The organism is Micromonospora chaiyaphumensis, from assembly GCF_900091435.1.
Lineage (GTDB): Bacteria > Actinomycetota > Actinomycetes > Mycobacteriales > Micromonosporaceae > Micromonospora > Micromonospora chaiyaphumensis.
Map to the genome: position 1 here is coordinate 225,731 of NZ_FMCS01000008.1, position 109,598 is coordinate 335,328.

A 109,598-nucleotide genomic window follows, 5' to 3' on the forward strand; every position below is an offset into this window, starting at 1 on the left:
AACGACTTCTCCGTCGCGCTCTCCCCGACCTCCGGCTCGGTGACCGCGGGCGCTTCGGTCTCCACCACCGTCGCCACCGCCACCACCAGCGGGACCGCGCAGACCGTGACGTTCTCCGCCTCGGGCCTGCCGAGCGGCGCCACCGCGTCGTTCAGCCCGGCCTCGGTGACCTCGGGCGGCTCGTCCACGCTCACCATCGCCACCTCGGCGAGCACCCCGGCCGGCACCTACTCGGTGACCGTCACGGGCGCCGGCTCGGTGAGCCACTCGGCGACCTACACGCTGACCGTGAACGGCACCGGCGGCGGCTGCACGGGTGCGGGTCAGAAGCTCGGGAACCCGGGCTTCGAGTCGGGTAACACCGTGTGGTCGTCGACCTCGGGTGTGATCGGCCAGTACGGCTCCTCCGGCCAGCCGCCGCGTACCGGCACCTGGAACGCGTGGCTGGACGGCTACGGCAGCACCCACACCGACACCCTGTCCCAGTCGGTGAGCCTGCCGGCCGGCTGCACCAGCTACAACTTCACGTTCTGGCTGCACATCGACTCGGCGGAGACCACCAGCAGCGTCCAGTACGACAAGCTGACCGTGCAGGTGCTCAACTCCTCCGGCAGTGTGCTGGCGACCCTGGCGACCTACTCCAACCTGAACAAGGCCACCGGCTACAGCCAGAAGTCCTTCTCCCTGGCCGGCTACGCCGGCCAGAGCGTCACCCTGAAGTTCACCGGCACCGAGGACTCCTCGCTGCAGACCTCGTTCGTCATCGACGACACCGCGGTCAACGTCTCCTGACCTGACCGCCCGACCCCGGGGCCCGGCGGCCACCCCACGCGGGTGGTCACCGGGCCCCGCCCGTTACGGTCGGAGCCATGTCCGATGCGGAACTGACCGTCACGGTCGACGGCCCGGTGGCGACCGTGGCGATCCGGAACCCGGCCCGTCGCAACGCCATGACGCCGGCCATGTGGCGGCAACTCCCGGTGCTGCTCGACGGCCTGGAGGCCGACCCGGCGGTGCGCGTGCTGGTGCTCACCGGAGCGGGCGGCACCTTCTGTGCCGGCGCCGACCTGGGCGACCTGGACGAGCTGCTGGAGGCCGGGGACGGCAGCATCGCCGTGGCCGCCGAGGAGCGGCTCGCCGTGTTCGGCCGGCCCACCGTGGCCGCCGTCGAGGGCGCCTGTGTCGGTGGCGGCTGCCAGCTCGCCGTCGCCTGCGACCTGCGCCTCGCCGCGGCGGACGCCCGGTTCGGCGTACCCCCGGCGCGGCTGGGGCTGGTCTACCCGGCGCCGACCACCCGGCGGCTGGCCCGGCTGGTCGGGCCGTCCGCGGCCAAGCACCTGCTGTTCACCAGTGAGCTGGTCGACGCCGAGCGGGCGCTGCGCATCGGGCTGGTCGACGAGGTGCTGCCGGCCGACGGGCTCGCGGCCCGCGTGGCGGCGCTGACGGCCACGATCGCCGAGCGTTCCCGGCTCACCGTGGCGGCGGCCAAGGAGATCGTCGACGGGCGCGCCGACGCCGACCGGGTCGCCTGGTGGCACCGGCAGGTCCGGGAGAGCGGCGAGGCCCGCGAGGGGATCGCGGCGGTCACCGAGCGCCGGCCGCCGCGCTTCGGCTGGACCCCGCCCGCCGCCGGCTGATCCCGGGACCGGCGGGCGCCGCGCCGGAGGCGTGCCTCCGACGCGACCCCCTGTGCCCGCCGGCCGTCCGTCACCGCGCCAGCGCGGCCCAGCTCGGCGTCACCGGCTCCCGCCGCAGCGGCATGCCCGCCTCGGCCGGGGTCCGGTCGCCCTTGCGCTGGTTGCAGCCGTAGCAGGCGGCGGTGGTGTTCCCCCAGGTGTTCCGGCCGCCGCGCGAGCGGGGCAGGATGTGGTCGATCGTGCTGGCCGGGCCGTCGCAGTAGGCGCACCGCCGGCCGTCGCGGTGCAGCACCCCGCCCCGGGACCAGGCCGGGCCGGCGCTGAACCGCCAGCGGGTCACCACGTACCGGACGAGGCGGACCACCCGCGGCATCGGGAAGACCCCGATGACCTGGTCCGGCTCGGCCTCGTGGATCTCGGCGACCCGCCGGCAGAGCATCCGGATCGCGTGCTGGACGGTGACCCGGTGCAGCGGGCCGAGGTCGGCGTTGATGACGAGGACGGCGTCCACCGGGCTCTCCCTTCCCGATCGGTGGTTACGGCATCGGTGGTACGGCAGCAAAAAGCCGCCCGGTCCGGTGTGGACGGGCGGCGGCGACGTGGACGCGCAGGCGCGTTCAGTCGGGCCACCCGGCACGGGGAACTTCGGCTCGGCAACCGTCGCTGGGCAGCCACGACGGCATCGTGGTGGCGTGTCGCAGCGACATCGACGGCTCCCGGAGCGGTGGTTGACCTTGCGCGCTCACGGTAGATCCACGCCGGAAACGTGAGCAACGTATTTCGATCCGCCGTCGGACGGGGGCCGTGGCCGGGCGGTCCGCCCGGCCGCCCGTGCCGCACTGAGCGGCCGGCCGAGCCGGGCACCCATCTGCACCACCAGCTCGCTCTCGAGCAGCGGCCGGTTCACCTCGGCGGCAACCGACAGGGCGGGCGTGGACACCGAGCGCCAGATGGCGGTCAGTCCGGCGCCCAGGCCGATCAGGGCCACCGCCGCCCGGGTGGTGGGGGAACCGGCCGCCGCGGCGGCGCTCACCCCGACCACCGCCAGCAGCACCACCAGCAGGGGTACGAGCACCGGCCAGAAGATCCCCCGGGCCGCCTGCACCACCAGCTTCCGGTCCCTGATGATCACGTTCCGGGCCACCACCGCCCAGTTCTCCTCGTCCAACAGGTCGCGCGGGTGCAGGCCGCCGGTGAGCACGCCCCGCCACAGCTCGCCCTGGTTGGGCAGCTCGCGGGCCAGCTCCGCCAGCCCGGCCTCGCCCGGGTCGCCGACCGCGGCCCGGGTGGCCGCCGCCGCCCAGGCGGCCAGGGAGTGGCGCACCACCGCCGCCGAGTACGGGGGCAGCACGGTGGCCAGTTCGTCCAGCCACCGGCTGAGCTGAATCTGCCGCCCGCCGAACCGCCCGACCACCTGGTCGGCGTCGCCACGCCGGGCCGTGTCGGCGAGCGACCGGCCGAGCCGGTACGCCAGCCCCACCCGGTGGTTGGTGGCCATCGTCCAGCGCAGCACGTCCACATTCAGCTCGTCGAGGGCGAGCAGCAGCGGTTCGCGGTCCGCCCCGCCGGCGGCCCGGGCGGTGGCGGTGGACGGCAGCGGCCGGCCCGGCGCGGTGAGCGCGGCGATCTGGGCGAGCGCCACCTCCACCCCGTCGAGGTTCATCCGGAGCCGGAGCTGTCCCGGCATCTCGGTGACATTGGAGAGCTTCGGCGGGGCGGCCGTTGGCCGGTCCGCGCCGTCGGCCAGGTCGGCGGTCTGCGCGTGGTGGTAGGTGTCCGCCATCGACCAGCCCAGCCGCAGCGCGGTGACGACGCACGCCCGCTCGTCGCGGAGCAGCCCGTAGGCGTCGTCCCGCTCGTCGTCCACCCGCAGCGCCGTGCTCACCCTCCCGACCTCCCGTGCCGACGGAATCAGTCGAGCCTAGTGCAGCTTTTGCAGGCTTATGACCGGTTTCGGATCAGCGCCGTCCGGCCAGCAGCCCGCGCGGGCGGACCGAGTGGACCGGCTCGGCCGCCGCCCCCTCCGCCCGCAGGATGTGGTTGGCGGCCACGATGCCGGTCGCCGCCGACCGTTCCATGAGCGCGCTCGGGAACGCGGTGCGGATCCCGTCGCCGGCCAGGTAGAGGCCGGCCGCGTCGGTGCGTACCCCCGGCCGCCGCGCGTGGCTGCCCGGGGTGAACGCGGGGGCCTGCGCCTCGACCCGGGCGCGCAACGCGCGCACCCGCAGGCCGGCCGTCTCCGGCCACAACGCCGCCAGCTCCGCCCGCATCCGCTCGGCCAGCTCCTCGGCCGGCACGTGCGGCTCGCAGGCGTACGCGTGCAGCTCCACCACCGAGCCGCCGGTCCGCCGCGCCCAGCGCCGCGGCTCGTCCTCGAGCCGGTGGTAGAGGGTCACCGAGTCCAGCGTGGACTGCCGGGACACCCCGCTGAACGCCGCCCGGTCCGGCCGCACGTCGCCGTCCAGCCAGTAGCGCGCCACCGCGTACGGCGGGCCGGGCCGGCCGAACGCGGCCATCCGCGCCACCAGCCCCGGGGCCGCCGCGAGCAGGCCGGGAGAGGCAGCGACCAGTGCGGCGAGCGCGGGCGGGTCGACGGCGAGCACCACGTGCCCGGCCTCGTGGACGTCGCCGCCGGCCGTGGTCACCCGCCAGCCGCCGGGGGTCCGGTCCAGCCGGGTGGCGGGCGTGCCGGTGCGCACCCGGGCGCCGTGCCGCTCGACGTGCCGGGTGAGCGGCTCCCAGATCGCCGTGGCGTAGTCCCGGTCCGGGCAGTCGAAGGCCAGCCCCTCCGGGTTGCCGAGCAGGTAGAAGTGGAACTGGGCGATCATCTCGGCGGCCGACATCTCGGCCTCGTGGTTGAAGAACGAGTGCGAGAAGACCTCGAAGAGCATGGCCCGGGCCCGGTCGGGCAGCCGCAGCGAGGTGAGCAGCTCGTCGGCGGTCCGGGTGTCGAACTCCGCGTAGGTGCGCACCGGGTCGTAGGCCAGCAGCGGCAACGCCGCGTCCCGGTCCATGGCCCGCAGGTCGGCCAGCCGCAGGCTCGGGCTGCGCAGCAGCAGGGCCACCAGGTTGGCCGGCGGCGCGGGCGGCAGCCTCCCGAACTCCTCGGCCGGCCACTCGGCCGAGAGGATCGGGTAGCCGGGGACCGGCTTGAGGAAACCCAGGGCCGGGTCGGCCCGGCGCAGGATGTTCCGCCAGTTCCAGTACTGCCGGAAGAAGGCGTGGAAGCCGTGCTCGTTGCGCTGGACGCCGTGCGGCAGCTCCTCCGGCCAGGCGCCGAGCCGGCCGCCCAGGTGCGGCGCCGCCTCCAGCACGGTCACCTCGACACCGCGTTCGGCCAGCACCACCGCCGCCGACATGCCGGCGATGCCGCCGCCGACCACCACGGCCCGCACCGGTCGCGGCACGCGCGGGGCGCCACCGCCGCCGGGGTCCACCACGTGCCGGCGTACGCCGATGAGCCGGCCGACCACTCGCGACAGTGCCATGCGCACCTCCGCCCGACGGGGGCCTCCAGTCTGCCGGGTCACCCGGCGGGCGGCAGCAGACAGCGGCGCGGCCGGTCGGAGTCCGGCCAGACGTACTCCAGGTCGGGCGGGACGTCGCCGAACTGCGGGCCGTAGTGTGCCGGGTCCTTGCGCAGCAGCGACGACCGGTGGCTGCGGTGCAGGTCGTCCCGGCCCAGCCAGGGCGGCAGCTCGCCGGCCTCGGCCAGCTCCGGCTGGGTGCGGATGAGCGTGATGCCGCAGGCGGAGGCGAGGTCGGTGGCCATGGTGGCCGCGCAGGTGTCGGCCCGCCCCGGCTCGCACCAGACCGCGCACATGTCCAGGCCGTAGCGGGTCAGCGCCTCCTCGTACCCGGCCCACATCTTCACCGCGGGGTGGTTGCGCCAGCCGTAGTCCGGGCGGGTCAGCCCGCGCAGCACCTGGATGGTCTCCACCCGCTGCTTGCCCAGCCGCTTCTGGTCCAGCGTGCGGGCGCTGGCCAGGAAGTCCGGATACGGCAGGAACGTCTGCATGCCGGTGCTCTACCCGCGGTGGCCGGCACCATGCGTTGATGATCGAGGGGGCTGCGCGCACCGCGAGCGGCTGACTACGATCCGGGCATGGCCGAGCCCCTCCGCGACCGCGCGCGCCGGGCGACCGGATGGCGGCTCAAGATGAACGGCGACGTCCGTCCCCACTACGTGGTGTGCGGATCGGACCCGTTGGCCTACTGGGTGGTCCGGTCGCTGCTCGCCACCGACCCACCGGCGGGCCGGGTCCGGGTGACCCTGGTCGTGCCCGAGCGCCGCCGCTCCGAGGGGCCGGACGGGCGGGACCTCCCGGGTGTCCAGGTCGTCCGCGCGGACCGGCTCGACGAGGCCACCTTCCGCCGCGCCGGGCTGGCCGGGGCGGACGGGCTGGCCCTGCTGCACCAGGACGACGTGGGCAACATGCACGCGGCGCTCTGCGCCCAGGAGGTGGAGCCGCGGCTGCGCCTGGTGGTCCGGATGTTCAACACCAGCCTGGCCAACGGCCTGCGGCAGCTCTTTCCCGACTCGGCGGTGCTCTCCGACGCCTCGATCTCCGCCCCGGCCTTCGTGGCCGCCGCCCTCGGCGAGCTGGCCCCCACGCACTTCCGGCACGCCGGTCGCACCCTCTACGTGGCGCGCCGCGCCGACGTGCGCCCGCAGGACGTGGTCAGCGGGCTGGCCGTCACCACCGACCCGGAGCTGGTCCGGGTGCTGCCCGCCGACGAGGCCTCCGCCGACGTGGTGCTGGCCGAGGCGACCGGACGGCCACCCGGCACCGAGCTGGCCGCCCGCCGGCTGGTCCGGGCCCGCCGGCGCCGGCAGCCGGTCGCGGTGCTGCTCCGCGCGCTCCGCAGCTTCGCCACCCGCAAGATCGGCGTGGCCGTGCTGGTGCTGCTGGCGGTGATCGCCGTGCTCGGCTGGCTCAACGCCCGGGCCGCCCACGTCAACTGGTCCGACGCGCTCTACCTCACCCTGGTGACCACGCTGAGCGGGCAGGATCCCGACCTCGGCAAGCCCGTCGCCGCGCAGATCATGCAGGTGGTGCTCAACCTGGCCGGGTTGGCCCTGATCCCGCTCATCACGGCCGCCGTGGTCGACGGCATCGTGAACGCCCGCCTCGCCCTGCACGCCGGCCGGATCCAGCCCGACCGGTCCGGGCACGTGGTGGTGGTCGGGCTGGGCAACATCGGCACCCGGGTGATGGCGCAGCTGCACGACTTCGGGGTCGAGGTGGTGGCCATCGACAGGAACCCGGACGCGCGCGGTGCCCCGCTCGCCCACCGGCTCGGCGTGCCGCTCATCGTGGGGGACGCCGGCCAGGAGGAGACCCTGCGGGCCGCCTCCGTCGACACCAGCCAGGCGCTCGTGGTGGTCTCCACCGACGACGGGGTCAACCTCCGGGCGGCGCTCAACGCCCGCTCCCTCGACCCCGACCTGCGGGTGGTGCTGCGCCTCTTCGACGGCGACTTCGCCGAGCGGATCCAGCAGGCGTTCGGCATCGGCATCTCGCGCAGCGTGTCCTACCTGGCCGCCCCGGCGTTCGCAGCCGCCATGCTGGACCGCGCGGTGATCGCCACCATCCCGGTCGACCGGCACGCGCTGCTGGTCACCGAGGTGCCGGTGGTGGCCGGCTCCCCACTCGACGGCCGGCCGCTCGCCGCGGTGGCCCGCCCCGGCGAGGTGCGCCTCCTGGCACACACGAGAGCCGGGCAGAAGACGGAGTGGTCCACCGACCCTCGAATGGTGATCCACGCGGGGGACCGGTTGACCGTGGTGGCTAGGCGCGCCGGGCTCACCGCCCTGCTCCGGGAGACCACGCCGGTGCCACCGCCCGCACCCGCCGGCACACCGGCCCCTCGCCAACCGGACGAGTGACCCCGGATCAGGTCGCGCGGGTGGCGTGGCGGAGGGCGTACCAGAGTGCGCCGAGGGCAAGCACGCCGAAGCCGGCGAGGGTGCTGGCCGGCGGCAGGTTGACCGCGAGCAGCAGGCAGCCGACGAGGCCCAGCGCGGCGAGCAGCTGCACCGGGAGCTTCCGGGCCGGGTCCCGGCCCAGGGTGAGCGCCGAGGCGTTGGCGATCGCGTAGTAGACCAGCACCGTGCAGCTGGAGAAGCCGATGGCGCCCCGCACGTCGGCCAGGGACACCACGACGATCACCACGGCGGCCACCGCCAGCTCGGCGCGGTGCGGCACCCGGTACCGCGGGTGCACGGCGGCCAGCGCGGACGGCAGGTCCCGGCGGCGGGCCATCGCCAGCGTGGTCCGGCCGACCCCGGCCAGCAGGGAGAGCAGCACCCCGGTGACCGCCACGGTCGCCCCGGCCCGGACCAGCCAGGTCAGGCCGGGCAGCCCGGCGGCGCTCACCGCCTCGGCCAGCGGCGCGGTCGAGGCGGCCAGCCGCGGCTGGCCCAGCACCCCGAGCGCGACCACGGCGAGCAGCAGGTAGATCGCCAGCACCACGCCGAGCGCCAGCGGCACCGCCCGTGGGATCGTGCGGTCCGGCTCGCGTACCTCCTCGCCGAGGGTGGCGATCCGGGCGTACCCGGCGAAGGCGAAGAAGAGCAGGCCGGCTGCGGTGAGCACGCCCCGAACCCCGGTGTCGGCGAAGCCGGCCAGCCGGGCGGGCTCGACGTGCGGCGCGCCGGTCACCGCCACCACGGCGAGCACGGCGAGCACCAGGCCGACCAGCACCCGGGTGGCGGTGGCCGTCCTGCCCACCCCGCGCAGGTTCACGGCGGTCACGGCCACCACGGCGAGAACGGCGACGAGCCGCGCCCGCTCCGGCCACAGGTACGCCCCGATGGTCAGCGACATGGCCGCGCAGCTCGCCGTCTTGCCGATCACGAACCCCCAGCCGGCGAGGAACCCGGCGAAGGGGTGCAGTCGCTCCCGGCCGTAGACGTAGGTGCCGCCGGACTCCGGGTAGCGGGCCGCCAGCCGGGCCGAGCTGGTCGCGTTGCAGAAGGCGATGAACCCGGCCACGGCCAGCGCGACCAGCAGGCCGGCGCCGCCGGCCGCCGCCGCGGCGGGTGCGAAGACCACGAAGACGCCCGCGCCGAGCATCGACCCCAGCCCGATGACGACCGCGTCGGGTACGCCCAGCCGGCGCGCCAGTTCTGCCACGGACGCAGGCTAGGGGACGGAGGTGAACGGCCGGTCCCGGTTCCGCAGCGGGCCGGGCAACGGCAGGTCGTCCCAGGGCACCCGGCGCAGCAACCGGTCCAGCAGGAGGCCCAGCAGCAGCCCGGCGACCGAGTCGGTCAGCCAGTGCCAGCCCAGGTAGATGGTGGTGCAGAAGACGACCAGCGGCGGCACCACCCGGACCACGGTCACCAGCCGGGGCGGGACGGCCCGGCCGAAGGTGCGCAGCAGCGGGGCCAGCAGCAGGGCGAGCACGCCGTACCAGACGATGGCGTTGGCCACGTGCCCCGACGGGTACGACTGGGCGAAGCGCACCGGCAGGTCCTGCTGGAACAGCGGCAGGGTCTGCTCGGGCGCCAGGAACGGCTCCTTCACGCTGGCGCTCGGCGCGGGCCGCGCGGTCCACACCTTCAGCGGCCCGATGGTCAGGTAGGTGAGCACGAACGCGGTCACCGGCGGCAGCACCGGGCGGACCGAGCGGAGCCGGACCGCCAGCAGCACGCCCAGCCCGGCCGCGAGCAGGGTCAGCGGGGTGCCCTGGCCGAGCAGGTTGAGACCCATGGCGGCCCACCGGGCGGCGGTCGGCCGGTGCGCCTCGGACCAGTCGGCGACGGCCCGGTCGAGCCCGAAGAGGTGCCCCTGGGCCAGCGCCACGGTGAGCGCCACCAGGGCGGCGAGCAGCAGCCCGTCCCACCACCAGCCGGCCGGACGGACGGGCCGGAGCCGCGGCTGCCGGCGTACCCCGGTTGTCTCCCGCACGCGACCACGCTACCGGCCGCTCGCGGCGCCGGACCGGCACGGGCGTCGGCGGCTGTGTGCCGCCCCACGAAGGGAAGCGCTCCCCGGGGGTCAGCGGTCACACTTGTGGCCGTGCGGATCACCTCGGCCCTCGTCGACCCGGCGCTGCTCGACCTTCCCTGGTCGACCCCGCTGGAGGAGTGGCCTGCCGAACACCTGGTGGCGCTGCCGCAGGGCATCTCGCGGCACATCGTGCGGTTCGTCCGGCTCGGCGACTACGTCTACGCGGTCAAGGAGACCGGCGAGCGGGTCGCCGAACGGGAGTACGACCTGCTCCGGGCGCTGGAGCGGATCGACTTCCCGTCGGTCGAGGCGATCGCGATCGTGGCGGACCGGCAGACCGACGACGGCGAGCCGCTCGACCCGGTGCTGATCACCCGGCACCTCCAGTTCTCGCTGCCGTACCGGGCGCTGTTCTCCAACACGTTGCGCCCGGAGACGATGAACCGGCTGCTGGACGCGCTGGCCGCGCTGATTGTGCGGATGCACCTGACCGGTTTCTTCTGGGGCGACTGCTCGCTGTCCAACACGCTGTTCCGGCGGGACGCGGGCGCGTTCGCCGCGTACCTGGTCGACGCGGAGACCGGCGCGCTGCACCCGTCGCTCTCCAACGGCCAGCGCGGCGAGGACCTGGAGATCGCCCGGGTCAACATCTTCGGTGAGGCGCTCGACCTGCAGGCCGCTGGCCTGTTGCACGAGTCGATCGACCCCGAGGTGGTGTGCGAGGAGGTCGTGCGGCGCTACGAGCGGCTCTGGCACGAGATCACCTACGAGCAGCAGGTCGAGCGGGAGGCCCGGCACGACATCGAGGGCCGCATCCGCCGCCTCAACGAGCTGGGCTTCGACGTGGCCGAGGTGGCCATGTCGACCGCCGACAACGGGCGCTACCTGGTCCGGCCCAAGGTGGTCGACGCCGGCTACCACACCCGGCGCCTGCTCCGGCTGACCGGCCTGGACGCCGAGGAGAACCAGGCCCGCAAGCTCCTCAACGACCTGGACGCGTACCGGGTGGAGAGCGACCTGACCGACGAGCAGCAGGCCGCGCACCGCTGGCTCACCGAGGTGTTCGAGCCGGTGGTGCGGGCGGTGCCCGCGCACCTGCGCCGCAAGCTGGAGCCGCAGGAGCTGTTCGCCCAGATCAACGAGCACAAGTGGCTGCTCTCCGAGCGGGCCGGCCGGGACGTCGGGATGCGCCAGGCGGTGCAGTCCTACCTGACCGACGTGCTGGTGCACCGCCCGGACGAGCAGGCGGTGCTCGGCGTCGAGGTGCCCACCGCGGGCTGAAGTCGAGGTGCCCACCGCGGGCTGAACGGGGCCTGCGGGCGTCACTCCACCCAGGCGCCGGCGCGCATCACCCGGACCACGTTGAGATCGTCGTCGAGGACGACCAGGTCGGCGCGGAGGCCGGGCTGGAGCGCGCCCACCCGGTCACCCAGGCCGATGGCCCGGGCCGGGGTGGTGGCGACCATCCGGCAGGCGTCTGGCAGGGCGACCCCCGCGCCGACGGCGTGCCGCAGCGCGGCGTCCATGGTCAGCGTGCTGCCGGCGATCGCGCCGTCCCGGCTGAGCCGGGCCACCCCGTTGGCCACCGTGACGGCCTGGCCACCCAGCTCGTACTCGCCGTCGGGCATGCCGGCGGCGGCCATCGCGTCGGTGATGAGGGCGGCCCGCTCCGGGCCGGCCACCGAGGTGGCGAAGCCGAGCATGCCGTCGTGCAGGTGCACCCCGTCGGCGACCAGTTCGCAGACCACGTTCGGGGATTCCAGGAGGGCCACCACCGGCCCCGGCTCGCGGTGGTGCACCGGGCGCATCCCGTTGAACAGGTGGGTGCCGACGCTCGCGCCGGCCGCCACGGCCGCGCGCGTCTGGTCCCAGGTGGCATCGGTGTGCCCGACCGCCGCCACCACGCCCTGCCCGACCAGCAGCTTGATCGCCTCCAGGGCGCCGTCCCGCTCCGGGGCCAGGGTGACCATCCGGACGGCGCCGCCGCCCAGCTCGATCAGCTCGGCCAGCTCCTCGGTGGACGGGTCGCGCAGGAACTCCGGGTTCTGCGCCCCGCACCGGGCCGCCGACAGGTAGGGCCCCTCGAAGTGCACGCCGGCCAGCACCCCGGACTCGACCAGCGGCCGGTACGCGGCGGTGGCCTCGCGCATCAGCGGGAACGGGGAGCTGACCAGGCTGGCCAGCAGCGTGGTGGTGCCGTGCCCGAGGTGGAACTCGGCGGCCTGCCGGGCCGACTCCGCGTCGCCGGTGGTGAAGGTGTGCCCGCCGCCGCCGTGGGTGTGCATGTCCACGAAGCCCGGCACGATCCAGTGCCCGTCGCGCACCGTCGGGTACTCGGCGACGGCCCGGATCCGGTCGCCGACGATCTCGACGCACCCCTGCCGGAACACGCCGGTCGGGGTCACCACCTTGCCGGTCACGCGCAGGGTCATCGGCTCTCCTTCGCCAGGGTGTCCAGGGCCAGCAGGGCGGCGCCGAGGCAGCCGGCCTCGTCGCCGAGGGCCGCCGCGACCAGCTGCGGTTCGCGGTGGAAGGTCAGGCGCTCGCGCAGCGCCGTGCGTAGCGGGTCGAACAGCCGGGGACCGGCCTGGGCCAGCCCGCCGCCGATCACGATCGTCGCCACGTCGAAGAGCGCCTGACCGGTGGCCAGGCCGTCGGCGAGCGCCTCGACCGCCTCCGCCCAGACCCGGCCGGCCAGCGGTTCACCGGCCGCCGCCCGGTCGGCCACCTCGGCGGCGGTGGCGGGAGCGCCGGACAGCTCGGCGTACCGGCGGCCGATCGCCGAGGCGGACGCCATCGCCTCCAGGCAGCCGGGGCGGCCGCAGCCGCAGCGTGGGCCGTCGGGGCGTACCAGGATGTGGCCGATCTCCCCGGCGGCGCCGTGCGCGCCGACGGCGGCCGACCCGTCGACCACGTGGGCGGCGGCGATGCCGGTGCCGATCGCGACGAAGAGCACGTGGCCGGCGTCCCGCCCGGCGCCGAGCCGGGCCTCGGCCAGGCCGCCCACCCGCACGTCGTGGCCGAGCGCCGTGGGCAGGCCGAGCCGCGTCTGCGCCAGCTCCCGCAGGGGTACGTCCCGGAAGCCGATGTTCGCCGACCAGACCGCCACCCCGCGGGCCTCGTCGACCACTCCGGGCACGGCGATGCCGCAGGCCACCGGGGTGAGGCCGTCGGCGCGGGCCTTGCCGGCCAGCCCCTCGGCCACGTCGAGGATCGTGCCGACCACCGCCTCCGGGCCACGCGCCGCGCCGGTGGCGTGCCGCTCGGCGTGCACGGTGGCGCCGTCCGGGCGGACCAGGGCGCACTTCATCCCGGTGCCGCCCACGTCCAGTGCGACGACGACCTCGCCGCCTGGGGTCATGCGAGCACCACGGAGCGGGTCAGGTGCCGGGGCGCGTCGGGGTCGAGGCCGCGGCTGGTGGCCAGCGCGACGGCGAAGCGCTGGGCGAGGATGAGGTCGGCCATCGGGTCGACCGGGTTGCGCCCGGCCGCCCAGCTCGTGAGCACCGTGTGGCAGCCGTGCGTGCGGCTGTGCACGAAGGCGGCCCCGGTCGCGGCCACGTCCTCCGGCAGCCCCTCCGGGATCCCGCCGAACGCCCAGACCAGCCGCCCGGGGGCGGCGATCGAGATCGGGCCGTGCCGGTAGTCCATGGCCGGGTACGCCTCGGCCCAGAAGGTGGCCGCCTCGCGGCACTTCAGCGCGGCCTCCTGGGCCAGCCCGACCGTCCAGCCGCGGCCGAGGAACGTCACCTGCTCGATGGCGGCCGGGTCGATGGGCAGCGGGGCCCGGACCGCCACCTCGGCGTCGGCGGCGAGCCGGCCCAGGTCCTCGCCGAGGTGGGCGCGGAGCAGCGCCAGCGCGGTGGTGGCGAAACGGGTCTGCACCACGGAACGCTCGTCGGCGAAGGGCAGCGGCACCGCCGCGTCGGCCAGCTCGACGGCCGGCGAGGCCGGGTCGCCGACGAGCACCGTGGTGGGCAGCTGCCCGCGCAGCGCGACGAGCAGGTCGAGCACCTCGGTGGTGGTGCCGGAGCGGGTGATCGCGATGACCCGGTCGTAGCGGCGGCCGGTGGGGAACTCGCTGGCCTGGAAGGCGTCGGTCTCGCCGTGGCCGGCGTGCTCGCGCAGCCCGGCGTACGCCGCCGCCATGAACCACGACGTGCCGCATCCGACGACGGCGACCCGCTCGCCGGGGCGCGGCAGGCGGTCGGTGACGGTCGGGGCGAGCCGCGCCGCCTCCCGCCAGCAGTCGGGCTGGCTCGCGATCTCCGCGTGCACGTACGCCATGACAACTCCTCGCCCGGGGGAGACCTTGCGCAATACGGCGCGATACGGCCGCCTTTCGCGCGTCATTCTGCGCGATTCGGGGCGGCCGTGGCAACCGGCTCCCACATCGCGCAGGACAGGGTTTTGCGCCTGGCCAGTTTCGCGCACTACTGTGCACGCAATCAATCACCGTTCGTGCAGAGTCAGTGGAGGCCCCCCGTGGACCGCTACGCCCGATGGAACGCGCTGCTCGAGATGCTGACCGACAGCGGCCGGGTCAGCGTCGAGGAGGCGGCCGAGCGCCTGGACGTCTCCCAGGCCACCATCCGGCGTGACTTCGACCAGCTCGCCCAGCAGCAGATGATCACACGGACCCGGGGTGGCGCGGTCGCCAACGGCGTCTCCTACGACCTGCCGCTGCGCTACAAGACGGCCAAGCACTCGGCGGAGAAGCAGCGGATCGGCGCGGCCGCCGCCGCGCTCGTCTCCCCGGGCACCGTGGTCGGGCTGAACGGCGGCACCACGAGCACCGAGGTGGCCCGGGCGCTGGCCGTGCGCCCCGACCTGAACACCAGCGCCGAGGGTGCCCAGCTCACCGTGGTCACCAACGCCTTGAACATCGCCAACGAGCTGCTGGTCCGCTCGCGGATGAAGGTGGTGGTGGCCGGCGGCGTGGTCCGGCCGAAGTCGTTCGAACTGGTCGGCCCGCTGGGCGGGGCCCTGCTGCGCGAGGTGACCCTGGACGTGGCGCTGCTCGGCGTGGACGCCATCGACCCGCAGCTCGGCGCCGCCGCCCATCACGAGGGCGAGGCGGCCATGAACAGCCTCATGGTGGCCCGGGCCAAGCGGGTCGTGGTCATCGCCGACTCGTCCAAGCTGGGCGGACACGCGTTCGCCCGGATCTGCCCGGTGGACCGGGTGGAGACGCTGGTGACCGACTCCGGCGCGTCGCCCGCCGTGGTGCAGGCGTTCCGCGACGCCGGCGTGCACGTCGTCTGCGCCTGACGCCTCCTCTCCTCCGCCGGCGCCACGTCCCGGCGCGCCTGATCCCGAATCCGGGAAAACCCCGATGCATACCGGGTATTGTCTCCGCCTGCATACCGCGTATGGTGTCGAGCTGACACCTACTCATCGGGGGAGGTCAGCTTGTCGGCTGTCCTGGAGATCGAAGGTCTCCGCAAGACGTACCGGAGCCGGAAACGCGGGGTCCGCCACGCGCTCGACGGCTTCGACATGCGGGTCGAGGCCGGCCAGGTGCACGGCTTCCTCGGCCCCAACGGCTCGGGCAAGACCACCACGCTGCGGACGCTGCTCGGCCTGATCCGGCCCAACGGCGGCCGGATGGCCATCCTCGGCCAGGAGCTGCCGCAGGCGCTGCCCGCGGTCGCCGGCCAGGTCGGGGCCATCGTGGAGAGCCCGCAGTTCTTCCCGCACTTCTCCGCCCGGGACACCCTCGGCCTGCTCGCGCAGGCCGGTGAGCTGCCCAGGCAGCGGGTCGACGAGGTGCTGGAGCTGGTCGGCCTGCGCGACCGGGCCGGGGAGCGGGTGAAGACCTACTCGCTCGGCATGAAGCAGCGGCTCGCCGTCGCGTCCGCGCTGCTGAAGAACCCGAAGCTGCTGATCCTCGACGAGCCGGCCAACGGCCTCGACCCGGGCGGCATCCGGGAGATGCGCACCCTGATGCGCGACCTCGCCGCCGCCGGGATGACCGTCGTGCTCTCCAGCCACATCCTCGGCGAGATCCAGCTCATCTGCGACTCGGTCACCATCATCTCGCTGGGCCGGCGGGTCGCGTTCGGGCCGGTCGACGAGGTGCTGGCCGCGCACTCGCAGGGCGCCGTGCGGGTCCGCCTGGAGGCGGTCACCGACCTGCCGCAGGCCGCCGAGACGCTGACCCGGGCCGGGATCCGGGTCGCCGCCGAGCCCGACCATCTGATGCTCGCCGGCGTCGACAAGCCGGCCACGGTGAGTCGCGTCCTCGCCGAGCAGGGCCTCTACGTCAGCGAGCTGACCCCGGTCGCCGTCGACCTGGAGAGCGTCTTCCTCGAACTGACCGCCACCGCGCCGGTTCCCGGCCAGCACCGGCAGGTCGACCAGTCCACGAAGGTCGGTGAGCCGGGCAGCGGCGCCACCACGGGAGGTTGGGGCGCATGAGCCTGTACGTCACCGAACTGCGCCGGCTCAGCAAGCGCCGGGTCACCCGGCTGCTGCTGGTCCTGCTCCTGCTCGGCCTGGCCACGGTGGCCACCGCGTTCAGCTTCTCCAGCCACCAGCTCTCCAAGGAGACGGTCGCGGCCGCCCAGGTCGAGTCCGAGGCCCAGTACCAGCGGGCCCTGGAGGACTGGAAGAAGACGGTCGCCGACTGCGACGCCGCCAAGGCCCGGGGCGACCAGGACACCGAGGAACGGTACGGCCCGAACTGCGGCCGGGACTGGCAGCCGCAGCGCGAGATGTTCGACCCGAAGTGGAACCTGCCCTACCAGTTCGACTTCCGGGCCGAGTTCCCCATGTTCATCGCGGTCTTCGCCGGGGCGGTGGCGCTCTTCGCGTTCATCGTCGGCGCCTCCTACGTGGGCGCCGAGTGGAGCACCGGCGGGATGATGAACCTGCTGCTCTGGCGACCGAAACGGCTCGCCGTGCTGGGCACCAAGCTGGCCGCGCTGCTCACCACGGTGCTCGGGGTGAGCGTGGTGCTCGGCGCCTTCTGGACGCTCGCCTTCTGGCTCATCGGCCGCTACCGGGGGACCACCGCCAAGGTGACCGCCGGGGTGTGGCAGTCCATCGGCCTCGACGGCCTGCGGGCGGTCGGGCTGGTCCTGGCCGTCGGCGCGGTCGCCTTCGCGCTCGCCTCGCTGGGGCGGCACACCGCGATGGCGCTCGGCGCGGCCGTGGCGCTCTTCGCGATCAGCGAGATCGGCATCCGGATCGCGGTCGCCGTGCTCTCCGTGCCGTTCGGTGAGCGCTACGTCCTGTCCACGTACGCCCAGTCGTGGTTCATGAAGCAGGTGGAACTGTTCGACTACGACACCTGCCAGTTCGCCAAGGGCGCGTGCGAACCGGCCAAGCTCGTGGTCACCTGGCAGCAGTCGGCCCTGGTGTTCGGGGTGGGCGCCGCCGCGGTGCTGATCGGCGCGTTCTGGTCGATGCGCCGGCGGGACATCGCCTGACCGGCGCGCACCCCGCGTCCGATGCGGGCCGGGCGGACCCTGGTTAGGCTGGGGTCCCCCGGCCGGCGTCGTCGCGCCGGTCGCCCCGTCCCGCTGAGGAGCGCCATTGCCCGCCGACGCCACGGAGCGGGCCGCCACCGACCGGCCCGAGCCGTCCGGGACCACCGACGTCGCGCGCCGGGAGGCCGGCGTGACCGTCCCGCCGCCCCGCTCCGCCCCCGCCGTCGAGGCCGCGCCGCCCGACGACGGGCCGGCGGAGTCCGCTCCGGCCGCGGAGCCGGAGGAGGCCGACGGGCTGACCGAGCGGGAGCGGCGCATCCTCGCCTTCGAGCAGCAGTGGTGGAAGCACGCGGGCGCCAAGGAACAGGCCATCCGGGACACCTTCGGGCTCTCCGCGACCCGCTACTACCAGCTGCTCAATGCCCTGCTCGACCAGCCGGCCGCGCTCGCCGCCGAGCCGGTGCTGGTCGGCCGGCTGCGCCGCCTGCGCTCGTCCCGGGCCCGGAACCGGCGGCGCTGAGCGGTTGGACCGCCCTCGGGTCCGCCCGCCCCGGCATGGGCTCCGGCGCTCCGGGTAGGCGGCGGGCGGCGACGGAGGGAGCAGACGGATGGGGGCACCAGACCGCCGGTACCCGATCGGCAGCCGGCCGGCCCGGCCGGTCGGGACGGCGCCGATGATGCGGGTACGCTCCGCCTCCGATCCGGCCCCCGGCCGGCTGGAGAACGAGGACGTGGTCTTCCGGTTCGGCCCGCTGGTCGGTGTCCTCGACGGGGCCACCGTGCCCGAGGGCTTCGACACCGGCTGCGTGCACGGCCCGGCGTGGTACGTGCGGCACCTGGCCGCCCGGATCGGCCTGGCCGTCGCGGCCCGCCCGGCGGCCACGCTCATGAGCAGCCTGGCGGCGGCCATCCTGGCGGTGCGGGCGGACCACGGCGGCGAGTGCGACCTGGACCATCCGGGCACCCCGTCCTCCACGGTCTGTCTCCTCCGGGAGGGTGGCGACCAGGTGGACTACCTGGTGCTCTGCGACAGCCCGCTGGTGCTCGACACCGGCGACGGGATCGCCGTGGTCTCCGACGACCGGCTGGACGCGGCGCTGGTGGACCTGCGCCGGACCGCCGCCGCGCTGCCGGACGGGGACGTCGACGCGGCGACCCGGTTCCGCCGGGCGGTGACCCTGCAGCGGACCCGGATGAACCGGACCCACGGCTACTGGGCGGCCGCGACCGACCCGGACGCCGCGTACCACGCGGTGACCGGGACGTTGCCGCTGCGCGGGCCGGGGGCGTTGCGACGGGCCGCCCTGCTCAGCGACGGCGCCTCCTGCGCGGTCGACCAGTTCGGCCTCTTCGACTGGGCCGGCCTGCTCGACGTGACGGCGACCGAGGGCCCGGAAGGGCTGATCGACCGGGTCCGGGCGGCCGAGCGGGACCACCCCGACCGGTTGCGCCGGCGCAAGCGGAGCGACGACGCCTCGGTGGCGCTCTGCGAGTTCGCCCCGGCCGAGTGAGCACCCTCACCGCGAAGACGGGCCGGTCGGCTGACAACGGAGCGTGAGGCGGAACACCCCGGGGGTACGACCGGCCGACCCCCTCCACCGGACCGGCAGTCCGCGCCCAAAGGGGTGGACTTGGGCCGGTACGACCGGCAGACTACGGCTCGTGAGGGGTGCCGTACGACTGGAGCCGGTGGACGAAGGCAACCTGGAGCCGTTGCTCTCCGTAGCGGCTGCCGAGGCGGAGCCGGAGGATGTCATGCCCCCGGTGCAGGCCCCGGCCGGCTGGTCGCTGGCCCGCCGGGAGGCCTTCCGCGAGTTCTACCGGGCGAGCTTCGGCGGGCTGGACGGCCCGACCCGCACCCGCATGTACGCGATCGTCGCCGGTGGCGAGGTGGTCGGCATGGTCCGGATGACCCGCTGCGACGAGCCGGGGACGGTGGAGACCGGGATGTGGCTGGGCCGCTCGGCGCGGGGCCAGGGGCTCGGCGCGGCGGCCCTGCGGGAGCTGCTGCACGCCGCCGCTGCCGCCGGCATGCACTCGGTCGTGGCCGAGACGACACCGGACAACCAGGGCGCCGTGTCGGTTCTTCGTAAATGCGGTGCGGAATTGCGCGAGGAAAACGGAAAACTGCGCGCGAAAATGTGTCTCGATTCGGCTCTGCCGACGCATTGAATGGCTGATTGCCCTCAGTCAAGCGTTTTGAGTTCTCCCTGGTCCGCTCGGGCTGTCTGACCGTTTTGCGTGGTCTGACCGGGACCTGGCCGGGTTTCCAATTCCGCAGTTAAATGCGTCTCCATGGCTCCGCCGGAATGTTTTGCCGGTGGGGTGACGGGTACTGCCCGCCGGGTCCGCTGATACGGAACGTCGGTCGCAGGCCCCTTTCCGCTGATCCCCGGCAGCTGTCTTTCCGGGCCTGCTCCAGATGAGGTGTCCGCTTCCGCCGGGGAGCGAAGGAGAACTGATGAAGAGCGGAGCACGGGTAGCGCTGGCGGTGGGCTTCGGCTACCTCCTCGGGCGCCGGAAGAAGATGCGTACCGCCCTCACCCTGGCCGCCGCCGTGGCGGCCGGGCGGGCCAGCCAGCGACCGGGCGGGCTGAAGCAGCTCGGCACGGACCTGTTGAACGTCCCCCAGCTCGGCGGCCTCGGCAAGCTGGGCGCCCCGCTGGCGACGGCCGGCAAGGCCGCGGCGACCGCGGCCGCGGGCAGCGGCATCGACGCGCTCAGCGGCAAGCTGCGGGGCAGCGCCGACGCGCTGCGCCGGAAGTCCGGCGGCGGCCCGCCGGAGGAGGAGGCGGCAGGGGGCCAGCGCTCGGCCGCCGACGACGAGGAGGAGCTGGACGAGCAGCCCACCGCGGAGGACGAGACGGACCGGGGCGGGCGCCCGGTCGTCGCGCGACGGCAGCGGGGGCGGTGACCATGGCGACCAGCAACCTCACGGACCGGGCCCGGGAGCAGCTCGGCGGCGAGCTGCGCAACCTGGCCTCGGCCATCGGCGAGCGGGCCGTGCACGTGGTCACCGAGCGGATCACCGGCGCCACCGGACGGCTCAGCGAGTACGCCAAGCAGGGCGGTGGCCCTGGCCTGGTCGCCGCCGCCACCGGCGCCCAGAAGCTCGCCGAGGGCCACTCCCCGGTCAAGGCCATGTTCCATGCCGGCCTGGCCGGCGGTAAGGAGAAGTTGATGTCGGCGTTCGGCGGCGGCAAGGGCGGCAAGGGCGGCGGCAAGAAGCTCAAGGTCACCAACATCGTCGAGACCATCGAGGTCGGCGTGCCGGTCCGGGTCGCCTACAACCAGTGGACCCAGTTCGGCGACTTCCCGAGCTTCATGAAGAAGGTCGAGCAGGCCGACTGGGACTCGGACGGGAAGATGACCTGGAAGGCCCAGGTCTTCTGGTCGCACCGGACCTGGGAGTCGACCATCGTCCGGCAGATCCCGGACCGGCTCATCCACTGGCGGTCCAAGGGCGAGAAGGGTTCCGTCGACGGCACCGTCAGCTTCCACGAGGTCGCTCCCGAGCTGACCAGGATCCTGGTCGTGCTCGAGTACCACCCGCAGGGCCTTTTCGAGCACACCGGCAACCTGTGGCGCGCCCAGGGCCGCCGGGTCCGGCTGGAGCTGAAGCACTTCGTCCGGCACGTGATGACGCAGACCGTGCTCGACCCCGAGTCGGTCGAGGGCTGGCGCGGTGAGATCGAGGACTCCGAGGTGGTCAAGGACCACGAGACCGCCCTCCGCGAGGAGCAGGAGGCCCGCGAGGAGCGCGAGGGCCGCGAGGAGCGGGAGGCCCGCGGGCGGGGCCGCGCCGAGGAGCCCGAGGAGGAGCCCGAGGAGGAGCCGGAGGAGGAGCGCCGGCCCGCCCCGCGCGGCCGCCGCCGGCCACCGCCGCCGCGTCGCCGTCCCGCCCCCGACGAGGAGGAGTACGCGGACTACGACGAGGGCGACGACTTCGACGACGACGAGTACGCCGAGGAGCCCGAGGAGCAGGAGCCGCCGCGCCGCCGCGCGCCCGAACGGGCGCGCCGCCCCCAGCCGCGCGAGGAGCGGGAGGCGCGCCCCGAGCGCCCGCGCCCGGTCCGGCGGGCTCCCGAGACACCACGACGGCCGGTGGTACGCCGCCGGCGGGAGGAGCGTGAGGAATGACGGTGGCCACCACGACGGGACAACCGGGCAGCGCCCTGGAACGCACGAGCGGCGGCGGCGGCGGGACCCTCGCCGACGTCGTGGAGACCGTCCTGGACAAGGGCGTGGTGATCGACGCCCAGGTGTCGGTCGCCGTGGTCGGTATCCAGCTCCTGGAGATCAACGCACGGATCGTGATCGCCAGCGTCGAGACGTACCTGCGGTTCGCCGAGGCGGTCGACCGGCTGAGCATCGTGCCGAAGGGCACGAAGGGCCTGCCGGACATGGTCGGTGACGCGGCCGGCGCGGCCACCAAGGGCAAGGCGATCTCCGGGCTCGGCAAGGCGGCCCAGGAGATCAGCGGCGCGGTGGCCGACTCGCTCCGGGACGGCGGCTCCGAGCGGGAGCGGGAGCGGCCGCGCCGGCGGCGGGACGAGGAGCGCTGAGATGGCTCAGGAGAACGGGCTGTTCATCTACGGCATCGTGCCGTCCGACGTGGAGCCGACCCCCGAGGCCGAGGGGGTCGGCTCCCCGCCCGGGGAGGTGATCGCGATCCGGCACGGCGAGCTGGCGGCGCTGGTCAGCGAGGTCGGGCTGGAGGAGCCGCTGGGCCGGCCGGCCGACCTGACCGCGTACGAGCGGCTGCTCGACGGGACGGCCGTGGTCGCGCCGGTGCTGCCGGTGCGGTTCGGCACGGTGGTGACCGGCGAGGACGCGGTGGAGGACCTGCTCGCCGCGCACCACGACCGGTTCGCCGCCGCCCTCGACGAGGTCGAGGACCGGCTCCAGTACACCGTGCACGGGCGCTTCGACGAGCAGGAGTTCATCAGCGGGTTCCTGGCGGAGAACGCCTCCGCCGCGGCGCTCGCCGACGAGGTGCGCGGCCGCCCGGAGATCGAGAGCCGGGAGCAGCGCATCCGGCTCGGCGAGATGATCAGCCAGGCGGTGGAGCTGCGCCGCGAGGCGGAGAACCGCGACCTGATCGACTCGGTGGGCCGGTACGCCGTGGCGGACGCCGCCCTCCCGCCCAGCCACGAGCTGGACGCGGTGCGCGTCTCCTTCCTCGTGGAGGGCGACGACGAGGACGCGTTCGTCCAGGCCGTGGAGGACTTCGCCGAGCACCGGCGGGACCTGATCCGGATGCGGCTGATCGGCCCGCTCGCCCCGTACGACTTCGTCAGCGCACACCAGCTGGTGGAGTGACCGCGTGGACATCCTGTGGACGCTGCTGACCCTGCCGTACGCGCCGGTGCGCGGGCTCACGGCGCTGGTGAAGGTGGTGGCGCGGGAGGCCGAGTCCCAGCAGTACAACCCGGTCAACATCCGGCGCGAGCTGGAGGAGCTGGACCGGGCCGCGGCGGCCGGGGACATCACACCGGAGGAGCGGGACCGGGGGCAGCAGCAGGTGCTGGACCGGCTTACCAGGCCGGCCGCCGGGGCGGACCGTACCCCGCCGCAGCGGGAGGGCGGGCCCCGGCGGCCCGCGCCCGCCCGGCGGGGCACGGCCGGCGGCCGCCGCGGTGCGGCGCGGCGCGGACGAGGGGGAGGACCATGACGGCACGGATCCGGGGTGACGGCGACCGGGAGCGGTGGCGCGACCGGGGCGGTCGGGTCGAGGAGCGGTATCTCGACGAGGACGACGAGGAGGCGGTCAGCGCGGCCGAGGCGGCCCGGGAGGGGCTGCGCCAGGTCGTCGCGCTGACCGGCAAGGATCCGCTCGGGGTCACCTCGATCCAGCCCACCGACGACGGCTGGCGCATCGGGGTGGAGGTGGTCGAGGACCACCGCATCCCGGCGTCGACCGACCTGCTCGGCCTCTACGAGGTCGAGCTGGACATGACCGGCAGCCTGCTCGGCTACCGGCGGACGCGTCGCTACCAGCGCGGCAAGGGGGACTGAGATGACCATTGGGCGGGCGCCGTCGGTCGTGCAGAACTCCGGTCAGGTGCTGCCGGCCGGCCACGAGCCGGCGAACCTCGGCGACATCCTGGAACGGGTGCTCGACCGCGGCATCGTGATCGCCGGTGACATCCGGGTCAGCCTGCTCGACATCGAGCTGCTGACGCTGAAACTGCGGCTGGTCATCGCCTCGGTGGACACCGCGCGGCAGATCGGCATCGACTGGTGGGAGCACGATCCGTGGCTCAGCTCCCGGGCCCGCCCGCCGGTCGAGCCGGGCCCGCGGGACCCCGAGGAGGTCGAGGCGTCCCGCCGGCCGCGGGTCGCGGCCCGGGCCGAACGGGACCCGAGGGAGGGCTGGCATGACCACGACCTCTGACCCCGTCCGGGACACCGGCACCGCCGTCTGGCTGCACGGCGTGGTCACCGGGACGGCCACCCCGGCCGGGCTTCCGGGCATCGCCGGCACACCGGTCCGGGCCGTGGCCGCCGCCGGCTTGGTCGCCGTGGTCAGCGATGCCCCGCTCAGCGAGTACGGCGAGGCGGCGCTGCGCCGCAACCTGGAGGACCTGGCCTGGCTGGAGCGGGCGGCCCGGGCGCACCACGCCGTGGTGGACGCGCTGTCCCGGTCCGGCGCCGTGGTGCCGGCCCGGCTCGCCACCGTCCACCGGGACGACGACCGGGTGGCCCGGGTGCTGGTCGAGCGGCACGACGAGCTGGCCGGCACGCTGGCCCGGCTCGCCGGCCGCGCGGAGTGGGGCGTCAAGGGATACGTGGTGCCCGGCGCCACCCCGCAGGTAGAGGAACCCGCGGGCGGGGGCGGGGCCGGCGCGGCGTACCTGCGGCGGCGCAAGGCCCAGCTCACCGCCCGGGAGGAGGGGCAGCGGGTCGCGGCCGACGCGGCCGCCACCGTGCACGCCGCCCTCGCCGGGTACGCGGTCGCCGCCTGCCGGCACGCCCCGCAGGACCGGCGGCTCTCCGGTGCGCCCACCGCCATGGTGCTCAACGGGGCGTACCTGGTCGACCGGGACCGCTGGGACGGCTTCGCCGGGCTGGCCCGCGAGCTGGCGGAGCGGCACCCGGAGCTGCGCATGGAGCTGACCGGCCCGTGGCCGCCGTACTCCTTCGTGGCGGAACCGGAGGCGGAGCCGGCATGGGCGTGACCACGCTGGCGCCCAGCAGCGCCGACGACCCGCTGACCTACCGCCCGGTGGCCCTGGTCGACCTGCTCGACCGGGTGCTCGCCACCGGCGTGGTGATCACCGGAGACCTCACCCTGGCCATCGCGGACATCGACCTGGTCCGCATCTCGCTGCGGGCGCTCATCGCCTCGGTCGGCGCGCTCGCCCCGCCCGAGCCCGAGCCCGGGGCCGCACCGTGACCGGCCGGGACGAGGCGGCCGACCTGGCGGCGGCGCTGGGCGAGCCGGCCTGGCGGGCGCCCCGGGTCCGGCCCCTGGACCGCCGGCTCGCCGTCGACCAGGACTCGGTCGAGCGCGGGCTGGCCAGCCTGGTGCTCACCGTGATCGAGCTGCTGCGGCAGCTCATGGAACGGCAGGCGCTGCGCCGGGTCGACCTCGGCGACCTGACCGACGAGCAGGTCGAGCGGGTCGGCGCCACACTGATGGCGCTGGAGGAGCAGATGACCCAGCTCCGCGAGTACTTCGGTCTCGCCCCCGAGGATCTCAACCTCGACCTCGGCCCGCTCGGCCCGCTGCTGCCCACCGACTGAGCTCACTGCCGGGTGGCGGCGTAGGCCTCCAGCAGGGCGAGCTGGACCGGATCCAGCGAGGGGCGGACGCGCGTGCGGGCCGCCTCGACGTGCGCGGCCGTGACCGTGCTGGCGGCCAGTGACTCGCGCATCGCGGCGAGGGCCGCCTCGCGGACCAGCGCGGCGCAGTCGGCCGCCGAGAAGCCGTCCAGGTCCGCGCCGAGCGCGGTCAAATCCACGTCGGGCGCGAGCGGGACGTGCCGGGCGGCTGCGCGGAGGATCTCGGCGCGGGCCGGGCCGTCCGGCGGCGGCACGTACACGAGGCGTTCCAGCCGGCCGGGGCGGAGCAGCGCCGGGTCGACCAGCTCCGGCCGGTTCGTCGCGCCGACCACCACGACGTTGCGCAGCGCCTCCACCCCGTCCAGCTCGGTGAGCAGGGCGGCGACCACCCGGTCGGTGGTGCCCCCGTCGGTGGCCTGGCCGCGGACCGGGGCGAGGGCGTCCACCTCGTCGAGGAAGACCAGCGTGGGTGCCGCCTCACGGGCCCGGCGGAACAGCTCGCGGACCGCCCGTTCGCTCTCACCGACCCACTTGGAGAGCAGCTCCGCGCCCTTCACCGACAGCACGTTGGCCCGGCCCGAGCCGGCCAGCGCGGTGACCAGGTAGGTCTTTCCGCAGCCGGGCGGCCCGTAGAGCAGCACGCCGCGTGGCGGCGTCACCCCGAGCCGGGCGAAGGTGTCCGGGTAGGTCAGCGGCCAGAGCACCGACTCGGTCAGCGTCTGCTTGACCTCGTGCAGGCCGCCGACATCGTCCAGGGTGACCGAGGCCAGCTCCAGGGTGGACGCCGCCATCGTGGTCGGCCGGACCACCTCCAGGGCGCCGGCGAAGTCGGCCATGGCCACGGTCGGCTTCTCGGCCGTCTTCTGCCGCAGCGCCGCCCGCACCCCGGCCTCCCGGACCAGCGCGGCCAGGTCGGCGGCGACGAACCCCGGCGTGCGGGCGGCCACGTCGTCCAGCCGGACGTCGTCCGCCAGCGGCACCTGCCGGGTGAGCACGGTGAGCTGCTCCCGGCGCAGTGCCGCGTCGGGCAACGGCACGGTGATCCGCAGCGAGAGCAGGTCCGGGGCGCGCAACGCCGGGTCCACCGCCTCGGGGCGCCCGGTCGTGCAGACCACCGCCGCACCGGCGCCGACCGTCTCGGCGACCACCTGCCGGAACACCGTGGCCAGCGGACCGGGCTCGTCGGCCGGGGCGACCGCCTCCACGTCGGTCACCAGCAGCACGGCCGGGCCGTTGGCGCGGACCGCCGCGGCGGCCTCGCGCAGCCGGCGGGCGGCCGCGTCGTTGCTGAGCGCGGCCAGTTCCGGGCCCCACAGCGGGCGTACGCGGGCGCGGACCCGGGCGGCGACCGCCCGGACCAGCGCCGACTTGCCCGAGCCGGCCGGGCCGCCGACGAGCACGCCGAGCGAGACCGTGGTCCCGAGCCGGCCCAGCACCTCGCGGTGGTGGAAGCCCAGGTCGAGCAGCTCGGTCAGCTCCTCGGCCTGCGCCCGCAGCCCGGGCAGCTCGTCCACGTCGGGCGCGTCCTCGGGGCCGAGCAGGCCGTCGGCCGGTGTCGCCGCCGCCGGGGCCGGGGCGCCCGTGTCGCCGGCCGGGCCGGAGCCGCGGGTGGCCGGGCCGTGCTCCCAGCCGACCACGGTGTCCATGGTGACCAGCGCGCCGGTCGCCGGCTCGGCCGCCACCACGGTGAGCAGGGTGCTGGTCCAGGCGTACCCGACGGTGGTGGCCAGGCTGCGCCGGGCGGCCTCGACCAGGCCGCGGAGCGCCGCGTCGGGGAGCACGTCCTGGGGCAGCAGCGAGACGTCGTCCCCGGCGGTGACCACCTTGCCGAGCAGGGCGAGCCGGAGCATCTCCGGGGAGACGGCGGCGACGACGCCGACCGGCCCGGCCAGGGTGAGCCGGCGGGCCGGTGTCGCGGGCAGCGGGCTCACCGTGACCTGCCCGCCGTCGCGCAGGCCCAGGTTGCCCAGCAGCAGGTCGTCGGCGTAGAGCAGGACGTTGCTCGCGGTCGGCTCGGCCGGGGCGGCGATGCCGGCGGTCACCCGGCGCCCGGTCAGCCGCACCGGGTCGCCGGGGCGCAGCGCCAGCGCCGTCAACACCTCGGGGTGCAGGCGGACGACGCCGCGCCGGGCGTCCAGCGCCGCCGGCCGCAGGCTCGCGGTCAGGGTCAGGTCGGGTTCCGCCACCCGCCCGACAGTAGCCGCCGGCACCACGTCGTGCCGGTCGGCCTCAGAGTGGGCCGGTGTCGTCCAGCAGCGAGGGATCGCGCCGGATCATCTCGGCCAGCCGGGCCGCCGGGTCGGTGATCACCCCGTCCTGCCCGGGCGCCGGCACCGTCTTCACCGACATGGGCCAGGCCGGCGGGGGCGCGGGTGCGAGCGCCGGGCCCACCGTCACCTCCGGGCCGGACCAGGCGACCCGCAACGGGTACGCCTGCCCACCCAGTTCCACCCGCACCACGACGGCCAGCCCGGGGTGCTCGGCGACCACCCGGCGGACCGCCTCGGCCACCTCCCCGACCGGGTCCCGCCGCTCCGGCCGGTCGCCCCCACGCAACCGGTACGCGCCGTGCCCCGCCCGTCCGTCCCGCTCGTCCCACTCCGCCTCTTCGGCCGGCTCGGCCGGCTCGCCGGGCAGCGGCGTCCGGCGGCGTTGCGCCTCCTCGCGCCGCGCCAGCCGGGCCAGGGTCTCGTCCAGATCACCTCTCATCACGTCACCCCTTCCGTGATCACGGGTCGAACCGACGGCCGGTTCAGGCCCCTTTCTCGCGGGTCGCCCGGTCCAGTGCCCGGTCCAGGACGACCAGCAACGCGTCCCGTACGGAGAGCCGGTCCCGGGCGTCGAACTGCACCAGCGGCACGTGCTCGCCGATCGCCAGCGCCCAGCGGATCGAGGGCAGGTCGAGGGCCAGCCGGCCGTCGAAGGCGTTCACCCCCACCGCGAACGGCAGCCCGGCCCGCTCGAAGAAGTCGATCGCCGGATAGCAGTCGTCGAGCCGGTCGCTGTCGACCACCACGAGCGCCCCGAGCGCGCCCCGGGCCAGGTCGTCCCACATGAACCCGAAGCGGGCCTGGCCGGGCGTGCCGAAGAGGTAGAGCTTGAGGCTGCGGTCGATGGTGACGCAGCCGAAGTCCATGGCCACCGTGGTGGTGGTCTTGTCCGAGTCCGCACCCGGGTCGTCGACGCCGATCCCGGCGCTGGTCATCTCCGCCTCGGTGGTCAGCGGGGCGATCTCCGAGATCGCCCCCACCGTCGTGGTCTTGCCCACCCCGAAACCACCCGCGATGAGGATCTTCACGGGGACGGGTGCGCGTGGTCCGGCCACCGGACCGACCGTCCGCACGGCCACCCGGGGCGGCCGGTACGGCGGCGGGGGCGGGACGGGCCGGCCGGCCGGCGGGCCGGGGGTGACCGGGGCGGCGTACCGGGTGGGCGCGCTGTTGGCGGCCGGGCCGCCCGCGGCCGCGGCCGGCCATTCAGGAGATCGCACGGAGTCCATCAATCACTCGCAGGATGAGGTCGGGGTCGGGGGCGTCGTCGCCGTCACCGAGGTGCACGTCGAGGTGCCCGGCGGCGCGGAGGTCGCCGACCAGCACCCGGGTCACGCCGAAGTGCATCCGCGTCCGGGCGGAGATCTCCGCCACCGAGATCGGTTCGGCGCAGAGCGCCACGATCGTCGCCAGTTCCGGGGCCAGCTGGGCGATCACCGCCCACGAGCCGCTCGCCGGCCGGGCGGTCACCTGGGTCTCCAGGCCGATCGCCGGATCGCCGTCCACCCGGCCGGCGGTCAGCACGAACGGACGCGGCCCGGCCGGCTCCCCGCCGTCCGCGTCCGACCCCGGGCCGGGGGAGGGCGCGCGCAGGAAGGGGCGGATCCGGGGCCCGGGCTCCGGATCCGGGTCCTCGCCGGCCGCGTCCGGGGTCATTGCTGGACGGCGTTCTTCAGCTCGGCGATCAACCGGGGGGTCAGGGCGCCGCCGGCCCGGCCGGCGAAGAGCGTCATCTCGTACGCCACGGTGCCCAGGTTGGCCGAGCGGTCGGCGACCACGCCGAGCACCGAGCCGCTGCTGATCGCGCTGATCAGCAGGTAGCCCTCGGCCATGTCCACGATCACGCGGTTCAACCCGCCGAGCGCGTACCAGCTGGCCGCGCCTCCCGCGAGGCTCGTCATGCCGGAGACGACCGCGGCCAGCCGTTCCGCGTTGGACCGGTCCTTGATGGCGGACATGGCCATCAGCAGCCCGTCCGAGGAGACCGCGATCGCCTCCATCACCCCGGCCGTGCTGGAGGTGAACGAGTCGAGCAGCCAGTTGAAGGTGCGCGCCTCCGGGCTGAGGCCGCCGGCGGTGGTCTGGTCGGCGTTGTCATGCAGGAACGGGCTGGTCACCGTGATGGGTCCTCTTCGTAGCGGCGGTCTGGACTGACTTCGCGCAGAGCACGGGCGACGCCCGCCTCGAACTCCGTGATGAGGTCGCGGACCTCAGCCGGGTCCCCGGGCTCCGGGTCGGCCGGCGGGGCGGCCCGCTCGGCGGACACGGCCAGGTTCGCCCCGGGCACCCGCCGGCTGAGCCGGGGCCGGCCGGGGGTGGGCACGGCCGGTGCGGCGTCGTCCTCGGCCCGGCGTACCCCGTCCTGGAACGCCTCGACCAGGGCCTGGACCGTGGCCGCGTCCGCGGTGCCGGCGGCCACCGGCCCGGCCGCCGGGGCGGCGGGCGGCAGGCTCGCCCCGGGCACCCGCTGCCGGATCAGCGGCCCGGTCCCGGCGAGACCGGGGGTCGGCGGTGCGAGGGCCGGTCCCGCGGGGCCGGGGGACGGCGGCGCGAGGGCCGGCAGGGGCGCGAGTGCAGGCCCGGCCGGCGGGAGGCCGGTCGCCGGCCCGGCGGCCGGGGGAGCGGCCGGTGCCGGGCCGACGACCGGGGTCGGGTGGTGGGTGCCGGGGCGGGGGGTGGCCGGTGCCGGGGTCGCCGGCGCCTCGGTGGGCGGCCAGGCGGGCGGCGATCCGTCGGCGGGCCTACCGGGTTCGACGGCCGGGCGGCCGAAGGCGTTCCAGGACTGCGCGGCCTCCAGGCTGCGGGTCGCCCGGCTCAGCAGCGCCGCGTCGAAGCCGGCCGGTTCGTCGGCGGCCGGGATCCGGGCGGGCTCGGGCAGGGCCCGGCGCTCGCGGGACGGCACGGAGGCCCGCGCCACGGTCACGCCGGCCCGCTCCGGTCGGCGGACCACCAGCAGGGCGGCCGGGATGTCCAGGTGGGCGGTCAGGCCGCCACCGGCGGTCGCGGCCAGCCGGACGCTCCAGCCGTGCCGGCGGGCCAGCCGGCCCACGACGAACAGCCCGAGCACCTCGGTCGGGGCCAGGTCGAGCCGCTCCCGGCGGGTGAGCCGGGCGTTCTCCGCGGCGAGGCGCTCCTCGGTCATGCCGATGCCCCGGTCGACCACCGTGAGCCGCGCGCCGCCGCCGGTCTGCTCGCCGACCACCAGCACCCGGGTGTGCGGCGGGGAGAAGGCGGTGGCGTTCTCCATGAGCTCGGCCAGCGCGAGCACCAGGTCACCAGCGGTCGCGGGCCCCGCCGACACCCCGGACGGGACCTGCACGTCCACCCGGGTGTAGTCCTCGATCTCGCCGAGCGCGAGCCGGACCAGGTCGCCCAGCGGCACCGGCGCGACGTGCCCGTCCGACCCCGTCGCGCCGGAGAGCACCACGAGACTGCCGGCGTTGCGGCGCAGCCGGCTGGAGATGTGGTCGAGGCGGTACAGGTGCTCCAGCCGCCCCGGGTCGGTCTCCTGCCGCTCCAGCCGGTCGATGAGGGCGATCTGCCGGCCGACCAGGTTCTGCGTACGCCGGCCGACGTGGCCGAACATCTGCGCCACGTTACGCCGGCCGGCCACCTGCCGCTCGACCAGCCGCGCGGCGGTGCGCTGCACCCGCTCGAACGCGCGGGCCAGGTCGCCGATCTCGTCCCGGGCCCGCACGTCGATCGGGTCGAGGCGCACCGGCGCGACGGTCTCGGCCTCGTCGTCGACCACGCGGGTCAGCTCCGCCTCGGCGACCCGGGCGACCCGGTCCGCGGAGCGGGTGAGCCGGGTCAGCGGCCGGGCCACGGTCCGGGCCACCGCCATGCCGAGCAGCACCACGGTGAGCAGGATCAGGACGGCCGCCGCGCTGACCAGCCAGGCGGCGGCGAGCGCGTCCCGCTGCTCGCTCCGGGTCTCGGCGATGACGTCCGCGACGATCTTCTTCTCCACGAACTGGCCGAGGGTGATCATCGAGCGGACCGAGGGGAACAGCGCGTCGATCGGCACGGCCGCGATCGCCGCCACCGGGTCCTTGATGCTGTCGGCCAGGAAGGTGGGGCTGGTCCGCGCGGCGACCGCCGCGTCGTCCAGCATGGCCAGCCGGTACTGCTCCGGTGTGATGAGGCTGCGGAACCGCCGGTTGTCCACCATGAGGGCGGCCATGCAGGCGATGTACGAGCCGGCCACCCGTGGGTCGCTCGTCTGCTTGACCAGCACGATCAGCGTGGCGCAGGCGCCCAGCCCCTCGTCGGCGCGGAGCAGCGCGTCCAGCGCCAGCACCTGCCGCCCGGCCGAGGTGCCGGTGTCGACCTGGAACGGCAGCCGGAGCGACTCGATGAGCGCCATGTCGACGGTGCGGAACGCGCCCATGATGTCGTCCGGCGTGGCCTTGCCGGCGAGCACGGCGGTCCGCAGGTCGGCCAGCGTGCGTACCCCGTCGAGGGCCGTCCGGACCGGCGCCGGCAGTGACTCGGCCCGCAGGTCGGCGACCCGGTCGTCCACGGTGGCCGACTTCTGGATCAGCTCGGTGCGCGTCACCCGGCCCAGCAGGAACCCCACCGACAGCAGCCGTTCCTGCTGGAGGTCCTGCACGAGGGTGCCGATGCGGCTGGCCACCCGGACGGTGTCGGCGATGTCGGCGGCCCGCTGGGCGGCGGCGACGCGGTCGAGGACGACCGGCACGGCCAGCCCGACCATGCTGAGCAGCGGGATGATCACCAGCAGGGCGAGCCGGCCCCGGATCCGGAGCCTACCGAGCAGCATCGAACGGCCTCCACCGCTCGGTGTCGCCGGCCCGCCCGCCGCCGACCGCCAGGAGTTCGCCGTCGCCGGGGGAGTCCGGGCGGGCCGGCGCCGGGGGCGGGCCGGCCTCGGCGGGCTCGCGGCCGGCCTCGGCGGCCCGGCGGCGGGCGCGCCGCAGCGCGGTGAGCAGCACCCCGGCCAGCGCGGTGAGCAGCACCCCGGCCAGCGCGACGGCGCCCCGGGCCAGCCAGCGGTCCCGGTCGAGCCCGTCGAGCCGCTCCGCCAGCAGCGCGTCGAGCTGGTCGAGGATGACCTGCCGGAGCTGGGCGGCGGCCGACTGCGCGCCGCGCCGCGCGGCGCCGAGCTGGACGGGGTCGGGCCCGGCCGCCCCGGCCGGCGCCGAGAACGCGGCCAGCGCCTCCACCGAGCGCTGGTAGGTGTCGAGCGGGGTGAGCACGGTCGGGCCCAGATCGGTGCTCTCCGAGCTGTCCACGGCCGCCCGCAGGTCGTCCACCAGGTCGGTGGCCGGCCCCAGCGCGGCGACCCGGAGTTCGGCCAGCTCGGCGACGGTCTTCGGCCGGTCCGCGGCGGGCCGGTTCGGGGCGAGGGTGGCCAGGTCGGCCAGGCGGCCGGCGGCGACCATGGCCGCGGGCAGGTCCGCGCCGATGGCGTCCTGCACGAAGAAGGTGTCCGAACGCGGGTCGCGGACCAGCCCGGAGGCCTCGCGGACCTTCCGGTGCAGCGCCAGGAGCAGGTCGGTGACCTCGCCGTACGCCTGGAAGGCCGCCTCCGGGTCGGCGAGCCCGCGCTCGGGCAGCGCCTCCAGCTTGGCCCGTACCCCGGCCCAGCGTTCCCGGGTGCGGAGCTTGTCGCCGATCGCGCTGTCCACCTGCGCCGCCTGCTCGATGGCGGCGGTGAGCGCCGTCCGGGAGACCGGCCGGCCGGCGACCGCCGTGGTCTGCGCGTCGGTCAGCGCGTCGGTGACCGGCCCGAGCGCGCGCAGGTAGCGGACGCCGAGCCGTTCCCGGGCGGCCAGGTCACGGTCGTCGCCGGTGTGCCCGTCGGTCTGGACGAAGAGCAGCCCCAGCGGGGCCAGCAGCGCCAGCACCAGCAGCAGGGGCAGGGCGCGGCCCGGTACGGAGGGCCGTCGGCGGACCCGCGGCGCGGGGACGGTCATGGTCGGTCTCCTCCGGCGACGGCGGGGGACGGTCCGGAGCCGGGAGGTCGCCGTTTCCGCAGTCCCGTGCACCGGACCGGAAAAGTAATCGAACCGGGTCCGGGTGGGAGCGTGGTCGCCGAGTCGGCTTCGCGTCACTTCGGGTCGCGTCACGTCCGGTTGACCTTGCACCTACGGAGCGTCCGATATGGGCGGGGAGAAGGAGGCATCGGCGGCATTTGCGCTCGTAGATGTGATTTCACGGGATCCGAACTCATCCCGCTGGGACGCTCTGGACCTTCCGCGGTCGACGGGACCCGGACAACGAACGGTGCAACCGGACGGACGTACGGCGGATCTCAGGGAATGCTCAGCCGGCGGCCCGTACCGTGTGCCGCATGAGATCACCGCTGCCCGTCGCGCGGATCCGGCGCGCCCTGGCCGGCCGCCCTCGCCGGCTCGTCGCCGCGGTGGTGGTGGTCGGGCTGGTCGCCGCCGCCCTGGTCTGGGCGGCCCGCCCCGACCGCGCCGACTTCCGCACCGAGTCGGCCCTGGTGACCGTCCGCTCCGGACCGTCCGGCGACCAGCCGGTCGACCTGGACACCACGCTCTACCTGCCCGGCGACGCCTCGGCCCGGCACCGCGTCCCGGCGGTGCTGCTGGCGCACGGGTTCGGCGGCACCAAGGAGTCGGTCCGCTCCGACGCGGAGGACCTGGCGGCCCGGGGTTACGCGGTGCTCACCTGGACCGCCCGCGGCTTCGGCCGCAGCGGCGGCGAGATCCACCTGGACAGCCCCGACTACGAGGTGCGGGACGCCCAGCGCCTGCTCGACCGGCTCGCCGCCCGCCCGGACATCCGCCTCGACGCGGCCGGCGATCCCCGGGTCGGCGTGGTCGGCGGCTCGTACGGCGGCGGCCTGGCGCTGCTGCTGGCCGCGCAGGACCGCCGCGTCGACGCGATCGTGCCGATGATCACCTGGAACGACCTGTCCCGCGCCTTCCTGCCGGAGAGCACCGGCGGGGCGCCCACCGAGGGCGTGTTCAAGAAGGGCTGGGCCGGCATCTTCTTCGGCGGCGGCGGCAACGCCGGCTCCGGCCCGGCCGGGCTCTCCGGCACCGGCGCCGCCCAGCCCGAGGGCGCCCCGGCCTCGGCCGGCGCGCCCAGCCCACAGCCCGGTGGCGGTCCGGGCACCGGCCCCGGTCGCGGTCCGGCCGGCGCCGCCGACCCGTCCTGCGGCCGGTTCGCCGCCGACGTCTGCGCCGCGTACCTGCGGATCGCCACCACCGGCCGGGCCGACGGGCCGGCGGTCGACCTGCTGCGCCGCTCCTCGCCGGCCGGGGTGCTCGACCGGATCACGGCGCCCACCCTGCTGGTGCAGGGCGAGGCCGACACCCTGTTCCCGCTCACCGAGGCCGACGCCAACGCCCGGGGCATCGCCGCCGCCGGCACCCCGGTGCGGGTCGCCTGGTTCACGGGCGGCCACGACGGCGGCGCCGGACCGACCTCGGACTCCGACCGGGTGAAGTTCCTGACCGCGCAGTGGCTCGACCACTACGTCAAGGGCGACGGGGAGGCGCCCGGTGACAGCTTCACCTTCTCCCGGATCGCCGGGTTCGACGCGCTCGACCGGGGCCTGGTGGCCACCGGCTTCCGCACCGCCGACTACCCCGGGGTGACCGGGCAGGGCCGCCGCGAGGTGACCCTGGCCGGGCCGGACCAGGCGATCGCCAACCCGCCCAACGGCAACCCGGCGGCGATCTCGGCGGTGCCGTTCGCCGGGGCGCTCGGCTCGCTGCTCGACGGGGTGGCCGGCGACATCCCCGGCCAGCACGCCCGCTTCGAGTCCGCGCCGCTGGCCGACCCGGTCGACGTGGTCGGCGCACCGACCGTGCGCATCCGGGCCGCCTCCGCGACCGGCGAGGCGGTGCTGTTCGTGAAGCTCTACGACGTGGACCCGCAGGGCGCGGCCACGCTGCCGGACGGCCTGGTCGCGCCGGTCCGGCTGACCGGCCTGCCCCGCACCGTCGCCGAGGCCCGGCCGGTCACCGTCACCCTGCCGGCGATCGTCCGCCGGATCGAGGCCGGGCACCGGCTACGGGTCGTCGTGGCGACCTCCGACCAGGCGTACGCCACGCCGGCCGAGCCGGCCGTGCACACCGTGGCGCTCGGTGACGGCCCGCTGGTGCTGCCCACGGTCGACGCCGCGCCCATCCCCACCACCGCCACGATCTGGCGCTGGGTGCTGGCCGGCCTGCTCGCCGCGATCGCGGTCGGGCTCGTCGTGGTCGTTCTGGTCGCCCGCCGCCGGCACCGCCGCCAGGACAGTTCGGTGCACCCGGCGTACGCGGGCGTGCCGCTCGCCGTCCGCAACCTGCGCAAGGAGTACGCGGACGGCTTCGTCGCCGTCTCCGACGTGGACTTCGAGGTGCACCCCGGCCAGGTGGTCGGCCTGCTCGGGCCGAACGGCGCCGGCAAGACCACCACGTTGCGGGTGCTCATGGGGCTGACCCAGCCCACGGCCGGCGAGATCTACGTCTTCGGGCACCGGCTGGTGCCCGGCTCGCCGGTGCTCTCCCGGATCGGCGCGCTGGTCGAGGGGCCCGGCTTCCTGCCGCACCTGTCGGGCCTTGCGAACCTGCAGGCGTACTGGCGGGCGACCGGCCGGCCGTGGGCGGACGCGCACTTCGACGAGGCGCTGGAGATCGCCGGGCTGGGTGACTCGGTGCACCGGCGGACGAAGAACTACAGCCACGGAATGCGCCAGCGGCTGGCCATCGCGCAGGCCATGCTGGGCCTGCCCGAACTACTGGTGCTCGACGAGCCGACGGACGGGCTCGACCCGCCGCAGATCGCCGAGATGCGCCGGGTGCTCCAGCGCTACGCCACCGACGGCCGGGCGGTGCTGGTCTCCAGCCACCTGCTGGCCGAGGTGGAGCAGACCTGCACCCACGCGGTGGTGGTGAACAAGGGGCGGATCGTCGCGTCCGGCCCGGTCGAGGAGATCGTCGGCGAGTCGCCGAGCGTGCTGTTCGAGGTGAGCGACCCGGACGCGGCGCGCGGTGTGCTCGACCGGCTGGCCGGCGTACGGGTGCTGCCCGACGGCGACGGCGGGCTGGTGGTGGACACCAACGGCACGGCCCGCAGCGAGGTGGTGGCCGAGCTGGTTCGGGCCGGCATCGGGGTGGACCGGGTGGTGCCCCGGCGCCGCCTGGAGGACGCGTTCCTCGCCCTGGTGGGCGAGAACTCTCGGGGAAGCGGGGACCGGTGATGGCACAGTCGTCCACTGTCGGACCGATCGGGGCGGCAGCCGGTTACCGGCCGTCGGCCACCCTGCCGTTCCGGGCCGAGTTCCGGCGGCAGGCGTCACGGCGGCGTACGCAACTCGCGCTGGGGTTCATGGTGCTGCTGCCGCTGATCATCCTGATCGCGTTCCAGTTCGACTCCGGCAACGACGACCGGAACGGCCGGAACGAGTTCTCCAGCCTGGTCGACCTGGCCACCTCGGGCGGGCTGAACTTCACCCTCTTCTCGATCTTCGTGTCGTCGTCCTTCCTGCTGGTCGTGGTGGTGGCGCTGTTCTGCGGTGACACGGTGGCCAGCGAGGCGAGCTGGGGCAGCCTGCGCTACCTGCTGGCCGTCCCGGTGCCGCGGGCCCGGCTGCTCACGGTGAAGCTGGTGGTCGCGCTCGTCTACTCGGCGCTCGCGCTGGCGCTGCTCGCGGGCACCGCCCTGCTCGCCGGCACCCTCCGGTACGGCTGGTCGCCGCTGCACAGCCAGGTCGCCGCCGAGCTGGCCCCGGCCGAGGGCCTGCTCCGCCTGCTCGCCGTGCTCGGCTACCTGGCGGTCGTGCTGCTGGTGGTGGCCGGCCTGGCGTTCCTGCTCTCGGTGACCACGGACGCCGCGCTCGGCGCCGTCGGCGGCGCCGTGCTGCTCTGGATCCTCTCCAGCATCCTCGACCAGATCACCGCGCTGGGCGGGCTCCGGGCGTTCCTGCCCACCCACTACAGCAGCGCCTGGCTGGGGCTGCTGTCGACGCCGGTGCAGACCGACGACGTGGTGCGCGGTGCCATCTCGGCGATCGCCTACGCCACCGTGTTCTGGGGTCTGGCCTTCTGGCGGTTCACCCGCAAGGACGTAACAAGCTGAGCGGCTCACATCTTGGGAGCGTTCCCACGCTCCCATCCCGTTAACAAAGAATTTATTAACTTCGATAAAGTCGTCGGTCATCCTGAGGCTACGTCCACCACGTTTCAGGAGGTCACGATGGTTTCGGCACGGCTGAACGGTCCCGTACTCGCGCTCTTCCGCATGGTCACCGGCGTGCTTTTCCTCTGCCACGGCGCGGCGTCGCTCTTCGGCGTCCTCGGCGGCAACCCGATGACCGGCACAGCGGTCCCCTTCGCCGAGTGGCCCGGCTGGTGGGCGGCTCTGATCCAGCTCGTCTGCGGCGCGCTGGTGCTCGCCGGTCTGCTCACCCGGCCCGCCGCGCTCCTCGCCTCCGGCTCGATGGCGTACGCGTACTTCGTGGTGCACCAGCCGGACCACCCGCTGCCGCTGCACAACGGCGGCGAGCTGGCGGCGCTCTTCTGCTGGTCGTTCCTGCTCGTGGCGGTGCTCGGCCCGGGCAGCTGGGCCCTGGACGCCCTCCTCCCGAGGCGCCGCGCCATCGTGGCCGACCCGACGACCCGCCCGTCCGTCCCCGCCTGACCGGACCCGTCCCGCGATCTTGGTAGGAAGTGGCCCCTCTGGGGGACGCTTGCTACCAAGATCTCAATTGCGGGGTCTCAGAGGCGGCTGTCGGGGGTCGGTGCCGTGGAGGGTGGGCCGCTCGGGGCGGGTGGTTGCGTCGAGGAGGTGCCGTTGTGGCGCTTCCAGGCGCTCACCCCGAGGCGGCCGGTGTTGCCGAGGTCGATCGGCCCGTCCAGCTCGACCGGGTACGTCGGCCGGCCCGGCAGCGGGGCGACGTCGAGGTGGGCCCCGTTGCTCGCCACCACCGTGGGGTCGGTGACCAGGTTGCGCCAGAGCAGCGCGGCGCCGGCCCGCTCGCCGGGGCGCAGGACGATCCGGGCGGGCGGCTGGTCGAAGCCGGAGGTGATCGGGCGGGCGCCGGGAATGATCTGGACCGCGATCGGCTTCCCGTCGGCGTCCCGGAGGCTCGGCGCGGGGTAACCGCGCAGCACGTACGGCCGGTTGCCGCAGTTGAGCAGTTCCAGGCCCATGGCCCGCAAGCCCATGGCGGCGCTCACCCCGAGCTCGGTGATGCGGATCCCCTCGGGCGAGCAGGCCGGCGGGGGCGGTGACGTGCTGGGCGGCGGCGTGGGCGGGGCTGGTGCGGACACGGGGTGAGGCGTCGGCGCGGGCGCGCAGGCGGTGAGCAGGGCCACGCCCGCCAGGGTTCCGATCCGTGCGGCCGCCGTCTTCACCCGACGATCATGTCAGGCGCAGCGACCGTGGCGGGGTCAGGCGCGGGCGGGTGCGGCGAGGACCGCGTCGAGCAGCCCCGGGTAGAGGCGCTGCAGCTCCTCGCGGCGCAACCGCACGTAGCGGCTCGTGCCCGCCACCCGGGTCCGGGTCAGGCCGGCCTCGCGCAGCACCTTGAGGTGGTGGCTGCGAGTCGCCTTGGAGACCCCGAACTCGAAGGTGCCGCACGCGTACTCGCCGCCCTCGGCGAGGGCGCGCACGATCTGCAGCCGGACGTCGTCGGCCAGGGCGGCCAGCACGGCGGTGACCGGGACGTCGCGCAGTTCGGGTTCGTGCAGCTCCATGTGACCAGCGTAACCCATGTTCGACATCCGTCGAACAACCTCCTAGAGTCGGCTCGGTTGGTTCGACGATACTCGAACATTGGAGCCGCGATGCGTTTCCGTTCCGCCGCCTTCCCGTTCTTCGCCGTGGTCAGCTGGGGCGTCATGTTCCCCGTGCTGGCCAGCGCGCTCACCCGGGTGGACGCGCTCAACCTGACCACCGCCCGGTACCTGCTCGCCACCGTCGTGCTGGTGGCCCTGCTCCTGGCCCGGGAAGGGGTGGCCGCGCTGGGCACTGCGCGGCGCGGGACCGAGGTGCTGCTGCTCGGCGCGCTCGGCTTCGCCGGCTTCAACACGCTCACCAACCTCGCGCTCGGGATGGCCGCGCCGCAGCAGGTCGCCCTGTTCGCCGCCACCGTGCCGGTGGTCACCCAACTGGTTCGCTGGGCGCGGGACGGCGTACGGCCCCGGCCCGCGCTGCTCGGCCTCTCCCTGGTCGCGCTCGTCGGCGTCGGCCTGGTGATCACCCGTGGCCGGCTCGACGGGCTGGGCGAGTTCGGCCTGGGCGGGCTGCTCATGGTCGGCGCGGTGCTCGGCTGGGCGTTCTACACCCACGGGGCGAGCCGGTTCCCCGAGTGGTCGCCGCTGCGCTACACCACGCTGACCTCCGTCGCCGGCGCGCTCGCCCTGTTCGTCGTCAGCGCGGTCGCCGATCTCACCGGGCTCCAGCACGCGCCGGCCGCCGCCGATCTCGTCGCGGTCTCGCCCCAGCTCGCGTACGCGGTGCTGATCGCCGCCGTCGTCGCGGGCCTGGCCTGGAACACCGGCGTGCGCCGGCTCGGGCCCGCCGACGCCGCGCTGTTCATGAACCTGGTGCCGGTGATCACGTTCGCGGTCCAGCTCCTGCGCGGCTACCGGCCGGGCGCGGTGGAGCTGGTCGGCGCCGGGCTGACCGTGGCCGCCCTGGTGGCCGCGAACCTCGTCACCCGTACCCGGAAGGCGCCCGCCGGCCCGGCGGTGGTCGCGGTGACCGACCACCCCGCGGTGGTCGAGCCGGTCGCCGTCGTCGCGCGCTGACCCGGGCCGGGGGCTCACACCGTGGGAACCCGGCTCGGCAGCGCCGCGGCGCGCGCATAGACTCGGCGGCACAACTGCATACCTCATCCAGAGGGGCTGAGGGATACGGCCCGATGACGCCCCGGCAACCACCCGCGCGCTCGACGACGAGCGACGGCGGGCAGGTGCCAATTCCGTCCCCGCCGCACCCGGCGATGCGGGGAAAGATGAGAGGAACCCTCGACATGACGTCGACGATCCCCGCCACCTCCGGCATCGACACCAGCCTCAGCCCGGCCCGCGCCCTGGTCTGCCGCGCCTGCTCGGCGCGCTACCCGCTGGCCGCCCAGCACGCCTGTTACGAGTGCTTCGGCCCGCTGGAGGTCGACTACGACACCGCCGCCCTGGCCGCCGTCACCCGCGAGCAGATCGAGGCCGGACCGAACAACCTCTGGCGCTACGCCGCCCTGCTCCCCGCCGGTCAGGACCCGGCCACCCGGGTCACCCTCGACCCGGGGCTGACCCGGCTGGTCGCCGCCCCGCACCTCGCCGCCGAGCTGGGGATCACCGCCCCGCTCTGGGTCAAGGACGACAGCGGCAACCCGACCCACTCGTTCAAGGACCGGGTGGTCTCGGTGGCGCTGACGGCGGCCCGGGCGCTCGGCTTCACCCGCTACGCCTGCGCCTCCACCGGCAACCTGGCCAACTCGGTGGCCGCCCACGCGGCGCGGGCCGGGGTGCCCTCGGTGGTCTTCATCCCCAGCGACCTGGAGCAGGGCAAGGTGGTGACCACCGCGGTCTACGGTGGCGACCTGGTCGCCATCGACGGCTCGTACGACGACGTGAACCGGCTCTGCGGTGAGCTGGTGGAGACCGACGAGTTCGAGGACACCGCGTTCGTCAACGTGAACGTGCGGCCCTACTACGCGGAGGGCTCGAAGACCCTCGGCTACGAGGTCGCCGAGCAGCTCGGCTGGCGCCTCCCGGCCCAGGTGGTCATCCCGATGGCCAGCGGCGAGCTGCTCACGAAGATCGACAAGGCGTTCGCCGAGCTGGTCGAGATCGGGCTGGTCGAGGCGCCGGCCGGCGGCTGGAAGGTGTTCGGCGCGCAGTCCGCCGGCTGCAACCCGATCGCCACCGCGCTGCACGCCGACACCGACACCATCGTCCCCGTGAAGCCGACCGGCATCGCCAAGTCGCTGAACATCGGTGACCCGGCCGCCGGCCTCTACGCGCTGGAGGCGGTGCGCCGCACCGGCGGCTGGATGGAGTACGCCGACGACGACGAGATCCGCGCCGGCATCCGGCTGCTCGCCCGCACCACCGGGGTCTTCGCCGAGACGGCCGGCGGCGTCACCGTGGCGGTGCTGCGCAAGCTGGTGGAGTCCGGCCGGCTCGACCCGACGGCCGAGACGGTGGTGTTCAACACCGGCGAGGGCCTCAAGACCCTCGACGCGGTCGCCCCGGAGGTCGGGCCCACCCACCGCATCCGGCCCAGCCTTCGCGCCGCCCGCGACGCCGGCCTCCTGTCCTGACTTCATCCCGGACTCATCCGGGCGGGGGAGGGCGGATCGCCCGACCGGGGGATTGGGGTGATCCGTTGGGTAACTGGCTTTTCGCTGTGAGTGTGGAAAACGCGCCGACAAGGACTTGACGGCAGGAATTGGACGGCGCAAGATGCTCCGTGCGGGAGGGCATCCGCCGGAGACTTTTCAAGTTCTTGCGACCCAACGCCGGAGGCGTTGTGCGGACGTCCCTCCCGACCAACGTCCGAAGGGGCCAGCGGAAAACCGCTGGCCCCTTCGCTGTGCGTGGGCCACGCTCGCGGGCATGGGCATCTCCGTGGCACCCCTCGATCTGGCCGACCGGGCGACCCTCGACGCGGTGTACCGGACGGCGGCTGCGGCCCAGGCCGTGGACGAGCCGGACCTCCCGCCGCTGTGCCGGCGACGGTTCGAGGCGCCGCTGCGGCACCCGATGCCCGGCGTCGACACCCGCTGGTGGGTGGCCCGCCTGGACGGGGTGCCCGCCGGCTGGCTGCGGCTGTATCTCCACACGCTGGACAACACCGAGAACGCCAGCGTCGAACTGGTGGTGGACCCCGCCCACCGGCGGCGCGGGTTGGGGCGCGCCCTGCACGAGCACGGCCTGCGGCTGCTGCGGGAGCACGGCGGCAAGCGGCTGGTCGGGTCGACCGTCACCGCCCTGCCCGGCGAGGAGGGCCGGGAGTTGCCCGGTGCCGCCTTCGCCGCGGCCGTCGGCGCGAAGCCGGCGCTCGCCGACGTCCGCCGCCGCCTGGACGTCACCACCCTCGACCGGCCGCGCCTGGCCGGCCTGCTCGCCGGGGCACGCGCGGCCGCCGCCGGCTACCGCGTCGTCCGCTGGGGGCAGCGCGCCCCGAGGAGTACGTCGCCGACGTCGCCTACCTGGAGGGGCGGCTCCTGGTGGACGCGCCCCTCGGTGACCTCGAATGGGAGCAGGAGAAGGTCGACGCCGAGCGGATCCGCGGCACGGAGCGGGCGCTCGACGCGCGCGGGGTCCGCCGGTACAGCGCCGGGGCCGTGCACGGGGCGTCCGGCCGGCTGGTCGCCTGGAGCATGGTCAGCCTGGCCGCCAACACCACCTGGCACGCCTGGCAGCAGATCACCATCGTCGACCCGGACCACCGCGGGCGCCGGCTCGGGCTGCTCACCAAGATCGAGAATCTGGAGCACGTGCTCGCCCACGAGCCGGAGCTGAGCGCGATCGACACCTACAACGCGGCCACGAACGCCCACATGATCGCGATCAACGAGCAACTCGGCTACCGGCCGGTGGCCGGCTCGACCGACTGGCAGCTGACGATCTGACTTGTGACACGCCACTACTGATCTGGTGCCTGGCTGTTGCATGATGGCGGGCATGACGGAGACCCCGCACCCCCTGTACGACAGGCACGCCGAGACCCTCAACCGGGCGCTGACCGCGATCACGGAGCGCGGGTACTGGTCCGCCTATCCCGAGTCGCCCAGTCCCCGGGTCTACGGCGAGACCGCCGCCGCCGACGGCAAGGCCGCCTTCGAGGCGTACCTGGGCGGCGACTTCCCGCTCGACCAGCCCGGTGACGGCGGCACCGTCGCCACCGAGGTCAGCCCGTTCGGCGTGGCGCTCGACGTGCGCTACCCGCACGCCGGCGCCGACCAGCTCGTGGCCGCCGCCACCGCCGCCCTGCCGGCCTGGCGCGACGCCGGCCCGCAGGCCCGGGCGGGCGTCTGCCTGGAGATCCTCGACCGGCTGCACAAGAACGTGTTCGAGCTGGCCAACGCCGTGCAGTTCACGAGCGGCCAGGCCTTCGTGATGGCCTTCCAGGCCGGCGGCGCGCACGCGCTGGACCGGGCGCTGGAGGCGATCGCCTACGCGTACGCCGAGATGACCCGTCACCCGGGCACCGCCGGCTGGGAGAAGGCCGCCGGCAAGGGCGACCCGCTGCGGATGAGCAAGACCTTCCACGTGGTGCCCCGCGGCGTGGCGCTGGTGATCGGCTGCAACACCTTCCCGACCTGGAACTCGTACCCCGGTCTCTTCGCCTCGCTGGCCACCGGCAACCCGGTGGTCGTCAAGCCGCACCCGCGCGCGGTCCTGCCGCTCGCCATCACCGTGAAGTACGCCCGCCAGGTGCTCGCCGAGGCCGGCTTCGACCCGAACCTGGTGCAGCTCGCCCCCGAGGCGGACGGCGAGAAGCTCGCCTCGACCCTGGCCCTGCACCCCGGCGTGAAGATCGTCGACTTCACGGGCTCGACCGAGTACGGCGACTGGCTGGAGGCCAACGCCCGGCAGGCCGCCGTCTACACGGAGAAGGCCGGCCTGAACACGGTGGTGATCGACTCCACCGACGACTTCGCCGGCATGTGCCGCAACCTGGGCTTCACGCTGACCCTGTACAGCGGCCAGATGTGCACCACCTCCCAGAACCTGCTGATCCCGCGGGACGGCATCGAGACCGACCAGGGCCACAAGAGCTTCGACGAGGTGGCCGCCGGCATCGCCGGTGCGGTCGCCAAGCTCACCGCCGACCCGGCCCGCGGTGTCGAGCTGACCGGCGCGATCGTCAACGACGGCGTGCTGGAGCGGCTGGAGGAGGTCACCAAGGTCGGCGAGCCGGTGCTGGAGTCGCGGACCGTGGCGCACCCGTCCTTCCCGGACGCCGTGGTGCGGACGCCCACCGTCGTGAAGCTCGACGCGGCCGACACCGCGACCTACTCCCGCGAGTGGTTCGGCCCGATCTCGTTCGCCATCGCGACCGACTCGACCGCGCACAGCCTGGCGATCCTCCGGTCGACCGTCGGGGAGAAGGGCGCGCTGACCGCGGGCGTCTACTCGACCGACGAGGCGGTGCTGGACGCGGCCGAGGCGGCGGCCATCGACGCCGGCGTGCACCTGTCCTGCAACCTGACCGGCGGGGTGTTCGTCAACCAGTCGGCGGCGTTCTCCGACTTCCACGGCTCGGGGGCGAACGCGGCGGCGAACTCGGCGCTGACCGACGGGGCGTACGTGGCGAACCGCTTCCGCATCGTGCAGAGCCGTCGCCACGTCTGACGTCTCGCAAGGAAGGGCCCCTGCTGACGCTCCGGTGGCGCAGGGGCCCTTTCTCACACCTCCGGGTCAGGCGGGGCGGCGCATCTGGAGTTCGTAAAGGTTGGGGATCCTCGGGTGCGGGACGCGCACGCCGGTGTCCACGAAGCCGAGCTTCTCGTACGCCCGGCAGGCGCGGTCGTTGCCGACCACGACCTCCAGCATGAGTTCGGGCCGGCCGCACGCCCGGGACCAGGCGGCCACCTCGTCCACCAGCGCGCCGAGCAGCCCGCTGCCCCGCCAGGCGGGCGTGACGTAGACGGCGTAGATCAAGGTCAGCCCCGGCTCCTCCGGGGCGACCGTTCCGCCGGCGTGGCCGACCAGCCGACCGCCCGGGTCGGCGACGAACTGGGCCGTCTGCTCGCCCCGCGAGACGGCGGCGATCCGGGCCGCGTACTCGGCGTGTGGCCGGGCGGCGGCCTCGGCCACGGTCTCCAGGAACGCCAGCGGGGAGTCGGCCAGCATCTCCAGCCGGAGCGCCCGCATCCGGGCGGCGTCCGCCGGGCGGACCCGGCGGACGGTGGTGGTCGTGGTGGGCGCGCTGGTCATGTCGCATGCATACCGGAAGGGCCGGTACCCGCGCCCGGCCGGGCCCGTACCGCGACCGGAATATGCCCGATTTGTGGTCGTGCGCGGTCGTCACTCCTCGTGTAGCGTGCGATTTCGGTCACCCGATTCAGCGTTGCCGATCGCCGAACCGGTGGCTCGCCGGTGCCGGTCCGCCGGTTCCCGGGGTTGTGGAACGCCGCGCAGAGTGAGGAAGTGCACCGTGGCACAGGGCACCGTGAAGTGGTTCAACTCGGAAAAGGGCTACGGCTTCATCGCCGTCGACGGCGGGCAGGACGTCTTCGTCCACTTCTCCGCGATCGAGATGGACGGCTACAAGGCGTTGGACGACGGCCAGCGGGTCGAGTTCGAGATCGCCCAGGGCCAGAAGGGCCCGCAGGCCGAGCGGGTCCGCGTCATCGCCTGATCCTTTTCGTGGCCGCCGCCCGATCGGCGGCCGCGTCACCCCGACCAGGGGGCTGCGGCGCAGGCCCGCGCCGTGGAAGATCATGAGCCGTTCCAGCCATCGCCGCTGAGGAGGGTTCATGTCCGACCTGCCCCCGTCGGGTTCCGCCGAGCCGGTGCCCCCGGCGTCGCCCGGTGCCCCGGCCGACCCGACCCGGCCCGTCACCCCGGCCCCGGCGGTCCGGCCGGCCGCCCCCGGTGAGACCGCCGTGCCGGCGCAACCCGGCCCGTCCGCGGCGCCCGGCGCGCAGGCCAGCCCCGGTGGGTTCACCGCGCCCGGCCAGCCCGGAGCTACCGGCCAGCCCGGAGCCGGCGGGCAGTCCTGGGGGCCGTTTCCGGCGGATCCGGCCGGGCCGCCGCAGGGCTGGTCCTGGCCGGCCGCTCCGCTGCCCGGCGCGGCCTACCCCCACCCGATGCCCGGCGCGGCCTACCCCTACCCCATGCCCGGCGGGGCCCACCCCGGCTACCCGATGCCCGGCCAGCCCTACGGCTGGCACCCCGGTCTCGACCCGCAGGACCCGCTGGTCACCCCACCGTATGCGGGTATCGGCGGCTGGTTCAGCCGGTGCGGCGGAGCGCTGCGGCGCGGCTGGCGGCAGCTCCTGCCGATCATGCTGCTGACCCAGACCGTCCCGGCGGCGGTGATCGCGGTCATCTCGCTCGCCCTCGCGCCGACCGAGCAGCCGGTCGCCGGCGCCGACGGCACCCCGGCGCTGCCCAGCGGCTACTTCGAGCACGTGTTCGCCTTCTACGGCGCGGTGCTGCTCGCTGCCCTGATCTTCGGCCCCCTGCAGAGCACCGGCTGGGCCGCCGGCACCTGGGTGGTCGCCCGCCAGGCGGCCGGGGAGCCGGTCGGGGTCGGTGCGGCCCTCCGCTACGGGCTGCGCCGGGCCCTCGGCCTCTGGGGCTGGACGATCGTGGCCTCGCTGCTGATCGGGGTCGGCACCTGCTTCTGCCTGCTGCCCGGTCTCTACGCGGCCTTCGCATTCGCCCTGTTCGGCCCGATCTACCTGTTCGAGCGGCAGGAGCCGATCGGCCGCGCCTGGCGGATGTTCCACCAGCGGTTCGGCATGGTGCTCGGCCGGGTGGCGCTGGTCATCTGCGTGCTGATCGCCGCGGCGGTGCTGGACGGGGTGCTCGGGCTGATCAACCAGCTCGTCTTCGGGCTGGACCCGATGGCTGCTCCGGGCACCGCGGCGGGCGCCGTGGCGCTGGCCGTGGCAGGTGCGGTGCTGGCCACCCCGGGCTATCTGGCGCAGCTCGTCGGGCTGGTCGCCACGTACGCCGAGCAGCGGGCTCACGAAGGCCCGGTGAACGCCGCCCGGCTGGCCGCGGAACTCGGCTGAGCGGGGCGGGCGTGCTTGCACTCGGCTAGGGAGAGTGCTAAACAAGTCATTGGCACTCGCGTACGGTGAGTGCCAATGGTCGGGACGGTAGGGCAACGGTCGCGACGGCGTCGAAACGGCGCCGGAGCGGCACGGGGCCGGTCGTCGCGGGCTGTCCGGCCCGACCGAGGAGACGTCGTCGTCGCCAGGTGGCGACGTCCCCAAGGTGCGTACACCAGACGGCCCATCCGGGGAACCCTCGGGTGGCCCGTGAGTGTCCAGGAGGACAACGCCGTATGGCCAAGATGATCGCGTTCGACGAAGAGGCGCGCCGCGGCCTCGAGCGGGGCATGAACCAGCTCGCCGACGCCGTGAAGGTGACCCTCGGCCCCAAGGGCCGCAACGTCGTGCTCGAGAAGAAGTGGGGTGCCCCCACCATCACCAACGATGGTGTGAGCATCGCCAAGGAGATCGAGCTCGAGGACCCCTACGAGAAGATCGGCGCCGAGCTGGTCAAGGAGGTCGCCAAGAAGACCGACGACGTGGCCGGTGACGGCACGACGACGGCGACCGTCCTGGCCCAGGCCCTGGTTCGTGAGGGTCTGCGCAACGTGGCCGCCGGCGCCAACCCGATGGCCCTGAAGCGGGGCATCGAGGCCGCCGTGGCCAACGTCTCGGAGGAGCTGCTGAAGCTCGCCAAGGACGTGGAGACCAAGGAGCAGATCGCCTCCACCGCCTCCATCTCCGCCGCTGACCCCAGCGTCGGCGAGATCATCGCCGAGGCGATGGACAAGGTCGGCAAGGAAGGCGTCATCACCGTCGAGGAGAGCAACACCTTCGGCCTCGAGCTCGAGCTCACCGAGGGCATGCGCTTCGACAAGGGCTACATCTCCGCCTACTTCATGACCGACCCGGAGCGTATGGAGGCCGTCTTCGACGACCCCTACCTCCTGATCGTCAACAGCAAGATCTCCTCGGTGAAGGACCTGCTCCCGATCCTCGAGAAGGTCATGCAGTCGGGCAAGCCGCTGCTGATCATCTCCGAGGACATCGAGGGCGAGGCCCTGGCGACCCTGGTGGTCAACAAGGTCCGCGGCACCTTCAAGTCGGTCGCCGTCAAGGCGCCGGGCTTCGGTGACCGCCGCAAGGCCATGCTGGCCGACATCGCCATCCTCACCGGTGGTCAGGTCATCAGCGAGGAGGTCGGCCTCAAGCTCGACGCCGTCAGCCTCGACATGCTGGGCCGCGCCCGCAAGGTCGTGGTGACCAAGGACGAGACCACCATCGTCGACGGTGCCGGCGACGCCGAGCAGATCCAGGGCCGGGTCAACCAGATCCGGGCCGAGATCGAGAAGAGCGACTCCGACTACGACCGCGAGAAGCTGCAGGAGCGCCTGGCCAAGCTGGCCGGCGGTGTTGCGGTGATCAAGGTCGGCGCGGCCACCGAGGTCGAGCTGAAGGAGCGCAAGCACCGCATCGAGGACGCCGTCCGCAACGCGAAGGCCGCCGTCGAGGAGGGCATCGTCCCGGGTGGTGGCGTCGCGCTGGTGCAGGCCGGCAAGACCGCCTTCGACAAGCTGGACCTGGCCGGCGACGAGGCGACCGGCGCGCAGATCGTCAAGATCGCGCTGGACGCCCCGCTGCGGCAGATCGCCGTCAACGCCGGCCTCGAGGGTGGCGTCGTCGTCGAGCGGGTCCGCAACCTCGACCCGGGTCACGGCCTCAACGCCGCGACCGGTGAGTACGTGGACCTGCTGGCCGCGGGCATCATCGACCCGGCCAAGGTGACGCGTTCCGCCCTGCAGAACGCCGCCTCGATCGCCGCGCTGTTCCTCACCACCGAGGCCGTCGTGGCGGACAAGCCGGAGAAGACCCCGGCCGCCCCGGCTGGCCCGGGTGGCGGGGAGATGGACTTCTGAGTCCAGCTTCACCCAGTACGCCGAAAGGGGGCGGGCCGCGTCAGCGGTCCGCCCCCTTTCCGTATGTCTCAGGCCGTGTGCCTCAGGTCGGCAGTCGACGTTGGTTGCGTCGCTTGTGCGCCCGGTCGTAGGGCGGCGTGAGCCGGATCGGTTCGTCCACCGGTTGCAGCGGTTCCTCGATGGGCGGCCCGTCGGCTCCGGTCATCTCCGCGAGCTGCTCGGCGTCGCCGAAGTCGAGCCGGTCGAACGGCAACTGGCCGGGAAGCTCGCCGACCGGTCGCCAGCGCGCCGGCTGGTCGTCGGTCCGTTCGTCATCCGTGGTCATGCCCGCCTCCTCTAACCCCTGACCGTAGGCGCCGGTCGATGCCGGGGAGGCCGAATGGCGTTATTGCCGTCTATGTAACTTTAGTTACTTCTGTCCGTTCAGTGCCTTCCGGTACAGGAAGAACACGCGCTCGATCCGCGCGCCCGCCGCCCCCGAGTAGAACGGCACCGGGCCCACCCAGCCGATCTGCGCCGACCCGATCCCGGCCGACGCCTGGTCGCGCAGGCAGCGCCGGAGCAGCACCCCGCCGATCCCCGAACCCTCGGCCGCCGGGGCGGTCCCCATGGGCCCGAACCAGCTCGGTCGCGACGACCCGTACGCGGCGAAGCCCAGGATCTCGCCGTCCCGCTCGGCCAGGTGCGCGCCCGCGTCCGGCCGCCCGACCGAGCCGGCCAGCTCACCGTCCCAGGCGCCACCGAACGTGGCCCGGGCGAACTCGGCCAGCGCCGGCAGGTCCGCCGGCTCGGCCCGGCGTACGGTGACGCCCCGGCCGGCCAGCCGCTGCTCGGCGGCCTCGGTGGAGCGCAGGGCCGGCGAGTCCTCGCCCAGATCGGCGGTCATGTTCCAGGCCGTCCGGTCCTGCCGGTAGCCGAGCCGCAGCGCGGCGCAGACCGCCGGCGTGTAGCGCACGTCGATTCCCGGCCAGGCGTAGTGCGGCGGGTTGCCGGCCAGCAGCAGCTCGTCGGCGCCGAGCCCGGCGAGCCGGGCCTCGGCCTCGGCCAGCAGCGACCCGCCGACCCCCTGGCGGCGCTCCTCCGGCGCCACCGCCACCAGGTCGACGTGACCGAGCCGCGGGTCCCGCGCGGACAGCGAGCCGACCAGCACCCCGACCAGCGCGCCGCCCCGGACCGCGCCGAGCCGCAGCACCGGCCGGTCGGCCGCCGCCCGGTCGGCGAGGGTGGCCACGATTGCCGGCGCCTCGGTGGCGTCCTCCGGCAGGTCCAGGGCGCGCCGGCAGAGGTCGACGACCTCGGGCAGGCGGTCCGGACCCAGCTCGATGATCTCCACGTCCATGGACGCCGACCCTAGGCCATCGGTCGACCAATGGACAGGGTTGTTAACCGAGGTCCGCGGCCCGCGCGGCGCGGACCGCCGCGTACGCGTCGACCAGGCCCGCGCCCACCAGATCCCGGGTGCCGCCGCAGGGCGCGTCGGTGGGCACCACGGCCGGGGTGGCCGTCTCGGCCAGGATCCGCCGGGTCCGGTCCAGGTCGCCGACCAGCGCCGGGTTGGCCGACCACATGAGCGCCACCACGCCGGCCACCTGCGGGGTCGCCATCGAGGTGCCGTCCAGGGTGGCGTAACCGCCCCCCGGGTACGCCGACGGCACCGCGGCGCCCGGCGCCACCAGGTCCGGTTTGGCGGCACCCCCGGCCGCCGGCCCCCGGCTGGAGAACCCGGTGATCCGGCGGGCCCGGTCGACCGCCCCGACCGTGAGCACGTCCGGGTACGGCGCCGGCGGGTCGGCGATCGAGCCGCAGTACGGGCCGGTGTTGCCGGCGGCGGCCACCACCAGGATGCCGGCCGCGGCCAGGGCGGCGGTCGCGGGGCGCAGGGCCCCCGGGTCGCAGCCCTCGACCGGCGGGCACCCCCACGAGTTGGTCAGCACGTCCGGCGCCCGCTGCGGCCGCCCGTCGGTGAGCGGATCCCCGCCGGCCGGGAACGGGGCCAGCATGAACTGCAGGCAGTCCAGGTAGCGGGCCGGACTGCCCAGGTTGCGGTCCAGGTTGACGCAGCCGACCCAGCTCGCGCCGGGGGCCACCCCGATCCCGTTCCGGCCCACCGCGCTGCCCACCGTGTGCGTGCCGTGGCCGCCCCGGTCGGCCGGCGTCCGGCGGTGCTCCCACGGGTCGTACCAGGAGTCGTCGCCGCCCCGGAAGCCGGCGGCCAGGGCGGGGTGCCGGCCGTCCACCCCGGAGTCCGAGCTGCCCACCACCACGCCGGCGCCGGTCACGCCCAGCTCCGACCAGACCCGGTCCGCGCCGATCAGCGAGACGTTCCAGGCCGGACCGGCCGGCGCCGGCACGGTGCCCCGGGTCGGGGGCGCCGCCGCGGGCAGCGGCCGCAGCCGCTGGCTGACCAGCACGCGGGCCACCTCCGGCCGGCCGGCGAGCCAGGCCCGGACCGCCGGCCCGCCGTCCGTCTCGATGGCGTTGACCAGGTAGTACGGCGTCGGGTGCAGGCGCAGCCGGGTCAGCTCGCGGCGCAGGTCGCCCTGGGTGCGCCCGGCCGTGGCCACGAGCCGCCGGTAGACCTCGGCCGCCCGGGCGTCCCGGCCGGCCCGACCGGGCGCTCCCGCGGCGATGCCGGTCAGGTCGGCCTGCTCGCGCAGCACCACGAGCAGCCGCTCGCCGTGCAGGCCGGGCTGGCCGGGGACCGCGTACACCACGACCACGGCGGCGAGCAGGGCCGCGGCGACCAGCCCGGCGAGGCCGCGCCGGGGCACGCGGGCGCGCGGCCGGGCGAGCAGCACGCCGTACCCGACGGCGAGCAGGGCCGCGACGGCGAACGCGGCGCCGGTCGCGACCCCGACCCAGAACGGGACGTCGCGGGTCGTGGCCAGCAGGACGGTGACCTCCTCCGGGTCGGCGAACGCCAGCGGCCCGAGCAGCGCGAGGCCGACCAGCCAGCGCACGGGCCGGCGCCCGGCCGGCCGGCCGGCGTGCCGGGCGGCCGCCTCCAGCGCGCCCAGCGCGAACCCGAGTGGCGGCAGCAGGAGCAGCGCCGGCAGCTGCGCCCCGGACTGCCCGGCCCCGGCACCCAGCAGCGCCAGGGTCACCCCGGCGACCAGCCCGCCGACCAGCACCAGCCGGGCCGGCCGGGGCGGGGTGCCGACGGCGAACCCGGCCCAGAACGCGGGGTCGAGGAGCACCCCGGCGAGCGCGCCGAGCGCGGCGGCGGCGAGCGCGGCGAGCAGGGTCTCCAGCGCGCCGCCCAGCGCGCCCACCCAGGCCCACGGCAGCAGCGACGCCAGCCCGGCCGCCACCGCGAGAAGCGTCACCGGCCCGAACCGCCCGATCCGGCCGCCGGGACCGGCCGCACCGTCGCCGGGGCCGACCGGCTCGCCGTCCGGGGCGGGCGCGCCGCCCGGAGCCGGCGCGGAGGACGGAGCCGGCGGGCCGGACCGGCGGTGGGTCAGCCGGTGGAGGATCAGGGCGAGCAGCGCGGCGGCCACGGACAACGCGGCCAGGTACGCCTCGTGGTGCACCGGCGGCAGCGCCCGCAGCAGGGTCAGCGCGCCGAGCGCCAGCGTGGCGGCGAGCCACGCGCGGCCGGTCGCCCGGACCGCGGGGGAGCGGGGGAGCAGCGCGAGCGCCAGCGTGGGCGCGCCCACCAGCAGCACGGTGACCAGCGCCACCACCGGCCAGACGGCCAGCGAGCGGTCCAGGCCGGAGACCAGCACGATCTGGTCGACCACCCAGCCGACGAGCTGGCCCGGCACCGCGACCAGCACGGCCCAGACGCCGGTCACCACCGCGGCGACCACCGGCCACGGCCCGGTGTCCGGGCGAGCGGGAGGGAACGGGGGTACGGGAGCGGTGGGTGGGCCGGCCTGCATGGCCCTCACCGTACGGCCCGACGGGTACGTGCCGCGGGCGGCGGGCGACGGTTACGGTGGACGGGTGCGCGACCCCAACGTGTCCCGATCCGAGGCCGGTCAGCTCTCCGCCGAGCGCCGCGCCGACGACCTGCGCCGACTCCGCGCCGAGCGGTTCGACGTGCTGGTCATCGGCGGTGGCGTGACCGGGGCGGGCGCCGCGCTCGACGCCGCCTCACGCGGCCTGAAGGTGGCCCTGGTGGAGGCGCGCGATCACGCCGCCGGCACCTCCAGCCGGTCCAGCAAGCTGATCCACGGTGGCCTGCGCTACCTCGAACAGCTGGAGTTCCACCTGGTCCACGAGGCGCTGACCGAGCGCGGGCTGCTCGCCACGCGGCTGGCCCCGCACCTGGTGCGCCCGGTGCCGATCCTGGTCCCGCTCCCCGCCGAGGGTGGGGCGCGTGACCTGCCCCGCCGGTTCTTCCGGCGCTCCTACTACGGCGCCGGCGTGGCCGCCTACGACGTCTTCGCCGGGCTTTTCGGCGGCGGGCGCGGCATGCCGCTGCACCGGCACCTGACCCGTGAGGGCGCCCACCGGATCTTCCCGAGCCTGCGGCCGGACAAGCTGGCCGGGGCGATCCGCTACTACGACGGCCAGGTCGACGACGCCCGCCTCGTGGTGACCCTGGCCCGCACCGCGGCCAGCCTCGGTGCGACCGTGGTGACCAGCGCCCGGGCGGTCGGCCTGATCCGGCAGGCCCGGGAGGTCACCGGGGTCCGGGTGCGCGACCTGGAGGCGCCCGCCGGCTCGCCGGACGCCGAGTTCGAGGTACGCGCCCGCACCGTGATCGCCGCGACCGGCGTGTGGAGCGACGACATGTCCCGGATGCTCAACGACGTCGGGCTGCGGCCCGGCTTCCGGGTCCGGGCCTCCAAGGGCGTGCACCTGGTGGTGCCCCGCTCGGCGATCACCGGCGAGGCCGGGCTCATCCTGCGCACCGCCACCAGCGTGCTGTTCGTCATCCCGTGGGGCGGCCACTGGATCATCGGCACCACCGACACCGACTGGCGGCTGGACCGGTCCCACCCGGCGGCCACCGCGAAGGACATCGACTACCTGCTGGAGCAGGTCAACACGGTGCTGGACCGCCCGCTCACCACCGACGACATCGAGGGCGTCTACGCCGGGCTGCGCCCGCTGCTGGCCGGCGAGGCGGACTCCACCTCCAAGCTCTCCCGGGAGCACGCGGTCATCGAGCCGATGCTGGGGCTGCTGCTGGTGGCCGGCGGCAAGTACACGACCTACCGGGTGATGGCCTCCGACGTGGTCGACCGGGCGGTGCACCGGCTCGGCTGGACCCGGCCGTCGCGCACCGCCGACCTGCCGCTGCTCGGCGCCGACGGGTACGCGGCCATGTGGCGGGACCGGGCCGACCTGGCCCGCCGGCACGGGGTGCCGGTCGGGGTGGTCGAGCACCTGCTGGAGCGCTACGGCACGCTCACGCTGGACCTGCTCGCCCTGGTCGACGCCGATCCGCTGCTCGGCACCCCGCTGGCCGGCGCGCCGGAATACCTGGCCGCCGAGGTGGCCTACGCGGCCCGCGCCGAGGGGGCGCTGCACCTGGAGGACGTGCTGACCCGGCGTACCCGGATCTCCATCGAGACCAGCCACCGCGGCCTGGAGTCGGCGGAGCACGCCGCGGAGCTGATGGGTGCGGTGCTCGGCTGGGACGAGGCGACCCGCGCCCGCGAGGTGGCCCACTACCGGGCCCGGGTGGAGGCCGAGCGGCAGTCGCAGCTGATGCCGGACGACGTGGCGGCCGACGCGGCCCGGCTGGGCGCGCCGGACGTGCGGGGCTTCGCGGCGGACCGGGGCGCCGACGGCGACAGCGTGGCGTCCTCTTCCCGGTGACCCGTCGGTAACGTCGTTCCGGAGGGTTCCGGCCTTACCTACGGAAGTGTAGGTTTCCCCGCGTGGTTCGCCCATCCTGGTCGTGCGTCCGTGCTGTGTCCGTCGGCGTCCTGCTGGCGATCGCCCTGACCGGCTGCTCGCTCTTCGGCCGGGCCGAGGGTGCCACCACATCGGACGGAGCCGGCGCCGCCGCCCCGACGCCGGCTGGCCGCCGGGTCTCCCTGGTGCAGCAACTCGGTGCGTCCGGGCCGCCGCGCACGCTCGAGGTGGAACCGACGGGGCGGTGGCAGTGCCGCGACTGTGCGGGTGACGGGGTCGACTCGACCGGGGTGCTCACCCCGGAGCAGACGCAGCGGTTGCAGGGGATGCTCGCCGACCCGGCCCTGGCGAACGAGACCGACGAGGCGCGGCACTACAAGCAGGGCTGCATCGACGCCCTGACCTCGACGCTGCTGATCCCGCCGGGGCTGACCATCACCATCCAGGACTGCCCGGGCGAGCCGAAGCCGCCGGTGGCGTACCAGGTGCTGCTGCTGATCACGCAGGCCACCCCGGCGGAGGACAAGAGCTGAGGCGTCAGAGCACCTTGCCGGGGTTGAACAGCCCCGCCGGGTCCAGCGCCGCCTTGATCGCCTGGTGCACCCGCACGCCGACCGGGCCGATCTCCCGGGCCAGCCAGTCCCGCTTGAGCAGGCCGACGCCGTGCTCGCCGGTGCAGGTGCCGCCGAGGTCCAGCCCGAGCCGCATGATTTCGTCGAACGCCCGCCGCCCGCGCGCCAGGCCGGCCGGGTCGGCCCGGTCGACCACGATGTTCGGGTGCATGTTGCCGTCACCGGCGTGGCCCACCACGCCGATCGGCACGGCGCACTCCTCGGCGATCCGGGCCACCCCGTCCAGCAGCGCCGCCAGTGCCCCCCGCGGCACCGCCACGTCGTCGATGACCAGGCCACCGTTGCCGCCGGGGAAGGCGTCGGCGGCGAGCTTCTCCATGGCCGGGTGGGCCAGCCGCCGGGCCTGGAGCAGGGCGGCCGCCTCCTCCGCGTCGGTGGCCGCGTAGACCTCGTCGGCCCCGGCTGCCGTGCACACCTCGGCCAGCCGGGCCAGGTCGTCGGCGGCCCGGGAACCGGTGTCCACGGCCGCCAGCAGCAGCGCCTGCGCGTCGGTGCGCAGCCCCATCGGCCGGTACGCCTCGATGGCCCGCAGATGGGTCTGATCCAGCAGTTCCAGCAGGCTCGGGGTGAGCCCGCGCTCGGCGATCCCGGCGACCGCCGTGCCGGCCGCCGCCGTGGTGGGGAAGACCGCGACCAGGGTCAGCGACTCCTCGGGCGCCGGGCGCAGCGCCACCGTCACCTCGGTGATCACCCCGAGGGTGCCCTCCGAGCCGACGAAGAGCCGGGTCAGGTCGTAGCCGGCGACGCCCTTGGCGGTGCGCCGGCCGGTGCGCAGCACCTCGCCGGAGGCGAGCACCACCTCCAGTCCGAGCACGTACTCGGTGGTCACGCCGTACTTCACGCAGCACATGCCGCCCGCGTTGGTCGCCACGTTGCCGCCGATGGTGGACGACTCCCAGGAGCCGGGGTCGGGCGGGTACCAGAGGCCGTGCGCCCGGACCGCGCCGGCCAGCGCCGCGTTGACCACGCCGGGCTGCGCCACGGCGATCCGGCTGACCGGGTCGACCTCCAGGATCCGGTCCATGGCCACGGTGCTCAGCAGCAAAGCGCCGTCGACCGCGTTCGCCGCGCCGGCCAGCCCGGTCCGCGCCCCCTGCGGCACCACGGGTACGCCGTGCCGGCCGGCCGCGCGGACCACCGCCACGACCTCCTCGGTGCTCCGCGGGCGGACCACCACGAGCGGGCTCCCCGCCGCGCAGAGGTCGGCCTCGTCCCGCTCGTGCAGGCGCAGCAGGTCGGGGTCGGTCAGCACGGCGGCCTCGCCGAGCGCGGTCCGCAGGTCGTCGAGGAGGGGATGGGCGGCCATGCCGGGAAGGCTAGGTCGTGCCGGCGGGGATGACCAACCGGCGTACCGTTGGTCGCCATGCTCTACGTGGACCCGCCCTCGGTGCCCTCGCGGGGGCGGCTCTGGTCGCACCTGGTGAGCGATGTCTCGTACGCCGAGCTGCACGCCTTCGCCGAGGCGCTGGGCCTGCCCCGGCGCGGCTTCGACCGGGACCACTACGACGTCCCGGCCGAGCGCGTCCCCATGGCCGTCTGGCTGGGCGCCCGGCCCGTCTCCTCCCGCGAGATCGTCCGCCTCCTGCGCGCCGCCGACCTGCGCCGCCCCAAGCCCCGCGCGGTCCCCGCCCCGGCCCGGCCGGGGGACGCCGAGATCGCTCCGACCCGGCCGGGGGACGCCGGGATCAGCCCAGGGTCGCGAGTTCCCGGGTGAGGTTGGCGCGGGCGCGGGACTCCCAGCGGGTGTGCGGCTCCGGCAGCCGGTAGAGCGCGGGCAGGCCCAGCAGGGCGGTCAGCACGGCGGCCCGGCCGGCGCGGAAGTCCGGATCGGGCACGTGGGCGTACTCGCGCCGGACGGCGGCGGCGTAGCGGTCGTAGTCGTCGGGCGGGGCGGCCAGGACCGCCAGGTCGGCGTCGCAGAGCAGGGCGCCGTCCGGGTCGTCCGGCCCGACCGCGTGGCCGGCGGTGAGCAGCACCAGCCGGCGTACCCCGGTCACCGCGTCCGCCGGCAGCCCGGCGGCCGCGAGCAGGTCCCCGGCCAGCTCGGCGCTGGCCCGCTCGTTGGCGTCGCCGCCGGCCCGCGGGTCGTAGACCGCGTCGTGGCACCACGCCGCCAGCCGGACCAGGTCGGGGTGGCGGGCCGACCCGGCGTACGCGTCGACCACGTCGAGGACCGCCCGCAGGTGGGCGGCCGTGTGGTAGTGCCGGTGCGGCTCCCGCCAGCCGGCCAGCAGCCGGGCCCCGGCCCGCTCGACACCGGCCGGGTCGGTCGCCCCCGCCGCCCGGGCCGCGTCCCGCCACCGTTCGATCAGCTCGTCCACCCGGTGCAGTCTGCCCCACCGCGGCCGATTCACAGGATTCACCGGGGGCGGGGCGGGTAGTCCCGGCCATGGCCGTGGCCCGGGACCGACGACCGCAGATCTTCCGGCGTACCGCGTTGCGTGAGGGACTGGTCGACGTCGACGGGGCCCGGATCTCGGAGGCCGTGGAGCAGCTCCGGCACCGCAGCAAGGCCACCCTGCACGACCGCCTGCACCGGGTGCGCACGGCGACCGGCCTGGCGGTGCAGGCGGGCCTGGCGGCCGGGCTGGCCTACCTGATCTCCCACCGGCTGCTGAAGAATCCGCAGCCGGTGTTCGCGCCGATCTCGGCCGTCGGCACCCTGGCCGCGTCGGTCGGCCAGCGGTTCCGCCGGACCGTCGAGCTGATCATCGGGGTGGCCGTCGGGGTCTTCGTCGGCGACCTGCTCATCTACTTCCTCGGCACCGGCGCCTGGCAACTCGGCCTCGTGGTGACCGCGGCGATCCTGCTGACCGTCTTCGCCGGGGCGAGCGTCGCCATCGTGATCCAGGCGGCGGCCACCGCCGTGCTGATCGTGACGCTCAGCCCATCGACACAGAACCTGGAGATACCCCGCTTCGTCGACGCGTTCCTCGGCGGCGGCATCGCGCTGCTGGTGACCGCGATCCTGCTGCCACTCAACCCGCTGCGCGTGATCAACCGGGCGGCCCGGCCGGCGCTGGACCTGCTCGCCGGGCAGCTCGACATCTGCGCGGACGCGCTGCGGAGCCGCGACCGGGGTGCGGCCCAGCAGGCGCTGTTCCGGCTCCGGGAGAACAAGGAGGAACTCGCCGCGCTCTCCGAGGCCATCGAGGGCGCCAAGGAGACCATCACCATCTCGCCGGCCCGCTGGCACCGGCGGGACGAGCTGACCCACTACGCCGAGGCGGCGGAACCGATCGACCGGGCGATGCGGAACAGCGGCACCCTGATCCGCCGCTCGGTCACCATGATCGAGGACGAGGAGCCCGTCCCGGATCCGATGCCCGACTCGATCGGCCACCTGGCCGAGTCGGTACGCCTGCTGCGGCACGAGTTCGCCGTCGGGGAGGAGCCGGAGAAGGCCCGGGAGCGGTCCCTGCGCGCGGTCAGCGAGGCCGGCCGGGCGTACGCCGAGGGGGTGGGCTTCTCCGGCAGCGTGGTGATCGCCCAGGTGCGCACCACGGCGAGCGACCTGCTGGTGGCCTCCGGCATCGACCAGGAGGAGGCGAACCGCCTGGTCCGCCAGGCGTTCGGCGACCGCGAGCAGCGCTCCGGCGAGACCACCGAACAGAACCCGGCCCCCAAACCCCCCACAGCCCCACCGGTCGGCTGACCGGGCCCTGTCCCCGCCTGTTGCCGCCCCGGTGATCATGAAGTTAGCGGCAGTGGAAACCGCCTTCCAGGGCGCTAACTTCATGATCAATGGGGTGGGGGGCAGGGCGGGGTCCGGCCGTCAGGGGAGGGTGGCCAGGGCCGTCAGGAGGGTGTCGACGTCGGACTCGGTGGTGCCCAGGCCCAGGCTGGCGCGCAGGGCGGTCGCGGGCAGGTCGCGGCGGCCGCTGCGGGTCGCCGCCTCGGTGAGCAGGCGGCGGGCGAGCGGGTGGGCGCAGAACAGGCCGTCGCGGACGCCGATCCGGTGCGCGGTCGCCAGGTGGGCGGCCACGTCGCCGGAGTCCCGGCCGGCGACCACGAAGCTCACGATGCCCACCCGGGGCGCGTCCGGCCCGAAGGTACGCAGCTCCACCACGTGCGGCAGCGCGGCCAGGCCCGCCCGGAGCCGGGCCAGCAGCGCCTGCTCGCGGGCGTGCAGCGCGTCGCGGTCCGCGGCCGCCAGCGCCGCGCAGACCGCCGCCAGCGCCACGGCGCCGAGCAGGTTCGGGGTGCCCGCCTCGTGCCGGGCCGGGCCGGTGGCCCACCGCACCTCGTGGGTGCCCGCCCCGACGTGGCTGGTGGCCCCGCCGCCGGCCAGGTACGGCGGTGCGGCGTCCAGCCAGTCCGCCCGCCCCACCAGCACGCCCGCGCCGAACGGCGCGTACAGCTTGTGGCCGGAGAGCGCCAGGTAGTCGACGTCCAGCGCGGCCAGGTCCACCGGGGCGTGCGGGGCGAGCTGGGCGGCGTCGACCAGGATCCGGGCACCGTGCCGGCGCGCCACCCGGGCCAGCTCGGCCACCGGCCAGCGCTCCCCGGTCACGTTGCTCGCGCCGGTCACGGCGACCAGCACCGGCAGCCCGGGCCGGGCGTCGCGGGACAACTCGCCGAGGGCGGCGTCGAGGGAGCGGACCGCACCGCCCGTGCTGTCCGGCACCGGGAGCCGCACCGAGCCGCGCGGCCAGGGGAGCAGGTTCGCGTGGTGCTCACCGGCGAAGGTGACCACCGTGGTGCCGGCGGGCAGCGCCCGGGCCAGCAGGTTCACGGCGTCGGTGGTGTTCCGGGTGAAGATCACGTGATCGTCGGGGCGGGCGCCGAGGAAGTCCCCGACCGTCTGCCGGGCCCGCTCGTAGGCCAGCGTGCAGCGCCGCGACAGCGCCCCGGCGCCCCGGTGCACGCTCGCGTACCAGGGCAGCAGCTCGGCCACCGCGTCGGACGCCGCCCGCGCGCACGGCGCGCTGGCCGCGTAATCCAGGTTGATCTCCCCCGGTACGCCGAGCACGCCGAGCGGGTCGGGCCGGCTCGGGGTGACGAGCGTGGGCAGCGAGGGTACGAGGGTGACGGTCATGCCGGAGCCTCCCGGGTCCAGGGGACCCCGGGTGGTGGGCACCGGGAACGGGGTCCGCGCTTGCCCAGCACGCGGTTCGGGCTGGGCCCGGTCATCACCCGGGGCACCCCACCGCGAACTCGACGAGGGTTGCCGGCCAGCAAGCCGGGGCTTCGCGCTGGCACTCGTGACCTGATCGGGAGCATAGCGGCCGCGATGCGACCGGACCAGTGGGTCGCGGGTGACTACGCTGACCGCATGGCCGTCACCCCGCCCGGCGGAGCCCTGCCGCCGCCGCCGACCGCGCCCGCCGTTCCACCGGGGTCGCCGGCCCCCCGGATGCCGCTGCGCCGGCTCGGCTGGCGGCGGTTCCTGGCGCTGGCCGGTGTGGTGCTGCTGATCGCCGCCGGCGCGGTCTTCATGGTCTTCACCCTGGGCGAGAGCCTGGGCGCCGAGGCGCTGCTGGTCGGCGTGATCGCGGCGATCCTGCCGGTGCCGGTGCTGGTGTCCTGCTTCCTCTGGCTCGACCGCTACGAGCCCGAGCCGCTGAAATACCTGATCTTCTGCTTCGCCTGGGGCGCGTTCGTCTCCACCGCCATCTCGCTGCTGGTCAACGAGACCGGCGCCCGGCTGTTCGACGCCTGGGGGCTGCCCGCGGCGCTGACCGCCGTGCTGGTCGCCCCGTTCATCGAGGAGCTGACCAAGGCGGCCGGCCCGCTCCTGTTGCTGATCTTCCGCCGCCGGGAGTTCTCCGGTGTCACCGACGGCCTGGTCTACTGCGGGCTCTCCGCGGTCGGCTTCGCCATGGTGGAGAACATCCTCTACCTGGGCGGCTACGGCTACCGCACCGGCGTCGAGGAGTACGGCCCGGCCACCGGCGCCCGCCAGGTGATCGCCATCTTCATCGTGCGGATCCTGCTCTTCGGCTTCGCCCACCCGCTGTTCACCTCGATGACCGGTGTGGGCCTGGGGATCGCCGCGCGGACCGCCGACCGGCGGGTGCGCATCCTCGCCCCGATCGCCGGCCTGCTGCTGGCCATGATGCTGCACGGCACCTGGAACCTGCTGCCCTCGCTGGCCGCCGCCACGGGCCAGCCGCTGATCGCGCTCTACGGCTACATCGGCGTGATGGTGCCGATCTTCTTCGGCATGGTGGGGCTGGCCGTCTGGCTGCGCGCCTGGGAGGGGCGGCTCACCGAGCGCACCCTGCCGGACTACGTCCGGGCGGGCTGGCTCACCCCGCCCGAGGTGGCCGCGCTGGGCAGCCTCGGCCGGCGGCACGCCGCCCGCACCTGGGCCCGGCGGGTGGCCGGTGACGGCGGGGTGCGGGCGATGCGCGGCTACCAGTTCGCCGCCACCCGGCTGGCCCTGCTGCGCGACGGGATGCGCCGTGGGCTGGACCGCAAGCCCGCCGAGCGGGACCGGACGGCGCGGGAGGAGCGGGAGCTGCTGGACGCGATCGGGGCGTACCGGTCGTTCTTCGTGGGCCGGGACCCGCAGGCGCCGGTCGGGGTCTGGGACGGGCAGCGCTACCACCTGCGCTTCCCGGACGGGTCGCAGCGCGCGGTCGATGCTCCGGACGAGCCGGTGGTGCCGATCCCGGTGGTGCTGTCCGCGCCGCCGCCGCCGGCCTTCCCGCCCGGCTATGGCCCCTCCGGCTGGCACGGCGCCCGCTCCACCGCACCGTGGCCGCCGGCCTGACGCGGCTCGCGGGGGCGGGTCAGCTCATGAGGCCGGTGAGGAAGTCGCCGAGGCCCTGGGCGATGGCCATGAGCGCCACCCCGATCCCCTTGAACAGCTGGGCCGCGCCGTCCGGCCGGAAGGCCATGAAGTAGATCAGGAACGCGAGGAATCCCCAGGCGAGTATCTTCTTCACGACTACCGGCATGGTCCCTCCCCAGGGCGCGGTCGTGCCTGGGGCTTCCCGCCGGGCAGCGACGCAAACGGCGGGGGCCGCGCCTAGAGGTAGAGGCCGGTCGAGCCGGTCGACCCGGTCTCCACCCGCTCCGCCGCCACGGCGTGCACGTCCCGCTCGCGGAGCAGGACGTACGCCCGGCCGTGCAGTTCGACCTCGGAGCGGTCGTCGGGGTCGAAGAGCACCCGGTCCCCGGAGACGATGGAGCGGACGTGCGGGCCGACGCCCACCGCGGTGGCCCAGGCCAGCCGCTTGCCGACCGCCGCGGTGGCCGGGATCACGATGCCGGCGGTGGAGCGGCGTTCCCCCTCGCCGTTCTCGGTACGCACCAGCACGCGGTCGTGGAGCAGGCGGATCGGCAGGCCGGCGTCGAGGTTCTGGTCGGCGGTCACGCGAAGACGCTACCGCGTGCCCGCCGGTCGATCCCGATGTGGTTGGGCGGGGCGAGCGGGGGGCAATGTGTGGCGGAGTCGCCCTAGGGTGGGGCGGACGGACGTATCCTGTCCACCCTGTCTCCTGGGCGGACCGAAGTTGCTGGAGGTGCGCTTGAGCCGCTTCGAGCGGATGCGCGGACGGCTCCGCCGCGCGTACGAGTCCGGCCGCGAGTCGGCGCGGGCCCGGCGGGCGGCCGATCCGGACGAGCGCGTGGCCTCGCCCTCCTCGCCCGGCCCGGCGGCGCCCCCGACGGCGACCGTGGTGGGCGCGGAGCCCCCGGCTCCCGTGCACGCCTCGACCATCAGCCAGGACGACGTGGAGGTGCCGCACGCGCTGCGGATCGCCGCGGCCTGGTGCTGGCGGCTCATTGTCATCGGCATCGTGACCTGGTCGCTGCTCAAGATCGTCGGCACGATCCGCATCGTCATCATCCCGCTGGCGGTCGCGCTCCTGCTCTCCGCGCTGCTCGCCCCGGCGGTCGGCTGGCTGCTCAAGGCCCGGCTGCCCCGCTCGCTGGCCACCGGCGTGGTGCTGGTCGGCGGCCTGGCCGCGGTGATCGGCACGCTGACCCTGGTGGTCAACGAGTTCATCCAGGGCGTGCCGGAGCTGAGTGAGAAGTCGTCCCAGGGCGTCCGGCAGATCCAGGACTGGCTCAAGACCGGCCCGTTGCACCTCTCCGACGGCCAGCTCAACCGCTACATCGACGAGGCGCAGAGCTGGATCAACGGCAACACGGAGAAGTTCACCAGCGGGGCGCTCAACACGGCGGCCACGCTGGCCGAGGTGCTCACCGGCACGGTCCTGGTGCTCTTCGCGACCTTCTTCTTCCTCCGGGACGGCAGCAACATCTGGCGGTTCCTGGTCCGGCTGCTGCCGGTCAAGGCCCGCTGGAAGGTGGACGACGCCGGCCGTGCCTCCTGGGCGACGCTCGGCGCCTACGTCCGGGCCACCGTGCTGGTCGCCTTCATCGACGCCGTGGGCATCGGCATCTTCCTGGTCATCTTCGACATCCCGTTCGCGTTCCCGCTGGCCGCGCTGGTCTTCCTGGGCGCGTTCATCCCGATCGTCGGTGCCTTCCTGTCCGGGGTGGTGGCCGTGCTGGTGGCGCTGGTCGACAGCGGCCCGGTGACCGCGCTGATCATCCTGGGCGTGGTCATCGGCGTGCAGCAGGTCGAGGGGCATGTGCTCCAGCCGCTGATCATGGGTCGGGCGGTGGCCATCCACCCGCTCGCCGTGATCATCGGCATCGCCGCCGGGGTGGTGCTGGCCGGCATCGCGGGCGCGCTGGTCGCGGTGCCGCTGATCGCCGTGCTCAACACCGCCATCCGCCGGCTCGCCGCGCGGACCGTGCCGGACACCCCGCCCGACGCCGTGGTGGTCGCCTCCCAGGCGCCCTGACCCGACCAAGCCCCGGACGCCCGCGTCGCCCCTGCCCGGGGAGGCGCGGGCGTCAGCTCTTCCGGAGCCGCTCCAGCGCGCCGCGGGCCACGTCCGGGCGGGTGGTGTACCAGAACGGGGGCAGCGAGCGGCGCAGGAACGGGCCGTAGCCCCGGGCGGTCTCCAACCGGGAGTCGAGCACCGCCACCACGCCCCGGTCGCCGGTGGCCCGGATCAGGCGGCCGACGCCCTGGGCCAGCCGGACCGCCGCGATCGGCACGCTCACCGCCGCGAAGCCGGAGCCGCCCCCGGCGTCGACGGCCGCCGCCCGGGCCGCCGCGAGGGGCTCGTCGGGCCGCGGGAACGGCAGCCGGTCGATCACCACGAGCTGGCAGGAGTCGCCCGGCACGTCCACGCCCTGCCAGAGCGACATCACCCCGAACAGGCAGCTCTCCCGCTCCTCGCGGAACCGGCGGACCAGCAGCGGCAGCGCCTCCTCGCCCTGGAGCAGCACCGGCAGGTCGGTGCGCGCGCGGAGCAGCTCCGCCGCCTGCTGCGCGGCCCGCCGGGAGGAGAAGAGCCCGAGGGTACGCCCACCGAGCGCGCCGACCAGCGCCAGCAACTCCTCGCCGGCCGCCTCGGGCAGCCCCGAGACGCTGGGCCGGGGCAGGTGCGCGGCGACGTACAGGATGCCCTGGCGGGCGTAGTCGAAGGGTGAGCCGACGTCGAGCGACGTCCAGCCGGGCCCCTCGGTGGCCGGAACCGTGCCGATGGCCGCCCGGCTGCCGTCGGTGCTCGCCACCGGGGGCGTGGTGCCGGCACGGCCGGCGGCGGCCGCGCTGGCCAGCGCGGCGGCGGCGGGGGAGGGCGGCGCGGGCGGCGGCGCGTCCAGCCCCAGCGCCCGGGCCACCGTGTCGAACCGGCCGCCGAGTGCCAGGGTGGCCGAGGTGGCGACGACGGTGCGCTCGTCGTAGAGGTGGGTGGCGAGGGTGCCGGCGACCGAGAGCGGCGCCACGACCAGCGCGCGGCGGCTGCCGTTCTCCGGCTTCTCCACCCACGCCACGTCGTGGTCGGCCTCCTCCAGCAGCCGCTGCCCGGTGGTGGATAGCTCGTCGAGCACGGCCTTGGCCTGCTGCTTGCGCACCGGGTCCGGGTCGTCGGCCTTGATGTCGCCGATCGCCTCCAGCGCCGCCCGGGTGGCCGCGTCGAGCAGGGTGCACGCCTCGCGCAGCGCGGGCGGCAGGCCGTTGGTGAGCCGCCCGGCGGGCGCCTCGGCCAGCCCCACGGCGAGCGCGTCGCCGGCCTCGGTGAGCCGTTCGGCCACCTCGGGGCGCAGCAGCGGCCGGGCCCGGCGGGCGGACCGGTCGATGAGCTGGGGCTCCAGCTCGGCCTGTGCCGCCGAGGAGACCCGGTCGGCCAGCTCGTGCGCCTCGTCGACCACGAGCAGCTTGTGCGGCGGCACGATGTGCCGGCCGGCGAGCATGTCGACGGCCAGCAGGCTGTGGTTGGTCACCACGATGTCCGCCTCGCGGGCCCGGGCCCGGGACGCCTCCGCGAAGCACTCCTGGCCGAACGGGCAGCGGGTGGCGCCCACGCACTCCCGGGCCGGCATCGACACGCTCCGCCACACCTGGTCGTCCACGCCCGGGTCCAGCTCGTCCCGGTCGCCGGTGGCGGTCTCCTCGGCCCAGTCGCGCAGCCGCTGCATCTGCTTGCCCAGGCGGCCCGCCTCACCGAGCCACTTCGTGCCGCCGCCGCTCGGGCGCGGCGCGTCGAAGAGGGTGTCCTCCGGCTCCTCCTCGACCGAGCTGTCCAGCCGAGCCAGGCACAGGTAGTGGTGCCGCCCTTTCAGCACCGCGAAGGTGGGGCGGCGGCCGAGCACCGGCTCGACCGCGTCGGCCAGCCGGGGCAGGTCGTGATCGACCAGCTGGGACTGCAGCGCCAGGGTGGCGGTGGAGACCACCACGGGGCCGTCCACGGTCAGCGCCGGGGCCAGGTAGGCCAGGGACTTGCCGGTGCCCGTGCCGGCCTGCACGAGCAGGTGCTCACCGGAGGCGACGCTGCGTTCGATCGCCTCGGCCATCTGCTGCTGGCCGGCCCGCGTCGCGCCGCCCGGGACCGCGCCGACCGCGGCGGCCAGCAGCTCGCCGCCGCCGGGCCGGCCGCCCCGGCGCTTCTTGGGAACGGGGCCGGTGGCGGTGCGGGGCGCGGTCACCGTGCGACCGTACCCGCCGCCGCCGACAGGGGGCGGGCCGCTCCGCCGCGTGGCGTGCCGGGCGCGTCGCGTCCGGTTACCTGCCGATCGCGTCGCGTGGCCGGAATCGGTTAGGGTGCCAGTCATGCCGAGCGACGTGGTCCGCGTGATCTACCGCAAGTACGACGGCAGCGCACACCGCGACTACCCGGCCCGCCGGCTCGCCGAGGACGACCTCGGTGTCTGGCTCGGCGTGCCGGCCGGCACCGAGTCGGTCTACCACGGCCGGCCCTCCGTGGAGCAGATCCCGTTCGTCCTGCTGGTGCCCCACCACGGCTGGTGGACCGGCATGTTCAACCCGCCCCCGCGCACCAGCGAGGTCTACTGCGACATCGCCACTCCCGCCCGCTGGGAGGGCGACGAGACGGTCGACCTGGTCGACCTCGACCTGGACGTGGTGCGCCGGCGCGAGACCGGCCTGGTCGAGCTGCGCGACGAGGACGAGTTCGCCGAGCACCGGGCCCGCTGGGGTTACCCCGACGACGTGGTGGCCGAGGCCGAGGCGGCGGCCCGCTGGCTGCTCGGCGCGCTCGGCGACGGCACCGAGCCGTTCGCCACGTCGTACCGGAAGTGGCTCTCCCTGGTCGTCTGAACCGGCCTCAGTAGCGCGGCGGCCAGCCGCCTTCCTCGACCCCGCTCAGGTGCTCCACCTTCTCGGGGTTGAGCTGGTTGAACACGGCGGTGATCCGCCCGTCGTGCACGGCGAACGAGGTGACCATCCGCAGCGGCCGTCCGTCCCGGTAGACCGTCTCCGCCTGCCAGCCCAGCGTGCCGTCGACCAGCACCGGCCGGGCGTGCAGGGGGCCGCCCCAGCGGGCGGCCTGGCCGAAGAGGCCGAGGAGGAAGCGGCCCGCCAGCTCGGCGCCGACCACCGGCCGGCGGGCGGCCGGGAAGTGCCCGCCGCTGTCGCCGATCACCACCACGTCGGGGGCCAGCACCTCGGCCAGCCGGTCCAGCTCGCCGGACTCGACCGCCGCCATGAACGCGGCGAGCACCTTGTGCTGCTCGGCCAGGTCGGCGGTGTGCCGGGGGACGTCCGGCGCGGTGACCGCGCGACGGCCCCGGGAGGCCAGCTGCCGGGCCGCCGCCGGGGTGGTGCCCAGCACCTCGGCGACCGTGGCGAACGGCACGGCGAAGACGTCGTGCAGCACGAACGCCACCCGCTGCTCGGGGGTCAGCCGCTCCAGCACCACCAGCAGGGCGGTGCCGAGCTGGTCGGTGCGGATCACCCGCTCGGCCGGGTCGGGGGCGAACCCGTCCGCGGCCGGCACCGGGCTCACCACCGGCTCCGGCAGCCACTGACCGGGGTACGCCTCGCGGCGCACGCGGGCGGAGCGGAGCACGTCCAGGCAGATCCGTGAGCAGGTGGTGGTGAGCCAGCCGCGCAGGTCCCGGATCTTCTCGCGGTCGGCCGGGTCGCCGAGCGCGCCCGCGTAGCGCAGCCAGGTCTCCTGGACCGCGTCCTCCGCCTCGCTGCGGCTGCCCAGCATCCGCTGCGCCACCGCCAGCAGGTGCCCGCGTTCAGCCTCGAACTCCGCCGCCCGCTCGTGCACGTCGCGCTCCTCCCGCCCGGAGCCCCCATTCTCCCCGTACCCCCGGATGCCCCGCCGTCCCCGGGTGTGACATCGCTCGGGAGGCGGGTGCGGGCGGGGTGGGTGAGGATCGAGGGATGAGCGGTGTCGACGAGGTGGTGCGGCCCGAGGGCGGGTCGATGCGGGAGCTGCTCCGGGCCGGCCCGGGCCCGGTGGACCTGGCGGCGATCGAACCCCGGTCGACCCCGGGGCTGCCCGCGGCGGCCGGGCGCGGCAAGGGGCGCAAGGAGTGGGCGCGCGGGCAGGTCGAGCTGCTCGGCGCGGAGCTCGGCCGGCAGCAGGAGATGCTCTACGCCGCCGCGAAGGGCGCGGCCGGCCCGGGCAGCGCGACCAGCGCCCCGACCCAGGCCGGCGCCCACCTGGCCGGCGACCGCCCGCGCCGGGTGCTGCTGGTGCTCCAGGCCATGGACTGCGGTGGGAAGGACGGCACGGTCAAGCGGGTGGCCGGCGCCATGAACCCGCTCGGCCTGCACATCCGCTCGTTCGGCCCGCCCACCGAGGAGGAGCGGCGGCACGACTTCCTCTGGCGGATCCGCCGGGCCCTCCCGCCGCCCGGCTACGTGGGCGTCTTCAACCGCTCCCACTACGAGGACGTGTTGATCGCCCGGGTCGAGGGCCTGGTCGACGAGGTCACCTGGCGGGGCCGCTACGCCCTGATCAACGACTTCGAGCGGGAGCTGGCCGGCAACGCCGTCACCGTGGTGAAGGTCATGCTGCACATCTCCTACGCCGAGCAGGGCGAGCGGCTGATGGAGCGGCTCACCGACCCGACGAAGTACTGGAAGTACAACCCGAGCGATCTGGACACCCGGGCCCGATGGGACGATTACCAGGCGGCGTACGCCGAGGCGATCGAGCGGTGCGGCCCGGACGACGCCCCCTGGTTCGTGGTGCCGGCGGACCGGAAGTGGTACCGCGACTGGGCCGTGGCGCACCTGCTCAGCGAGACGTTCGGTGGGTTGGATCTGGGGTATCCGCCTGCCGATTTCGACCTCGCGAGGGAGCGGGACCGGCTGCGGAGCGAGGGCGGGACGAGGCAAGGTGAACAGCAGGTGAACGAGCGGTGAATCGGGCCTGACCAGGGGTGGGCCGGGCGTTGCCCGGTTCCACGGGGTACCTAGCATGCGCAGAGCAGACGCCCTCCGGGGCGACGGCCACCCTTCCACCGACACGACGAGGTCCGTGCTGTGAAGTTTTCCTTCCGTCCCACCGAGGGCGCCTTCTACGAGCTCTTTACCAGGGCCGCGCAGAACCTGGTGAAGGGGACCGAGCTGCTCAACGAGCTGGCTCTGCCGGGCGTCGAGGTCCAGTCCGTGAGCGAGCGGCTCACCGAGGTCGAGCACGACAGCGACCAGATCACCCACGAGCTCTACAAGAAGATCAACTCCACCTTCATCACCCCCTTCGACCGGGAGGACATCTACCGTCTGGGCTCGCTGCTCGATGACGTGATGGACCACCTGGAGGCGGTCGGCAACCTGCTCTACCTCTACGGCCTCACCAAGCTGCCCTCCCTGCCGCGCGAGATGCACGAGCTGGTCAACGTCCTCGACCAGCAGGCCAAGCTGACCGCCGAGGCGATGCCCCGGCTGAAGTCGATGAAGGATCTCGAGGACTACTGGATCGAGTGCAACCGACTCGAGAACGACGGTGACCAGGCCTACCGGATGCTGCTGGTCCGCCTCTTCAGCGGTGAGTACGACGCGCTCACGGTGCTGAAGATGAAGGAGGTGGCCGACGAACTGGAGGCCGCCTGCGACGCCTTCGAGCACGTGGCCAACACAGTCGAGACCATCGCGGTCAAGGAGTCCTGATCCCGTGAGTCCCGAACTCATCGCCGTGCTGGCGGTGATCGTGGTCGCCATGGCGTTCGACTACACGAACGGCTTCCATGACGCGGCGAACGCGATCGCCACCAGCGTGTCCACCCGCGCGCTGACACCCCGGGTCGCCCTCGCGCTGGCCGCCGTCGGCAACTTCGTCGGCGCGCACTTCGGCGCCGGGGTGGCCAAGACGGTCGGCGACGGCCTGGTCACACTGCCCACCGGGATCGAGAGCCTGGGGGTGGTCTTCGCCGGGGTGCTCGGCGCGATCGCCTGGAACCTGATCACCTGGTACTTCGGCCTCCCGTCGTCCTCCTCGCACGCCCTCTTCGGCGGCCTGGTCGGGGCGACCCTGTTCGCCAACGACGGTGTCGTGCAGTGGGGCAACATCCTCGAGAAGGTCATCATCCCGATGGTGCTCTCGCCGGTGGTCGGCCTCGTGCTCGGCTTCCTGGTGATGCTGGCGATCCTGTGGCTGTTCCGGAAGGGCCAGCCCGGCAAGCTCAACCGCGGCTTCCGCTGGGCCCAGACCGCCTCGGCGGCGGCCATGTCGGTCGGCCACGGCATGCAGGACGCCGCCAAGACCATGGGCATCATCGTGCTGGCCCTCTACACGGGTGGCTTCCAGGAGTCCAAGACGCACATCCCCGGCTGGGTGTTCTGGACGTCGGCGGCCATGCTGGCGGCCGGCACCTACGCGGGTGGCTGGCGGATCATCCGGACCCTGGGCCGGAAGATCATCGACCTGGGCCCGCCGGAGGGCTTCGCGGCCGAGACCGTGGCCAGCGCCGTGCTCTACTTCAACGCCCTGGTGCTGAAGGCCCCGATCTCCACCACCCACACGATCACCTCGGCGATCATGGGTGTCGGCGCGACCAAGCGGCTCTCCGCGGTCCGCTGGAACGTGGCCGGCAACATCGTGATCGCCTGGATCATCACGTTCCCGGCCGCCGCGGCGATCGCCTGCCTGGCGTATTTGCTGGTCCGCCCGCTCTTCTGAGCGCCCGACGTCGAGGGGTTCCCCGCCGTGGCGGGGGACCCCTCACGCGTAGGTGACGCCGATCCGGGCCTTGATGTCGTCCACCAGGCCCATCAGCTCCAGGGTGGTGTCGTGCGGCACCAGCGGGCTCTCGATCAGCCCCGCCTCCAGGCAGCGCTGCACCTCGATCGCCTCGTACTGGTAGCCGCCGCCGGCCAGGTCGGCCGGGATGGTCTCCGGCTCCGCGCCGGCCCGGTGCAGCACCGCCGCGGCGGGCCGGTAGAACGGCTCCGGCAGGTCGATCCGGCCGGTCGTGCCGGTGATCGCGGCGGTGATCGCGGTCGCGCCGACGATCCCGCAGCTCAGCGTGGCCACCGCCCCCGAGTCCCAGCCCAGGACGATGCCGGTGTTCTCGTCCACCGACTCAGGGCTCAGCTTCGCCCAGGCGTGCACCTGCTGCGGCACGCCGAGCACCAGGTGGGCCAGGCTCAGCGGGTAGACGCCGAGATCGAGCAGGGCGCCGCCGCCCAGCGTCCGGGCCCGCATCCGGTGCTCCGGGGGGAACGGGCCGGCCGCGCCGAAGTCCGCCCGGACGTGGGTGACCTCGCCGATCGCGCCGTCCCGGATCAGCTCCAGCACCCGCAGGATGAGCGGGTTCGTCCGCATCCACATGGCCTCCATGAGGAAGACTCCGCGGGCGCGGGCCGTCTCGACCAGCTCGGTGGTGGTGGGCAGGTCGAGCGTGCAGGGCTTCTCCACCAGCACGGCCTTGTCGCCGGCCAGGCAGGTGAGGGCCGCCTCGTGGTGCGCGGCGTGCGGGGTGGCCACGTAGATGACGTCCACGTCCGGGTCCGCGGCCAGTTCCGCCCAGGAGGCGTACGCCCGGGGGATGCTGTGCCGCTGCGCGAACAGGTCGGCGCTCTCCCGGGTACGCGAGCCGACCGCCACCAGCTCGGCCCCGGGCGCGAGCCGCAGGTCCTCGGCGAAGCGAGCGGCGATGTTTCCGGTGGCCAGGATTCCCCAACGCGTCATGCCGGCACGCTATCCCGAGCCGTCGCGCCGCCGGGAGGAAGATCCATCCGTCGGGAAGGCTCAGTGCGGTGCGTCGGCCGCGGCCGCTCGGGCGGCCCGCTCGATCGCCGCACGCCGCGCCGCCCAGGTCGCCCTGTCGGGTTCCAGGTGTGCGTATTCGGCTGCTGCCCCGGTGGAGCCGTCGAGCTGTTCGCGGAGGATGTCGGCGTGTCCGGCGTGCCGGCTCGTCTCGGTGAGCACGTGGACCAGGATGTTGAACAGCTTCACGTCGGGGCGTGGCCACCAGGGCACGTACCCGGGCGAGTCGATGGCGAGGGCGTCGATCGTCGCGTCCGAGTGCTTCCACACCCGCCGGTAGCGGCCGATGATCTCCTCGCGCGTCTCGTGCTCGGTCGCCCACATGTCGGTGCCGTCGTCGTCGACGTCCCACGGGGCCACGGGCTCGGGGGACGGCCGGCCGAAGACCTCACCGAAGTACCTGCATTCCATTATCGACAGGTGCTTGACCAGGCCGAGCAGGTTGGTACCCGTCACGGTCAGGGGGCGGCGCACGTCGTACTCGGACAGCCCGTCGAGCTTCCACAGCACCGTCTCGCGGATCGAGCGCAGGTCGTCGTGCAGGTACTCTTTCGCGAACTCATCGATCATGGGCCCCGACCCTGCCATCCGCCGCCCATCGGCGCGGCCCGGGGGCCGACTCAACGGCGCGTCCAAGAGAACAGAGCGGACCGTCGAGGCCGGCCATGGTCCGCGAGCGCCTAGAAATCTGATGACGTGGATGAATCACTTCGGCCCGCCCCATCGCGCCCGGACGGGGATGGGGTGGCGATTCACCTACGACATCAAGTTGGTGGGGCGGGCAAGCCGTCGTCCCGATCGTCCGCTGCCCGCATGATCCACTGCTGGGAACTAGGCTCGGGGGCATGACGATCGACGGCTTCGCGGCGCCGCCCGCCCTGGTGGAGCACGCCCGCCGGTTCCGCGCCGAGGGTGGTGTGCCGGCCGTGCCCCGGGTCGCCGCCACCGTGCTGCTGCTCCGCCCGGCCGGTGCGGACTTCGAGGTCTACCTGATCCGCCGGGTGGCCGCCATGACCTTCGGCGGGATGTACGCCTTCCCCGGCGGCGGCGTGGACCGCTCGGACTCGCAGGCCCACCTGGGCTGGGCGGGCCCGACGCCGGCCGAGTGGGGCGAGCGGCTCCGCCTCGATCCGGCCGCCGCGCAGGCGGTGGTCTGCGCCGCCGCCCGCGAGGTCTTCGAGGAGGCGGGCGTGCTGCTGGCCGGCCCGGACGCCGGGACCGTGGTGGGCGACGTCAGCGGCGACGACTGGGAGGCGGCCCGCCAGGACCTGGTGGCCCGGCGGGCCGGCTTCGCCGACCTGCTGGCCGGGAAGGGCCTCACCCTCCGGTCCGACCTGCTGCTGCCGTGGAGCCGGTGGATCACCCCGGAGTTCGAGCCCCGCCGCTTCGACACCTACTTCTTCGTCGCCCTGCTGCCGGAGGGGCAGCGGACCCGGGACGTCTCCGGCGAGGCCGACCACACGCTGTGGCTGCGCCCGGCGGACGCCCTGGCCCGGGCGGAGGCCGGCGAGCTCACCATGCTCCCGCCCACGATGGTCACCCTCGGCGAGGTGGCCGCCGCCGGCGACCTGGCGGGCGTGGCCCGCGCGGCGGCCGGGCGCGAGCCCGGCACCCCGGTCACCCCGCACCTGGACCTCTCCGACGCCGAGGCGCCCCGCTTCCGCCTGTCCTGACCTCACCCGGCGGCGCGGAGGTAGCGGGCCGCGAGGGTACGCAGGAGGTCGGCCAGTTCGGGCGGGTCCTCGACGGTGAAGTCGAGGTCGAGCAGGCCGAGCCAGACCGCGATGGTCTCCAGCCGGTCGGCGCCGGTGTGCAGGAGGCAGGCCGTGTCGCCGGCCGGCTCGACGGTGCCGACGGCCGGGTTGATCCGGTCGGCCACCACCTCGGCAGGGGCGTGCACGCGCACCGTGGCCCGGTGCCGCCACGCGGCCGCGGAGACCCCGTGCCGGACCCGGTCCACCACGTCACCGGGCAGGTCACGGGCCGCGAAGCGGGGGCCGGTCGGGGTACGCGGGCTGATCCGGTCCACCCGGAAGGTGCGCCAGTCGTCCCGCGCCGGGTCGAAGGCCACCAGGTACCAGCGCCGACCCCAGTTGACCAGCCGGTACGGCTCGACGTCCCGCCGGTCGGCGGTCCCGTCGTGCCGGACGTAGTCGAAGCGCAGCCGCTCCCGGTCGCGGCAGGCGGCCCCGATCAGGCTGAGCGTCCCGGCGTCCACGGTCGGGCCGGGCTGGTCGTGCGGGACCCGGACGGTGTGCGTGTGCAGGGCGGTGACCCGGCGCCGCAGCCGGTGGGGGAGCACCTGCTCCAGCTTGGCCAGCGCCCGCAGCGAGGTCTCCTCGATGCCGGCCACGCTGCCGCCCGCCGCCGTACGCAGCCCGACCGCCACGGCCACCGCCTCCTCGTCGTCGAGGAGCAGTGGGGGAAGGGCCGCGCCGGCGCCCAGCCGGTAGCCGCCGACCGCGCCCCGGGTGCCGTGCACCGGGTAGCCGAGTGCGCGCAGCCGCTCCACGTCGTTGCGCACGGTGCGGGTGCTCACCGCCAGGCGGTCGGCCAGTTCGGCGCCGGTCCAGTCGCGCGGGGTCTGCAACAGCGACAGCAGGCGCAGCAGTCGCGCCGAGGTCTCCAACATTTCCCGGATTCTGCCAGCGCATTAGGAATGGACCGTTCCTAATCCCTTCCTACGCTCGGGGCATGACTGACAACACCGCGATCGTCCCGTTCCGCATCGACGTGACGCAGGCCGACCTGGACGACCTCGCCGACCGGCTGGCCCGGACCCGCTGGGCCGAGGAACTGCCTGCCGACCCCGCCCCGGCCGCTCCCGCCGGCCCGGTCCCGCCCGGCTGGGAGTACGGCGTCCCGCTGAGCTGGGTGCGGCGGCTGGCCGAGCGCTGGCGCACCACCTACGACTGGCGGGAGTGGGAGGCGCGGCTCAACGCGTACCCGCAGTTCACCACCGAGATCGACGGGCAGCGGGTGCACTTCCTGCACGTCCGCTCGCCCGAGCCGGGGGCCACCCCGCTGATCCTCACCCACGGCTGGCCGGGCACCGTTGCCGAGTGGCTGGACGTGATCGGCCCGCTGACCGACCCGCGAGCGCACGGCGGCGACCCGGCCGACGCGTTCCACCTGGTCATCCCGTCCGTACCGGGGTTCGGCTTCTCCGGGCCGACCCGGGAGCGCGGCTGGAACCGTCACCGGGTGGCCCGGGCCTGGGCCGAGCTGATGCGCCGCCTCGGCTACGAGCGGTACGGCGCGGCCGGCAACGACCTCGGCGCGTTCGTCTCCCCCGAGGTGGGCCGGGCCGACCCGGAGCACGTGCTGGGGGTGCACGTCACGCAGGTCTTCTCCCTGCCGTCCGGTGACCCCGCCGAGCTTGCCGCGCTCACCGAGGAGGAGCGGGGCAAGGTGGCGTTCGCCGACTGGTTCGTGCAGCGGCGGGGCGCCTACGACAAGCTGCACTCGACCGAGCCGCAGAACGTCGCGCACGCGCTGGCCGACTCGCCGGTGGGCCTGCTCGGCTGGCTGGGCCAGCTCATGGGGGACCAGATCGACGTCGACCACGTGCTCACCAACACGACGATCTACTGGTTGACCAACACGGCCGCCTCGGCGGCCCGCTACTACTACGAGGACGCCGAGGTGGTGCACCCGACACAGAAGGTCAACGGCCGGGGCACGGCGGTGCCGGAGCCGACCACCGTGCCGCTCGGCCTGGCCAACTTCGCCTGGGACTTCCAGTCGATCCGCACGCTCGCCGAGCGCGACCACAAGAACATCGTCTCCTGGCACACGTACGACCGGGGCGGGCACTTCGCCGCCCACCAGGTGCCCGACCTGCTGGTGACGGACCTCCGGCGGTTCTTCGCCGCGCTGCGCTGAGCCGGCGCGGACACGCCGAGGGCCCCGGTCGGGATCGACCGGGGCCCTCGCGGACCGGGCTTGTCAGCGGCTCAGCCGAAGCGGCCGGTGATGTAGTCCTCGGTCTTCTTCTGGCTCGGGTTGCTGAAGATCTTCTGGGTGTTGTCGTACTCGATGAGCCGGCCCGGGTCGCCGGTCTTCTCGATGGAGAAGAAGGCGGTCCGGTCGGACACCCGGGCGGCCTGCTGCATGTTGTGCGTGACGATGATGATGGTGAACTTGTCCTTGAGCTGGAACATCAGGTCCTCGATGGCCAGCGTGGAGATCGGGTCCAGTGCCGAGCAGGGCTCGTCCATGAGCACCACCTGCGGCTCGACCGCGATGGTGCGGGCGATGCAGAGCCGCTGCTGCTGACCGCCGGAGAGGCCGGCGCCCGGCTTGCCGAGCCGGTCCTTCACCTCGTCCCAGAGGTTCGCCGAGCGGAGCGCCTTCTCGGCCGCCTCCTCCAGGATCGACTTGCGCCGGACGCCGTTGAGCCGCAGGCCGGCCACCACGTTCTCGAAGATGCTCATGGTGGGGAACGGGTTCGGCCGCTGGAAGACCATGCCGATCATCCGGCGGACGGCGGTGACGTCGACGTCGCGGTCGTAGATGTCCTGGTTGTCGATGGTCAGGCTGCCCTCGACCCGGGCACCCGGGAGCACCTCGTGCATCCGGTTGATCGACCGCAGGAAGGTGGACTTCCCGCAGCCGGACGGGCCGATGAGGGCGGTGACCGTCTTGGGCTCGACGGTCAGGTTGATGTTCTCGATCGCCTTGAACCCGCCGTAGTAGGCGGTGACGTCGGTGGCTTCGATGCGCTTGGCCATGGTGGCGGTACCTCCGGGGTTCATCGGCCGAGCCGGTTACGACGGGCCAGCAACTTCGCCGCGACGGTCAGGACGAGGACGAGGACGACCAGGGTCAGCGCCGCGGTCCACGCCCGCGCCGGCGAGTACTTCGAGGCCTCGCCGGCCTGCTGGTAGACGAAGAGGGCCAGCGACGACTGGTTGTTCTCGAACGGGTTGAAGTTGATCGCGGCGCCGCCGCCGGCGACGAGCAGCACCGGCGCGGTCTCGCCGGCCGCCCGCGCGATGGCGAGCATGATGCCGGTGACGATGCCGGGCAGCGCGGTCGGCAGCACGACCCGCAGGATGGTCTTCCACTTCGGTACGCCGAGGGCGTAGGCGCCCTCGCGCAGCGGGGCCGGCACGAGGCGGAGCATCTCCTCGGTGGAGCGCACCACGGTCGGCAGCATGAGCACGCTCAGGGCCAGCGCGGCGGCGAAGCCGGAGAAGCCCGGCCGGCCGTCGTTGAACCACGGCGAGACGACCAGCACCCAGAAGGCCAGCACGAACAGGCCGGTGACGATCGACGGGATGCCGGTCATCACGTCCACGAAGAAGCGGATGGTGAAGGCGAACCGGCCCCGGCCGTACTCGACGATGTAGATCGCGCACAGCACGCCGAGCGGGACGGTGATCAGCGTGGCGATGCCGACCTGCTCCAGGGTGCCGATGATGGCGTGGTAGGCGCCGCCGTTGGCGTCCCGGGCCCCGATGTTGTTCATCGAGGTGCCGAAGAAGTTGCCGTCCAGCCGCTCGGTGCCCTTGCTCACCAGGGTCCAGACCACCGAGGCCAGCGGCAGCACCGCCAGCACGAAGGCGGAGTGGATGAGCGCGCTCCAGGTCCGGTTGCGGGCGGCCCGCCGGCCCTCCACCGCCTTCGCGGCGGTGTAGAGGCCGGCCAGGTAGAGCAGCGCGGCGATGACCACGACCAGGACCGGGCCGCCGATGCCGGCGCCGTAGACGATGCCGGCCGAGACCAGCAGTGCCACGACGGCGATGGCGGGCGCGGCGTACGCCGGGAGTCGCCGGGCCCGCAGCGTGAGCGGCTGGGCCGGCGGCTGCGGGCGGTGGGAGGTGACGGTGGTGGTCATGCGGCCGACTCCGTGAACTCGCGGCGGCGGTAGATGATCGCCCGCGCGGTGATGTTGACCATCAGCGTGATCGCGAAGAGCACCAGGCCGGAGGCGATGAGCGCGCCCCGGCCGGTGTCGTTCGCCTCGGCGAACCGGTTCGCGATGTTCGCGGCGATCGAGTTGCCACCGCTCTGCAGGATGTTGAACGAGATGGCGTACGTGGAGCCGAGGGTCAGCGCCAGCGCGATGGTCTCGCCGAGCGCCCGGCCCAGGCCCAGCATCACGGCGGCGATGACACCCGGCCGGCCGTAGGGCAGGACGGCGGTGCGGACCATCTCCCAGCGGGTGGCGCCGAGCGCCAGGGCGGCCTCCTCGTTGGCGGTCGGGGTCTGCCGGAACACCTCGCGGGAGAGCGAGGTGACGATGGGCAGCACCATGATCGCCAGCACCACCGAGCCGAGCAGGATCGAGCTGCCGTACGGGCCCTCGCCGAAGATCGGGATCCAGCCGAAGTACTTGTTCAGCCAGGCCGACAGGTCGGCGACCGGCTGGGCGAAGTAGTCGCGGCCCCACAGGCCGAAGACCACGCTCGGCACGGCGGCCAGCAGGTCGATGAGGAAGCCGAGGGCGTTGCCCAGGCGGCGCGGGGCGTAGTGCGACAGGTAGAGGGCGATGCCCAGCGCCACGGGCACCGCCATGAGCAGCGCCAGCAGCGAGCTCAGGACGGTGCCGAAGGCGAGCGCGCCGATGCCGAACTTCGGCGGGTCGTCGTTCGGGAACCAGCCCTCGAAGGTCCAGAAGGACTCGGTGTTGACCCGCAGGGCCGGCACCGCCTTGGCGATCAGGAAGATCGCGATGGCCGCGATGACCACCAGGACGGTGGTGCCGGCGGCCAGGGTCAGGCCACGGAACGCGCGTTCCGCGCCGAAGGCCCGGGCCCGGGGCAGCCCACCGCCGCCACCCAGGCCGTTGTCGGGGATGCCAGGGATGCCGGAGGGCTCGGCCACACGCGCCGAGGCACCGGCGGGCCACTCGTGGCTCGTGGCCACGCGGGTCCCGCCGGTGCCGGCGTGCGCCGAGCGGTGAGGGGTGTCACCCATCTGCTCGCTCGCTTCGGTAGAGGAGGTGTGTGGTCAGTGCGTCAGGAGAGGCTCTTGACCGCGGTCTCGACCTTGGTGCGGACCGTCTCGGGCAGCGGGGCGTAGCCCAGCTCGACCAGCTCCTGCTGGCCCTCGGAGCTGGCGGCGTGGCTCAGCAGGCCCTTGACCAGCGGCAGCTTGTCGGCGGCGAGGCCCTTGCTGCAGACGATCTCGTAGGTCGCCAGGACGATCGGGTACGCCCCGGCCTCCTTGGTGTTGTAGTCGATCGACATCTTGAGGTCGTTGCCCTGGCCCTCGAACTTGGCCCCGGCGATGGTCTTGCCGGCCGAGTCGCCGGTCAGCTCGACGAACTCACCGTTGCCGTTCTTGACCTTGGCCATCTTCAGGCTGGAGTTCTCGGCGTAGGACCACTCGACGTAGCTGATGGTGCCCTCGGTGCCCTTGACCTTGCTGGCCACACCGTCGGACTTCGCCGCGCCGACGCCGCCCGGGGCCTTCCACGCCTTGGAGTTCTCGAAGGTCCAGTCCGCCGTGGCGGTCTTCGACAGGTACTTGGTGAAGTTGTCGGTGGTGCCCGACTCGTCGGAGCGGTGCACCGCCTGGATCGCGGTCGACGGCAGCTTGGCGTCCGGGTTGTCGGCCTTGATCGCCGCGTCGTCCCACTTGGTCACCTTGCCGGCGAAGATCTTCGCCAGGGTGGCCGGGCTGAACTGGAGGTTGTCCGCGCCGCTGACGTTGTAGACGATCGCGACCGGGCCGATCACCATCGGCAGGTTGAGGGCCTGGCCACCGGCGCACTTGGCGTCGGCCTTCGGCTGCTCGTCCTCCTTGAGGGCGGAGTCGGAGCCGGCGAAGTCGGCGGTGCCCGCGATGAACGCCTGGACGCCGGCGCCGGAGCCGCTCGGCTCGTAGTTGATCGTGGTGCCGGAGCACTTCTGCTGGTACGCCTTGATCCACTCGGCCATGGCGTTCTTCTGCGCGGAGGAACCCTGCGCGTTCAGCGTGCCGGTGGCGCAGTCCGCCGCGGCGGCGGAGCCCGAGGCGGAGGTGCCGGTCGGCTCGTTGTTGTCCGAGCCACAGGCGCTGAGACCAAGCACCGCGGTAAGAGCGAGGCAGGCAATGGCGCCGTGCCGCTGGAGCTTCACCTGAGGGGTTTCCCTTCACGTCTTTGTCAGGTCGCCCGGTCTCCCGGGTGCCGGCGCTGACCGGCTGAAAGGAAAGGTAGAAGTGCCAGGTAGACGGTTCGCCGGTCGGAAGTGAACGGAAGATGAACAGGCACGGCCGGCCCGGTGGCCGTAGCCTGAGGGCGCGTTGTCCATTTCGTGAACTCGCAAGCCACTATCGCTAATAGTACGATTTTTCCGGGCACCCGTTATCCGGCCGAGTCCACCGCGTGACGCGGCCGTGACCGCCGTTCGGTGGCCGGGGAGGTGGCGCCCGGGGTCAGCCGAGGTGGTAGTTGACGTGGGCCGACCAGCGGGCGAAGCCGAGCCGCTCGTAGAGGGCCACCGCGGCGCTGTTGGAGTCGTCCACGTAGAGCATCACCCGGTCCAGCCCGCGCCGGTCGCGCAGGTAGGACAGGCCGGCCGTGGTGAGCGCCCGGCCGAGGCCGCCGCGGTGCGCGGACGGGTCCACGCCGAGCACGTAGACCTCGCCGATCCGGGCCGAGCCCGGCCGCTCGTGCACCTTGGTCCAGTGGAAGCCGAGCAGCCGGCCGGTCGCCGAATCCTCCGCGAGCAGGAAGCCGGCCGGGTCGAACCACGGCTCGGCGAGCCGCACCCGCAGGTCGGCGCGGGTCCACCGGCCCTGCTCGGGGTGCTCCGCGAAGGCGGCGTTGTTGACCGCCAGCCAGGCGTCGTCGTCCTCGCCGGGGCGGAACGCACGCAGCCGTACGCCCTCGGGCAGGGCGGGCTCGGGCAGCGCGGCGGTCAGCGGGCGGCGCAGCTGCCAGAGCACCCGGGCACGGGTGAAGCTCAGGTCGACCGCGAGCGCGGCGGCCGACGGATGGTCGCCGTGCGCCCAGGCCCGCAGCGGCCCGGCGGCCGCGGCCAGCACACCCCGGGCGAGGGCCCGGCCGGTGCCCCGCCGCCGGTACGCCGGATGCACCACCAGTTCCACCCCGATCCCGTTCGCCGGATCGGTGGTGTCGAGGTGGGCGTACCCGGTCAGGGTCTCGTCGGGGGCGCGGGCCGTGAGGTGCACGGCGGGCGCCTCCGGGTCGCGCAGCCGGAGCAGCACGTGCTCGTCGAGCGGGTCCGCGCCGTCCGCGTCACCGGCGATCCGGGCCAGCGCCAGCACCTCGGCGACCTCGACCGGCGCCAGCCGGTCGGCGCGGGCGACACGGTCGGCGGTCGGCGTGGTGCTGCTCATTCCGCCACCGTAGCGGCCGGCGGGCCGCCGATCATGCCGGACGCGGGCACCGTGCGGTGGCGGTGATCACGTGGTGCCGGTGGGCAGCGCCTCGAGCTGGAAGCGCTGCAGCAGTTCGGGGAGGAGGTGCTGCAGCGCCTCGACCGTGCCGGAACGGTCGCCGCCCGCGTCGTGCATGAGGACGATCGAGCCCGGCCGGGTCTCGGCCAGCACCACCTCGGCGATCCTGGCGGCGCCGGGCGCCTGCCAGTCCGTCGGGTCGACCGCCCAGTGCAGCGGCGTCATGCCCAGCTCCTCGGAGACCGACACCACGGGGCGGGTCCAGGCGCCGCCCGGCTGCCGGAAGTAGGCGATCCGCGCGTCCGGGGCGGCCGCCAGGATCGCGTCGTTGGTGCGGCTCAGGTCGTCCCGGATCGCCTCCGGCGAGCGCTCGCCCAGCGTGATGTCGTGGTTCCAGGAGTGGTTGCAGAGCGTGTGTCCGTCGGCCACGATCGACCGGACCAGGTCGGGGTGAGCATCGGCGTTCTCGCCGACCACGCAGAACGTGGCCCGCACGCCGTACTCCTTGAGCAGGGCGAGCACCTGCGGGGTCCACTGTGGGTCGGGGCCGTCGTCGAAGGTCAGCGCGATCCGGGCCGAGCCGGTGCTGACCTCCGCGCCGTACGGGCCCTCGCTGTCGCCGGCCCGGCGGCTGGGGTTGGGGGAGCTCGGGCTGGCGGTGGGGCTCGGCTCGCCGTAACCGCCGCCCGGCGGGCCGGGAAACTCGGTGCTGGGCGGCTGGTCGCCGTAGTGCGGCGCGCGGACGCTGGCCGCCACGCCGTTGCCCCGGGGCGGGTCCTCGGGCATGAGGCTGCGCCCGAGCGCGAACGCGGAGCCGAGCAGCGCGGCCACCACCAACGTCACCATCCCGGCCGCGCGGAGCGTCGAGGCCGACATCAGCCGGCCCGACCGTTCGTCGCCCCCGTGTTCAACGCACGCACCGTCGCCCCCTTCGCCCGGCAGATCCGGCAGTCAGAGTAGGTCTGACTGAGTGGGCAAAAAGGGTGAAAGGGGCTAAGCATCCCCGATGGGGGACGGGGGCGACGAGCCTCCGCTCAGACGGGCAGCGGGGCGGGCTCCGACTCCGGCAGCGAGCGCGACGGCGGCACCACGAACTTGTAGCCCACCTGGCGCACCGTGCCGATCATCGACTCGTACTCCGAGCCGAGCTTGGCCCGCAGCCGCCGGACGTGCACGTCGACCGTGCGGGTGCCGCCGAAGTAGTCGTAGCCCCAGACCTCGCGGAGCAACTGGTCCCGGGTGAACACCCGGCCCGGGTGCTGGGCGAGGAACTTCAGCAGCTCGAACTCCTTGTAGGTGAGGTCGAGCGGGCGGCCCTTCAGCTTGGCCGCGTAGGTGTCCGGGTCGATGGTCAGCTCGCCGGCCCGGATCGAGCCGCCGGCGCCCGCCGTCGCGTTGCTCAGCCGGCCGACGGCGAGCCGCAGCCGGGCCTCCACCTCGGCGGGGCCCGCGCCGGCCAGGATCACGTCGTCCACGCCCCAGTCGGCGTTGAGTGCGATCAGGCCGGCCTCGGTGACGACCGCGACCAGCGGGACGCCCAGCCCGGTGGCGTGCAGCATCCGGCAGGTCGCCCGGGCCTCGCTCAGCTCGGCGCGGGCGTCCACGAGGACGGCGTCCGGGGTCGGGCCGGAGACCAGCGTGCGCACGTCGCGCGGCGCGGTGCGGACCGAGTGCGGCAGCAGGTCGAGTGCCGGCAGCACCGCCGATGGCTCACCTGCGCGCGCGGTCACCAGCAGCAGGAGCTCCACACGATCACCTCCGTCCCGGCGGCTCTGCGGCCGCGCGCGACCAGCGGCACTCCGGAGGGGTGGCGCTGAGAACTTGCGTGGGTCCCGGCGTCGCTGACGGGCGGGTAACGGCTTGAGCGTAACCGATCGCCTGGCCGTCACCTCCGTACCCTTTCCTGTTTGTCTGATCTGCCCCTGCTCGCGGCTCGGGTTTTAACGTTGCCGAAACCGTGACTCCGCCCGGCCGGCCCGGTCTGGCACGATCGGGGCGTGTTTCCCTCCACCTCGCCCGACACCGGCCGTGACCCGTGGTCCGACGGCGCGGCTCCCGGCCCCGCCGGCCCCGCCCGTGGCTACCCGCCGGCCCCGCGCACCGGTCCCACCGACGACGGCGGGCGGGAGCGGAAGGGGCCCCGCCGGCTCCGCAAGGGCGGACCGGGCCGCCGACCGGACGACGAGTCCGAGGAGGCGCCCGAGGAGGAGGTGCCCCCGGTCCCGGTGCGCCGCCCGCTCGCGCTGACCGTCGCGGGCTTCGCCGCGCTGCTCGGCGTCGGCCTGGTGCTCGGCGCGCAGACCGCCGGCCCGGGGCACCGGCTGCCCTTCGCGTTCATCATCTTCGGCGTCCAACTGCTCTTCGTGCTGGCCTGGACGATGGCCATGCGCCCGCCCGCGCTGCTGGTCGTCGCGCTGGTCAGCGCCGGTGCGGCCGGGATCGCCGACGCCGCCGCGGTGCAGTCGGAGATCGCCGGCCTGGCCCCCCTCGGCTACGCGGCGGCCGCCGGTTTCGTGCTCGGCGTGCTCGGCCAGCTCGTCCGCCGGGTCGACCGGGTCCGGGTGACCGACTCGCTGGGCAGCACCCTGCTGATCGTGGTCGGGGTGGTCGCGTTCGCCACGCTGATCGTGCTGAGCCGGATCCCGAAGGGCACCCAGGCGATCACCGTCTGCCTCACCGCCACCGGGGTGGCCCTGCTGGTGGCCCGGCTGACCGACGCCGTCGCCCCCTGGCCGCGGCTCGCCCCGCAGGTGCCCCGGGGCGCCGCCGGCGTGGTCGCCGGCGCCATGCTCGGCACCCTGACCAGCGCCCTGCTCGGCAGCTACCTGGTCGGCTTCACCCCGACCAGCGCCGCGCTGGTCGGCCTGGTCACCGCCGGCACGGCCGTGCTGGCCGACCTCGCCGTGGGGTACGCCGAGGCGGGCCGGCTCATGGCCGGGGAGCCCCCGACCATGTGGGTGGCCCGGCACATGCAGGGCCCGCTGGGCGGCTTCGCGCTCGCGGCGCCGGCCGCGTACGCCATGTGCGTGCTCTTCCTCTGAGCGCGCGGTTGGGGAATCGGCGCTCCGGGTAAGTACGGTTGCGGCGATCGGCGGCGAGGGCAGGAGGCGGCGTGGCAGAGGCGTACCCGGCGAACGAGGGCCGGCCCCGGCGGCGGGGGCGGAAGGTGCTGGTCGGTTTCGTCGTCCTGCTGCTGGTCCTGGCCGGGCTCCTGGTCGTCGCCGACCGGGTGGCCGCCGGTGTCGCCGAGCGCGCCATCGCCGACCAGGTGAAGAAGGAGGTCGCCAAGCAGGACGCGCAGTCCTCGGCGCCCCAGGTCGAGGTGGGCGGCTTCCCGTTCCTCACCCAGGTGCTCGCCGGCAAGTACGAGCGCATCTCGATCGTGCTGACCGACGTGCGGGGCAACGTGCAGGGCGACGCGGTCGACGTGCCGCGACTGGACGTGGACGCGCACGACGTCAAGGCGTCGCTGGACACCCTCCGCTCCGGCCAGGGTGACGTGGTGGCCGAGAGCGTCGACGGCCGGGGCACGGTGACCTACGACAGCCTGGCGAAGCTGCTCGACCGCCCCGGGCTCACCCTCGGCGAGCGGAACGGCAAGCTCGCGGTGACCGCGCCGGTCGACATCCTCGGCGCCAAGCTCACCGTGAACGGCACCGCCGACGTGACGGTCGCGGGCGGCAAGGTGGCGCTGCGCTTCAACGACCTGACCGCCGAGGGCCTGCCCAACCTGCCGCTCGCGAAGACGCTGCTGGCCAACTACGCCAGGGGCATCTCGATCGACGTGCCCCTGCCGGAGCTGCCCTTCCAGCTCAACGTGCGCAAGGTGGAGCCCAGGCCGGAGGGTCTCGTGGTCGACGCCGACGCGCGCAACGTGCCGATCAACTCGGCCGGCTGAGGCTCCGCCCGCCCGCCCCGGCGGTGTCCCGGATGCTGGTCGGCCCGGTGGCGTCCGGCGGGCCGGCTGGTAGGCTCCCGATCCATGGGGACGCTCCTCACCAAACGGCGCGCGGTCGACCTGTGCCGCGTGGCCACCTGCCTGTGTCGCCCCGTCATCTGACGGCGGAGCTGTCCTCGGCCGCTTAGCGGCCACCGGCCACAGGGTCCGCGTACCCTCCGGTTTTCCCCCTGATCGCCCGGCAGCGGCGCCGTCGCACGTACCCGTGATCCGTTCCTAGCTCTGGGTCCCGCGCGTGGTGCGACAATCACCGACTTCGATCTCCGCGCGCTGGCTCACCATCCATCCTCACAGGGAGTGATCTGATGAGTCGCGACACCGCACTCGTCTCGGCCGAGTGGGCCGAGAAGAACATCGACGCCCCGGGCGTCGTCTTCGTCGAGGTCGACGAGGACACCTCGGCCTACGACACCGGCCACATCGCGGGCGCCGTCAAGCTCGACTGGCGCACCGACCTCCAGGACCCGGTGCGCCGGGACTTCGTCAACCAGGAGCAGTTCTCGGCGCTGCTCTCCGAGCGGGGCATCGGCAACGACGACACCGTCATCCTCTACGGCGGCAACAACAACTGGTTCGCCGCGTACGCGTACTGGTACTTCAAGCTCTACGGCCACCGGGACGTCAAGCTGCTCGACGGCGGCCGCAAGAAGTGGGAGCTGGACGCCCGCCCGCTGGTCACCGACAAGGTGGAGCGCCCGGCGACGCAGTACGTCGCGCAGACGCCGGACACCTCGATCCGCGCGTTCCGCGACGAGGTCGTCGACGCGATCGGCACCAAGAACCTGGTCGACGTGCGCAGCCCCGACGAGTACGCCGGCCGGCTGCTCGCCCCGGCCCACCTCCCGCAGGAGCAGGCCCAGCGGGCCGGCCACGTGCCGACCGCGATCAGCGTGCCGTGGTCCAAGGCGGCCAACGAGGACGGCACCTTCAAGTCCGACGACGAGCTGCGCAGGATCTACGCCGACGCCGGGCTGGACGACGGCAAGGAGACGATCGCCTACTGCCGGATCGGCGAGCGCTCCTCGCACACCTGGTTCGTGCTCCAGGAGCTGCTCGGCCACCGCAACGTGAAGAACTACGACGGCTCCTGGACCGAGTACGGCTCGCTGGTCGGCGTGCCGGTCGCGCTCGGCGACGAGCCCGGGGAGGCCTGATCTTCATGACTGCTCCCACCGCTGCCGGCTGCGCCGCGCCGGACCAGGCCGCCCCCCTCCCGGCCAGCCTGGACCTGGAGAAGGAGACCGTCATCACCGGCCTGGTGCAGGCCGAGTCCGGCGAGGCCGTGCCGGGCGCGTACGTCCGGCTGCTCGACTCGACGGGCGAGTTCACCGCCGAGGTGGTGACCTCCCCGGCCGGTCAGTTCCGGTTCTTCGCCGCGCCGGGCACCTGGACCCTGCGGGCGCTCTCCCGGCACGGCAACGGCGACACCGCCGTGGCTGCCGCCCGCGGGATCAACGAGGTGACCGTCACGGTCGCCGCCTGACCCACGCTCTGATCGTGGCCCGCCGCCTGCCAAGGGCGGCGGGCCACGAGCCGTTTTGATGGCCCGCCGCCCTGCTGCGTTGATGCGTCGAGGCGCGGACCGGGCGGTCGTCGCGGCGTGACACCATGACCCGGTGAGTGGTGCCGTCCAGGCGGGATACGCCCCGCCGACCCGTCCCGACCAGCCGGATCCCGGCCGGCGCCGGCTGCGCTGGCTGGTGGCCGCCACGGCGGCGTGGGCGGTGCTGCTCGCCGGGCTCACCTGGTGGTCGGTGCGGCACGACCCGCCGACCGTGAAGGAGCAGCGCTCCCTGGAGCAGGCCGGTCCCGTCGTGGACCGGGCCGTCGGCCGCCTGACCGCAGCGGTCGGGCGGGACGGCGTGCCCGCCCTCCTGCCGGACCGGATCGAGCGGGGCTGCCGGGTCACCCCGCTGGACGACGGCGTCGAGCTGGAGCGGGGCGTCGAGGTCGTGCTGGCCGGTGACGACGTGCGTGAACTGCTCCAGCGGGTGGCCGACCGGTTGCCGCCGGAGTGGCGGGCGGGCGTCGCGACGTTCGACGGCGAGCCGCGGCTGCGCGCCGACGCCGGCGAGTTCGTGGCGGTCGAGGGCCGGGCCGGCGGGCCCGGCCGGGTCCTGCTCACCGCCGCGAGCGGCTGCCGGCCGGTGGGCGCGGGCTACCGGCCCCCGGCGGCCGACGCCGGGCGGGAGACCGCCGAGGCCACCCGGGCGATGGGTCGCTGGGGTGGCACGGCCGGGCCGGTCCAGGTGCTCGTGGCGCCGTGCCCCGGCGGCGGCACGGCCCGGACCGCGAGGGCGGAGACCGCCGGCGTGGGGCAGGCGTCGCTGGCGGCCGCGTTCGGCGCCGGCGCCCCGGCGGTACGCGACTCCGTCGACGTCTACGCCCGGTCCGGCGATCCGGCCGTGCTGGCCGAGCGGGTCGATAACCTGATCCGGGTGGCGGTCACCACCCCCTGCCCGGCCTGACGCAATCGGTCAGCGCCCGTGGCGCTGGTCGCGCGGACCGCGACTGCGGCCCAGGGCGTCCACCCGGCCCCACCGGCCGGGGATGTCCAGCAGCTCCACCCGGCCCATCCCGGCCGGCACGGCGGGATCGATGATCAGGTGCTCGCCCTGCGGCTCCAGGCCGAGCATCACCCGCAGCAGCAGCAAGGGAGTGCCGGCCGACCAGGCCTGCGGGCTGCACGCGGTGGGGTACTCCACGGGATAGTCGGTGAGGTCGCGCTCGTAGCCGGCGAACGCCTCGGGGAGCCGCCCGTTGAAATACCGGGACGCGCTCAGCATGGCCTCGCAGATCTGCCCGGCCTCCTCCCGGAAGCCGTACTTCCACAGGCCCCAGGCGATGATCGAGTTGTCGAACGGCCAGACCGTGCCGACGTGGTAGCCGATCGGGTTGTAGCGGCCCTGGTCGTCGGCGAGGGTCCGCACGCCCCAGCCGGAGAAGAGCCGCGGCCCGAGCAGGTGCCCGGCGATGGTCGCCGCACGGGACTCGTCGACGATGCCGCTCCAGAGCAGGTGCCCGATGTTCGAGGAGAGCGAGTCCACGTGCCGGCCGTCCGGGTCGAGGGCGAGCGCGTAGTACTCCCGCTTCGGGATCCAGAAGTCCCGGTTGAACCGCTCCTTCAGCTCGGCCGCCTCGCGCTCCAGCCGGTCGGCGTACGCCGGGTCGTTCCAGTAGGTACGCGCCAGGCGGGCGCCCCGCAGCTTGGCGTCGTACGCGTAGCCCTGGAGCTCGCAGGTGGCCCGGGGGAAGGGCGGCAGCCGGCCGTCGGAGTAGGAGATCGAGTCCCAGGAGTCCTTCCAGCACTGGTTCTGCAGGCCGGTCTCCGGGTTGCGGGTCAGGTACCAGACGTAACCCGTGCCGAGCAGGTCCCCGTACGTGTCGAGCCAGGCCAGCGCCGCCCGGACGGACTGTTCCAGCTGCTTGACCAGCGCCGCGTCCCCGGTCCACCGCTCGTACTCGTCGAGCAGGATCACGAACAGCGCCGTGGTGTCGGCCGAGCCGTAGTACGGCGAGTGCGGCTGCTCCTCGAAGCCGGCTGTCTCGCCGTAGCGCAGCTCGTGCAGGATCTTGCCGGGCTCCTCGTCCCGGAAGTCGTCCACCCGGCTGCCCTGGAGAGCGGCCAGCATGGCGATGGTGGGCGGGACCAGTTCCGGCAGGAACGGCAGCACCTGGAGCGACGTGAAGATGCTGTCCCGCCCGAACAGGGTCATGAACCAGGGCAGGCCGGCGGCGAGCAGCCGTACGCCCAGCGCGATCGACTCGTACCGGAGGGCGGCCAGGTCGTTGAGGCTGCGCCGGTACGCCCCGGCCAGTGGCTGGCAGTCGCAGCCCAGCTTCGGGGCCCGCGCGATCAGCTCGTTCTGCTCGGCGTGGATGGCCGCCACGGAGCGCTGCCCGCCGAGCGGCAGGGTGGCCCGGATGTCCTGCCCCCGGGCGCCGAAGATCTTGGTCGCGATCTGCAGCTGGGTGGTCCACTCGCCGTGCGGCCCGACCCGGACCCGGTAGGTCAGCCCTTCGCGGTCGACCTCGGCGGGCGCGCTGCTGTCCACCACCGCCTCCCGATGGAACCCCTCCCGCCGGTAGGTGAGCCGCAGCTGGTTCTCGCCGACCGTGGGCGTGGTCCGCCCCTTCTTCTGGCGCTGGTGCTTGATTTCGAACAGGTCGGCGAAGTCGGCGCCGATGTCCAGCCGGAGGGTGAACTCCACCTCCTGACCGGAGTGGTTGAGCAGGGTCAGCTCCTCGTCGAAGCTGCCGCCGATCGACCGGCTGCGGATTACCGAGACCTTGGCGTCCAGGTAGTGCGTGGGCTCCCCGGGGACCAGGAAGAACCGGGTCCGGTACGACATCGAGTCGTCGATGGAGAGCGCGTGCAGCCGCTGCCCGTTGAGGGTGAGCAGCCAGGTCGAGATGAATCGGGTGTCGAACGAGAAGAGCCCGGTGGGGAAGTCGAACGACGGCTCGATGTCGCCGCGCCGGTCGCAGACCAGGAAGGTGTTGCCGTCCAGGATGCTGACACGTGCCTTCATCCCGACCGCCGGACGTGTTCGCGGGCGGTCTCCCGCGGGTCCCGGACGCCGGGCGGATCGGGGAAGAACCGGCGGAACACCAGGAACAGCACCACGTTGCCGCTGAACGTCGCCTCGTTGCGCAGCACCGCCGCCATGCCCTGCTCCCGGCCGGTGATCAGCTCCTCGAACAGGTCGGCGCTGACGGTGAAGACGGCGTCGGCCGGCAGTTGCTCCCGGGTCACCCGGACCGTCCCGGGCGCCAGCTCCAGATACCAGTGCTCGGTGCGGTTCTCGGTGGTCAGGTCCAGTTGGAGGTGGCCACGGATCGGACTGCGCAGCACTGCCGGGGCACGCGCCGGCAGGGATGCGAAGAACTGTTCGATCGCCTCACCCACATCAGGATCGTAGGCAGCGGTCGGACATGTCGGGCGAGGATCGCCAGTCCACGCGGAACGGACATCCCCTGGTGCCGAGCGGCGTCAGTAGACCAGGGCCTGGGCGCCCTCGGCCATCGTCTCCTCGACGAAGACGGCCGCCCCGGCGATCCGTACGCCGGGGATGACGTCGTCCGCCCCGATGTCGCGGCGGGCCGCGCACTGCGTGCAGGCGGTCACCTTGCCGGTGGTCAGGATGACGTGCAGCAGTTCGGCCAGCGGCGCGGAGTGCGGCAGCTCGAAGGTCTGCGCGCGCCCGGGCAGTGCGAACCAGGTCGACTCACCGGTGAGCCAGAGCGACACGTCCACCCCGGCGGCGGCCGCGGTGGCGGCGACGGTGAAGGCCTGTGCGCAACGCTCCGGGGCGTCGGCGCCGGCGGTGGCCTTGACGACGAGAGTGCGGGCCATGCCGCCCAGCATAGGATGGCCGGGATGGTTACCGAGATCGGGTTCGTCAGCCTGCTGGTCGCCGGCCTGGGCGCGCTCGCCGGTGGCCTCGTCTACGTCGCAGTCCGCATCTCGAGAGGCAAATGGTGAGTGAGAACCCGCTTCAGCCGCCGTGGCTGAACGCGCCGCCGGTCGACCCGTACCCGTACGAGGAGAGCCACGACCTGCGCGTCGGCCCGAAGCTGCACCGGAGCCTGGACGGGCTGCTGCCGTACATCGGGGTGTGGCGCGGGCGGGGCCGCGGCGGGTTCCCCACCATCGAGGACTTCGACTTCGCCCAGGAGATCCGGATCAGCCACGACGGCCGGCCCTTCCTGTTCTACGAGTCCCGTGCCTGGATCCTCGACGAGCAGAGCCGCCCGGTGCGCCCGGCCGGCCGCGAGGTGGGCTGGTGGCGTCCGGTCCTGGACGGCGACCGGGTCACCGACGAGCTGGAAGCGCTCATGACCACGCCCACCGGCGTGATGGAGCTGCACATCGGCAAGCGCAAGGGCACGCAGATCGAGTTCGCCACCGACGCGGTGGTCCGGACCGCCACGGCCAAGGAGGTCACGGCCGGCGCCCGCCTCTTCGGCATCGTCGAGGGCGCCCTCCTCTACGCCCAGGAAATGGCCGCCGTGGGCCACCCCCTGAGCCCCCACCTCTCAGCCCGCCTGACCCGAGTAGCCGGCTGACCCCTTTCCCACCCAGCCCAACTCCCTCTCCCCCGCCTCCAGCCCCGGTGATCATGAAGTTAGCGGCGACAAATCGGACGCAGAACGCCGCTAACTTCATGATCAACGAGGCGGGAAGCCCAGGAGGGTTTGGAGGGGGGTGGTCAGGGGGGAGCGTGGGCGGGGGAGTCCGTTCAGGGAAACCACCTCGGCCAGGCCGCGGAGGGAGGACGTCAGCCAGATGGCGTCCGCTTCGTGCAGGTCGGCCGGGGTCGGTAGGCGTTCGTCCATCGTGAGGCCCAGCTCGTCGGCGTTGGCCAGGAGCCAGGCGGCGGTGACGCCGGGGAGGATGCCGGTGGTCGCGGCCGGCACCGTGCACAGGGTGCCGCCGCTCAGCCAGACGACGTTCGCCGTGGGCGCCTCCAGTACGTAGCCGTCGGTGGAGACCCAGAGCACGTCGTCCACCCCGGCCCGCTCGGCCCAGCGGCGGGCGGCGGTGCTCAGCGCGTACGAGGTGGACTTCACACCGACCGGGAGCCAGCCCAGCTCGGGGCGGGACCGGGCGGCCACCCCGAGCGGCAGGGTGGCGACCGTCACCCCGTCCCGCCGGGCCCGCCGTGCGGCGGCCGGCACCTCGCCCAGCGTGGCGTAGACGGTCGGCGGCCCGCCGTCCTCGGGCCCTCGGGTGCAGACCAGCCGCAGCGCGCCCTCGACCTCCGGCGGCCAGCCCGCGCGAAGCGTGTCCAGCAGCTCGACCAGCACGTCGGTGGACGGCAGGGCCAGCCCGAGCGCCGTCGCGCCGGCCCGCAGCCGGGCCAGGTGGGCGTCGCGCAGCCAGGGCTCCCCGCCGCGCAGGTGCAGGGTCTCGAAGAGGCCGTCGCCGTGCAGCACGCCCCGGTCGTCGCCGCGCAGCACCGCCTCGCCGGCCGGTACGACACCCCGGCCCGGCACGGCCACCCGCGTCGCCACCACGAGCGCAGCGTAGTGGCGTACGCCGCCGGTGGCCGGACCGGCGCGGCGGCCGAACTATGATCGGACGGTGTCCGAATCCTCCCTCGCGGAACTGCTCCGCTCCCGTGGGCTGCGGCTGACGGCGCAGCGGCAGCTGGTCCTTCAGGCCGTCATGGATCTGGGGCACGCCACGCCGGAGCAGGTGCACACGGCCGTGCGCGAGGTGGCCGCCGGGGTCAACATCACCACCATCTACCGCACGCTGGAGCTGCTGGAACGCCTCGGGCTGGTGACCCACACCCACCTGTCGCACGGGTCGCCGACCTACCACGCGGCCGGTGAGCACCAGCACGTCCACCTCGTGTGCCGGGAGTGCGGCGCGATCGACGAGATCGACCCCGAGCTGCTCCGGCCGCTGGCCGACCAGCTGGCCGCGCAGCGGGGATTCCAGGTCGACATCGGGCACGTGGCGCTCTTCGGCGTCTGCGGCCAGTGCGAGGACGGGGAGAGCAAATGATCGACATCGCGGGCGCCGTGACGGCCGAGGCCATCGACGAGGAGACCCGGGAGCAGCCCGAGCCGGCCCACCGGGCGGCCGGGGTCGGCCCGGTGGCCGCCCACTACGGCGACCCGATGCGCGAGCAGCGCACCCTGGCCACCGGCGTCGGCCTGGTCGACCGCTCGCACCGGGGTGTGGTCGCGGTCCCCGGCGAGGAGCGGATGACCTGGCTGCACACGCTGACCAGCCAGCATCTGGCCGCGCTCCGCCCGTGGCAGGGCACCGAGCTGCTGGTGCTCTCCCCGCACGGGCACGTCGAGCAGCACGCCCTGGTCGCCGAGGACGGCGAGACCACCTGGCTGGACACCGAGCCCGGGATGACCGGCGGCCTCCTGTCCTACCTGGAGAAGATGCGGTTCTTCAGCAAGGTCGACCCGCGGGACGTCACGGCCGACCACGCGCTGCTCTCGCTGGTCGGCCCGGAGGCCACCGGCGCCCTCGACACCCTCGGGGTCACCGGGCTGGCCGAACCCGACGTGGCCGCGGTGCCGGGCCCGAAGTTCCGCTCCGGCGAGCTGCCGTCCCGGCCCTCCGTCGTGTACGACGTGAAGCCCCTGCCCGTCGGCGGCTGGGCCCGGCGGGTCGCGCTCGGCGTCGACCTGCTGGTGCCTCGGCCGGCCATGACCCAGGTGGTCGACGAGCTGCGCGGCGCCGGCGTGCCGGTGGCCGGGCTGTGGGCGTACGAGGCGGTGCGGGTGGCCGCCCGGCGGGCCCGGGCCGGGGTGGACACCGACCACCGGACCATCCCCGCCGAGGTGGGCCTGATCGGCCCGGCCGTGCACCTCGACAAGGGCTGCTACCGCGGGCAGGAGACGGTCGCCCGGGTGCACAACCTGGGCAAGCCGCCGCGCCGGCTCGTCCTGCTGCACCTGGACGGCGTGACCACCGACCAGCCGCCGGCCGTCGGCACGCCGGTGACGCTGGACGGCCGGGCGGTGGGCTTCGTGGGCACCGCGGTCCACCACTTCGAGCTGGGGCAGATCGCCCTCGCCGTGGTGAAGCGGAACGTGGCCGACGACGCCCGGCTGATGGTGGGGGAGACGGCCGCCGCCATCGACCCGGCGTAAGGGATGCCGCTCCGGCGGCGGCAAGACGGAAAATCTTCTGTTTCCGGCGGCTGTCGCGCCCGATCCTGCAGCTTCGGGCTGTCGACCGGAGGGGAGTCGGCGGTTTAGGATCCGGGCATGACCACAGGGACGTTGATCACGGTTGCCCCCACCGGCGCGGAATCGGCCAAGGCGGAGGTGCCGGCGCTGCCGGTGACCCTCGACGAGCTGCTGCTGACCGCCAAGGAGTGCGAGGCGCTCGGCGCCGCCGTGATCCACGTCCACATCCGTGACGACGAGGCGAGGCCCACCCTCGACCAGGGCCGGCTGCGGGAGACCGTGGCGGCGCTGCGGCAGAGCACCGACCTGATCGTGCAGCTCTCCTCCGGCGGCGCGGTGACCGACCCGGAGGCCGCTCGGCTGGCCGTGCTCGACGCCGGCCCGGACATGGCCTCCTGCACCATGGGCACGGTCAACTTCGGCGACGACGTGTTCCTCAACCGCTGGGAGTTCATCGTCGACCTGCACACCCGGATGCAGGAGCGGGGCGTCGTCCCCGAGTACGAGATCTTCGACCTCGGCCACCTCACCGCGCTTCAGCGCCTGCTCGGCAAGTACGGCCTGCCGCACGGCGGGCACGTGCACGTCGACTTCGTGATGGGGGTGCCGGGCGGCATGCCGGGCACCACGGCCACGCTGGTGGCCGCCCAGCAGATGCTGCGCGACCTGCCCGAGGGCACCACGTTCTCGGCCACCGGCATCGGCCGCAGCACCATCCCCGTGATGCTGGCCTCGCTCTCGGCCGGCGGTCACCTCCGGGTCGGCATGGAGGACACGGTCACCTACGCCAAGGGCCGGCCGGTCGAGTCCAACATGCAACTGGTCGCCCGCGCGGTCGGCTTCGCCCAGCTCGCCCAGCGGCCGCCGCTGACCACCACCGCGGCCCGGGCGCTGCTCGGCCTGTAAGCGACGGCCCGGCCGCCGCCCCTGTACGCGGGCGGCCGACGTCCCTGGTCACCCCGGTGCCGGGCCCGCCGAGCCCGTCGGTAGCGTCCACCTCGTGGGAAAGACGTACGAGGGCGGCGTGCCGCTCGCCGAGGTGGTCCGGTCCGGCTTCGTGGAGGGTGTCCACCGTGGGTCCGTGGCGGTGCTCGACGCCGCCGGCGCGCCGGTGTCCGGGGCGGGTGACGCCACCTCGCCGGTCTTCCCCCGGTCGTCCAACAAGCCGATGCAGGCGATCGGCATGCTCCGGGCCGGCCTGCCGCTGACCGACCCGGCCGACGTGGCGCTCGTCTCGGCGAGCCACGCCGGCGAGGAGTTCCACGTCGAGCGGGTCCGCGCGCTGCTGCGCGGCGCCGGCCTGGCCGAGGAGGCGCTGCACTGCCCGCCGGACCTGCCGGTCGGCGAGGCGGCCCGGGAGGCGGTGCTGCGCGCCGGTGGCGGCCCGTCCCGCATCCTCATGAACTGCTCCGGCAAGCACACCGGCATGCTGCTCACCTGCCTGGCCGCCGGCTGGCCGCTGGACGGCTACTGGCGCCCGGAGCACCCGCTCCAGCAGCGGCTCACCGCCGCCATCGAGGAGTTCACCGGCGAGAAGGCGGCGGCCGTCGGGGTGGACGGCTGCGGCGCCCCGGTGCTCGCCGTCTCGCTGACCGGGCTGGCGCGGGCCTTCCTGCGGCTGGTCTCCGCCGAGCCGGGCACCGTCGAGCGGACCGTGGCCGACGCGATGCGCGCGTACCCGGAACTGGTGGGCGGCACCCAGGCCGACGACACCCGGCTGATGCGCGGCGTACCCGGGCTGCTGGCCAAGGTCGGCGCGGAGGGTGTGATCGCCGCGGCGGTGCCGGACGTCGGCGCGGTGGCGCTCAAGATCGACGACGGCGCCGGGCGGGCCCGGATGCCGGTGCTGGTGTCGGCGCTGCGCCGGCTCGGCGTCGAGGCGCCGGTGCTGACCGAGTACGCCGAGATCCCGCTGCTCGGCGGCGGCCTGCCGGTCGGCGGGGTCCGCCCGCTCTGGTAGCCGCCGTCCTCAGGGGAGGAAGTCGAGCAGCGCGGCGTTGACCGGCTCGGGGCGCTCCAGCGGCAGCAGGTGACCGGCGTCCGGCACGTCCGGCAGCCGGACGCCCTGCGGGGCCTCGGCGGCGATCCGGTCGGCCAGCCGGCGGATGTCGCCCAGGTCGTCCGCGCCCGCGCCGGCCAGCACCGGCATCCGCAGCTCGGCCAGCCGGTCGATCGCCGGCGGGTCCAGCTCGCCGGCGTCGACCGCGCTGAGCGCCTGCTCGGCGGCGAGCGCCCGGCGGTCCATCTCCTCGGCGAACCGGATCAGCTCCGGGTCGACGCCGGCCGGCTCGCGGGTCGGCCCGACCACCCAGAACCGCACCTCGCCGGCCGCCGTCGCCGTGAAGTCCTCCGGGTCCACGTCGCCGACCAGCTCCTCCCAGAGCCGCTCGGTCTCCTCGGACCACTCGTTGCCGGAGACCGGGGCGCCGAAGAGGGCCAGCGCGGAAACCCGCTCGGGGTACGCCAGCGCGGTGTCCACCGCGACCTTGCCGCCGAACGAGCAGCCCACCAGGGCGGCCCGCGGCACGCCCAGCGCGTCGAGCAGCCCGATCACGTCGTCGTGGTGCGCGAACGGGGCGGGTGGCAGCTCGGAGTCGCCGTAGCCGCGCAGGTCGACGGCGATGACCCGGTGCCGGGCGGCGAGCGCGGGCACCTGCCCCCGCCACATCCGGCGGTCGGCGATGCCGGCGTGCAGCAGCACCACGGGGCTGCCGGTGCCCGCCTCGTCGTACGCGAGCAGGGCACCATTCACTTCGATCTTGGCCACGGGGGCACGGTACGGACCGGACACCCGGCACGCAAGCGGCGATGCGTGACTTCGCTAACTCCGGCAAGCACTTTGCTTGCAGCAGCTAGCACCGCGAGCTAGCGTGGAGTCATGGCCACCAGTAAGGACCTTCCCGACGTCGGCGGGTTCATTCGCGACCTGCGCCGCAACGCGAAGATCTCACTGCGGCAGCTCGCCGAGCAGGCCGGCGTCAGCAACCCGTACCTCAGCCAGATCGAGCGCGGCCTGCGCAAGCCGAGTGCCGAGGTGCTCCAGCAACTCGCCAGCGCGCTGCGGGTCTCCACCCCGGCCATGTACCTGCGGGCCGGGCTGCTGGACGACAGGGAGGGGCAGGGCGTGCTCGCGGCGATCGCCGTCGACCCCGAGCTGACCATGGCCCAGAAGCAGTCCCTCACCCAGATCTACGAGACGTTCCGCCGGGAGAACGCGCGCCTGGCCGAGGCGACCGCCACGGCAGCCGAGGCGACCGCCACGGCCCAGGCGGCCACCGAACCGGCCCAGCCCGCCGAGCCGGCCGCCGCGCCGGAGGTCTGGGCCACCGAACCGGCCACCGCGCCGGAGGCCCCGGCCACCGTCGCGCCGGCCGCGACCGGCCCCACGACACCGGACGGCACCCCGACCGAGGCGGTCCTCGAGTCGGTCGCCGTCACCGAGGCGGGCCACGCGCCCGCCCCGACCACCGCCGTCCCCCAGAAGAAGACCGCCCGCCGGGTGGTCCGGAAGGCCGCCGGTGCGGCCGAAGAGGAGCAGTCATGACCCAGCCGAAGACCAACCGCATCCCGGCCCCCGTGTACGCCGCGGCCGGTGCCGGCGAGCTCGCCCTCCAGCAGCTGCGCAAGCTGCCCACGGTGGTCGGTGGCCTCGGCACCCGCGTCGTCGCCGACCTCGGTGGCAAGGCCGTCCTCACCGGCTTCGAGCTGCGCCAGAAGGCGACCGAGACGCTGAAGACCGCCAACCTGACCGCGACCGGGCTGCGGGAGAAGGCCGGCTCGGCCGACCTCGACCTCGACAAGCTCCGCGAGGCCGCCAACCTGGAGAAGCTGCGCGAGGCCGCCAACCTGGACAAGCTGCGGGAGGCCGCCGGCCGCAACGCCGCCGCCGTGCTGGCCGGTGCACAGGCCGCGCAGGAGCGCGCGCTGGCCGCGTACGCCGAGCTGGTCGCCCGCGGTGAGCGGGTCGTCGGCGCGGGCGTGCTGGAGGCCGCCGACACGGTGAACGCCGACATCGAGGCGACCGAGGCCGTCACCACCCCGGCCGCGCCGGCCGAGGTGCCCACCCCGGCCGAGGTGGCCGAGGCCGTCGAGGCCAAGCCCGCCACCGTGAAGCGGACCCGGGCCACCAAGGCGACCGCCGCCAAGGCCACCCCGTCGGCGAAGCTGCCGAAGGCGACGAAGCGGACCCGCCCGGCCGCCGAGTGAGTCGAAGCTGGACCGAGACCCCGGACGCCGTCCTGTCGGACGTTTCCGGGGTCTCGGCATAAGCTTGCCGACATGGCCACTGCCGCGCCGCTGTTCGCGTTCGAAGTCCGCTACGTGATCGAGCTGATTCTGCTCGTCTTCGCCCTGGTCATCGAGGGAGTGGCGCTGGTGCACGCGATCACCCAGCGCTCCGACGCGTTCCCCGCGATCGGCACGCTGCCCAAGGGCGGGTGGATCGCCATCCTCGCGGTCTGCCTGGTGCTGACGCTGCCGGCCTTCGGCTTCGGCCCGCTGAGCATCTTCGGCCTGGTCGGCATCGCCGCGGCGATGATCTACCTGCTGGACGTCCGGATCGGGCTCCGCGACCTGCACGACGGCCGAGGGTCCTGGTGAGAGGTTTCCGCTGGCCACCGCCACCGGACGGCGGTCCCCGCACCTGGGGTCCCGGTCCCGGTGCGCCCCGCACCGGCCGCCCGGCCCTGCCCGAGCCGGAGACCGAGCTGGTCACCACCCCGCACGGCGTACGCCTGGAGCGGCTGGTCACCGGCACCGGTGACCCGGTCACCGTGTTCGCGCACGGGCTGGGCAACGGCATCGCCACCACCCGACCGTTCGGCAGCGGCGTCACCGGCCGGCGGCTCTTCTTCCAGTTCCGCGGGCACGGCCGCTCCGACTCGCCGCCCGGCCCGTGGAGCTACCTCGACCTGGCCCGTGACCTCCGCGCCGTCGCCGACCTGGGCGGCGCCACCCGGGCCTTCGGGGCCAGCCTCGGCGCCGGCGCGCTCTGCCGCCTGCTCGTCGAGAGCCCGGAACGCTTCGAGAAGCTGGTCTTCTTCCTGCCGGCCGTGCTGGACACCCCGCGCGGCGAGGTGGCCCGCACCCGGCTCACCGACCTGCTCGACGCCGTGGCCGACGGGGACGCCTCCGCGCTGGCCGACGTGGTGTCGCTGGAGCTGCCGCCGTCGGTCCGCAACACCCCGGCCGGCTGGGCCTACCTGCGGCAGCGGCTCGACCAGCTGCTCCGCGACGGGCTCGCGCCGGGGCTGGCCAGCCTGCCCGAGCAGGCCCCGCTGCGCGACGCCGCGGTGCTCGCCGCGGTCACCGCGCCGGCCCTCGTGATCGGGTGCGCGGGCGACGACCTGCACCCGGCGGCCGTCGCCGAGCAGTTGGCGGCCGCGCTTCCCCGGGCGACCCTGCACGTGTACGACCGGCCGGGCGTGCTCTGGACGGAACGCGCCGACCTGCGGGAGCGGATCTCGACGTTCCTCAACGGGTAACGTCGGCCGTCATGGGCGTCACACACCACGGCCGCACCCACCGCCTCGACCTCGCCGACCCGACCCTGCGGGAGTGGCAGTGCACGGTGCTGGCGGCCGATCCCGAGCAGGGCATCGTGCTGGACCGGTCGGCCTTCTACCCGGGCGGCGGCGGGCAGCCGCCGGACCACGGAGTGCTGCTCTGGCAGGGGGTGCAGACCCGGATCGTGGGCACCCGCAAGGGCGACGACCTCTGGCTGATCCCGGCCGAGGGTGACCCGGTGCCGCCGGTCGGCACCGCCGTCAGCGGCGCGGTCGAGGACACCCGGCGGAGCATGCTGATGCGTACCCACTCCGGCCTGCACGTGCTCTGCGGGGTGGTCTTCCGCGACTTCGGTGCGCTCGTCACGGGCGGCAACATGGAACCCGGCGAGGCCCGGATGGACTTCAACCTCCCCGAGGTGCCGCCGGACTTCAAGGCCCGGATCGAGGACCTGGTCAACGCCGAGGTGGCCGCCGACCGCTCGGTCGCCGTCCGGGTGCTGCCCCGGGCGGAGGCGCTGGCCCTGCCGGACATCATCCGCACCCAGTCCAACCTGATCCCGCCGGACGAGCAGGAGGTGCGGATCGTCGACATCGTCGGGCTGGACGTGCAGGCCGACGGCGGCACGCACGTCGCCTCCACGGCGCAGATCGGCAAGGTCCAGGTGGTCAAGGTGGAGAGCAAGGGCCGCGCCAACCGCCGGGTACGGGTGCGTCTGGTCGACTGAGGTCGCCGGTCAGCGCGGCAGGTGGGCCGCCCGGACGTCGAGCAGCCACCGCTCCACGGTCTCCTCGTCCGGGCGCTCCGGCAGCGGCGTGCGGATCCGGGCGAAGTCCCGCTCGGCCGCGGCCACCAGGGCCTCCGCCTCGGCCAGCGCGCCGCCGGCCACGCGCTCGCCGAACGCCCGGAACCACTCCGGGTCGGCCAGGCGGATCTCCAGCACGCCGGTCGCGTAGAGCACCCGGCCCTGGTGCAGCAGCCGGGCCAGGTGCCGGGCGTGCTTGGCCGACCGCCGCCGGCCACCCACGGAGGAATCGCGGCTGGTCAGCTTGCGGAACTGCTGGCTCGCGTAGCCGAGGTAGGCGTCCCGGACCCGGGGTGCGCTCAGGAAGGCGGCGCGGATGCCGATGAGCCGCTCCCCGAATTCGGTGCGTGTCTCGTAGCACTCCTCGGGCAGCCACATGAGCTCGGTGGCGGTCGGGTTGCCGCTGAGCGCGAGGCGGGCGTACTTCCCGCACTCGTGCAGGGTCTCGTCGGGATCCGTCGTCACCACGGACTCCCGCGGCGGGTGCAGGCCGTGGAAGGCGACCGTGGACGCGGCGAAGACGCCGATCCGGTCCACGTCCGAGCCCGGCCCGGCGAGCCCGTACGCGACCGAGCCGACGATCCCGGAGAGCAGCAGGTGCATGCCGGTCATGATGGCGGATCCGGATCATCCGGGAAACCGGACTTCCGCTGTCAGGTATCGGTGCCACGGTGGTCCCATGACGACACCGCTGACAGGGAAGATCGCGCTGGTCGCCGGCGCGACCCGGGGCGCCGGACGGCAGATCGCCGTCCAGCTCGGCGCCGCCGGGGCAACCGTCTACGCCACCGGCCGCTCCACCCGGGAGCGCCGCTCCGAGATGGGCCGGCCGGAGACCATCGAGGAGACCGCCGAGCTGGTGACCGCGGCCGGCGGCACCGGCATCGCCGTCGCCGTCGACCACCTCGACCCGGAGCAGGTCCGCCGCCTCGTCGCGCGGATCGACGCCGAGCAGGGCCGCCTCGACGTGCTGGTCAACGACGTCTGGGGCGGCGACCCGCTCATCACCTGGGACAAGCCGGTCTGGGAGCAGTCGCTGGACGCCGGCCTCCGGATGCTCCGCCTGGCCGTCGACACCCACATCATCACCAGCCACGCCGCGCTGCCCCTGCTGATCCGCAACCCGGGCGGCCTGGTGGTCGAGATCGGCGACGGCACCAAGGAGTACAACGACACCGAGTACCGGGTCTCGCTCTTCTACGACCTGGCCAAGGTCTCGGTGAACCGGCTCGCCTTCAGCCAGGCGCACGAACTCGCCCCGCACGGCTGCACCGCAATCGCGCTCAGCCCCGGCTGGCTGCGCTCGGAGGCCATGCTGGAGCGCTTCGGGGTCACCGAGGCCACCTGGCGCGACGCCGCGGCCGGGCAACCGCACTTCGTGATGTCGGAGACGCCGGCCTTCGTCGGGCGCGCGGTCGCCGCCCTGGCCGCCGACCCGGACCGGGCCCGCTGGAACGGGGCGTCCGTGGACAGCGGCGGGCTGGCCCAGGTGTACGGCTTCACCGACCTCGACGGCACCCGCCCGCACTGGGCGCGCTACTACGAGGAGGTGGTCCGGCCCGGCAAGCCGGCGGACGACACCGGCTACCGCTGACCGGCCTCCGGCGCGGCCGCGTCGCCGTCCGGGTCGTCGGCGTAGAGCGCGGCCGCGCGGCGCGCCGCCGCGGCGCAGCGGGCGCGCAGCTCGGGCGGGTCGAGCACCTCCACCTCGGGGCCCAGCGCCAGCAGTTGGGTGTACGCCACCTCGACCGACTCGACGGGCAGCCGGAGCACCACCCGGCCCTGCCCGTCGGGCGGGCCGGCGGCGGCGACCGCCTCGGCGTAGACGAACGGGGCGTCGGCGAGGTGCCGCCACGCGCGCAGCCCGGCCGGGGTCAGCCGCACGGCCACCTCGGCCCGGAGCATGTCCCGCAGGAAGGCCTCGGCCTGCTCCCGCCAGTACGCCCCGAGGTCGAAGCCCTCGTCCCGCGCGAAGCCCTCCGCGCCCACCTCGACGCCGACCACGCGATCCACCCGGTACGTGCGCCAGCCGTCGCCGACCCGTCCGACCAGGTACCAGACGCCGTTCTTGAGCACCAGCCCGTACGGCGCCACCGTCCGGGTCACCTCCCGGTCGCCGCGCCGGTAGCGCAGCTCGACCAGCCGGTCCCGCCAGACCGCCCGGGCCAGCTCGGCCAGCCACGGCGGCGGGTCGGACTCCCGGAACCAGCCCGGCACGTCCAGGTGGAACCGCTGGCCGGTGCGGGCGGGCGCGTCCCGCATGCTCGGCGGCAACGCGGCGAGCACCTTCAACTCGGCGCCGGCCACCGCGTCGGCCAGCCCCATCTCCCCGGCCGGGCCGGGCAGGCCGGCCAGGAAGAGCGCCTCCGCCTCGTCCCGGGTCAGCCCGGTGAGCCGGGTCCGGTAGCCGCCGAGCAGGCGGTAGCCGCCCGCCCGGCCGCGGTCGGCGTACACCGGCACCCCGGCTGCGGAGAGCGCCATGACGTCCCGGTAGACCGTGCGCTCGGAGACCTCCAGCTCGCGGGCCAGCTCGCCGGCGGTCATCGTCTCCCGCGCCTGGAGCAGCAGGACCAACGAGATGAGCCGGGACGCGCGCACCTGCCCATTGTGCGCGCGGCCACTAGGCTCCTTGATCGTGGACGCACCCCGCCTCGCCGCGCCCGTGACCGGCGCCGTCACCCGCTTCCTCGGCGGCGCCGGCCTGCTGCTGCGCGGCCTCGGCCTCTACGTCCGCAGCCCCGGCCTCATGCTGCTCGGGATCGTGCCGGCGCTGATCACCGGCGCGCTCTTCGTGGCCCTGTTCGCCACCCTGCTGTACTTCGTGGACGATCTGGCCGCGCTGGTCACCCCGTTCGCGGACGACTGGGCGGAGACGTGGCGCAGCCTGATCCGGCTCGCGGCGGGCCTGGCCGTCGTCGGGCTGGCCGGCCTGCTCGGGGTGCTCACCTTCACGGCGGTCACCCTGGCCGTCGGCGACCCGTTCTACGAGAAGATCTCCGAGCGGGTGGAGGACCGGCTCGGCGGCACGCCCGGCGCCGTCGACGTGCCGTTCTGGGCCTCGCTGCGGCGCAGCATCCTCGACTCGCTACGCCTGGTGGCCATCTCCGCGCTGGTGGGCGTACCCCTCTTCGTGGCCGGCTTCATCCCGGTGGTCGGGCAGACGGTGGTCCCGGTGGTCGGCGCCCTGGTGGGCGGCTGGTTCCTCGCCCTGGAGCTGGTCGGCGCGCCGTTCTACCGGCGCGGCATGCGACTGCCGGAGCGGCGGTCGTTGCTCAGGGCGGACCGGCCGACCACCCTGGGGTTCGGGGTGGCGGTCTTCCTCTGCTTCCTGATCCCGCTCGGCGCGGTGCTGGTCATGCCGGCCGCCGTGGCCGGGGCCACCCTGCTGGCCCGCCGGTCGCTGGGGCAGTCTTTCGTCGAGGAGGGGTGACATGGAGACGGTCCTGATCGAGGGGGACATCACCACACAGCAGGTCGACGTGATCGTCAACGCGGCCAACTCCTCCCTGCTCGGCGGCGGGGGCGTGGACGGCGCGATCCACCGCAAGGGCGGGCCGGCCATCCTGGAGGAGTGCCGGGCGCTGCGCGCGACCCGCTATCCGGACGGCCTGCCCACCGGCCAGGCCGTCGCCACCACCGGCGGTCACCTGCCGGCCCGCTGGGTGGTGCACACCGTCGGGCCGGTCTTCTCCCCGCGCGAGGACCGGTCGGTGCTGCTGCGCGACTGCTACGCCACGAGCCTCCGGATCGCCGACGAGCTGGGTGCCGCTCGGGTGGCCTTCCCGCTGATCTCCGCCGGCAGCTACGGCTGGCCCGTCGAGGACGCGGTGGCCCAGGCGCTGGCCGTGCTGCACGCGGCCACCCCGACGTACGTCGTCGAGGCGCGGCTGGTGCTCTTCGGCGCCGACACCTACGCCACCGCCGTCCGGGTCGCCGCGGGCTGAAACGCCGGCCTCAGGTGAGGTCGCGCAGGCAGGACCACTGGCTGGCCACCGGCCGGTAGCCGAGCCGGGCGTTGATTGCCAGCATCGGCGCGTTCGCCTCGTCGTTCGAGGTGTACGCGGTGCGTACCCCGCCCGCCGCCGCCCGGTGCAGCGCGGCCCGCTTCGCCAGCCCGGCCAGGCCACGCCCGCGGTGTGCGGGGATGGTACCCGTGAAGTCCGACCACATCCGGTCGCCGTCCCGCTTCACCAGGCTGACGGCGACCAGCGCGCCGTCCACCTCGACCACCGTGCTGGCGTCCCGGTCCAGGCCGACGTTCTCCCACACCTCGTGGTGCCAGATGTCGTAGCCCAGCGCGTCCGTCGGAACGTCGCCGGGCTCGTCCATCGACGCCTCGGCGTCCACCCGGTGGATCCGGCGCGGGTCCACGCCGGTGGCCCTGAGGAGCCGCACGCCGGGCGGGGGCTCGGGCATCGGCGGGGCCGGCCGGAGGTCGAGCGCCGAGTAGCGCAGCTCCCGGCTCGGCGTGAAACCGTGCCGGCGGGCGAACGGCAGCGACTCGGGCTGCGACGAGGTGAGCAGCCGCTTCGCGCCGATGCGGCGCAAATGGCCGAGCGCGGCGTCCAGGAGGGCCGTGCCGATTCCCCGGAGCCGGTACGCCGGGTGGACGTGCAGGGTGGAGACCTCACCGACGTTGGCCGCCGAGGTGTGCCTGTTCCGGTACGCCGACACCCAGCCGACCACCCGGCCGTCCGCCTCGGCCACCCAGGCCGCCCAGTCCTCCTCGGGCGGCGGCAGGGCGATCATGCGGCGGGTCGACTCGACGCCGCGCACCAGGTACGGGTGGACGGCGGTGCGCAGCGCCACCACACCGGGGGCGTCCTCGGGCCGGGCAGGTCGGATCACGTGGTCGGTCATCCGGCCGACCCTAGGGCTGTCGCCGGCGCCCGGCGACGGGTTTACCGGGTGCGCGATCCAGGGAGACGGATCAGCCCTCGTCGGCCCGGACCGCGGCGATCGCCTCGACCTCGACGAGCTGGTCGGGGTAGCCGAGCACGGCCACCCCGAGCAACGTGCTCGGCGGGTCGTGGTCACCGAACCCGGCTCGGACGACCTCCCAGACCGTCACGAGGTCCTCGCGGTCGCTGCTGGCCACGTAGACGGTGGTCTTGACGACATCGGCGAGGCCGGCGCCGGCGGCGGCCAGCGCGGTGTCGAGGTTGGCCATCACCTGCCGGGCCTGGCCGGCGGGGTCGCCCGGAGCGACGGTCCGCCCCTCGGCGTCCAGCGGGCAGGCCCCGGCCGTGAGGATCAGCCGCGCGGGCGGCGTGACCTCGGCCGCGTAGGCGTATTCGGCGACGTCGGAGAGCTGGGGCGCACGGATCAGGCGCAAGATGCCGGTCACCGGGCGACCGTAGCGCCGGGCTGCCGGCGCCGCGACGGGTTAAGCGGTGCCGTTCCGCTCAGGCCGAGTCACGGACGACGAGTTCGGTGGGCAGCAGCAGGGCCAGCTCGACCTGCTCACCCGCGGCGATCCGGAGCAGCTGCCGGGTCATGGCCCGACCGAGCTCCACTATGGGCTGCTTCACGGTGGTCAGCGGCGGCTCGGTGTACGCCGCCGTCTCGATGTCGTCGAACCCGATCACCGCGACGTCGTCCGGCACCCGCCGGCCGGCCTCCCGCAGGGTGCGCAGTGCGGCGTGCGCCATCAGGTCGGACGCCGCGAACACCGCGTCCAGGTCCGGGTCGGCGGCGAGCAGTTGCCGCATGGCCGCCGTGCCGGACTCCCGGGTGAAGTCGCCGTACGCGATCAGCTCCGGCAGGCCGGCCGCGGCGACCGTCTCCCGGTAGCCGATGAGCCGCTCGATGCCGGCGACCATGTCCTGCGGCCCGGCGATGGTGGCGATCCGCCGCCGACCGTTCGTGATCAGGTGGCGGACCGCCTCGGCCACCCCGCCGACGTGGTCGACGTCGACATACGGCACCTCGGCGCCGTCCAGCGGCCGGCCGCTGCACACCACCGGGATGCCCAGCCGGGCCAGCCGCCCGGGGAGCGGGTCCTCGCCGTGCAGGGAGGCGAACAGCACGCCGTCGACGTGCCGCCCGGTGGTGTAGCGCTCGACCCGCTCGTGCCCGGCCGGCGAGCCGGCCAGCATCAGCACGAGCTGCTTGTCGGCCGCCTCCAGCTCCTGGGCCGCGCCCCGGATGATGCCCGGAAAGACCTGGTCGTCGGAGAAGACCCGGGTGGCCGCCTCGGGCAGGACCAGCGCGATCGAGTCGGTGCGCTGGGTGACCAGGCTGCGGGCGGCCAGGTTCGGGACGTACCCCAGTTCCTCGACCGCCCGGCGGACCGCCTGCTGGATCGGCTCGGCGACGGTGGTGGAGCCGTTGACCACCCGGGAGACCGTCGCCCGGGAGACCCCGGCCAGTCTGGCCACCGCCTCCAGGGTCGGCCGCTGCGCCGTCGTCATCCCCGTCACCACCACCTCGTTGTCCAGCAACGACCATACGAGATGACCGCAGATCGGCCGCACGGCCACTCCGTCACGCCTTCACGGCGCCCTCCATGATCCCGCCGATGATCTGGCGGCCGAACGCCACGAACACCAGCAGCAGGGGCAGGGTGGCGATCGCCGTCCCGGTGAACACCTGCGACATGTCCTGGTAGTAGCCGTCGGACAGGGCCCGCAGCGACAGCTGCACGGTCGGGTTCTCCGGGTCGTTGAGCACCGCGTACGGCCACAGGAAGTCGTTCCAGGTGGTCATGAAGGTGAGCAGGCCGAGCACGGCGGCGGCCGGGCGCAGCGCGGGCAGCACCACGTTCCAGTAGATCCGCGCGGTGTTGCAGCCGTCCATCCGGGCGGCCTCGATCAGTTCGGTGCTCACGGCCTGGCCGGCGTACTGGCGCATCATGAACACGCCGAACCCGGTGACCAGCGCCGGCACGATGACCGCCGGCAGCCGGTCGTTCCAGTTCAGCTTCGTCATGAGCAGGTACAGCGGGATCACGCCGAGCTGGGTCGGCACCATCATGGTGGCCACGATGACCAGCAGCAGCGCGTTGCGCCCGCGGAAGCGCAGCTTGGCGAAGGCGAACCCGGCCAGGGTGGAGAAGAAGACCACCGAGACGGTGACCGTGCCGGCCACGATCGCCGAGTTGATCAGACCGGTGAGGAAGTACGCGTCGGTGTTGGCGAACAGCCGGGCGATGTTGGCGCCGAGGTTGCCGCCCGGGGTGACCGGGGGCGGGACCTGCCCCATGGCGTCGCTCGTGCGGCTGGCCACCACGAACATCCAGTAGATCGGGAAGATCGACATCAGGGCCGTGACGGCCAGCGCCAGGTAGGTGAGCCGGCCGGCCGACCAGAGGCGGGTCATCGGGGTTCCTCCTTGCGCGCGCCGCCGCCCAGCCGGCGGAGGAGCAGGACGTTGACGGCCGCGACCACCGCGATGAGCGCGAAGAGCAGCCAGGCGATCGCCGAGCCGTAGCCGAAGTTGTAGTGCGGCGCGAAGGCGTTCTCGAACATGTACATGGTCACCGTCTGCGACTCGCGCAGCGGCCCGCCGCGGATCGCGTTGGTGCCCGAGTTGAACAGCCGGGGCTCGGTGAAGAGCTGGAGCCCGCCGATGGTGGAGATGATGACCGCGAAGATGATCGTCGGCTTGAGCAGCGGAACCGTGATCGACCAGAACTGCCGGGCCCGGCCCGCGCCGTCGATCGCGGCGGACTCGTAGAGGTCGCGCGGGATGGCCTGCATGGCGGCCAGGAAGATGAGCGCGTTGTAGCCGGTCCACCGCCAGTCGACCATCGTCGAGATGGCCACCCAGGAGGCGAGCCGGTTGGCCTTCCAGTCGACGGCGTCGACGCCGACGTGGTCGAGCAGCCAGTTGATCATGCCGAAGTCGCGGCCGAAGAGCACGGCGAAGACGATGGCCACCGCGGCGGTCGAGGTGACGTTCGGGATCAGCACCGCCATCCGCCAGGTGGTCCGGGCGCGGAGCTGCCGGTTGAGCAGGTTGGCCAGCCAGAGTGCGAGGAGCAGCTGCGGAATCGTGGCGATGACGAAGATGCCGAGGGTGTTGACCACCGAGTGCCAGAAGTCGGGGTCGGCCAGCAACTGGCTGTAGTTGTCGAACCCGACGAACGGGTGCTCGGCGCCGAGCAGGTCCCAGTCGTGCAGCGAGACCCAGAAGGTGTAGGCCAGCGGGTAGATCCCGAAGACCCCGAAGAGCAGGAAGAACGGGGCGATGTAGAGGTAGGGCGAGTAGCGCGTGTCGAACCGGCTGAGCCGGGCGCCCCGGGAGGGGCGGGTGGTGCCGGGCGCCGGTGCGACCGGCGGGCGGGCGTCGAGCTGGACTGCCATGGCCCGGGACTCCTTTCCGCCGTGCGGGCGGCACCCGTCGACCGGGAACCGCCCGCACGCCTGGCTCGGGTTACTTGGCAGCGGCCTTCTTCGCGTTCTCGACCGCGTCGGTCCAGCCCTGCTCGGGGCTGCGCTTGCCCAGCTCCACCGTGCGGACGGCGTTCTCCACCTCGGTGCGCACGGCCTGGTTCTTCGGGCCCATGTAGACGGGCTTCAGGCCCTTGGCACCCTCGGCGAAGATCTTTCCGACCGGGGCCGCCGAGAAGTACGCGTTGGTCGAGTCGACGATCGCCGGGTCCGCGAGCGCCTGCGGGGACGAGGGCAGCGGGCCCTTGGCCTTGAACGCGCCGATCTGCCCCTTGGCGCTGGTCAGGAACTTCGCCAGCTCGATGGCCTCGGCCTGGTGCTTGCCCTGCTTCGGCACCGCCAGGAAGGAGCCGCCCCAGTTGCCGCCGTTGCCGGGCACCTGGGCGATGTCCCACCTGCCCTTGGCGCCCGCGCCGGCATTGCCCTCGATGACGCCGGTCATCCAGGCCGGGCAGGCGATGGTCGCGAACTTCGACTGCTTGAACGCCGAGACCCACTCCTCCGACCACGACCCGTACCGGCCGGACAGGCCGGAGTCGATGATGTCCATCGTCGTGTCGTACGCCTGCCGCACCGCCGGGTTGCTGTCGACGACCAGCTTGTCGCTCGTGTCGTAGTAGCTGTAGCCGCTGGTGTTGCCGGCGGTCTGGAGCAGGATGGTGTTGAACGTGTTGGTCGCCGCGTCGAGGAACGAGGCGCCCGTGTTCTTCGCCTTGAACTGCTCGCCCACCCTGATGTAGTCCGCCCAGGTGGGCCAGAGCTTCGAGACGGCCTCGCGGTCGGTGGGCAGCCCCGCCTTGGCGAACAGGTCCTTGCGGTAGCACATGGCCATGCCGCCGACGTCGGTGCCGAGGCCGATGAGCTGCTTGCCGTCGGCGGTGAGCCCCTGGTTCCACTTCCAGTCCAGGAAGTTGCCCTTCAGGTCGGCGGCCCCGTGGTCGAGCAGGTTGACGAAGTTCTGCGGGTTGGCCTTGTACTCGACCAGCAGGCCCTCCTCGATGGCGACGATGTCGCCCGCGCCCTTGCCCGCGGCGAGCCACTGGGTGAGCTTCGGTGAGTACTCGTCGAGGTTGCTGCCGGTGCCCCGCTCGACGATCTTCACGTCGGGGTGGCTGGCCATGTACTCCTTGTAGAGCTCCTCGTAGCCGAACTGGCCGAAGACATCGACGGTGAGCGTGACCGGGCCACCGGCGGCGGCCTCGTCGTCACCGCCCCCGCAGGCGGTGGCGCCCAGCAGTGCGGCGGTGGCGACCAGGGCCACCGCGGCCAGGCGGCGGCGCGTGAAGGTGACCATCTCTTA

General features: G+C 74.3%; 113 protein-coding genes, 1 pseudogene and 2 riboswitches (1 of these 116 cut by a window edge). Of the genes and pseudogenes, 62 read left to right on the plus strand and 52 right to left on the minus strand.

What is annotated here, in order from left to right:
* Both GA0070214_RS22105 and GA0070214_RS22110 read left to right on the plus strand, forming a co-directional pair.
* Positions 1-792, plus strand: the 3' end of a protein-coding gene (locus tag GA0070214_RS22105; protein ID WP_091267261.1) for a M4 family metallopeptidase. 1,608 nt of this gene lie to the left of the window's left edge; 792 of the gene's 2,400 nt are visible here — the last part of the coding sequence; the start codon falls outside the window, past its left edge; the stop codon is at positions 790-792.
* A gap of 77 nt (positions 793-869) precedes the next feature.
* Positions 870-1,637 carry an enoyl-CoA hydratase/isomerase family protein gene (locus GA0070214_RS22110; protein WP_091267264.1) on the plus strand — a complete coding sequence of 256 codons (768 nt, stop codon included), beginning with the start codon at positions 870-872 and terminating at the stop codon, positions 1,635-1,637.
* 70 nt (positions 1,638-1,707) lie between these two features.
* On the opposite strand, the gene GA0070214_RS22115 is transcribed toward GA0070214_RS22110, so the two are convergent.
* The 4 genes from GA0070214_RS22115 to GA0070214_RS22130 all read right to left on the minus strand — a co-directional run bounded on the left by GA0070214_RS22115 (position 1,708) and on the right by GA0070214_RS22130 (position 5,655).
* A complete protein-coding gene (locus tag GA0070214_RS22115) occupies positions 1,708-2,148 on the minus strand; it encodes an HNH endonuclease (protein WP_091267267.1) in 441 nt (146 codons plus the stop codon).
* 231 nt (positions 2,149-2,379) lie between these two features.
* Positions 2,380-3,522: a hypothetical protein gene (locus GA0070214_RS22120; RefSeq protein WP_091267269.1), complete on the minus strand. Its 1,143-nt coding sequence runs from the start codon at positions 3,520-3,522 to the stop codon at positions 2,380-2,382.
* A 73-nt stretch (positions 3,523-3,595) separates the two neighbouring features.
* Entirely contained in the window at positions 3,596-5,125 is a 1,530-nt protein-coding gene (locus tag GA0070214_RS22125; protein ID WP_091267272.1) for an FAD-dependent oxidoreductase, read from the minus strand.
* Positions 5,126-5,163: 38 nt separating this feature from the next.
* A complete protein-coding gene (locus GA0070214_RS22130) occupies positions 5,164-5,655 on the minus strand; it encodes an MSMEG_6728 family protein (protein ID WP_091267275.1) in 492 nt (163 codons plus the stop codon).
* Positions 5,656-5,742: 87 nt separating this feature from the next.
* On the opposite strand from GA0070214_RS22130, the gene GA0070214_RS22135 reads away from it, so the two are divergent.
* Positions 5,743-7,527, plus strand: a complete 1,785-nt coding sequence (locus GA0070214_RS22135) for a potassium channel protein (RefSeq protein ID WP_244167803.1) — start codon at positions 5,743-5,745, stop codon at positions 7,525-7,527.
* Positions 7,528-7,534: 7 nt separating this feature from the next.
* Here GA0070214_RS22135 and GA0070214_RS22140 read toward each other — a convergent pair whose 3' ends face one another.
* Both GA0070214_RS22140 and GA0070214_RS22145 read right to left on the minus strand, forming a co-directional pair.
* On the minus strand, positions 7,535-8,776 hold the full coding sequence (locus tag GA0070214_RS22140) for an APC family permease (protein ID WP_091267278.1): 1,242 nt from the start codon (positions 8,774-8,776) through the stop codon (positions 7,535-7,537).
* A 9-nt stretch (positions 8,777-8,785) separates the two neighbouring features.
* Positions 8,786-9,553: a phosphatase PAP2 family protein gene (locus tag GA0070214_RS22145; RefSeq protein ID WP_091267281.1), complete on the minus strand. Its 768-nt coding sequence runs from the start codon at positions 9,551-9,553 to the stop codon at positions 8,786-8,788.
* A gap of 111 nt (positions 9,554-9,664) precedes the next feature.
* Here GA0070214_RS22145 and GA0070214_RS22150 point away from each other — a divergent pair, with 111 nt between their 5' ends.
* Positions 9,665-10,876, plus strand: a complete 1,212-nt coding sequence (locus tag GA0070214_RS22150) for a DUF4032 domain-containing protein (RefSeq protein WP_091267656.1) — start codon at positions 9,665-9,667, stop codon at positions 10,874-10,876.
* A 41-nt stretch (positions 10,877-10,917) separates the two neighbouring features.
* On the opposite strand, the gene nagA is transcribed toward GA0070214_RS22150, so the two are convergent.
* The 3 genes from nagA to GA0070214_RS22165 are packed head-to-tail and all read right to left on the minus strand — an operon-like array spanning position 10,918 to position 13,882.
* A complete protein-coding gene (gene nagA / locus GA0070214_RS22155) occupies positions 10,918-12,027 on the minus strand; it encodes an N-acetylglucosamine-6-phosphate deacetylase (RefSeq protein ID WP_091267284.1) in 1,110 nt (369 codons plus the stop codon).
* The gene (locus GA0070214_RS22160; RefSeq protein ID WP_091267285.1) at positions 12,024-12,956 is read right to left on the minus strand and encodes an ROK family protein; all 933 of its coding nucleotides are present in this window, start codon (positions 12,954-12,956) and stop codon (positions 12,024-12,026) included. The genes nagA and GA0070214_RS22160 overlap by 4 nt, the downstream gene beginning before the upstream one ends.
* Positions 12,953-13,882, minus strand: coding sequence for an SIS domain-containing protein (locus GA0070214_RS22165; protein ID WP_091267288.1), 930 nt, complete (start codon positions 13,880-13,882; stop codon positions 12,953-12,955). Before GA0070214_RS22165 ends, GA0070214_RS22160 begins: the two co-directional genes overlap by 4 nt.
* A 198-nt stretch (positions 13,883-14,080) precedes the next feature.
* On the opposite strand from GA0070214_RS22165, the gene GA0070214_RS22170 reads away from it, so the two are divergent.
* The 16 genes from GA0070214_RS22170 to GA0070214_RS22245 all read left to right on the plus strand — a co-directional run bounded on the left by GA0070214_RS22170 (position 14,081) and on the right by GA0070214_RS22245 (position 24,777).
* On the plus strand, positions 14,081-14,866 hold the full coding sequence (locus tag GA0070214_RS22170) for a DeoR/GlpR family DNA-binding transcription regulator (protein WP_091267291.1): 786 nt from the start codon (positions 14,081-14,083) through the stop codon (positions 14,864-14,866).
* 228 nt (positions 14,867-15,094) lie between these two features.
* Entirely contained in the window at positions 15,095-16,015 is a 921-nt protein-coding gene (locus GA0070214_RS22175) for an ATP-binding cassette domain-containing protein (RefSeq protein ID WP_208602870.1), read from the plus strand.
* Positions 16,012-17,028: an ABC transporter permease subunit gene (locus GA0070214_RS22180; protein WP_091267295.1), complete on the plus strand. Its 1,017-nt coding sequence runs from the start codon at positions 16,012-16,014 to the stop codon at positions 17,026-17,028. Before GA0070214_RS22175 ends, GA0070214_RS22180 begins: the two co-directional genes overlap by 4 nt.
* A 106-nt stretch (positions 17,029-17,134) precedes the next feature.
* Positions 17,135-17,548 (plus strand): DUF3263 domain-containing protein, encoded by a 414-nt coding sequence (locus GA0070214_RS22185; RefSeq protein ID WP_091267298.1) that lies wholly within the window; start codon positions 17,135-17,137, stop codon positions 17,546-17,548.
* An 88-nt stretch (positions 17,549-17,636) separates the two neighbouring features.
* On the plus strand, positions 17,637-18,539 hold the full coding sequence (locus tag GA0070214_RS22190) for a hypothetical protein (protein ID WP_091267301.1): 903 nt from the start codon (positions 17,637-17,639) through the stop codon (positions 18,537-18,539).
* A 151-nt stretch (positions 18,540-18,690) separates the two neighbouring features.
* Complete coding sequence (locus GA0070214_RS22195; protein ID WP_091267304.1) at positions 18,691-19,200, plus strand: GNAT family N-acetyltransferase; 510 nt, start codon at positions 18,691-18,693, stop codon at positions 19,198-19,200.
* 289 nt (positions 19,201-19,489) lie between these two features.
* Positions 19,490-19,942, plus strand: coding sequence for a hypothetical protein (locus GA0070214_RS22200; protein ID WP_208602861.1), 453 nt, complete (start codon positions 19,490-19,492; stop codon positions 19,940-19,942).
* 2 nt (positions 19,943-19,944) lie between these two features.
* Positions 19,945-21,168, plus strand: coding sequence for an SRPBCC family protein (locus GA0070214_RS22205; RefSeq protein WP_091267307.1), 1,224 nt, complete (start codon positions 19,945-19,947; stop codon positions 21,166-21,168).
* 2 nt (positions 21,169-21,170) lie between these two features.
* On the plus strand, positions 21,171-21,593 hold the full coding sequence (gene gvpJ / locus GA0070214_RS33100; protein WP_208602862.1) for a gas vesicle protein GvpJ: 423 nt from the start codon (positions 21,171-21,173) through the stop codon (positions 21,591-21,593).
* A gap of 1 nt (position 21,594) precedes the next feature.
* Positions 21,595-22,350 (plus strand): GvpL/GvpF family gas vesicle protein, encoded by a 756-nt coding sequence (locus GA0070214_RS22215; RefSeq protein WP_091267312.1) that lies wholly within the window; start codon positions 21,595-21,597, stop codon positions 22,348-22,350.
* 4 nt (positions 22,351-22,354) lie between these two features.
* A complete protein-coding gene (locus GA0070214_RS22220) occupies positions 22,355-22,702 on the plus strand; it encodes a gas vesicle protein GvpG (protein WP_091267316.1) in 348 nt (115 codons plus the stop codon).
* Positions 22,699-23,046, plus strand: a complete 348-nt coding sequence (locus GA0070214_RS22225) for a gas vesicle protein GvpO (protein ID WP_091267319.1) — start codon at positions 22,699-22,701, stop codon at positions 23,044-23,046. The genes GA0070214_RS22220 and GA0070214_RS22225 overlap by 4 nt, the downstream gene beginning before the upstream one ends.
* Before the next feature lies 1 nt (position 23,047).
* Positions 23,048-23,425, plus strand: a complete 378-nt coding sequence (locus GA0070214_RS33105; protein WP_091267322.1) for a gas vesicle protein — start codon at positions 23,048-23,050, stop codon at positions 23,423-23,425.
* Positions 23,409-24,209 carry a GvpL/GvpF family gas vesicle protein gene (locus GA0070214_RS22235; RefSeq protein WP_091267325.1) on the plus strand — a complete coding sequence of 267 codons (801 nt, stop codon included), beginning with the start codon at positions 23,409-23,411 and terminating at the stop codon, positions 24,207-24,209. Before GA0070214_RS33105 ends, GA0070214_RS22235 begins: the two co-directional genes overlap by 17 nt.
* Entirely contained in the window at positions 24,200-24,427 is a 228-nt protein-coding gene (locus tag GA0070214_RS22240) for a gas vesicle protein (protein WP_091267328.1), read from the plus strand. The genes GA0070214_RS22235 and GA0070214_RS22240 overlap by 10 nt, the downstream gene beginning before the upstream one ends.
* The gene (locus GA0070214_RS22245; protein WP_244167804.1) at positions 24,424-24,777 is read left to right on the plus strand and encodes a gas vesicle protein K; all 354 of its coding nucleotides are present in this window, start codon (positions 24,424-24,426) and stop codon (positions 24,775-24,777) included. The genes GA0070214_RS22240 and GA0070214_RS22245 overlap by 4 nt, the downstream gene beginning before the upstream one ends.
* A 2-nt stretch (positions 24,778-24,779) precedes the next feature.
* On the opposite strand, the gene GA0070214_RS22250 is transcribed toward GA0070214_RS22245, so the two are convergent.
* From GA0070214_RS22250 to GA0070214_RS22280, 7 genes are read right to left on the minus strand one after another with little or no spacing between them, the layout of a single operon-like run.
* Complete coding sequence (locus GA0070214_RS22250; RefSeq protein WP_091267331.1) at positions 24,780-27,002, minus strand: AAA family ATPase; 2,223 nt, start codon at positions 27,000-27,002, stop codon at positions 24,780-24,782.
* 43 nt (positions 27,003-27,045) lie between these two features.
* Entirely contained in the window at positions 27,046-27,525 is a 480-nt protein-coding gene (locus tag GA0070214_RS22255) for a hypothetical protein (RefSeq protein ID WP_091267335.1), read from the minus strand.
* A gap of 43 nt (positions 27,526-27,568) precedes the next feature.
* Positions 27,569-28,315 carry a GTP-binding protein gene (locus tag GA0070214_RS22260; RefSeq protein WP_208602863.1) on the minus strand — a complete coding sequence of 249 codons (747 nt, stop codon included), beginning with the start codon at positions 28,313-28,315 and terminating at the stop codon, positions 27,569-27,571.
* Entirely contained in the window at positions 28,293-28,742 is a 450-nt protein-coding gene (locus tag GA0070214_RS22265; protein WP_091267338.1) for a DUF742 domain-containing protein, read from the minus strand. Before GA0070214_RS22265 ends, GA0070214_RS22260 begins: the two co-directional genes overlap by 23 nt.
* Complete coding sequence (locus GA0070214_RS22270) at positions 28,739-29,203, minus strand: roadblock/LC7 domain-containing protein (protein WP_091267341.1); 465 nt, start codon at positions 29,201-29,203, stop codon at positions 28,739-28,741. Before GA0070214_RS22270 ends, GA0070214_RS22265 begins: the two co-directional genes overlap by 4 nt.
* Positions 29,200-31,869: a sensor histidine kinase gene (locus tag GA0070214_RS22275; protein WP_091267343.1), complete on the minus strand. Its 2,670-nt coding sequence runs from the start codon at positions 31,867-31,869 to the stop codon at positions 29,200-29,202. Before GA0070214_RS22275 ends, GA0070214_RS22270 begins: the two co-directional genes overlap by 4 nt.
* Positions 31,856-33,025, minus strand: coding sequence for a hypothetical protein (locus tag GA0070214_RS22280; RefSeq protein WP_091267346.1), 1,170 nt, complete (start codon positions 33,023-33,025; stop codon positions 31,856-31,858). Before GA0070214_RS22280 ends, GA0070214_RS22275 begins: the two co-directional genes overlap by 14 nt.
* 377 nt (positions 33,026-33,402) lie before the next feature.
* Here GA0070214_RS22280 and GA0070214_RS22285 point away from each other — a divergent pair, with 377 nt between their 5' ends.
* From GA0070214_RS22285 to GA0070214_RS22295, 3 genes are all read left to right on the plus strand, one after another.
* Complete coding sequence (locus GA0070214_RS22285) at positions 33,403-36,273, plus strand: alpha/beta fold hydrolase (RefSeq protein ID WP_091267350.1); 2,871 nt, start codon at positions 33,403-33,405, stop codon at positions 36,271-36,273.
* Entirely contained in the window at positions 36,273-37,151 is an 879-nt protein-coding gene (locus GA0070214_RS22290; protein ID WP_091267353.1) for an ABC transporter permease, read from the plus strand. Before GA0070214_RS22285 ends, GA0070214_RS22290 begins: the two co-directional genes overlap by 1 nt.
* A gap of 117 nt (positions 37,152-37,268) precedes the next feature.
* Positions 37,269-37,712: a DoxX family protein gene (locus tag GA0070214_RS22295; protein WP_091267356.1), complete on the plus strand. Its 444-nt coding sequence runs from the start codon at positions 37,269-37,271 to the stop codon at positions 37,710-37,712.
* A 77-nt stretch (positions 37,713-37,789) separates the two neighbouring features.
* Here GA0070214_RS22295 and GA0070214_RS22300 read toward each other — a convergent pair whose 3' ends face one another.
* Together GA0070214_RS22300 and GA0070214_RS22305 are read right to left on the minus strand one after the other, a co-directional pair.
* The gene (locus GA0070214_RS22300) at positions 37,790-38,428 is read right to left on the minus strand and encodes a DUF4232 domain-containing protein (protein ID WP_091267358.1); all 639 of its coding nucleotides are present in this window, start codon (positions 38,426-38,428) and stop codon (positions 37,790-37,792) included.
* 36 nt (positions 38,429-38,464) lie between these two features.
* Positions 38,465-38,770, minus strand: a complete 306-nt coding sequence (locus GA0070214_RS22305; protein WP_091267362.1) for an ArsR/SmtB family transcription factor — start codon at positions 38,768-38,770, stop codon at positions 38,465-38,467.
* 90 nt (positions 38,771-38,860) lie between these two features.
* On the opposite strand from GA0070214_RS22305, the gene GA0070214_RS22310 reads away from it, so the two are divergent.
* From GA0070214_RS22310 to paaN, 4 genes and pseudogenes are all read left to right on the plus strand, one after another.
* Positions 38,861-39,826, plus strand: a complete 966-nt coding sequence (locus tag GA0070214_RS22310) for a DMT family transporter (RefSeq protein ID WP_091267365.1) — start codon at positions 38,861-38,863, stop codon at positions 39,824-39,826.
* An 80-nt stretch (positions 39,827-39,906) separates the two neighbouring features.
* Positions 39,907-40,039, plus strand: a riboswitch (SAM riboswitch).
* Positions 40,040-40,050: 11 nt separating this feature from the next.
* Complete coding sequence (gene thrC, locus GA0070214_RS22315) at positions 40,051-41,340, plus strand: threonine synthase (protein WP_091267368.1); 1,290 nt, start codon at positions 40,051-40,053, stop codon at positions 41,338-41,340.
* A gap of 295 nt (positions 41,341-41,635) precedes the next feature.
* Positions 41,636-42,654, plus strand: a pseudogene (locus GA0070214_RS22320) (N-acetyltransferase family protein).
* A 52-nt stretch (positions 42,655-42,706) separates the two neighbouring features.
* Positions 42,707-44,380, plus strand: coding sequence for a phenylacetic acid degradation protein PaaN (gene paaN, locus GA0070214_RS22325; RefSeq protein ID WP_208602864.1), 1,674 nt, complete (start codon positions 42,707-42,709; stop codon positions 44,378-44,380).
* A 66-nt stretch (positions 44,381-44,446) separates the two neighbouring features.
* Here the strand turns inward: paaN and GA0070214_RS22330 are convergent, their stop codons facing one another.
* On the minus strand, positions 44,447-44,965 hold the full coding sequence (locus GA0070214_RS22330; protein WP_091267375.1) for a GNAT family N-acetyltransferase: 519 nt from the start codon (positions 44,963-44,965) through the stop codon (positions 44,447-44,449).
* A 220-nt stretch (positions 44,966-45,185) separates the two neighbouring features.
* On the opposite strand from GA0070214_RS22330, the gene GA0070214_RS22335 reads away from it, so the two are divergent.
* The 3 genes from GA0070214_RS22335 (at position 45,186) to groL (ending at position 48,671) form a co-directional block, all read left to right on the plus strand.
* Positions 45,186-45,389 (plus strand): cold-shock protein, encoded by a 204-nt coding sequence (locus tag GA0070214_RS22335; protein ID WP_067305333.1) that lies wholly within the window; start codon positions 45,186-45,188, stop codon positions 45,387-45,389.
* A 118-nt stretch (positions 45,390-45,507) separates the two neighbouring features.
* A complete protein-coding gene (locus tag GA0070214_RS22340) occupies positions 45,508-46,773 on the plus strand; it encodes a hypothetical protein (RefSeq protein WP_091267378.1) in 1,266 nt (421 codons plus the stop codon).
* 275 nt (positions 46,774-47,048) lie between these two features.
* Positions 47,049-48,671, plus strand: a complete 1,623-nt coding sequence (gene groL, locus GA0070214_RS22345) for a chaperonin GroEL (protein WP_091267381.1) — start codon at positions 47,049-47,051, stop codon at positions 48,669-48,671.
* Positions 48,672-48,753: 82 nt separating this feature from the next.
* On the opposite strand, the gene GA0070214_RS22350 is transcribed toward groL, so the two are convergent.
* The 3 genes from GA0070214_RS22350 to GA0070214_RS22360 form a co-directional block, all read right to left on the minus strand.
* On the minus strand, positions 48,754-48,996 hold the full coding sequence (locus GA0070214_RS22350; RefSeq protein WP_091267384.1) for a hypothetical protein: 243 nt from the start codon (positions 48,994-48,996) through the stop codon (positions 48,754-48,756).
* A gap of 84 nt (positions 48,997-49,080) precedes the next feature.
* A complete protein-coding gene (locus tag GA0070214_RS22355; protein ID WP_091267388.1) occupies positions 49,081-50,010 on the minus strand; it encodes a GNAT family N-acetyltransferase in 930 nt (309 codons plus the stop codon).
* A gap of 43 nt (positions 50,011-50,053) precedes the next feature.
* Positions 50,054-52,555, minus strand: a complete 2,502-nt coding sequence (locus tag GA0070214_RS22360) for a S8 family serine peptidase (protein ID WP_091267391.1) — start codon at positions 52,553-52,555, stop codon at positions 50,054-50,056.
* Positions 52,556-52,619: 64 nt separating this feature from the next.
* Here GA0070214_RS22360 and GA0070214_RS22365 point away from each other — a divergent pair, with 64 nt between their 5' ends.
* Positions 52,620-54,446: a glycerol-3-phosphate dehydrogenase/oxidase gene (locus GA0070214_RS22365; RefSeq protein WP_341845081.1), complete on the plus strand. Its 1,827-nt coding sequence runs from the start codon at positions 52,620-52,622 to the stop codon at positions 54,444-54,446.
* Positions 54,447-54,541: 95 nt separating this feature from the next.
* Positions 54,542-55,018 carry a hypothetical protein gene (locus tag GA0070214_RS22370; protein ID WP_244167805.1) on the plus strand — a complete coding sequence of 159 codons (477 nt, stop codon included), beginning with the start codon at positions 54,542-54,544 and terminating at the stop codon, positions 55,016-55,018.
* A 4-nt stretch (positions 55,019-55,022) separates the two neighbouring features.
* Here GA0070214_RS22370 and GA0070214_RS22375 read toward each other — a convergent pair whose 3' ends face one another.
* Positions 55,023-56,423: an FAD-binding oxidoreductase gene (locus GA0070214_RS22375; RefSeq protein WP_091267397.1), complete on the minus strand. Its 1,401-nt coding sequence runs from the start codon at positions 56,421-56,423 to the stop codon at positions 55,023-55,025.
* 57 nt (positions 56,424-56,480) lie between these two features.
* Here GA0070214_RS22375 and GA0070214_RS31950 point away from each other — a divergent pair, with 57 nt between their 5' ends.
* Entirely contained in the window at positions 56,481-56,831 is a 351-nt protein-coding gene (locus GA0070214_RS31950) for a DUF4031 domain-containing protein (RefSeq protein ID WP_167364316.1), read from the plus strand.
* On the opposite strand, the gene GA0070214_RS31955 is transcribed toward GA0070214_RS31950, so the two are convergent.
* On the minus strand, positions 56,803-57,438 hold the full coding sequence (locus GA0070214_RS31955; protein ID WP_167364317.1) for an HD domain-containing protein: 636 nt from the start codon (positions 57,436-57,438) through the stop codon (positions 56,803-56,805). The genes GA0070214_RS31950 and GA0070214_RS31955 overlap by 29 nt on opposite strands.
* 74 nt (positions 57,439-57,512) lie before the next feature.
* On the opposite strand from GA0070214_RS31955, the gene GA0070214_RS22385 reads away from it, so the two are divergent.
* Positions 57,513-58,772: an FUSC family protein gene (locus GA0070214_RS22385; protein WP_244167808.1), complete on the plus strand. Its 1,260-nt coding sequence runs from the start codon at positions 57,513-57,515 to the stop codon at positions 58,770-58,772.
* 120 nt (positions 58,773-58,892) lie between these two features.
* Here GA0070214_RS22385 and GA0070214_RS22390 read toward each other — a convergent pair whose 3' ends face one another.
* Positions 58,893-60,155 (minus strand): aminotransferase class V-fold PLP-dependent enzyme, encoded by a 1,263-nt coding sequence (locus GA0070214_RS22390; protein ID WP_091267402.1) that lies wholly within the window; start codon positions 60,153-60,155, stop codon positions 58,893-58,895.
* 51 nt (positions 60,156-60,206) lie between these two features.
* Positions 60,207-60,327: riboswitch (SAM riboswitch) on the minus strand.
* A 23-nt stretch (positions 60,328-60,350) separates the two neighbouring features.
* On the opposite strand from GA0070214_RS22390, the gene GA0070214_RS22395 reads away from it, so the two are divergent.
* Positions 60,351-61,835: a PrsW family intramembrane metalloprotease gene (locus GA0070214_RS22395; RefSeq protein ID WP_091267406.1), complete on the plus strand. Its 1,485-nt coding sequence runs from the start codon at positions 60,351-60,353 to the stop codon at positions 61,833-61,835.
* Between the two features lie 19 nt (positions 61,836-61,854).
* Here GA0070214_RS22395 and GA0070214_RS31960 read toward each other — a convergent pair whose 3' ends face one another.
* On the minus strand, positions 61,855-62,022 hold the full coding sequence (locus tag GA0070214_RS31960; protein WP_167364318.1) for a hypothetical protein: 168 nt from the start codon (positions 62,020-62,022) through the stop codon (positions 61,855-61,857).
* A 71-nt stretch (positions 62,023-62,093) separates the two neighbouring features.
* Positions 62,094-62,441: a GroES family chaperonin gene (locus GA0070214_RS22400; RefSeq protein WP_091267408.1), complete on the minus strand. Its 348-nt coding sequence runs from the start codon at positions 62,439-62,441 to the stop codon at positions 62,094-62,096.
* 172 nt (positions 62,442-62,613) lie between these two features.
* Between GA0070214_RS22400 and GA0070214_RS22405 the strand changes: the two genes are divergently transcribed.
* Positions 62,614-63,882, plus strand: a complete 1,269-nt coding sequence (locus GA0070214_RS22405; RefSeq protein WP_139141892.1) for an AI-2E family transporter — start codon at positions 62,614-62,616, stop codon at positions 63,880-63,882.
* 52 nt (positions 63,883-63,934) lie between these two features.
* Here the strand turns inward: GA0070214_RS22405 and GA0070214_RS22410 are convergent, their stop codons facing one another.
* Complete coding sequence (locus tag GA0070214_RS22410) at positions 63,935-66,076, minus strand: ATP-dependent DNA helicase (protein WP_091267411.1); 2,142 nt, start codon at positions 66,074-66,076, stop codon at positions 63,935-63,937.
* A gap of 124 nt (positions 66,077-66,200) precedes the next feature.
* On the opposite strand from GA0070214_RS22410, the gene GA0070214_RS22415 reads away from it, so the two are divergent.
* Complete coding sequence (locus GA0070214_RS22415) at positions 66,201-66,707, plus strand: DUF402 domain-containing protein (RefSeq protein WP_091267414.1); 507 nt, start codon at positions 66,201-66,203, stop codon at positions 66,705-66,707.
* A gap of 7 nt (positions 66,708-66,714) precedes the next feature.
* Here GA0070214_RS22415 and sigJ read toward each other — a convergent pair whose 3' ends face one another.
* Positions 66,715-67,668 carry an RNA polymerase sigma factor SigJ gene (sigJ, locus tag GA0070214_RS22420; RefSeq protein ID WP_091267417.1) on the minus strand — a complete coding sequence of 318 codons (954 nt, stop codon included), beginning with the start codon at positions 67,666-67,668 and terminating at the stop codon, positions 66,715-66,717.
* A gap of 116 nt (positions 67,669-67,784) precedes the next feature.
* On the opposite strand from sigJ, the gene GA0070214_RS22425 reads away from it, so the two are divergent.
* The 3 genes from GA0070214_RS22425 to GA0070214_RS22435 all read left to right on the plus strand — a co-directional run bounded on the left by GA0070214_RS22425 (position 67,785) and on the right by GA0070214_RS22435 (position 70,530).
* Positions 67,785-68,774: a PPK2 family polyphosphate kinase gene (locus GA0070214_RS22425; protein WP_091267419.1), complete on the plus strand. Its 990-nt coding sequence runs from the start codon at positions 67,785-67,787 to the stop codon at positions 68,772-68,774.
* A 120-nt stretch (positions 68,775-68,894) separates the two neighbouring features.
* A complete protein-coding gene (locus GA0070214_RS22430) occupies positions 68,895-69,521 on the plus strand; it encodes a DUF47 domain-containing protein (protein ID WP_091267422.1) in 627 nt (208 codons plus the stop codon).
* A gap of 4 nt (positions 69,522-69,525) precedes the next feature.
* Positions 69,526-70,530: an inorganic phosphate transporter gene (locus GA0070214_RS22435; RefSeq protein WP_091267425.1), complete on the plus strand. Its 1,005-nt coding sequence runs from the start codon at positions 69,526-69,528 to the stop codon at positions 70,528-70,530.
* A 42-nt stretch (positions 70,531-70,572) separates the two neighbouring features.
* Here the strand turns inward: GA0070214_RS22435 and GA0070214_RS22440 are convergent, their stop codons facing one another.
* Both GA0070214_RS22440 and GA0070214_RS22445 read right to left on the minus strand, forming a co-directional pair.
* Positions 70,573-71,541, minus strand: coding sequence for a Gfo/Idh/MocA family protein (locus GA0070214_RS22440; protein ID WP_091267428.1), 969 nt, complete (start codon positions 71,539-71,541; stop codon positions 70,573-70,575).
* Between the two features lie 60 nt (positions 71,542-71,601).
* On the minus strand, positions 71,602-72,189 hold the full coding sequence (locus tag GA0070214_RS22445) for a DinB family protein (RefSeq protein WP_091267431.1): 588 nt from the start codon (positions 72,187-72,189) through the stop codon (positions 71,602-71,604).
* Positions 72,190-72,464: 275 nt separating this feature from the next.
* Here GA0070214_RS22445 and GA0070214_RS22450 point away from each other — a divergent pair, with 275 nt between their 5' ends.
* Positions 72,465-73,292, plus strand: coding sequence for an NUDIX hydrolase (locus GA0070214_RS22450; RefSeq protein WP_091267434.1), 828 nt, complete (start codon positions 72,465-72,467; stop codon positions 73,290-73,292).
* Positions 73,293-73,294: 2 nt separating this feature from the next.
* Here GA0070214_RS22450 and GA0070214_RS22455 read toward each other — a convergent pair whose 3' ends face one another.
* Positions 73,295-74,251, minus strand: a complete 957-nt coding sequence (locus GA0070214_RS22455; RefSeq protein ID WP_091267437.1) for a helix-turn-helix transcriptional regulator — start codon at positions 74,249-74,251, stop codon at positions 73,295-73,297.
* Positions 74,252-74,313: 62 nt separating this feature from the next.
* Here GA0070214_RS22455 and GA0070214_RS22460 point away from each other — a divergent pair, with 62 nt between their 5' ends.
* The gene (locus GA0070214_RS22460; protein WP_091267439.1) at positions 74,314-75,504 is read left to right on the plus strand and encodes an epoxide hydrolase family protein; all 1,191 of its coding nucleotides are present in this window, start codon (positions 74,314-74,316) and stop codon (positions 75,502-75,504) included.
* Between the two features lie 71 nt (positions 75,505-75,575).
* On the opposite strand, the gene pstB is transcribed toward GA0070214_RS22460, so the two are convergent.
* The 7 genes from pstB to GA0070214_RS22495 form a co-directional block, all read right to left on the minus strand.
* Positions 75,576-76,352: a phosphate ABC transporter ATP-binding protein PstB gene (gene pstB, locus GA0070214_RS22465; protein ID WP_091267442.1), complete on the minus strand. Its 777-nt coding sequence runs from the start codon at positions 76,350-76,352 to the stop codon at positions 75,576-75,578.
* Positions 76,353-76,372: 20 nt separating this feature from the next.
* A complete protein-coding gene (pstA, locus tag GA0070214_RS22470) occupies positions 76,373-77,461 on the minus strand; it encodes a phosphate ABC transporter permease PstA (protein WP_091267445.1) in 1,089 nt (362 codons plus the stop codon).
* Complete coding sequence (gene pstC, locus GA0070214_RS22475) at positions 77,458-78,543, minus strand: phosphate ABC transporter permease subunit PstC (protein WP_091267448.1); 1,086 nt, start codon at positions 78,541-78,543, stop codon at positions 77,458-77,460. Before pstC ends, pstA begins: the two co-directional genes overlap by 4 nt.
* A 41-nt stretch (positions 78,544-78,584) precedes the next feature.
* Positions 78,585-79,688 (minus strand): phosphate ABC transporter substrate-binding protein PstS, encoded by a 1,104-nt coding sequence (gene pstS, locus GA0070214_RS22480; RefSeq protein WP_091267451.1) that lies wholly within the window; start codon positions 79,686-79,688, stop codon positions 78,585-78,587.
* A 298-nt stretch (positions 79,689-79,986) separates the two neighbouring features.
* Positions 79,987-80,913 (minus strand): mycothiol synthase, encoded by a 927-nt coding sequence (mshD, locus tag GA0070214_RS22485; RefSeq protein WP_091267454.1) that lies wholly within the window; start codon positions 80,911-80,913, stop codon positions 79,987-79,989.
* Between the two features lie 66 nt (positions 80,914-80,979).
* Entirely contained in the window at positions 80,980-81,849 is an 870-nt protein-coding gene (locus GA0070214_RS22490) for a polysaccharide deacetylase family protein (RefSeq protein ID WP_091267458.1), read from the minus strand.
* 158 nt (positions 81,850-82,007) lie between these two features.
* Entirely contained in the window at positions 82,008-82,721 is a 714-nt protein-coding gene (locus GA0070214_RS22495; RefSeq protein WP_091267462.1) for a winged helix-turn-helix transcriptional regulator, read from the minus strand.
* Between the two features lie 249 nt (positions 82,722-82,970).
* On the opposite strand from GA0070214_RS22495, the gene GA0070214_RS22500 reads away from it, so the two are divergent.
* The 6 genes from GA0070214_RS22500 to GA0070214_RS22520 all read left to right on the plus strand — a co-directional run bounded on the left by GA0070214_RS22500 (position 82,971) and on the right by GA0070214_RS22520 (position 87,399).
* A complete protein-coding gene (locus tag GA0070214_RS22500; protein WP_091267464.1) occupies positions 82,971-84,014 on the plus strand; it encodes a hypothetical protein in 1,044 nt (347 codons plus the stop codon).
* 71 nt (positions 84,015-84,085) lie between these two features.
* Complete coding sequence (locus tag GA0070214_RS22505) at positions 84,086-84,871, plus strand: LmeA family phospholipid-binding protein (protein ID WP_091267468.1); 786 nt, start codon at positions 84,086-84,088, stop codon at positions 84,869-84,871.
* Positions 84,872-84,955: 84 nt separating this feature from the next.
* Positions 84,956-85,033, plus strand: a complete 78-nt coding sequence (locus tag GA0070214_RS32945; protein WP_311202345.1) for an Ms5788A family Cys-rich leader peptide — start codon at positions 84,956-84,958, stop codon at positions 85,031-85,033.
* Positions 85,034-85,236: 203 nt separating this feature from the next.
* Complete coding sequence (locus tag GA0070214_RS22510) at positions 85,237-86,085, plus strand: sulfurtransferase (RefSeq protein ID WP_091267472.1); 849 nt, start codon at positions 85,237-85,239, stop codon at positions 86,083-86,085.
* 5 nt (positions 86,086-86,090) lie between these two features.
* Positions 86,091-86,414, plus strand: coding sequence for a DUF1416 domain-containing protein (locus tag GA0070214_RS22515; RefSeq protein WP_091267476.1), 324 nt, complete (start codon positions 86,091-86,093; stop codon positions 86,412-86,414).
* A 133-nt stretch (positions 86,415-86,547) separates the two neighbouring features.
* Positions 86,548-87,399 carry a hypothetical protein gene (locus GA0070214_RS22520; RefSeq protein ID WP_091267482.1) on the plus strand — a complete coding sequence of 284 codons (852 nt, stop codon included), beginning with the start codon at positions 86,548-86,550 and terminating at the stop codon, positions 87,397-87,399.
* 9 nt (positions 87,400-87,408) lie between these two features.
* Here the strand turns inward: GA0070214_RS22520 and GA0070214_RS22525 are convergent, their stop codons facing one another.
* The 3 genes from GA0070214_RS22525 to GA0070214_RS22535 form a co-directional block, all read right to left on the minus strand.
* Positions 87,409-89,463, minus strand: a complete 2,055-nt coding sequence (locus GA0070214_RS22525) for an amylo-alpha-1,6-glucosidase (RefSeq protein ID WP_091267485.1) — start codon at positions 89,461-89,463, stop codon at positions 87,409-87,411.
* Positions 89,460-89,840, minus strand: coding sequence for an SCP2 sterol-binding domain-containing protein (locus GA0070214_RS22530; protein WP_091267488.1), 381 nt, complete (start codon positions 89,838-89,840; stop codon positions 89,460-89,462). The genes GA0070214_RS22525 and GA0070214_RS22530 overlap by 4 nt, the downstream gene beginning before the upstream one ends.
* A gap of 84 nt (positions 89,841-89,924) precedes the next feature.
* The gene (locus GA0070214_RS22535; protein ID WP_091267491.1) at positions 89,925-90,299 is read right to left on the minus strand and encodes a DsrE family protein; all 375 of its coding nucleotides are present in this window, start codon (positions 90,297-90,299) and stop codon (positions 89,925-89,927) included.
* Between the two features lie 12 nt (positions 90,300-90,311).
* Between GA0070214_RS22535 and mtfM the strand changes: the two genes are divergently transcribed.
* Both mtfM and GA0070214_RS22540 read left to right on the plus strand, forming a co-directional pair.
* A complete protein-coding gene (gene mtfM, locus GA0070214_RS32855; protein ID WP_275587258.1) occupies positions 90,312-90,416 on the plus strand; it encodes a small membrane protein MtfM in 105 nt (34 codons plus the stop codon).
* Positions 90,410-91,000, plus strand: a complete 591-nt coding sequence (locus GA0070214_RS22540; RefSeq protein WP_091267494.1) for a heme-binding beta-barrel domain-containing protein — start codon at positions 90,410-90,412, stop codon at positions 90,998-91,000. Before mtfM ends, GA0070214_RS22540 begins: the two co-directional genes overlap by 7 nt.
* A gap of 102 nt (positions 91,001-91,102) precedes the next feature.
* Here the strand turns inward: GA0070214_RS22540 and GA0070214_RS22545 are convergent, their stop codons facing one another.
* Entirely contained in the window at positions 91,103-91,951 is an 849-nt protein-coding gene (locus GA0070214_RS22545; protein ID WP_091267497.1) for an aminotransferase class IV, read from the minus strand.
* Positions 91,952-92,018: 67 nt separating this feature from the next.
* On the opposite strand from GA0070214_RS22545, the gene GA0070214_RS22550 reads away from it, so the two are divergent.
* The 4 genes from GA0070214_RS22550 to GA0070214_RS22565 all read left to right on the plus strand — a co-directional run bounded on the left by GA0070214_RS22550 (position 92,019) and on the right by GA0070214_RS22565 (position 95,555).
* Positions 92,019-92,447, plus strand: coding sequence for a Fur family transcriptional regulator (locus GA0070214_RS22550; protein ID WP_091267500.1), 429 nt, complete (start codon positions 92,019-92,021; stop codon positions 92,445-92,447).
* Positions 92,444-93,556, plus strand: a complete 1,113-nt coding sequence (gene ygfZ, locus GA0070214_RS22555) for a CAF17-like 4Fe-4S cluster assembly/insertion protein YgfZ (protein ID WP_091267503.1) — start codon at positions 92,444-92,446, stop codon at positions 93,554-93,556. Before GA0070214_RS22550 ends, ygfZ begins: the two co-directional genes overlap by 4 nt.
* 117 nt (positions 93,557-93,673) lie before the next feature.
* Positions 93,674-94,501 (plus strand): beta-keto acid cleavage family enzyme, encoded by an 828-nt coding sequence (locus tag GA0070214_RS22560; protein WP_091267506.1) that lies wholly within the window; start codon positions 93,674-93,676, stop codon positions 94,499-94,501.
* 94 nt (positions 94,502-94,595) lie between these two features.
* Positions 94,596-95,555, plus strand: a complete 960-nt coding sequence (locus GA0070214_RS22565) for an asparaginase (protein ID WP_091267508.1) — start codon at positions 94,596-94,598, stop codon at positions 95,553-95,555.
* A gap of 9 nt (positions 95,556-95,564) precedes the next feature.
* Here the strand turns inward: GA0070214_RS22565 and GA0070214_RS22570 are convergent, their stop codons facing one another.
* Positions 95,565-96,362: an alpha/beta fold hydrolase gene (locus GA0070214_RS22570; RefSeq protein ID WP_091267671.1), complete on the minus strand. Its 798-nt coding sequence runs from the start codon at positions 96,360-96,362 to the stop codon at positions 95,565-95,567.
* A gap of 111 nt (positions 96,363-96,473) precedes the next feature.
* Here GA0070214_RS22570 and GA0070214_RS22575 point away from each other — a divergent pair, with 111 nt between their 5' ends.
* From GA0070214_RS22575 to GA0070214_RS22595, 5 genes are all read left to right on the plus strand, one after another.
* Complete coding sequence (locus GA0070214_RS22575; RefSeq protein ID WP_091267512.1) at positions 96,474-97,139, plus strand: helix-turn-helix domain-containing protein; 666 nt, start codon at positions 96,474-96,476, stop codon at positions 97,137-97,139.
* The gene (locus GA0070214_RS22580) at positions 97,136-97,801 is read left to right on the plus strand and encodes a hypothetical protein (protein ID WP_091267516.1); all 666 of its coding nucleotides are present in this window, start codon (positions 97,136-97,138) and stop codon (positions 97,799-97,801) included. Before GA0070214_RS22575 ends, GA0070214_RS22580 begins: the two co-directional genes overlap by 4 nt.
* Positions 97,802-97,873: 72 nt before the next feature.
* The gene (locus tag GA0070214_RS22585; protein WP_091267519.1) at positions 97,874-98,194 is read left to right on the plus strand and encodes a DUF2516 family protein; all 321 of its coding nucleotides are present in this window, start codon (positions 97,874-97,876) and stop codon (positions 98,192-98,194) included.
* Positions 98,191-99,078 carry an alpha/beta fold hydrolase gene (locus GA0070214_RS22590; RefSeq protein ID WP_091267522.1) on the plus strand — a complete coding sequence of 296 codons (888 nt, stop codon included), beginning with the start codon at positions 98,191-98,193 and terminating at the stop codon, positions 99,076-99,078. The genes GA0070214_RS22585 and GA0070214_RS22590 overlap by 4 nt, the downstream gene beginning before the upstream one ends.
* An 11-nt stretch (positions 99,079-99,089) precedes the next feature.
* Positions 99,090-99,827, plus strand: a complete 738-nt coding sequence (locus tag GA0070214_RS22595; protein ID WP_091267525.1) for an alanyl-tRNA editing protein — start codon at positions 99,090-99,092, stop codon at positions 99,825-99,827.
* A 9-nt stretch (positions 99,828-99,836) separates the two neighbouring features.
* Here the strand turns inward: GA0070214_RS22595 and GA0070214_RS22600 are convergent, their stop codons facing one another.
* On the minus strand, positions 99,837-100,508 hold the full coding sequence (locus GA0070214_RS22600; protein WP_091267673.1) for a nucleotidyltransferase domain-containing protein: 672 nt from the start codon (positions 100,506-100,508) through the stop codon (positions 99,837-99,839).
* 76 nt (positions 100,509-100,584) lie between these two features.
* Between GA0070214_RS22600 and GA0070214_RS22605 the strand changes: the two genes are divergently transcribed.
* Positions 100,585-101,499: an SDR family oxidoreductase gene (locus GA0070214_RS22605; RefSeq protein WP_091267528.1), complete on the plus strand. Its 915-nt coding sequence runs from the start codon at positions 100,585-100,587 to the stop codon at positions 101,497-101,499.
* Here GA0070214_RS22605 and GA0070214_RS22610 read toward each other — a convergent pair.
* The gene (locus GA0070214_RS22610; protein ID WP_091267531.1) at positions 101,490-102,503 is read right to left on the minus strand and encodes a helix-turn-helix transcriptional regulator; all 1,014 of its coding nucleotides are present in this window, start codon (positions 102,501-102,503) and stop codon (positions 101,490-101,492) included. The genes GA0070214_RS22605 and GA0070214_RS22610 overlap by 10 nt on opposite strands.
* On the opposite strand from GA0070214_RS22610, the gene GA0070214_RS22615 reads away from it, so the two are divergent.
* Together GA0070214_RS22615 and GA0070214_RS22620 are read left to right on the plus strand one after the other, a co-directional pair.
* Complete coding sequence (locus tag GA0070214_RS22615; protein WP_377463206.1) at positions 102,484-103,335, plus strand: EI24 domain-containing protein; 852 nt, start codon at positions 102,484-102,486, stop codon at positions 103,333-103,335. The genes GA0070214_RS22610 and GA0070214_RS22615 overlap by 20 nt on opposite strands.
* 1 nt (position 103,336) lies before the next feature.
* Positions 103,337-103,849: an O-acetyl-ADP-ribose deacetylase gene (locus tag GA0070214_RS22620; RefSeq protein WP_091267536.1), complete on the plus strand. Its 513-nt coding sequence runs from the start codon at positions 103,337-103,339 to the stop codon at positions 103,847-103,849.
* A gap of 10 nt (positions 103,850-103,859) precedes the next feature.
* Here GA0070214_RS22620 and GA0070214_RS22625 read toward each other — a convergent pair whose 3' ends face one another.
* The 6 genes from GA0070214_RS22625 to GA0070214_RS22650 all read right to left on the minus strand — a co-directional run bounded on the left by GA0070214_RS22625 (position 103,860) and on the right by GA0070214_RS22650 (position 109,592).
* Positions 103,860-104,765 (minus strand): GNAT family N-acetyltransferase, encoded by a 906-nt coding sequence (locus tag GA0070214_RS22625; protein WP_091267539.1) that lies wholly within the window; start codon positions 104,763-104,765, stop codon positions 103,860-103,862.
* A gap of 70 nt (positions 104,766-104,835) precedes the next feature.
* Positions 104,836-105,243: a RidA family protein gene (locus GA0070214_RS22630; RefSeq protein ID WP_377463218.1), complete on the minus strand. Its 408-nt coding sequence runs from the start codon at positions 105,241-105,243 to the stop codon at positions 104,836-104,838.
* A 67-nt stretch (positions 105,244-105,310) separates the two neighbouring features.
* Positions 105,311-106,318 carry a LacI family DNA-binding transcriptional regulator gene (locus GA0070214_RS22635; protein ID WP_091267676.1) on the minus strand — a complete coding sequence of 336 codons (1,008 nt, stop codon included), beginning with the start codon at positions 106,316-106,318 and terminating at the stop codon, positions 105,311-105,313.
* A gap of 73 nt (positions 106,319-106,391) precedes the next feature.
* A complete protein-coding gene (locus GA0070214_RS22640; RefSeq protein ID WP_091267544.1) occupies positions 106,392-107,225 on the minus strand; it encodes a carbohydrate ABC transporter permease in 834 nt (277 codons plus the stop codon).
* Positions 107,222-108,211 (minus strand): carbohydrate ABC transporter permease, encoded by a 990-nt coding sequence (locus GA0070214_RS22645; RefSeq protein ID WP_091267546.1) that lies wholly within the window; start codon positions 108,209-108,211, stop codon positions 107,222-107,224. The genes GA0070214_RS22640 and GA0070214_RS22645 overlap by 4 nt, the downstream gene beginning before the upstream one ends.
* Before the next feature lie 70 nt (positions 108,212-108,281).
* The gene (locus GA0070214_RS22650) at positions 108,282-109,592 is read right to left on the minus strand and encodes an ABC transporter substrate-binding protein (protein WP_091267547.1); all 1,311 of its coding nucleotides are present in this window, start codon (positions 109,590-109,592) and stop codon (positions 108,282-108,284) included.
* Positions 109,593-109,598: the final 6 nt, after the last annotated feature.

What these genes read in the sequence shown, in the direction of transcription:
- GA0070214_RS22275 (WP_091267343.1), bottom strand. Translation starts at nt 31,869, where the DNA reads ATGCTGCTCGGTAGGCTCCGGATCCGGGGCCGGCTCGCCCTGCTGGTG.
- GA0070214_RS22375 (WP_091267397.1), bottom strand. Translation starts at nt 56,423, where the DNA reads ATGGCCGCCCATCCCCTCCTCGACGACCTGCGGACCGCGCTCGGCGAG.
- GA0070214_RS22645 (WP_091267546.1), bottom strand. Translation starts at nt 108,211, where the DNA reads ATGGCAGTCCAGCTCGACGCCCGCCCGCCGGTCGCACCGGCGCCCGGC.
- GA0070214_RS22130 (WP_091267275.1), bottom strand. Translation starts at nt 5,655, where the DNA reads ATGCAGACGTTCCTGCCGTATCCGGACTTCCTGGCCAGCGCCCGCACG.
- GA0070214_RS22455 (WP_091267437.1), bottom strand. Translation starts at nt 74,251, where the DNA reads ATGTTGGAGACCTCGGCGCGACTGCTGCGCCTGCTGTCGCTGTTGCAG.
- GA0070214_RS22575 (WP_091267512.1), top strand. Translation starts at nt 96,474, where the DNA reads ATGGCCACCAGTAAGGACCTTCCCGACGTCGGCGGGTTCATTCGCGAC.
- GA0070214_RS22160 (WP_091267285.1), bottom strand. Translation starts at nt 12,956, where the DNA reads ATGACCCCAGGCGGCGAGGTCGTCGTCGCACTGGACGTGGGCGGCACC.
- GA0070214_RS22650 (WP_091267547.1), bottom strand. Translation starts at nt 109,592, where the DNA reads ATGGTCACCTTCACGCGCCGCCGCCTGGCCGCGGTGGCCCTGGTCGCC.
- GA0070214_RS22540 (WP_091267494.1), top strand. Translation starts at nt 90,410, where the DNA reads ATGGTGAGTGAGAACCCGCTTCAGCCGCCGTGGCTGAACGCGCCGCCG.
- thrC (WP_091267368.1), top strand. Translation starts at nt 40,051, where the DNA reads ATGACGTCGACGATCCCCGCCACCTCCGGCATCGACACCAGCCTCAGC.
- GA0070214_RS22190 (WP_091267301.1), top strand. Translation starts at nt 17,637, where the DNA reads ATGGGGGCACCAGACCGCCGGTACCCGATCGGCAGCCGGCCGGCCCGG.
- GA0070214_RS22285 (WP_091267350.1), top strand. Translation starts at nt 33,403, where the DNA reads ATGAGATCACCGCTGCCCGTCGCGCGGATCCGGCGCGCCCTGGCCGGC.
- GA0070214_RS22560 (WP_091267506.1), top strand. Translation starts at nt 93,674, where the DNA reads ATGACCACAGGGACGTTGATCACGGTTGCCCCCACCGGCGCGGAATCG.
- GA0070214_RS22360 (WP_091267391.1), bottom strand. Translation starts at nt 52,555, where the DNA reads ATGCAGGCCGGCCCACCCACCGCTCCCGTACCCCCGTTCCCTCCCGCT.
- GA0070214_RS22235 (WP_091267325.1), top strand. Translation starts at nt 23,409, where the DNA reads ATGACCACGACCTCTGACCCCGTCCGGGACACCGGCACCGCCGTCTGG.
- GA0070214_RS22445 (WP_091267431.1), bottom strand. Translation starts at nt 72,189, where the DNA reads ATGATCGATGAGTTCGCGAAAGAGTACCTGCACGACGACCTGCGCTCG.
- GA0070214_RS22615 (WP_377463206.1), top strand. Translation starts at nt 102,484, where the DNA reads ATGAGCCGGGACGCGCGCACCTGCCCATTGTGCGCGCGGCCACTAGGC.
- GA0070214_RS22395 (WP_091267406.1), top strand. Translation starts at nt 60,351, where the DNA reads ATGCGACCGGACCAGTGGGTCGCGGGTGACTACGCTGACCGCATGGCC.
- GA0070214_RS33105 (WP_091267322.1), top strand. Translation starts at nt 23,048, where the DNA reads ATGACCATTGGGCGGGCGCCGTCGGTCGTGCAGAACTCCGGTCAGGTG.
- paaN (WP_208602864.1), top strand. Translation starts at nt 42,707, where the DNA reads ATGACGGAGACCCCGCACCCCCTGTACGACAGGCACGCCGAGACCCTC.
- mshD (WP_091267454.1), bottom strand. Translation starts at nt 80,913, where the DNA reads ATGAGCAGCACCACGCCGACCGCCGACCGTGTCGCCCGCGCCGACCGG.
- GA0070214_RS22585 (WP_091267519.1), top strand. Translation starts at nt 97,874, where the DNA reads ATGGCCACTGCCGCGCCGCTGTTCGCGTTCGAAGTCCGCTACGTGATC.
- GA0070214_RS22460 (WP_091267439.1), top strand. Translation starts at nt 74,314, where the DNA reads ATGACTGACAACACCGCGATCGTCCCGTTCCGCATCGACGTGACGCAG.
- GA0070214_RS22355 (WP_091267388.1), bottom strand. Translation starts at nt 50,010, where the DNA reads ATGGACGTGGAGATCATCGAGCTGGGTCCGGACCGCCTGCCCGAGGTC.
- GA0070214_RS22425 (WP_091267419.1), top strand. Translation starts at nt 67,785, where the DNA reads ATGAGCGGTGTCGACGAGGTGGTGCGGCCCGAGGGCGGGTCGATGCGG.
- GA0070214_RS22640 (WP_091267544.1), bottom strand. Translation starts at nt 107,225, where the DNA reads ATGACCCGCCTCTGGTCGGCCGGCCGGCTCACCTACCTGGCGCTGGCC.
- GA0070214_RS22215 (WP_091267312.1), top strand. Translation starts at nt 21,595, where the DNA reads ATGGCTCAGGAGAACGGGCTGTTCATCTACGGCATCGTGCCGTCCGAC.
- GA0070214_RS22535 (WP_091267491.1), bottom strand. Translation starts at nt 90,299, where the DNA reads ATGCTGGGCGGCATGGCCCGCACTCTCGTCGTCAAGGCCACCGCCGGC.
- GA0070214_RS22180 (WP_091267295.1), top strand. Translation starts at nt 16,012, where the DNA reads ATGAGCCTGTACGTCACCGAACTGCGCCGGCTCAGCAAGCGCCGGGTC.
- GA0070214_RS22165 (WP_091267288.1), bottom strand. Translation starts at nt 13,882, where the DNA reads ATGGCGTACGTGCACGCGGAGATCGCGAGCCAGCCCGACTGCTGGCGG.
- pstC (WP_091267448.1), bottom strand. Translation starts at nt 78,543, where the DNA reads ATGGGTGACACCCCTCACCGCTCGGCGCACGCCGGCACCGGCGGGACC.
- GA0070214_RS22490 (WP_091267458.1), bottom strand. Translation starts at nt 81,849, where the DNA reads ATGTCGGCCTCGACGCTCCGCGCGGCCGGGATGGTGACGTTGGTGGTG.
- GA0070214_RS22280 (WP_091267346.1), bottom strand. Translation starts at nt 33,025, where the DNA reads ATGACCGTCCCCGCGCCGCGGGTCCGCCGACGGCCCTCCGTACCGGGC.
- pstB (WP_091267442.1), bottom strand. Translation starts at nt 76,352, where the DNA reads ATGGCCAAGCGCATCGAAGCCACCGACGTCACCGCCTACTACGGCGGG.
- GA0070214_RS22135 (WP_244167803.1), top strand. Translation starts at nt 5,743, where the DNA reads ATGGCCGAGCCCCTCCGCGACCGCGCGCGCCGGGCGACCGGATGGCGG.
- GA0070214_RS22390 (WP_091267402.1), bottom strand. Translation starts at nt 60,155, where the DNA reads ATGACCGTCACCCTCGTACCCTCGCTGCCCACGCTCGTCACCCCGAGC.
- GA0070214_RS31960 (WP_167364318.1), bottom strand. Translation starts at nt 62,022, where the DNA reads ATGCCGGTAGTCGTGAAGAAGATACTCGCCTGGGGATTCCTCGCGTTC.
- GA0070214_RS22450 (WP_091267434.1), top strand. Translation starts at nt 72,465, where the DNA reads ATGACGATCGACGGCTTCGCGGCGCCGCCCGCCCTGGTGGAGCACGCC.
- pstA (WP_091267445.1), bottom strand. Translation starts at nt 77,461, where the DNA reads ATGACCACCACCGTCACCTCCCACCGCCCGCAGCCGCCGGCCCAGCCG.
- GA0070214_RS22310 (WP_091267365.1), top strand. Translation starts at nt 38,861, where the DNA reads ATGCGTTTCCGTTCCGCCGCCTTCCCGTTCTTCGCCGTGGTCAGCTGG.
- GA0070214_RS22265 (WP_091267338.1), bottom strand. Translation starts at nt 28,742, where the DNA reads ATGACCCCGGACGCGGCCGGCGAGGACCCGGATCCGGAGCCCGGGCCC.
- GA0070214_RS22440 (WP_091267428.1), bottom strand. Translation starts at nt 71,541, where the DNA reads ATGACGCGTTGGGGAATCCTGGCCACCGGAAACATCGCCGCTCGCTTC.
- GA0070214_RS22620 (WP_091267536.1), top strand. Translation starts at nt 103,337, where the DNA reads ATGGAGACGGTCCTGATCGAGGGGGACATCACCACACAGCAGGTCGAC.
- GA0070214_RS22510 (WP_091267472.1), top strand. Translation starts at nt 85,237, where the DNA reads ATGAGTCGCGACACCGCACTCGTCTCGGCCGAGTGGGCCGAGAAGAAC.
- GA0070214_RS22305 (WP_091267362.1), bottom strand. Translation starts at nt 38,770, where the DNA reads ATGGAGCTGCACGAACCCGAACTGCGCGACGTCCCGGTCACCGCCGTG.
- groL (WP_091267381.1), top strand. Translation starts at nt 47,049, where the DNA reads ATGGCCAAGATGATCGCGTTCGACGAAGAGGCGCGCCGCGGCCTCGAG.
- GA0070214_RS22200 (WP_208602861.1), top strand. Translation starts at nt 19,490, where the DNA reads ATGAAGAGCGGAGCACGGGTAGCGCTGGCGGTGGGCTTCGGCTACCTC.
- ygfZ (WP_091267503.1), top strand. Translation starts at nt 92,444, where the DNA reads ATGATCGACATCGCGGGCGCCGTGACGGCCGAGGCCATCGACGAGGAG.
- GA0070214_RS22595 (WP_091267525.1), top strand. Translation starts at nt 99,090, where the DNA reads ATGGGCGTCACACACCACGGCCGCACCCACCGCCTCGACCTCGCCGAC.
- GA0070214_RS22600 (WP_091267673.1), bottom strand. Translation starts at nt 100,508, where the DNA reads ATGCACCTGCTGCTCTCCGGGATCGTCGGCTCGGTCGCGTACGGGCTC.
- GA0070214_RS22110 (WP_091267264.1), top strand. Translation starts at nt 870, where the DNA reads ATGTCCGATGCGGAACTGACCGTCACGGTCGACGGCCCGGTGGCGACC.
- GA0070214_RS32945 (WP_311202345.1), top strand. Translation starts at nt 84,956, where the DNA reads ATGGGGACGCTCCTCACCAAACGGCGCGCGGTCGACCTGTGCCGCGTG.
- GA0070214_RS22255 (WP_091267335.1), bottom strand. Translation starts at nt 27,525, where the DNA reads ATGAGAGGTGATCTGGACGAGACCCTGGCCCGGCTGGCGCGGCGCGAG.
- GA0070214_RS22350 (WP_091267384.1), bottom strand. Translation starts at nt 48,996, where the DNA reads ATGACCACGGATGACGAACGGACCGACGACCAGCCGGCGCGCTGGCGA.
- GA0070214_RS22330 (WP_091267375.1), bottom strand. Translation starts at nt 44,965, where the DNA reads ATGACCAGCGCGCCCACCACGACCACCACCGTCCGCCGGGTCCGCCCG.
- GA0070214_RS22175 (WP_208602870.1), top strand. Translation starts at nt 15,095, where the DNA reads ATGCGGGTCGAGGCCGGCCAGGTGCACGGCTTCCTCGGCCCCAACGGC.
- GA0070214_RS22340 (WP_091267378.1), top strand. Translation starts at nt 45,508, where the DNA reads ATGTCCGACCTGCCCCCGTCGGGTTCCGCCGAGCCGGTGCCCCCGGCG.
- GA0070214_RS22295 (WP_091267356.1), top strand. Translation starts at nt 37,269, where the DNA reads ATGGTTTCGGCACGGCTGAACGGTCCCGTACTCGCGCTCTTCCGCATG.
- GA0070214_RS22415 (WP_091267414.1), top strand. Translation starts at nt 66,201, where the DNA reads ATGCCGAGCGACGTGGTCCGCGTGATCTACCGCAAGTACGACGGCAGC.
- GA0070214_RS22525 (WP_091267485.1), bottom strand. Translation starts at nt 89,463, where the DNA reads ATGAAGGCACGTGTCAGCATCCTGGACGGCAACACCTTCCTGGTCTGC.
- GA0070214_RS22240 (WP_091267328.1), top strand. Translation starts at nt 24,200, where the DNA reads ATGGGCGTGACCACGCTGGCGCCCAGCAGCGCCGACGACCCGCTGACC.
- nagA (WP_091267284.1), bottom strand. Translation starts at nt 12,027, where the DNA reads ATGACCCTGCGCGTGACCGGCAAGGTGGTGACCCCGACCGGCGTGTTC.
- GA0070214_RS22225 (WP_091267319.1), top strand. Translation starts at nt 22,699, where the DNA reads ATGACGGCACGGATCCGGGGTGACGGCGACCGGGAGCGGTGGCGCGAC.
- GA0070214_RS22125 (WP_091267272.1), bottom strand. Translation starts at nt 5,125, where the DNA reads ATGGCACTGTCGCGAGTGGTCGGCCGGCTCATCGGCGTACGCCGGCAC.
- GA0070214_RS22515 (WP_091267476.1), top strand. Translation starts at nt 86,091, where the DNA reads ATGACTGCTCCCACCGCTGCCGGCTGCGCCGCGCCGGACCAGGCCGCC.
- GA0070214_RS22605 (WP_091267528.1), top strand. Translation starts at nt 100,585, where the DNA reads ATGACGACACCGCTGACAGGGAAGATCGCGCTGGTCGCCGGCGCGACC.
- GA0070214_RS22625 (WP_091267539.1), bottom strand. Translation starts at nt 104,765, where the DNA reads ATGACCGACCACGTGATCCGACCTGCCCGGCCCGAGGACGCCCCCGGT.
- GA0070214_RS31950 (WP_167364316.1), top strand. Translation starts at nt 56,481, where the DNA reads ATGCTCTACGTGGACCCGCCCTCGGTGCCCTCGCGGGGGCGGCTCTGG.
- GA0070214_RS22580 (WP_091267516.1), top strand. Translation starts at nt 97,136, where the DNA reads ATGACCCAGCCGAAGACCAACCGCATCCCGGCCCCCGTGTACGCCGCG.
- GA0070214_RS22635 (WP_091267676.1), bottom strand. Translation starts at nt 106,318, where the DNA reads ATGACGACGGCGCAGCGGCCGACCCTGGAGGCGGTGGCCAGACTGGCC.
- GA0070214_RS22405 (WP_139141892.1), top strand. Translation starts at nt 62,614, where the DNA reads ATGCGCGGACGGCTCCGCCGCGCGTACGAGTCCGGCCGCGAGTCGGCG.
- GA0070214_RS22205 (WP_091267307.1), top strand. Translation starts at nt 19,945, where the DNA reads ATGGCGACCAGCAACCTCACGGACCGGGCCCGGGAGCAGCTCGGCGGC.
- mtfM (WP_275587258.1), top strand. Translation starts at nt 90,312, where the DNA reads ATGGTTACCGAGATCGGGTTCGTCAGCCTGCTGGTCGCCGGCCTGGGC.
- GA0070214_RS22260 (WP_208602863.1), bottom strand. Translation starts at nt 28,315, where the DNA reads ATGGACTCCGTGCGATCTCCTGAATGGCCGGCCGCGGCCGCGGGCGGC.
- GA0070214_RS22290 (WP_091267353.1), top strand. Translation starts at nt 36,273, where the DNA reads ATGGCACAGTCGTCCACTGTCGGACCGATCGGGGCGGCAGCCGGTTAC.